Source organism: Pseudomonas sp. Hp2 (assembly GCF_006386585.1).
GTDB lineage: Bacteria > Pseudomonadota > Gammaproteobacteria > Xanthomonadales > Xanthomonadaceae > Pseudomonas_S > Pseudomonas_S boreopolis.
Map to the genome: position 1 here is coordinate 571,406 of NZ_VAHJ01000003.1, position 109,551 is coordinate 680,956.

116 protein-coding genes and 5 tRNA genes (2 of these 121 only partly in view) are annotated in these 109,551 nt (G+C 69.1%); 44 read left to right on the plus strand and 77 right to left on the minus strand.

Annotated features, from left to right (window positions below; translation table 11 throughout):
* The 3 genes from FD678_RS11970 to FD678_RS11980 form a co-directional block, all read left to right on the plus strand.
* Nucleotides 1-8, plus strand: partial view of an NADPH-dependent 2,4-dienoyl-CoA reductase gene (locus FD678_RS11970; RefSeq protein ID WP_140723504.1) — the final stretch only. The gene continues 2,038 nt to the left of window position 1, outside the view; the window shows 8 of its 2,046 coding nt (coding positions 2,039-2,046); the start codon falls outside the window, past its left edge; its stop codon occupies nt 6-8.
* Between the two features lie 333 nt (nt 9-341).
* Nucleotides 342-800, plus strand: a complete 459-nt coding sequence (locus tag FD678_RS11975) for a cell wall hydrolase (RefSeq protein WP_140723506.1) — start codon at nt 342-344, stop codon at nt 798-800.
* 86 nt (nt 801-886) lie between these two features.
* Nucleotides 887-1,498: a glutathione S-transferase N-terminal domain-containing protein gene (locus FD678_RS11980; RefSeq protein WP_140723509.1), complete on the plus strand. Its 612-nt coding sequence runs from the start codon at nt 887-889 to the stop codon at nt 1,496-1,498.
* A gap of 337 nt (nt 1,499-1,835) precedes the next feature.
* On the opposite strand, the gene prpE is transcribed toward FD678_RS11980, so the two are convergent.
* The 4 genes from prpE to FD678_RS12000 form a co-directional block, all read right to left on the minus strand.
* Nucleotides 1,836-3,719 (minus strand): propionate--CoA ligase, encoded by a 1,884-nt coding sequence (gene prpE / locus FD678_RS11985; protein ID WP_140723512.1) that lies wholly within the window; start codon nt 3,717-3,719, stop codon nt 1,836-1,838.
* Nucleotides 3,720-3,833: 114 nt separating this feature from the next.
* On the minus strand, nt 3,834-4,283 hold the full coding sequence (locus FD678_RS11990; RefSeq protein ID WP_140723515.1) for a DUF2501 domain-containing protein: 450 nt from the start codon (nt 4,281-4,283) through the stop codon (nt 3,834-3,836).
* Between the two features lie 383 nt (nt 4,284-4,666).
* A complete protein-coding gene (locus FD678_RS11995; protein WP_140723518.1) occupies nt 4,667-5,653 on the minus strand; it encodes a malate dehydrogenase in 987 nt (328 codons plus the stop codon).
* A 104-nt stretch (nt 5,654-5,757) separates the two neighbouring features.
* The gene (locus FD678_RS12000) at nt 5,758-6,252 is read right to left on the minus strand and encodes a peptidylprolyl isomerase (protein ID WP_140723521.1); all 495 of its coding nucleotides are present in this window, start codon (nt 6,250-6,252) and stop codon (nt 5,758-5,760) included.
* Between the two features lie 197 nt (nt 6,253-6,449).
* Between FD678_RS12000 and typA the strand changes: the two genes are divergently transcribed.
* The 3 genes from typA (at nt 6,450) to FD678_RS12015 (ending at nt 10,514) form a co-directional block, all read left to right on the plus strand.
* The gene (typA, locus tag FD678_RS12005) at nt 6,450-8,279 is read left to right on the plus strand and encodes a translational GTPase TypA (RefSeq protein ID WP_140723524.1); all 1,830 of its coding nucleotides are present in this window, start codon (nt 6,450-6,452) and stop codon (nt 8,277-8,279) included.
* 14 nt (nt 8,280-8,293) lie between these two features.
* Complete coding sequence (locus FD678_RS12010) at nt 8,294-8,782, plus strand: DUF2127 domain-containing protein (RefSeq protein ID WP_140723527.1); 489 nt, start codon at nt 8,294-8,296, stop codon at nt 8,780-8,782.
* A gap of 112 nt (nt 8,783-8,894) precedes the next feature.
* The gene (locus tag FD678_RS12015; RefSeq protein ID WP_218569670.1) at nt 8,895-10,514 is read left to right on the plus strand and encodes an amidase; all 1,620 of its coding nucleotides are present in this window, start codon (nt 8,895-8,897) and stop codon (nt 10,512-10,514) included.
* Nucleotides 10,515-10,520: 6 nt separating this feature from the next.
* Here FD678_RS12015 and FD678_RS12020 read toward each other — a convergent pair whose 3' ends face one another.
* Nucleotides 10,521-11,645 carry a mechanosensitive ion channel family protein gene (locus tag FD678_RS12020; RefSeq protein ID WP_140723530.1) on the minus strand — a complete coding sequence of 375 codons (1,125 nt, stop codon included), beginning with the start codon at nt 11,643-11,645 and terminating at the stop codon, nt 10,521-10,523.
* 115 nt (nt 11,646-11,760) lie between these two features.
* A complete protein-coding gene (locus FD678_RS12025; protein ID WP_140723533.1) occupies nt 11,761-13,164 on the minus strand; it encodes a class II 3-deoxy-7-phosphoheptulonate synthase in 1,404 nt (467 codons plus the stop codon).
* Between the two features lie 194 nt (nt 13,165-13,358).
* On the opposite strand from FD678_RS12025, the gene FD678_RS12030 reads away from it, so the two are divergent.
* A complete protein-coding gene (locus FD678_RS12030) occupies nt 13,359-15,476 on the plus strand; it encodes a TonB-dependent receptor (RefSeq protein WP_140723536.1) in 2,118 nt (705 codons plus the stop codon).
* Nucleotides 15,477-15,646: 170 nt separating this feature from the next.
* On the opposite strand, the gene FD678_RS12035 is transcribed toward FD678_RS12030, so the two are convergent.
* Nucleotides 15,647-16,165 carry a disulfide bond formation protein B gene (locus FD678_RS12035; RefSeq protein WP_140723539.1) on the minus strand — a complete coding sequence of 173 codons (519 nt, stop codon included), beginning with the start codon at nt 16,163-16,165 and terminating at the stop codon, nt 15,647-15,649.
* Nucleotides 16,166-16,441: 276 nt separating this feature from the next.
* On the opposite strand from FD678_RS12035, the gene FD678_RS12040 reads away from it, so the two are divergent.
* Nucleotides 16,442-16,669, plus strand: a complete 228-nt coding sequence (locus FD678_RS12040) for a hypothetical protein (protein WP_140723542.1) — start codon at nt 16,442-16,444, stop codon at nt 16,667-16,669.
* A gap of 51 nt (nt 16,670-16,720) precedes the next feature.
* On the opposite strand, the gene rplQ is transcribed toward FD678_RS12040, so the two are convergent.
* From rplQ to FD678_RS12305, 52 genes are all read right to left on the minus strand, one after another.
* A complete protein-coding gene (gene rplQ / locus FD678_RS12045; RefSeq protein ID WP_140723545.1) occupies nt 16,721-17,107 on the minus strand; it encodes a 50S ribosomal protein L17 in 387 nt (128 codons plus the stop codon).
* Between the two features lie 190 nt (nt 17,108-17,297).
* A complete protein-coding gene (locus FD678_RS12050) occupies nt 17,298-18,296 on the minus strand; it encodes a DNA-directed RNA polymerase subunit alpha (protein WP_140723548.1) in 999 nt (332 codons plus the stop codon).
* A 54-nt stretch (nt 18,297-18,350) separates the two neighbouring features.
* Entirely contained in the window at nt 18,351-18,977 is a 627-nt protein-coding gene (gene rpsD / locus FD678_RS12055; protein ID WP_140723551.1) for a 30S ribosomal protein S4, read from the minus strand.
* Between the two features lie 14 nt (nt 18,978-18,991).
* Complete coding sequence (rpsK, locus tag FD678_RS12060) at nt 18,992-19,384, minus strand: 30S ribosomal protein S11 (protein WP_003470632.1); 393 nt, start codon at nt 19,382-19,384, stop codon at nt 18,992-18,994.
* A 13-nt stretch (nt 19,385-19,397) separates the two neighbouring features.
* The gene (gene rpsM / locus FD678_RS12065; RefSeq protein ID WP_140723554.1) at nt 19,398-19,754 is read right to left on the minus strand and encodes a 30S ribosomal protein S13; all 357 of its coding nucleotides are present in this window, start codon (nt 19,752-19,754) and stop codon (nt 19,398-19,400) included.
* Between the two features lie 346 nt (nt 19,755-20,100).
* Nucleotides 20,101-21,456: a preprotein translocase subunit SecY gene (secY, locus tag FD678_RS12070; protein ID WP_140723557.1), complete on the minus strand. Its 1,356-nt coding sequence runs from the start codon at nt 21,454-21,456 to the stop codon at nt 20,101-20,103.
* A 7-nt stretch (nt 21,457-21,463) separates the two neighbouring features.
* Nucleotides 21,464-21,901 (minus strand): 50S ribosomal protein L15, encoded by a 438-nt coding sequence (gene rplO / locus FD678_RS12075; protein WP_256661928.1) that lies wholly within the window; start codon nt 21,899-21,901, stop codon nt 21,464-21,466.
* Nucleotides 21,902-21,913: 12 nt separating this feature from the next.
* A complete protein-coding gene (rpmD, locus tag FD678_RS12080; RefSeq protein WP_005408214.1) occupies nt 21,914-22,105 on the minus strand; it encodes a 50S ribosomal protein L30 in 192 nt (63 codons plus the stop codon).
* On the minus strand, nt 22,098-22,640 hold the full coding sequence (rpsE, locus tag FD678_RS12085; RefSeq protein WP_140723564.1) for a 30S ribosomal protein S5: 543 nt from the start codon (nt 22,638-22,640) through the stop codon (nt 22,098-22,100). Before rpsE ends, rpmD begins: the two co-directional genes overlap by 8 nt.
* A gap of 157 nt (nt 22,641-22,797) precedes the next feature.
* Complete coding sequence (rplR, locus tag FD678_RS12090; RefSeq protein WP_140723567.1) at nt 22,798-23,157, minus strand: 50S ribosomal protein L18; 360 nt, start codon at nt 23,155-23,157, stop codon at nt 22,798-22,800.
* Nucleotides 23,158-23,252: 95 nt separating this feature from the next.
* Nucleotides 23,253-23,780, minus strand: a complete 528-nt coding sequence (rplF, locus tag FD678_RS12095) for a 50S ribosomal protein L6 (RefSeq protein WP_140723570.1) — start codon at nt 23,778-23,780, stop codon at nt 23,253-23,255.
* Between the two features lie 15 nt (nt 23,781-23,795).
* Nucleotides 23,796-24,194 (minus strand): 30S ribosomal protein S8, encoded by a 399-nt coding sequence (rpsH, locus tag FD678_RS12100; RefSeq protein ID WP_140723574.1) that lies wholly within the window; start codon nt 24,192-24,194, stop codon nt 23,796-23,798.
* Nucleotides 24,195-24,465: 271 nt separating this feature from the next.
* Entirely contained in the window at nt 24,466-24,771 is a 306-nt protein-coding gene (gene rpsN, locus FD678_RS12105) for a 30S ribosomal protein S14 (RefSeq protein WP_140723577.1), read from the minus strand.
* An 18-nt stretch (nt 24,772-24,789) separates the two neighbouring features.
* The gene (gene rplE, locus FD678_RS12110) at nt 24,790-25,332 is read right to left on the minus strand and encodes a 50S ribosomal protein L5 (protein ID WP_140723580.1); all 543 of its coding nucleotides are present in this window, start codon (nt 25,330-25,332) and stop codon (nt 24,790-24,792) included.
* An 11-nt stretch (nt 25,333-25,343) separates the two neighbouring features.
* Nucleotides 25,344-25,661: a 50S ribosomal protein L24 gene (gene rplX, locus FD678_RS12115; protein ID WP_140723584.1), complete on the minus strand. Its 318-nt coding sequence runs from the start codon at nt 25,659-25,661 to the stop codon at nt 25,344-25,346.
* A 15-nt stretch (nt 25,662-25,676) separates the two neighbouring features.
* Entirely contained in the window at nt 25,677-26,045 is a 369-nt protein-coding gene (gene rplN / locus FD678_RS12120) for a 50S ribosomal protein L14 (RefSeq protein WP_140723587.1), read from the minus strand.
* A 14-nt stretch (nt 26,046-26,059) separates the two neighbouring features.
* Nucleotides 26,060-26,329, minus strand: a complete 270-nt coding sequence (gene rpsQ, locus FD678_RS12125) for a 30S ribosomal protein S17 (protein ID WP_140723590.1) — start codon at nt 26,327-26,329, stop codon at nt 26,060-26,062.
* Between the two features lie 11 nt (nt 26,330-26,340).
* Complete coding sequence (gene rpmC / locus FD678_RS12130; RefSeq protein ID WP_140723593.1) at nt 26,341-26,526, minus strand: 50S ribosomal protein L29; 186 nt, start codon at nt 26,524-26,526, stop codon at nt 26,341-26,343.
* Nucleotides 26,526-26,939, minus strand: coding sequence for a 50S ribosomal protein L16 (rplP, locus tag FD678_RS12135; protein ID WP_140723597.1), 414 nt, complete (start codon nt 26,937-26,939; stop codon nt 26,526-26,528). Before rplP ends, rpmC begins: the two co-directional genes overlap by 1 nt.
* A gap of 5 nt (nt 26,940-26,944) precedes the next feature.
* The gene (gene rpsC / locus FD678_RS12140) at nt 26,945-27,670 is read right to left on the minus strand and encodes a 30S ribosomal protein S3 (protein ID WP_140723600.1); all 726 of its coding nucleotides are present in this window, start codon (nt 27,668-27,670) and stop codon (nt 26,945-26,947) included.
* A 17-nt stretch (nt 27,671-27,687) separates the two neighbouring features.
* Entirely contained in the window at nt 27,688-28,023 is a 336-nt protein-coding gene (gene rplV, locus FD678_RS12145) for a 50S ribosomal protein L22 (protein ID WP_140723603.1), read from the minus strand.
* Between the two features lie 12 nt (nt 28,024-28,035).
* Nucleotides 28,036-28,305, minus strand: a complete 270-nt coding sequence (rpsS, locus tag FD678_RS12150; protein ID WP_140723606.1) for a 30S ribosomal protein S19 — start codon at nt 28,303-28,305, stop codon at nt 28,036-28,038.
* Nucleotides 28,306-28,311: 6 nt separating this feature from the next.
* Nucleotides 28,312-29,139, minus strand: a complete 828-nt coding sequence (gene rplB / locus FD678_RS12155; RefSeq protein ID WP_140723609.1) for a 50S ribosomal protein L2 — start codon at nt 29,137-29,139, stop codon at nt 28,312-28,314.
* An 11-nt stretch (nt 29,140-29,150) separates the two neighbouring features.
* Nucleotides 29,151-29,450, minus strand: coding sequence for a 50S ribosomal protein L23 (rplW, locus tag FD678_RS12160; protein WP_140723612.1), 300 nt, complete (start codon nt 29,448-29,450; stop codon nt 29,151-29,153).
* The gene (gene rplD, locus FD678_RS12165; RefSeq protein WP_140723615.1) at nt 29,447-30,052 is read right to left on the minus strand and encodes a 50S ribosomal protein L4; all 606 of its coding nucleotides are present in this window, start codon (nt 30,050-30,052) and stop codon (nt 29,447-29,449) included. Before rplD ends, rplW begins: the two co-directional genes overlap by 4 nt.
* 12 nt (nt 30,053-30,064) lie before the next feature.
* Nucleotides 30,065-30,715: a 50S ribosomal protein L3 gene (gene rplC, locus FD678_RS12170; protein ID WP_140723618.1), complete on the minus strand. Its 651-nt coding sequence runs from the start codon at nt 30,713-30,715 to the stop codon at nt 30,065-30,067.
* A gap of 11 nt (nt 30,716-30,726) precedes the next feature.
* On the minus strand, nt 30,727-31,038 hold the full coding sequence (gene rpsJ / locus FD678_RS12175) for a 30S ribosomal protein S10 (RefSeq protein WP_140723621.1): 312 nt from the start codon (nt 31,036-31,038) through the stop codon (nt 30,727-30,729).
* A 508-nt stretch (nt 31,039-31,546) separates the two neighbouring features.
* Entirely contained in the window at nt 31,547-32,737 is a 1,191-nt protein-coding gene (gene tuf, locus FD678_RS12180) for an elongation factor Tu (protein WP_140723624.1), read from the minus strand.
* A gap of 92 nt (nt 32,738-32,829) precedes the next feature.
* Nucleotides 32,830-34,959, minus strand: a complete 2,130-nt coding sequence (fusA, locus tag FD678_RS12185) for an elongation factor G (RefSeq protein ID WP_140723627.1) — start codon at nt 34,957-34,959, stop codon at nt 32,830-32,832.
* Nucleotides 34,960-35,098: 139 nt separating this feature from the next.
* Entirely contained in the window at nt 35,099-35,566 is a 468-nt protein-coding gene (rpsG, locus tag FD678_RS12190; RefSeq protein ID WP_140723631.1) for a 30S ribosomal protein S7, read from the minus strand.
* A 12-nt stretch (nt 35,567-35,578) separates the two neighbouring features.
* On the minus strand, nt 35,579-35,953 hold the full coding sequence (rpsL, locus tag FD678_RS12195; protein WP_003469157.1) for a 30S ribosomal protein S12: 375 nt from the start codon (nt 35,951-35,953) through the stop codon (nt 35,579-35,581).
* 228 nt (nt 35,954-36,181) lie between these two features.
* Nucleotides 36,182-40,399: a DNA-directed RNA polymerase subunit beta' gene (rpoC, locus tag FD678_RS12200; RefSeq protein ID WP_140723636.1), complete on the minus strand. Its 4,218-nt coding sequence runs from the start codon at nt 40,397-40,399 to the stop codon at nt 36,182-36,184.
* Nucleotides 40,400-40,490: 91 nt separating this feature from the next.
* Entirely contained in the window at nt 40,491-44,681 is a 4,191-nt protein-coding gene (gene rpoB / locus FD678_RS12205; protein WP_140723639.1) for a DNA-directed RNA polymerase subunit beta, read from the minus strand.
* Between the two features lie 303 nt (nt 44,682-44,984).
* The gene (gene rplL / locus FD678_RS12210) at nt 44,985-45,353 is read right to left on the minus strand and encodes a 50S ribosomal protein L7/L12 (protein ID WP_140723643.1); all 369 of its coding nucleotides are present in this window, start codon (nt 45,351-45,353) and stop codon (nt 44,985-44,987) included.
* A gap of 64 nt (nt 45,354-45,417) precedes the next feature.
* Nucleotides 45,418-45,948 carry a 50S ribosomal protein L10 gene (gene rplJ, locus FD678_RS12215; protein WP_140723646.1) on the minus strand — a complete coding sequence of 177 codons (531 nt, stop codon included), beginning with the start codon at nt 45,946-45,948 and terminating at the stop codon, nt 45,418-45,420.
* A 574-nt stretch (nt 45,949-46,522) separates the two neighbouring features.
* A complete protein-coding gene (gene rplA / locus FD678_RS12225) occupies nt 46,523-47,221 on the minus strand; it encodes a 50S ribosomal protein L1 (RefSeq protein WP_140723648.1) in 699 nt (232 codons plus the stop codon).
* Nucleotides 47,222-47,225: 4 nt separating this feature from the next.
* Nucleotides 47,226-47,654, minus strand: coding sequence for a 50S ribosomal protein L11 (gene rplK, locus FD678_RS12230; protein WP_140723652.1), 429 nt, complete (start codon nt 47,652-47,654; stop codon nt 47,226-47,228).
* Nucleotides 47,655-47,857: 203 nt separating this feature from the next.
* Nucleotides 47,858-48,415, minus strand: coding sequence for a transcription termination/antitermination protein NusG (gene nusG / locus FD678_RS12235; RefSeq protein ID WP_140723657.1), 558 nt, complete (start codon nt 48,413-48,415; stop codon nt 47,858-47,860).
* 13 nt (nt 48,416-48,428) lie between these two features.
* Nucleotides 48,429-48,836 (minus strand): preprotein translocase subunit SecE, encoded by a 408-nt coding sequence (gene secE / locus FD678_RS12240; RefSeq protein ID WP_140723660.1) that lies wholly within the window; start codon nt 48,834-48,836, stop codon nt 48,429-48,431.
* 51 nt (nt 48,837-48,887) lie between these two features.
* Nucleotides 48,888-48,963: transfer RNA gene (locus FD678_RS12245), tRNA-Trp, on the minus strand.
* A gap of 146 nt (nt 48,964-49,109) precedes the next feature.
* Nucleotides 49,110-50,300, minus strand: a complete 1,191-nt coding sequence (gene tuf, locus FD678_RS12250) for an elongation factor Tu (protein WP_140723624.1) — start codon at nt 50,298-50,300, stop codon at nt 49,110-49,112.
* Between the two features lie 45 nt (nt 50,301-50,345).
* Nucleotides 50,346-50,421: transfer RNA gene (locus FD678_RS12255), tRNA-Thr, on the minus strand.
* Nucleotides 50,422-50,455: 34 nt separating this feature from the next.
* Nucleotides 50,456-50,529: transfer RNA gene (locus FD678_RS12260), tRNA-Gly, on the minus strand.
* A gap of 29 nt (nt 50,530-50,558) precedes the next feature.
* Nucleotides 50,559-50,644, minus strand: a tRNA-Tyr gene (locus FD678_RS12265).
* Nucleotides 50,645-50,789: 145 nt separating this feature from the next.
* Nucleotides 50,790-51,881, minus strand: a complete 1,092-nt coding sequence (gene ychF / locus FD678_RS12270; RefSeq protein ID WP_140723663.1) for a redox-regulated ATPase YchF — start codon at nt 51,879-51,881, stop codon at nt 50,790-50,792.
* Between the two features lie 86 nt (nt 51,882-51,967).
* Nucleotides 51,968-52,552 carry an aminoacyl-tRNA hydrolase gene (gene pth, locus FD678_RS12275; RefSeq protein WP_140723666.1) on the minus strand — a complete coding sequence of 195 codons (585 nt, stop codon included), beginning with the start codon at nt 52,550-52,552 and terminating at the stop codon, nt 51,968-51,970.
* 55 nt (nt 52,553-52,607) lie between these two features.
* Nucleotides 52,608-53,228: a 50S ribosomal protein L25/general stress protein Ctc gene (locus FD678_RS12280; protein ID WP_140723669.1), complete on the minus strand. Its 621-nt coding sequence runs from the start codon at nt 53,226-53,228 to the stop codon at nt 52,608-52,610.
* Nucleotides 53,229-53,331: 103 nt separating this feature from the next.
* Nucleotides 53,332-54,291 carry a ribose-phosphate diphosphokinase gene (locus FD678_RS12285; RefSeq protein ID WP_140723674.1) on the minus strand — a complete coding sequence of 320 codons (960 nt, stop codon included), beginning with the start codon at nt 54,289-54,291 and terminating at the stop codon, nt 53,332-53,334.
* 176 nt (nt 54,292-54,467) lie between these two features.
* A tRNA-Gln gene (locus FD678_RS12290) sits at nt 54,468-54,545 on the minus strand.
* A 3-nt stretch (nt 54,546-54,548) separates the two neighbouring features.
* Complete coding sequence (gene ispE / locus FD678_RS12295) at nt 54,549-55,418, minus strand: 4-(cytidine 5'-diphospho)-2-C-methyl-D-erythritol kinase (RefSeq protein ID WP_140723677.1); 870 nt, start codon at nt 55,416-55,418, stop codon at nt 54,549-54,551.
* Complete coding sequence (gene lolB, locus FD678_RS12300; RefSeq protein WP_140723680.1) at nt 55,415-56,068, minus strand: lipoprotein insertase outer membrane protein LolB; 654 nt, start codon at nt 56,066-56,068, stop codon at nt 55,415-55,417. The genes ispE and lolB overlap by 4 nt, the downstream gene beginning before the upstream one ends.
* Nucleotides 56,065-57,633: a tetratricopeptide repeat protein gene (locus tag FD678_RS12305; RefSeq protein ID WP_218569671.1), complete on the minus strand. Its 1,569-nt coding sequence runs from the start codon at nt 57,631-57,633 to the stop codon at nt 56,065-56,067. The genes lolB and FD678_RS12305 overlap by 4 nt, the downstream gene beginning before the upstream one ends.
* Before the next feature lie 169 nt (nt 57,634-57,802).
* Between FD678_RS12305 and hemA the strand changes: the two genes are divergently transcribed.
* The 5 genes from hemA to ppk2 all read left to right on the plus strand — a co-directional run bounded on the left by hemA (nt 57,803) and on the right by ppk2 (nt 63,513).
* Nucleotides 57,803-59,101, plus strand: coding sequence for a glutamyl-tRNA reductase (gene hemA, locus FD678_RS12310; protein WP_140723686.1), 1,299 nt, complete (start codon nt 57,803-57,805; stop codon nt 59,099-59,101).
* Nucleotides 59,079-60,164: a peptide chain release factor 1 gene (gene prfA, locus FD678_RS12315; RefSeq protein WP_140723691.1), complete on the plus strand. Its 1,086-nt coding sequence runs from the start codon at nt 59,079-59,081 to the stop codon at nt 60,162-60,164. Before hemA ends, prfA begins: the two co-directional genes overlap by 23 nt.
* A gap of 94 nt (nt 60,165-60,258) precedes the next feature.
* The gene (locus FD678_RS12320; RefSeq protein ID WP_140723695.1) at nt 60,259-61,974 is read left to right on the plus strand and encodes an O-linked N-acetylglucosamine transferase, SPINDLY family protein; all 1,716 of its coding nucleotides are present in this window, start codon (nt 60,259-60,261) and stop codon (nt 61,972-61,974) included.
* 211 nt (nt 61,975-62,185) lie between these two features.
* The gene (gene moaB, locus FD678_RS12325; protein ID WP_140723700.1) at nt 62,186-62,704 is read left to right on the plus strand and encodes a molybdenum cofactor biosynthesis protein B; all 519 of its coding nucleotides are present in this window, start codon (nt 62,186-62,188) and stop codon (nt 62,702-62,704) included.
* A 26-nt stretch (nt 62,705-62,730) separates the two neighbouring features.
* The gene (gene ppk2, locus FD678_RS12330) at nt 62,731-63,513 is read left to right on the plus strand and encodes a polyphosphate kinase 2 (RefSeq protein ID WP_140723703.1); all 783 of its coding nucleotides are present in this window, start codon (nt 62,731-62,733) and stop codon (nt 63,511-63,513) included.
* On the opposite strand, the gene FD678_RS12335 is transcribed toward ppk2, so the two are convergent.
* The 3 genes from FD678_RS12335 to FD678_RS12345 all read right to left on the minus strand — a co-directional run bounded on the left by FD678_RS12335 (nt 63,495) and on the right by FD678_RS12345 (nt 66,464).
* Complete coding sequence (locus FD678_RS12335; protein WP_140723707.1) at nt 63,495-64,502, minus strand: hypothetical protein; 1,008 nt, start codon at nt 64,500-64,502, stop codon at nt 63,495-63,497. The genes ppk2 and FD678_RS12335 overlap by 19 nt on opposite strands.
* 133 nt (nt 64,503-64,635) lie before the next feature.
* Nucleotides 64,636-65,208 (minus strand): TlpA family protein disulfide reductase, encoded by a 573-nt coding sequence (locus FD678_RS12340; protein WP_140723710.1) that lies wholly within the window; start codon nt 65,206-65,208, stop codon nt 64,636-64,638.
* On the minus strand, nt 65,205-66,464 hold the full coding sequence (locus tag FD678_RS12345) for a YihY family inner membrane protein (RefSeq protein ID WP_177497758.1): 1,260 nt from the start codon (nt 66,462-66,464) through the stop codon (nt 65,205-65,207). The genes FD678_RS12340 and FD678_RS12345 overlap by 4 nt, the downstream gene beginning before the upstream one ends.
* A 107-nt stretch (nt 66,465-66,571) precedes the next feature.
* Here FD678_RS12345 and wrbA point away from each other — a divergent pair, with 107 nt between their 5' ends.
* From wrbA to FD678_RS12360, 3 genes are all read left to right on the plus strand, one after another.
* Entirely contained in the window at nt 66,572-67,168 is a 597-nt protein-coding gene (wrbA, locus tag FD678_RS12350; RefSeq protein WP_140723716.1) for an NAD(P)H:quinone oxidoreductase, read from the plus strand.
* On the plus strand, nt 67,165-67,506 hold the full coding sequence (locus FD678_RS12355; protein WP_140723719.1) for a DUF2069 domain-containing protein: 342 nt from the start codon (nt 67,165-67,167) through the stop codon (nt 67,504-67,506). The genes wrbA and FD678_RS12355 overlap by 4 nt, the downstream gene beginning before the upstream one ends.
* Before the next feature lie 94 nt (nt 67,507-67,600).
* Nucleotides 67,601-68,086, plus strand: coding sequence for an asparaginase domain-containing protein (locus FD678_RS12360; protein WP_140723722.1), 486 nt, complete (start codon nt 67,601-67,603; stop codon nt 68,084-68,086).
* A gap of 126 nt (nt 68,087-68,212) precedes the next feature.
* On the opposite strand, the gene FD678_RS12365 is transcribed toward FD678_RS12360, so the two are convergent.
* From FD678_RS12365 to sufT, 3 genes are all read right to left on the minus strand, one after another.
* Nucleotides 68,213-69,964 carry a S8 family peptidase gene (locus FD678_RS12365; protein ID WP_140723725.1) on the minus strand — a complete coding sequence of 584 codons (1,752 nt, stop codon included), beginning with the start codon at nt 69,962-69,964 and terminating at the stop codon, nt 68,213-68,215.
* Nucleotides 69,965-70,276: 312 nt separating this feature from the next.
* Entirely contained in the window at nt 70,277-71,362 is a 1,086-nt protein-coding gene (locus FD678_RS12370) for a branched-chain amino acid aminotransferase (protein WP_140723728.1), read from the minus strand.
* 52 nt (nt 71,363-71,414) lie between these two features.
* Nucleotides 71,415-71,966: a putative Fe-S cluster assembly protein SufT gene (gene sufT / locus FD678_RS12375; RefSeq protein WP_140723732.1), complete on the minus strand. Its 552-nt coding sequence runs from the start codon at nt 71,964-71,966 to the stop codon at nt 71,415-71,417.
* 174 nt (nt 71,967-72,140) lie between these two features.
* Here sufT and FD678_RS12380 point away from each other — a divergent pair, with 174 nt between their 5' ends.
* Nucleotides 72,141-72,560 carry a hypothetical protein gene (locus FD678_RS12380; RefSeq protein WP_140723736.1) on the plus strand — a complete coding sequence of 140 codons (420 nt, stop codon included), beginning with the start codon at nt 72,141-72,143 and terminating at the stop codon, nt 72,558-72,560.
* A gap of 18 nt (nt 72,561-72,578) precedes the next feature.
* Here the strand turns inward: FD678_RS12380 and FD678_RS12385 are convergent, their stop codons facing one another.
* The 3 genes from FD678_RS12385 to FD678_RS12395 form a co-directional block, all read right to left on the minus strand.
* A complete protein-coding gene (locus FD678_RS12385; RefSeq protein WP_177497760.1) occupies nt 72,579-73,202 on the minus strand; it encodes a DUF4410 domain-containing protein in 624 nt (207 codons plus the stop codon).
* A gap of 112 nt (nt 73,203-73,314) precedes the next feature.
* Complete coding sequence (locus FD678_RS12390) at nt 73,315-74,766, minus strand: NAD(P)(+) transhydrogenase (Re/Si-specific) subunit beta (RefSeq protein WP_218569705.1); 1,452 nt, start codon at nt 74,764-74,766, stop codon at nt 73,315-73,317.
* A gap of 2 nt (nt 74,767-74,768) precedes the next feature.
* Nucleotides 74,769-75,077, minus strand: a complete 309-nt coding sequence (locus tag FD678_RS12395; RefSeq protein WP_140723745.1) for an NAD(P) transhydrogenase subunit alpha — start codon at nt 75,075-75,077, stop codon at nt 74,769-74,771.
* A gap of 145 nt (nt 75,078-75,222) precedes the next feature.
* Between FD678_RS12395 and FD678_RS12400 the strand changes: the two genes are divergently transcribed.
* The 4 genes from FD678_RS12400 to FD678_RS12415 all read left to right on the plus strand — a co-directional run bounded on the left by FD678_RS12400 (nt 75,223) and on the right by FD678_RS12415 (nt 76,945).
* Complete coding sequence (locus FD678_RS12400) at nt 75,223-75,780, plus strand: RNA polymerase sigma factor (RefSeq protein ID WP_218569672.1); 558 nt, start codon at nt 75,223-75,225, stop codon at nt 75,778-75,780.
* A complete protein-coding gene (locus tag FD678_RS12405; protein WP_140723751.1) occupies nt 75,780-76,124 on the plus strand; it encodes a hypothetical protein in 345 nt (114 codons plus the stop codon). The genes FD678_RS12400 and FD678_RS12405 overlap by 1 nt, the downstream gene beginning before the upstream one ends.
* Before the next feature lie 5 nt (nt 76,125-76,129).
* Nucleotides 76,130-76,594 (plus strand): DUF3106 domain-containing protein, encoded by a 465-nt coding sequence (locus FD678_RS12410; RefSeq protein WP_177497764.1) that lies wholly within the window; start codon nt 76,130-76,132, stop codon nt 76,592-76,594.
* A gap of 108 nt (nt 76,595-76,702) precedes the next feature.
* Nucleotides 76,703-76,945 carry a hypothetical protein gene (locus FD678_RS12415; protein WP_177497766.1) on the plus strand — a complete coding sequence of 81 codons (243 nt, stop codon included), beginning with the start codon at nt 76,703-76,705 and terminating at the stop codon, nt 76,943-76,945.
* Between the two features lie 367 nt (nt 76,946-77,312).
* Here FD678_RS12415 and FD678_RS12420 read toward each other — a convergent pair whose 3' ends face one another.
* Nucleotides 77,313-78,392 (minus strand): NAD(P) transhydrogenase subunit alpha, encoded by a 1,080-nt coding sequence (locus FD678_RS12420; protein WP_140723760.1) that lies wholly within the window; start codon nt 78,390-78,392, stop codon nt 77,313-77,315.
* Nucleotides 78,393-78,499: 107 nt separating this feature from the next.
* Nucleotides 78,500-80,833, minus strand: a complete 2,334-nt coding sequence (locus FD678_RS12425; RefSeq protein WP_140723763.1) for a DUF1631 domain-containing protein — start codon at nt 80,831-80,833, stop codon at nt 78,500-78,502.
* Between the two features lie 345 nt (nt 80,834-81,178).
* Here FD678_RS12425 and FD678_RS12430 point away from each other — a divergent pair, with 345 nt between their 5' ends.
* From FD678_RS12430 to FD678_RS12445, 4 genes are read left to right on the plus strand one after another with little or no spacing between them, the layout of a single operon-like run.
* A complete protein-coding gene (locus FD678_RS12430; protein WP_140723766.1) occupies nt 81,179-81,763 on the plus strand; it encodes a nitroreductase family protein in 585 nt (194 codons plus the stop codon).
* A gap of 27 nt (nt 81,764-81,790) precedes the next feature.
* A complete protein-coding gene (locus FD678_RS12435) occupies nt 81,791-82,714 on the plus strand; it encodes a 5'-3' exonuclease (protein WP_140723769.1) in 924 nt (307 codons plus the stop codon).
* The gene (locus tag FD678_RS12440; protein ID WP_140723772.1) at nt 82,711-83,262 is read left to right on the plus strand and encodes an NUDIX hydrolase; all 552 of its coding nucleotides are present in this window, start codon (nt 82,711-82,713) and stop codon (nt 83,260-83,262) included. Before FD678_RS12435 ends, FD678_RS12440 begins: the two co-directional genes overlap by 4 nt.
* Nucleotides 83,255-84,040, plus strand: coding sequence for an N-formylglutamate amidohydrolase (locus tag FD678_RS12445; RefSeq protein WP_218569673.1), 786 nt, complete (start codon nt 83,255-83,257; stop codon nt 84,038-84,040). Before FD678_RS12440 ends, FD678_RS12445 begins: the two co-directional genes overlap by 8 nt.
* Nucleotides 84,041-84,184: 144 nt before the next feature.
* On the opposite strand, the gene pip is transcribed toward FD678_RS12445, so the two are convergent.
* Both pip and prmC read right to left on the minus strand, forming a co-directional pair.
* A complete protein-coding gene (gene pip, locus FD678_RS12450) occupies nt 84,185-85,126 on the minus strand; it encodes a prolyl aminopeptidase (protein WP_140723775.1) in 942 nt (313 codons plus the stop codon).
* A 124-nt stretch (nt 85,127-85,250) separates the two neighbouring features.
* Nucleotides 85,251-86,081, minus strand: a complete 831-nt coding sequence (gene prmC, locus FD678_RS12455) for a peptide chain release factor N(5)-glutamine methyltransferase (RefSeq protein WP_140723778.1) — start codon at nt 86,079-86,081, stop codon at nt 85,251-85,253.
* Between the two features lie 204 nt (nt 86,082-86,285).
* On the opposite strand from prmC, the gene ahpC reads away from it, so the two are divergent.
* The 5 genes from ahpC to FD678_RS12480 all read left to right on the plus strand — a co-directional run bounded on the left by ahpC (nt 86,286) and on the right by FD678_RS12480 (nt 91,315).
* Complete coding sequence (gene ahpC, locus FD678_RS12460) at nt 86,286-86,846, plus strand: alkyl hydroperoxide reductase subunit C (protein WP_140723782.1); 561 nt, start codon at nt 86,286-86,288, stop codon at nt 86,844-86,846.
* A gap of 275 nt (nt 86,847-87,121) precedes the next feature.
* Nucleotides 87,122-88,714 carry an alkyl hydroperoxide reductase subunit F gene (gene ahpF, locus FD678_RS12465; RefSeq protein ID WP_140723785.1) on the plus strand — a complete coding sequence of 531 codons (1,593 nt, stop codon included), beginning with the start codon at nt 87,122-87,124 and terminating at the stop codon, nt 88,712-88,714.
* 87 nt (nt 88,715-88,801) lie between these two features.
* Nucleotides 88,802-89,749 carry a DNA-binding transcriptional regulator OxyR gene (gene oxyR / locus FD678_RS12470; RefSeq protein ID WP_140723788.1) on the plus strand — a complete coding sequence of 316 codons (948 nt, stop codon included), beginning with the start codon at nt 88,802-88,804 and terminating at the stop codon, nt 89,747-89,749.
* 103 nt (nt 89,750-89,852) lie between these two features.
* Nucleotides 89,853-90,287, plus strand: coding sequence for a nucleoside diphosphate kinase regulator (gene rnk, locus FD678_RS12475; protein ID WP_140723791.1), 435 nt, complete (start codon nt 89,853-89,855; stop codon nt 90,285-90,287).
* A 59-nt stretch (nt 90,288-90,346) separates the two neighbouring features.
* Nucleotides 90,347-91,315 (plus strand): transaldolase, encoded by a 969-nt coding sequence (locus tag FD678_RS12480; RefSeq protein WP_140723794.1) that lies wholly within the window; start codon nt 90,347-90,349, stop codon nt 91,313-91,315.
* A 284-nt stretch (nt 91,316-91,599) separates the two neighbouring features.
* Here FD678_RS12480 and msrA read toward each other — a convergent pair whose 3' ends face one another.
* Nucleotides 91,600-92,250 carry a peptide-methionine (S)-S-oxide reductase MsrA gene (gene msrA, locus FD678_RS12485; protein ID WP_140723797.1) on the minus strand — a complete coding sequence of 217 codons (651 nt, stop codon included), beginning with the start codon at nt 92,248-92,250 and terminating at the stop codon, nt 91,600-91,602.
* A gap of 268 nt (nt 92,251-92,518) precedes the next feature.
* On the minus strand, nt 92,519-92,749 hold the full coding sequence (locus FD678_RS12490; protein WP_140723800.1) for a putative signal transducing protein: 231 nt from the start codon (nt 92,747-92,749) through the stop codon (nt 92,519-92,521).
* A gap of 86 nt (nt 92,750-92,835) precedes the next feature.
* Between FD678_RS12490 and FD678_RS12495 the strand changes: the two genes are divergently transcribed.
* From FD678_RS12495 to FD678_RS12540, 10 genes are all read left to right on the plus strand, one after another.
* On the plus strand, nt 92,836-94,581 hold the full coding sequence (locus FD678_RS12495; RefSeq protein WP_140723803.1) for a glutamine--tRNA ligase/YqeY domain fusion protein: 1,746 nt from the start codon (nt 92,836-92,838) through the stop codon (nt 94,579-94,581).
* Between the two features lie 61 nt (nt 94,582-94,642).
* Entirely contained in the window at nt 94,643-95,404 is a 762-nt protein-coding gene (locus tag FD678_RS12500; protein WP_140723807.1) for a helix-turn-helix transcriptional regulator, read from the plus strand.
* 436 nt (nt 95,405-95,840) lie between these two features.
* Complete coding sequence (locus FD678_RS12505) at nt 95,841-96,785, plus strand: DMT family transporter (protein WP_140723810.1); 945 nt, start codon at nt 95,841-95,843, stop codon at nt 96,783-96,785.
* Between the two features lie 66 nt (nt 96,786-96,851).
* On the plus strand, nt 96,852-97,214 hold the full coding sequence (locus tag FD678_RS12510) for a hypothetical protein (RefSeq protein ID WP_140723813.1): 363 nt from the start codon (nt 96,852-96,854) through the stop codon (nt 97,212-97,214).
* Entirely contained in the window at nt 97,214-97,774 is a 561-nt protein-coding gene (locus tag FD678_RS12515) for a nucleoside deaminase (RefSeq protein ID WP_140723816.1), read from the plus strand. The genes FD678_RS12510 and FD678_RS12515 overlap by 1 nt, the downstream gene beginning before the upstream one ends.
* A 182-nt stretch (nt 97,775-97,956) precedes the next feature.
* Nucleotides 97,957-99,003: a 23S rRNA (cytidine(2498)-2'-O)-methyltransferase RlmM gene (gene rlmM, locus FD678_RS12520; protein WP_140723819.1), complete on the plus strand. Its 1,047-nt coding sequence runs from the start codon at nt 97,957-97,959 to the stop codon at nt 99,001-99,003.
* A 13-nt stretch (nt 99,004-99,016) separates the two neighbouring features.
* Nucleotides 99,017-99,967 carry an SMP-30/gluconolactonase/LRE family protein gene (locus FD678_RS12525; protein ID WP_140723823.1) on the plus strand — a complete coding sequence of 317 codons (951 nt, stop codon included), beginning with the start codon at nt 99,017-99,019 and terminating at the stop codon, nt 99,965-99,967.
* Between the two features lie 94 nt (nt 99,968-100,061).
* The gene (locus FD678_RS12530; RefSeq protein WP_140723826.1) at nt 100,062-100,784 is read left to right on the plus strand and encodes a hypothetical protein; all 723 of its coding nucleotides are present in this window, start codon (nt 100,062-100,064) and stop codon (nt 100,782-100,784) included.
* A gap of 113 nt (nt 100,785-100,897) precedes the next feature.
* Nucleotides 100,898-101,308, plus strand: a complete 411-nt coding sequence (locus FD678_RS12535) for an EF-hand domain-containing protein (protein WP_140723829.1) — start codon at nt 100,898-100,900, stop codon at nt 101,306-101,308.
* A 217-nt stretch (nt 101,309-101,525) separates the two neighbouring features.
* Nucleotides 101,526-101,846, plus strand: a complete 321-nt coding sequence (locus FD678_RS12540) for a hypothetical protein (RefSeq protein ID WP_140723833.1) — start codon at nt 101,526-101,528, stop codon at nt 101,844-101,846.
* Between the two features lie 121 nt (nt 101,847-101,967).
* Here FD678_RS12540 and FD678_RS12545 read toward each other — a convergent pair whose 3' ends face one another.
* The 3 genes from FD678_RS12545 to ubiH form a co-directional block, all read right to left on the minus strand.
* Nucleotides 101,968-103,068: a Gfo/Idh/MocA family protein gene (locus FD678_RS12545; RefSeq protein ID WP_140724251.1), complete on the minus strand. Its 1,101-nt coding sequence runs from the start codon at nt 103,066-103,068 to the stop codon at nt 101,968-101,970.
* A 90-nt stretch (nt 103,069-103,158) separates the two neighbouring features.
* Nucleotides 103,159-104,343 carry a UbiH/UbiF family hydroxylase gene (locus tag FD678_RS12550; protein ID WP_140723836.1) on the minus strand — a complete coding sequence of 395 codons (1,185 nt, stop codon included), beginning with the start codon at nt 104,341-104,343 and terminating at the stop codon, nt 103,159-103,161.
* The gene (ubiH, locus tag FD678_RS12555; RefSeq protein WP_140723839.1) at nt 104,340-105,548 is read right to left on the minus strand and encodes a 2-octaprenyl-6-methoxyphenyl hydroxylase; all 1,209 of its coding nucleotides are present in this window, start codon (nt 105,546-105,548) and stop codon (nt 104,340-104,342) included. Before ubiH ends, FD678_RS12550 begins: the two co-directional genes overlap by 4 nt.
* A 143-nt stretch (nt 105,549-105,691) precedes the next feature.
* Between ubiH and FD678_RS12560 the strand changes: the two genes are divergently transcribed.
* The 4 genes from FD678_RS12560 to lptD form a co-directional block, all read left to right on the plus strand.
* Entirely contained in the window at nt 105,692-106,273 is a 582-nt protein-coding gene (locus FD678_RS12560; protein WP_140723843.1) for a hypothetical protein, read from the plus strand.
* Between the two features lie 7 nt (nt 106,274-106,280).
* Nucleotides 106,281-106,832 (plus strand): cob(I)yrinic acid a,c-diamide adenosyltransferase, encoded by a 552-nt coding sequence (locus tag FD678_RS12565; RefSeq protein ID WP_140723845.1) that lies wholly within the window; start codon nt 106,281-106,283, stop codon nt 106,830-106,832.
* A 104-nt stretch (nt 106,833-106,936) separates the two neighbouring features.
* On the plus strand, nt 106,937-107,845 hold the full coding sequence (locus tag FD678_RS12570) for a histone deacetylase family protein (protein ID WP_140723847.1): 909 nt from the start codon (nt 106,937-106,939) through the stop codon (nt 107,843-107,845).
* A 121-nt stretch (nt 107,846-107,966) separates the two neighbouring features.
* Nucleotides 107,967-109,551: the 5' portion of an LPS-assembly protein LptD gene (lptD, locus tag FD678_RS12575; protein WP_140723849.1), read on the plus strand. 803 nt of this gene lie beyond the right edge of the window; only the first 1,585 of its 2,388 coding nucleotides appear in the window; it begins with the start codon at nt 107,967-107,969; the stop codon falls past the right edge of the window.

Genomic DNA, 109,551 nt, shown 5'->3' on the forward strand with positions numbered 1-109,551 from the left:
CGCTGTAGCGCCCGGCACGACGCCGCGTACCGCTGATCCGGCCGGCCGGCCGGGCAGCCGGAAGCTGTCGCGCGCCTACCGGAGGCCCCGATCCCGTCCTCCAGCCAAGCTGAATGTCAAGCGGACGCATTCAGGCGGGGTTTCGAGACCCGTGTCTACCTTGCGCCCACTTTCCGGCCCGCCACCCAGTTCGGCAGGCCCATCCGGCCCCGCTTCCACTTGGCCGGATACGCGGGCGGCCCGCTGGCCGCCTCCCCATAACGCCAAGCCGTGTCGCAAGCCACCGCCCCGCTCCGCCGGGGAGGACAGCAAGCCTCGGCCCATACGGAGCAAGGAGTTCCATGAAACTGGCCTGGATTCTTTGGCTGTCGCAGTTGTTGCCGCAGCCGGCCGCCGATTCGCTGTGCCTGAGCACCACCGTCTACCTAGAGGCGCGCGACCAGACCCTGCGCGGCCAGCAAGCCGTCGCCGAGGTCGCCCTGCGCCGCCTGGACAGCGGCCTGTGGGGCAACTCGATGTGCCAGGTCGTCACCGCGCGCAAGCAATTCGCTCCCACCCTGGTACCCCCGGGTACCCAGCTGAAGAACAAGGAAGCGTGGACCACCGCGGTCAACGTCGCCTTCGCCGCCGAGCGCAACTGGGCGTTGCCGGCCGGGCAGCGCAAGGAGATCGTACCGGGCGCCAGCCACTTCGCCGCCAGCGCGATCGCCAGCCCGAGCTGGCGCAATGCCTACCAGGTGGCCACGATCGGCGACCACACGTTCTATCGCGTGCAGAAACTCAAGCCCCGCGCATCGTGACGATCCGTCGCGGCCGTGCCGTTGAGCCACGGCAGGCCGCTCTGGGATAGTGGGCGTTTGCCTCATCCCGATCCGACGGAGTTTCCATGAAGCTGTACAGCAAGCCCGGGGCCTGCTCCACCGCCGACCACATCGCCCTGCAGTGGACCGGCCAGCCGTTCGACGTCGAACTGCTCACCAAGGAATCCCTCAAGAGCCCCGCCTTCCTGGCGATCAATCCGGCCGGGGCGGTACCCGCGCTGGTCGACGGCGACTTCGTGCTGACCCAGAACGCGGCGATCATGGGCTACATCGCCGACCGCCATCCCCAGGCCGGCCTGGCCGGCGACGGCAGCGCGCGCCAGCGCGCCGAGGCGGCCCGCTGGCTCTCCTTCGTCAATTCCGACCTGCATCCGGCCTTCCTGCCGCTGTTCGCCCCGGCCAAGTTCATCGACGACCCGGCGCAGTACGAGGCGCTGAAGATCACGGCGCACCGGCGCCTGCGCGGGCTGTTCGAGCGCGCCGACGCGCAGCTGGCCGGCCGCGAGTGGCTGGCGGGGTTCCGCAGTTTCGCCGATCCCTACTTCTATATGACGCTGCGCTGGGCCGCCGGCCTGAAGCTGGACCTCTCCGGCCTGGACAACCTCGCCGCGTTCAAGCGGCGCATGGAAGCCGACCCGGGCGTGCAGGCGGCGCTGGCCGCGGAAGGACTGGACTGATCCCGCGCGGGGGCGAGGGCCAACGGCCAGGCGCCAAACAGCCCGTACCCCGCCGCAACCGTAGTCCCCGCGAACGCGGGGACCCAGCGCCCTGAAGCCTTCCGGCGAAACCGGGCTTTCTGCTCGTCATTCCCGCGAAAGCGGGAATCCAAGGACGTGCGCCCTCATGGGACACTGCCGACGGTAGGCAAGTCCACGGATTCCCGCTTGCGCGGGAATGCCGGGGCAAAGGCGCCGGGTCCCCGCCTTCGCGGCACGACGGTGAGGGATTGCGAAGCGGTGGCGGAGCCATGCCCCGCTCCCGCCGAAGCCGCCGAGCCGCCGGCAAGACACCCCGTTACGTCGCCCTCTGCGCCAGCGCGCGGCGCACTTCCTCCAAGGCGCCGGGATCGTCCAGCGTGGACAGGTCGCCGGGATCGCGATCCTCGGCCAGGGCCTGCAACGAACGCCGCAGCAGCTTGCCCGAGCGGGTCTTCGGCAATGCGTTGACGATATAGACATGCGCCGGCCGCGCCACCGCGCCCAGCTGGCGCACCACGCACTGCTGCAGCTCCGCGGCGGTGCCGGCCGGGTCCTGCGGCGCCTGCTTCATCGTGGCGAACACCACCGGCACCTGCCCCTTCAGTTCGTCCTTCACGCCGATCACCGCCGCCTCGGCGACGCCGGGATGCCCGGAGATCGCCTCCTCGATCTCGCGCGTGCCCAGGCGGTGGCCGGCGACGTTGATCACGTCGTCGGTGCGTCCCAGGATGAAGGTGTAGCCCTCTTCGTCGCGGATCGCCCAGTCCAGCGAGCTGTACAGCAGTTCCTTGAAGTGGCCGAAGTAGCTGTCGAGGAAGCGCCGGTCGTCGTTCCATACCGTGCTCAGGCATCCCGGCGGCAGCGGCGGCACCACGACCAGCACGCCCTTCTGGCCCGGCGCGACCTCCGCGCCGGTCTGCTCGTCGATCACCTTCATGCGATAGCCGAGATTCGGGAATCCGGGCGAACCGAACTTCACCGGCTTCATCTCAACGCCGGGCAACAGGGTCAGCGCCGGCCAGCCGGTCTCGGTCTGCCAGTAGTTGTCGATCACCGGCTTGCCGAGCGCGGCATTGATCCAGGTGGCGGTGGGCTCGTCCAGCGGCTCCCCCGCCAGGAACAGGTACTTCAGCCGCGACAGGTCATGGCGCCGGATGAAATCCACGTCGGACTTCTTCAGCACGCGGATCGCGGTCGGCGAGGAGAACATCGTGCGCACGCCGTAGCGCTCGCACAGCGCCCACCAGATGCCCGGGTCGGGCTGGGTCGGCAAGCCTTCGTACAGCAGCGAGGTGCAACCGCCGATCAGCGGACCGTAGACGTTGTAGGAATGGCCGACCGCCCAGCCGACATCCGAGGTGGAGAACATCGCCTGGCCCGGCGCGCAATCGAACACCGTGCGCATCGACAGCGCCATCGCCACCGCGTAGCCGCCGACGTCGCGCTGCACGCCCTTGGGCTTGCCGGTGGTGCCCGAGGTATACAGCAGGTAGCTCGGCTCGTTGGATTCCAGCCATTCCACCGGCACCTGCGCATCGCCGGCCTCGGCGCGCAGCGCGGCGTAGTCGACGTCGCGGCCGGCCACCCTGGGTTCGGCGGCATCCAGCCCGCGCGAGACGACCAGCACCTTCGGCGGCGGATGGGCCGCCTCCGCGCAGGCCGCATCCACCAGCGGCTTGTACGGGATCACCTTGCCGCCCCGGCTGCCCGCGTCGGCGGCGATCAGCAACTTGGGCCTGGCGTCGTCGATGCGCAGCGCCAGGTTGTGCGCGGCGAAGCCGCCGAACACCACCGAATGGATCGCGCCGATCCGCGCGCAGGCCAGCATCGCGAACACCGCCTCGGCCATGTTCGGCATGTAGATCACGACCCGGTCGCCGCGGCCGACCTCCAGCTTCTTCAGCACCGCGGCAAAGGCGTTCACCTCGCGGTGCAGGTCGCGGTAGCTGAACTCGCGGGTCGTGCCGGTCTCGGTGGAGACCACCACCAGCGCGAGCTGGTCGCCGCGCTCGTCGAGGTGGCGGTCCACCGCGTTGTAGCAGAGATTGGTCTGCCCACCGACGAACCACTTGCGGAACGGCGGGTTGGAATAGTCGAGGATCTGCCGTGGCCGCACCTGCCAGTGGATGGCCTGCGCCGCCTCCGCCCAGAACTCCTCCGGCCGCTCGATCGAACGGCGATAGGCCTCTTCGTAGCTCATCCGGTCCCTCCCAGAACCTTGGGGCTGCCTCCAGCATAGGCCGGCACCCACGCGCGATCCCTGCGACCTTGGTCGAACGGCGGACCGGCCCCGGGCCGGCCGCCGGCGCGGGCCTCAGATCATCGACTTGGCGTTGTCGAGCACATAGTCGCAGGCCTTGCGCTTGACCTTGTCGGACACCGACTTCAGGTCCAGCGATTTGCCGTAGCTCCCGGACAGCAGGCCTTGCTCGCCCCGCTGGTAGCCCTCGTCCTGTCCCTGCTGGCCCGACACCTTGCTCAGCAGCTTGTCCTTGATCCCGGACGCCGCGTTCGCGCTCAGGTAGTTGTTCTTGATGCAGTACTGCAACGCACCGGCGGCGTTGCCGCCCACGCTCGAATCCATGCCCGGCAACGCCGCGCCGCCGAGCATGCCGGCCAGCCCGCCCTGCCCGGCCGTGCTTTCCGGCGCGCCGGCCTGCTGGCCGCCGCCCAGCTTGTCCTTCAGTCCCTTCAGGTCGACCGCGCCCACCGACGCGCTCGCGCACAGCATGCCCAGCGACAACACCACGACCGACGTCTTCATGACCCTGCTCCCGATTCCCGGCCACCCCGGGTGCGTGGCAGCCTAGCGGCCCCGACCTTCAATCCGGATCAAGACGCATCTCCGGCGCCCGACTGGCCTCAAGGCTCGGCCAACAAGCCCCTCTCCCATTGGCAGAGGGGCTGGGGTGAGGGTACGGAAAGCCCCATGCAGCCCAACAGCGCAGAGTTTCGCCCGCACCCTCATCCGCCCCCATGGGGCACCTCGCTTCGCGCCCCGGCCTGGCGCAGCGCGCCAGGCGTTCAGGCATGCGCGAACCCGTGGTTCGCAAGCAACATGCCTTCACCCCGAGGGGAGAAGGCCAGATCCGAAAAGCAGGACGCCGGCACGAGGCCGGCGTCCTGGATCACGCGGTGGGCAGTGGATCAGCCCAGCAGGTGGGCGACGCCGCCGCGCTCTTCTTCCAGCTCGGCCAGGGTCTTGTCGATGTACTTCTGGCTGAAGTCGTCGATCGGCAGGTCCTTGATGATGGTGTACTTGCCGTTCTCGGTGGTCACCGGGAAGCCGAAGATCACGCCTTCCGGGATGCCGTAGGAGCCGTCGGACGGCACGCCCATCGTCACCCACTTGCCGTTGCTGCCCAACACCCAATCGCGCACGTGGTCGATGGCGGCGTTGGCGGCCGAGGCGGCCGAGGACAGGCCGCGCGCCTCGATGATGGCGGCGCCGCGCTTGCCCACGGTCGGGATGAAGGTGTTGGCGTTCCACGCCTGGTCGTTGATCGCCTCGGCGATGGAAGCGCCGTCGGCGGTGGCGAAGCGATAGTCCGGGTACATGGTCGGGCTGTGGTTGCCCCACACCACCAGCTTCTCGATGCCGCCGACCGGCTTGCCGAGCTTGGCCGACAGCTGGCTCAGCGCGCGGTTGTGGTCAAGGCGCAGCATGGCGGTGAAGTTCTCCGGCTTCAGGTCCGGCGCGGACTTCATCGCGATGTAGGCGTTGGTGTTGGCCGGGTTGCCGACCACCAGCACCTTCACGTCGCGCTTGGCGACCTTGTTCAGCGCCGCGCCCTGGGCGGTGAAGATCTTGGCGTTCTCCAGCAGCAGGTCCTTGCGCTCCATGCCCGGGCCGCGCGGACGCGCGCCGACCAGCAGGGCGATGTCGACGTCCTTGAACGCGACCTCGGCGTCGTCGGTGCCGATCATGCCGGCCAGCAGCGGGAACGCGCAGTCCTCCAGCTCCATCATCACGCCCTTCAGCGCGGCCTGGGCCTTCTCGTTCGGCAGCTCCAGCAGCTGCAGGACGACCGGCTGGTCCTTGCCCAGCATTTCGCCGGAGGCGATGCGGAACAGCAGGGCGTAGCCGATCTGGCCGGCAGCGCCGGTCACGGCGACACGAACGGGTGCTTTCATCTGGACTTTCCTCTTCTAAGAAGCGTCGGTGGGGAGGGCGCGGCGGAATCGGCGGGCGCCCGGAAACGGCGACGGCCGCGCTGCGGCGACCGTCGGGATGGGAATCAGGCGGCGAGGATCTTGTTCCACTCGGCGACGCGGTCGGCCTTGGCGGCCAGCACGGCATCGGCGTCGCCCTCGATCGTCACCTTGTTGATGGTGTCGCCCTGGACCACGCTGTCGACGGTCTCCATGCCCTCGAGCACCTTGCCGAACACGGTGTGCTTGCCGTCCAGCCAGTCGGTCTTGATGTGGGTGATGAAGAACTGGCTGCCGTTGGTGTTCGGGCCGGCGTTGGCCATCGACAGCACGCCGCGCTCGTGGCGCACGCCGTTGTTGGTCTCGTCCTCGAAACGGTAGCCTGGGCCGCCGCGGCCGGACCCCTCCGGGCAGCCGCCCTGGATCATGAAGTCGGCGATCACGCGGTGGAAGTTCAGGCCGTCGTAGAAGCCGCGCTTGGCCAGGTTCACGAAGTTGGCCACCGTCAGCGGCGCCTTGTCGGCGAACAGCTCGATCTTGATCGGGCCGCGGGAGGTGTCGAAGTTGGCGATCAGGGACATGGAATCCTCGGGGGTCGGGACGAATGCGTCAGCCCGATAGGATACACCCGCCGCCCGACCGGCCGCCCCGGGCGGCCCGCCTGAACGGGCCCGGCCGTCCGGGTTCCCCGGTCCGCCATGGGGATATCGCCAAACGGTTATAATTGTCGGCTTACCTTTTCCCATCCTGCCTTGGCGTCGACCGAGCCCCCTTTCGCATGTCCATCGAAAACCTTCGCAACATCGCCATCGTCGCCCACGTCGACCACGGCAAGACCACCCTCGTCGACCAGCTGCTGAAGCAGTCCGGCACCCTCTCCGAGCGCACCGTGCTGGCCGAGCGCGTGATGGACAGCAACGACCAGGAAAAGGAACGCGGCATCACCATCCTGGCCAAGAACACCGCCATCACCTGGCGGGGCAACCGCATCAACATCGTCGACACCCCCGGGCACGCCGACTTCGGCGGCGAGGTCGAGCGCGTGCTGTCGATGGTGGACACCGTGCTGATCCTGGTCGACGCGATGGACGGCCCGATGCCGCAGACCCGCTTCGTGACCCAGAAGGCGTTCGCGATGGGCTTCAAGCCGATCGTGGTCATCAACAAGATCGACCGCCCCGGCGCGCGCCCCGAGTGGGTCGTGGAGCAGGTGTGGGACCTGTTCGACCGCCTCGGCGCCACGCCGGAGCAGATGGACTTCCCGATCGTCTACGCCTCGGCGCTGAACGGCTACGCCTCGCTGGACGAGAACGCCCGCGACGGCGACATGACCCCGCTGTACGAGGCGATCATGCAGCACGCGCCGAAGCCGGACGTCGATCCGGAAGGCCCGTTCCAGATGCGCATCAGCCAGCTCGACTACAACAGCTTCGTCGGCGTGATCGGCATCGGCCGCATCCAGCGCGGCACCCTGAAGAAGAACATGCCGGTGGTGGTGATCGACCGCGAGGGCAAGAAGCGCCAGGGCAAGGTGCTGCAGGTGCTGGGCTTCCTGGGCCTCGAGCGCATCGAGCAGGACAGCGCCGAGGCCGGCGACATCGTCGCCATCTCCGGCATCCCGGAGCTGACCATCTCCGACACCGTCTGCGCGCTCGACTTCCCCGAGGCGCTGCCGCCGCTGACCGTGGACGAGCCGACCATCTCGATGACCTTCCAGGTCAACAACTCGCCGTTCGCCGGCAACAAGGACCTGTCCGGCGGCAAGTTCCTGACCAGCCGCCAGCTCAAGGACCGCCTGGAGCGCGAGACCGTGCACAACGTCGCCCTGCGCGTGGAGCAGCTGGAGGACGCCGACAAGTTTCTGGTGTCCGGCCGCGGCGAGCTGCACCTGTCGGTGCTGATCGAGAACATGCGCCGCGAGGGCTACGAGCTGGCCGTGTCGCGCCCGGAAGTGATCATCAAGGAGATCGACGGCCAGCCGATGGAGCCGATCGAGCAGCTCGTCGTCGACGTGGAGGAGATCCACCAGGGCGGCGTGATGGAGAAGCTCGGCATCCGCAAGGGCCAGCTCAAGAACATGGAGCCGGACGGCAAGGGCCGCGTGCGCCTGGAATACCTGATCCCGGCGCGCGGCCTGATCGGCTTCCAGAACGAGTTCAAGACCCTGACCCAGGGCTCGGGCCTGCTGTTCCACGTGTTCGACCACTACGGGCCGAAGGAACAGGGCGCGATCGCCAAGCGCCCGAACGGCGTGATGATCGCCAACGCGCCGGGCGTCACTCCCGCCTACGCGCTGGGGCCGCTGGAGGAGCGCGGCCGCCTGTTCGCGGCCGAGGGCGACAACGTGTACGAGGGCCAGCTGGTCGGCATCCACTCCAAGGACAACGACCTCACCGTCAACGCGATCAAGACCAAGCCGCTGACCAACATGCGCGCCGCCGGCAAGGACGATGCGATCAAGCTGACCCCGGCGATCAAGTTCTCGCTGGAGCAGGCGCTGGACTTCATCGAGGACGACGAGCTGGTCGAGGTCACCCCGAAGGAGATCCGCCTGCGCAAGAAGTTCCTGACCGAGAACGAGCGCAAGCGCGCCAGCCGCGCCGGCTGAGGCATCATCGGCTCGTGGACCCCGCCGACAAGCCCTACGACCCGGATCCGCACGCGCATCCGGGACTTCACCTGATCGCCCTGCTGGAGGCGGCCAAGGGGCTGTTGGCCGTGCTCGGCGCGACCGGCCTGGAAATCCTGGGCCCGTTGCCGCTGCAGCACGGCGTGAGCGAGCTGATCCGGCGCTTCAACCTCGACCCCGAGCACGGCGCGCTGCCGTCGCTGCTGCGGATGATCAGCCCCGACGCGGTGCACCTGGCCGCGGCGGGCATGCTGGCCTACGGCGTGCTGCACCTGGTCGAAGCCTGGGGACTGTGGCGCGCCAAGGCCTGGGCCTCGCTGCTGGGCTGCGCCTCGGCGGCGATCTACCTGCCCTTCGACATCTACGCGATCGTGCGCCATCCCGGCTGGGCCTCGTGGGGCGTGCTCGCGGTGAACCTGCTGGTGGTCGCCGTCCTCGCACGCGACCTGGTGCGGCGGCGCTCCCGCGGCGGCGCGCGCTGACGGCGACCGGCACCGGCCATCCCCGGCCGCGCGCATCGTCGCCGCCCGGACCGCGTTGCCAACCGGCGCGGACCGCCGTTAGCCTTCCGAGGTCACACCGGGAATCCCGCCCATGCGCCTGCTTGCGATGCCCGCATTCGCGGCTGCCCTGCTGCTTGCCGGTTGCCGGGACGCCAACCCGCCCAGCACCGAGACGAACGCGATGACGCCGCACGCCGCGAACGCGGACGCCTTCCTCTACGCCGAGGCCGACATCGCCGACCTGCAGGCGCGCATGGCCCGCGGCGAGCTCGACAGCGCCACGCTGGTCCGCGCCTACCTGGACCGCATCGCCCGCATCGACCGGGCCGGCCCCAGGCTCAACGCGGTCGTCGAACTGAATCCCCGGGCCGCCGACGAGGCCGCGCGCCTGGACGCCGAGCGCCGCGCCGGCACGATCCGCGGCCCGCTACACGGCATCCCGCTGCTGCTCAAGGACAACATCGACGCCACGCCGATGGCCAACAGCGCCGGCTCGCTCGCGCTGACCGGCTTCCATCCGCGCCAGGACGCCTTCCTGGTCCAGCGCCTGCGCCAGGCCGGCGCGGTGATCCTGGGCAAGACCAACCTCAGCGAATGGGCGAACTTCCGCTCCACCCGGTCCAGTTCCGGCTGGAGCGCCCGCGGCGGGCAGACCCGCAATCCCTACGCGCTCGACCACACCCCATGCGGCTCCAGCTCCGGCACCGGCGCGGCGGTATCGGCGAACCTCGCCGTGGCCGGCATTGGCACCGAGACCGACGGCAGCATCGTCTGCCCGGCCGCGGTGAACGGCCTGGTCGGGCTCAAGCCGACCGTCGGGCTGGTCAGCCGCAGCGGCATCATCCCGATCTCCTTCAGCCAGGACACCGCCGGCCCGATGACGCGCAGCGTCGCCGATGCCGCGGTGCTGCTGTCGGCGATGGCCGGCCGCGACCCGGACGATCCCGCCACCGCGGCGCGCCCGGGGCAGGCGGTCTACGACTACGCCTCGCGCCTGAACCCGCAGGGCCTGCGGGGCGCGCGGATCGGCGTGCTGCACAATGCCTTGGACGAGCGTCCCGACGTCGCCGCGGCGATGCGCGACGCCGTGCAGGTGCTGCGCGAGGCGGGCGCCACCGTCGTCCAGACGCGCCTGCCCACCGAGGGCCAGTGGGAAGAGGCCGAGATGCAAGTGCTGCTGACCGAGTTCAAGGCCGGCCTGGAGCGCTATCTCGCCACGCACCAAGCACCGGTCCGGACGCTGGCCGAACTGATCGCGTTCAATCGCCGCCATGCCGGGCAGGAAATGCCGCATTTCGGCCAGGAACTGTTCGAGCAGGCGCAGGCGACGGCCGGCCCCGGCGACAGCGCCTACATCGCCGCCCGCACCCTCGCCCGCCGGCTGGCCGGGCCGGAAGGCATCGACGCGGCGCTCGAGGCCGACCGGCTGGATGCGCTGGTCGTGCCGACCACCGGCCCGGCCTGGCCGATCGACCCCGTGCGGGGCGACGACTTCCCGGGCGCCGGCTACGGCGCGGCCGCGGTGGCCGGCTATCCCAGCCTCAGCGTGCCGATGGGCAGCAGCAACGGCCTTCCGCTCGGCCTGCTGTTCGTCGGCACCGCCTGGAGCGAACCGCGCCTGATCGAGCTGGCGTACGCCTACGAACAGCTCACCCGCGCACGCACCCCGCCGCGCTTCCTGTCCACGCGCCCGCCGCCGGCTTCGCGCTGACCGGCATCAGCCGGACGCGATCGCCGGCTCGCCGTCCTCCGCGCCCGGCGAACGCACGCTGCCCGCGGTCGATCGCAGGACTGGCCGCGGCGGTTCCGCCTCCCGCGAGATTTCCGCGCGCAGGCGCGGCAGCGCATACGGATGTTCGCGCATCAGGAAGTCGATCATCCGCTCGCGCACGATGCAGCGCAGGTCGAACGCATCGCCGGAATTGCGCGCGCTCACCAGCAGGCGCACCTGGATCGTCCGTTCGCTGGTCTCGGTCACCTGGGTGACGCAGACCCGCCCGTCCCACAGCGGTTCGTTCCGGCAGATGCGTTCCAGCTCGCTGCGCACCGCCGCGACCGGCGTGCGGTAGTCCAGCCACAGGAACGCGGTACCGAGCAGGTCGGCGCTGCGCCGGGTCCAGTTCTGGAACGGGTTCTCGATGAACCAGGACAACGGCACCACCATGCGCCGCTCGTCCCAGATCCGCACCACCACGTAGGCGCTGCCGATCTCCTCGATGCGCCCCCACTCGCCCTCGACGATCACCACGTCGTCCAGCCGGATCGGTTGGGTCAGCGCGATCTGCAGGCCGGCGATGAGGTTGCCGAACACCGGCTTGGCGGCGATGCCGGCGACCAGGCCGACGATGCCCGCCGACGCCAGCAAGGTGCGGCCGATCTGCTTCACCGGATCGAAACTCAGCAGCACCGCCGACAGGCCCAGCAGGATGATCGCCCCCATCAGGACCCGCGCGATCACCCGGGTCTGGGTCTGGATCCGGCGCGCCTGGAGGTTGTCGGCCACCTCCATCGGATGGCTGCGCAGGATCGCCTGTTCGCCGGCGGCGACGGCGCGCACCAGCAACCAGGTCAGGCAGCCGATCACGCCGATGGACAGCAGATGGCGCACGGTGTCGTAGGCATCGCCGCGCAACGGCGTGGCGGCCAGCGCCATGTTGAGGAACAGCAGCGGGATCGCGAACGCCATCGGCAGGCTCAGCACGCGCACGATGCGCGCGCGCCGGTAGTCGCGGCCCTGCATGCGCTTGAACAGCCACAACAGCAGCGACCAGGCCAGGAAACCCGCCACCGCCGCGGTGCCCAGCGGCAGCAGGTAGGGCCTGGCCTCGTTCCAGTCGATCATCGGCCTTTCCTCCCGGGGATGAAGGATCAGGCAGGCCAGCATGCACCCGCGGGCATGAGCATCGCGTCATGCGGCGCGCGCCGGCACCGCGGACGCGCCGTCGATAACGGGCGGGTTACGCCTCCTTGGCGCCGATCGGCGACGGGGCCTGTTGCTGCTTGCGCACGATGGCCATCGCGATTTCCAGCGACTGCTCGTAGTTCAGGCGCGGATCGACGGTGGAGCGGTAGCAGCGCTCGAGGTCGCGCTCGGTCAGTTCGCGCGCGCCGCCGGTGCATTCGGTCACGTCCTCGCCGGTCAGTTCCAGGTGCACGCCGCCCAGCCGCGTGCCGGCTGCCGCATGCAGGTCGAACGACCACTCGACCTCGCGCAGGATGTTGTCGAAGCGGCGCGTCTTGAAGCCGTTGCCGGTGCTCTCGGTATTGCCGTGCATCGCGTCGCACACCCACAGCACGCGGCGGCCGTCGCGCTTGACCGCGTCGAGCAGCGGCGGCAGCTTCTCGGCGATCTGCGCCGCGCCCATGCGGTGGATGAAAGTGAGCCGGCCCGGCTCGTCGTCGGGGTTGAGCACGTCGACCAGCCGCAGCAACTGGTCCGGCTGCACCGACGGGCCGACCTTGATCGCGATCGGATTGCGGATGCCGCGGAAGTATTCCACGTGCGCGCCGTCCAGCGCCGCGGTGCGCATGCCGATCCACGGGTAGTGCGTGGACAGGTTGAACCAGCCCCACTGGCGCGGCACCTGCCGGGTCAGGGCCGCTTCGTACGGCAGCAGCAGCGCCTCGTGCGAGGTGTAGAAGTCGATCCGGTTGAGGTTGTGCACCTCCGAGCCGGACAGCGTTTCCATGAACCGCACGGCGTCGCCGATCGAGGCGACCATCTTCTGGTAGTCCTCGGCCAGCGGCGAGTAGCCGACCCAGCTCAGGTTCCAGTATTCGGGATGGTGCAGGTCGGCGAAACCGCCGTCGATCAGCGCGCGCACGAAATTCATCGTCATCGCCGAGCGCGAATGCGCCGTGATCATCCGGCGCGGATCCGGGGCGCGCGCTTCCGCGGTGAAGTCGGGAGCGTTGATCACGTCGCCGCGGTAGCTCGGCAAGGTCACGCCGTCGCGGGTCTCGGTATCGGCCGAACGCGGCTTGGCGTACTGCCCGGCGAAGCGCCCCACCCGCACCACCGGCACGCGCAGGCCGTGCACCAGCACCAGGCTCATCTGCAGCAGCACCTTGAGCCGGTTGGAGATCATGTTCGATTCGCAGTCGGCGAAGTTCTCCGCGCAATCCCCGCCCTGCAGCAGGAAGCGCCTGCCCTCCTGGGCCTCGGCGATCTGGCGCTTGAGCGCGAAGATCTCCCACGAGGTCACCAGCGGCGGCAGCTGGCGCAGCTCGGCGAGCGCCGTTTCCAGCTCGGCCGCGTCGGGATAGGTCGGCATCTGCAGCCCCGGGCGCGACCGCCAGCTGTCGGGGTTCCATTCCGAGGCGGGCACTTCGACCAGGCGGGCGGGGGACGAGGGGGACATGGGCGACTCCTTGGGAGTCGCCCATCATCGCAAAGGCGGGTGCGGCGGCAAAGCGGCGCCGCTCTCCGACATTTTTCCGAGGTCTCTAAACCCCAGGCAAAGCCGGTGCGGCAGGCATGACTTTCGGGCTAGGCGGCGGCACCGCCCTGGGAGGATTGTTACTGAATAACACCCCTCCCCACCCGGCGCTTCCGATGAATACCCGCCTGCTCGCCTCCGCCATCTCGATGGTCCTCGCCTCCCTCCCCGCGCTTGCCCTGGCCGGCGAAGCCACGCCCGGCGCCGTCACCGACCTCGATGCGGTGCAGGTCACCGCCAAGCTGGAAGCGGCCCGCAACGCGCTGTCGCCCGACATCGGCAGCAGCCAGTTCACGATCTCCGCCGAGGACATCGACAGGCTGCCGCTGGGCGCCTCCACCCCGCTCAACCAGGTCCTGCTGCAGGCGCCGGGCGTAGTGCAGGACTCCTACGGCGGCATCCACGTCCGCGGCGACCACGCCAACCTGCAGTACCGCATCAACGGCGTGATCCTGCCCGAGTCGATCTCCGGCTTCGGCCAGACGCTCGACCCGCGCACGATCAAGAACATCCGCCTGCTCGACGGCGCGCTGCCGGCCCAGTTCGGCGACCGCACCGCGGCGGTGGTCGACGTCACCACCAAGAGCGGCGCCGAACTCGGCAACGGCGGCAGCGTCGGCATCACCACCGGCTCGTTCGGCAAGGTCAATCCGTTCGCCTCGTGGTGGGGCAGCTCCGGACGCTGGAGCTGGTTCGTCACCGGCAACTACGACCAGGACAAGGTCGGCCTGGAGAATCCCACCGACAGCCGCACCCCGGAACACGACAAGACCCACCAAGGCAAGGCCTTTGCCGACCTCACCTACCTGGTCGACGACGACACCCGCCTCAGCCTGATGGCGGGCTACGCCAACAACCGCTTCCAGATCCCGAACAATCCGGACCAGACCCCGGCCTTCGACTACCTGGGCACCACCGACTACGACTCCTCCAGGCTCGACGAGAACCAGCGCGAGAACACCCGCTTCGCCAGCCTGGTGCTGCAGGGCCTGCTCGGCGACACCTCGTACCAGGTCTCCGCCGGGCAGCGCTACAGCAGCGTCGCGTTCGACCCGGACATCGCCGGCGACCTGATCTTCAACGGCGTCGCCTCGAAGGTGGACCGCGCCAACCGCGCCGACACCGTGCAGGCCGACTTCTCCACGCCGCTCGGCGATTCGCACACCCTGCGCTACGGCCTGTACGGCAGCTTCGAGCGCGCCAGCGCCCGCAACGACGCCTGGGTCTTCCCGGCCGATGCGGACGGCGGCCAGAGCAGCAACGTGCCGGAGCTGATCCCCGACGCCAGCCGCTTCCACACCAGCACCACCGCGCTCTACCTGCAGGACGAATGGAAGATCGGCGACGACTGGATCGTCAACTACGGCGTGCGCGGCGACCGCTACAAGGCCTTCGGCCGCAGCGAGGGCCAGCTCAGCCCGCGCGTCGGCGCGGTCTGGCACGCCACCGACGGCACCACGCTGCACGCCGGCTACGCCCGCTACTTCACCCCGCCCGCCACCGAGCTGATCTCCACCACCGACATCGCGCTCTACGACGGCACCACCAACCAGCAGGTTTCCGCCGGCGCCACCACGCCGCTGAGCGAGCGCAGCGACTACTACGACCTGGGCATCTCGCAGAACGTCGGCGACCACCTGACCCTGGGCCTGGATGCCTACGACCGCCGCGCCGACCGGCTGCAGGACGAGGGCCAGTTCGGCGCCGCCTACATCTACTCCACCTTCAACTACCGCCACGGCCATGTCCGCGGCCTGGAGTTCTCCGCCGACTACGACGACGGCCCGTTCAGCGCCTACTTCAACGCCGCCTACAGCAAGGCGATGGGCAAGCAGGTCATGACCGGCGACTACAACTTCGATCCCGACGCCCTGGCCTACGTCGCCGACCACTGGATCCACCTCGACCACGACCAGAAGCTGACGTCTTCCGGCGGCATCAGCTACAGCTTCGCCGGCAACAACCGCGTCGGGGCGAACTACCTGTACGGCAGCGGCCTGCGCACCGATACCGACACCGTGCCCAACGGCGCCTCGCTCCCCTCCTACTTCCAGCTCAACCTGAGCGCCTCGCACGACTTCGACCTCGGCGGCCATCCGCTGCATGCGCAGCTGGCCGTGGTCAACGCGCTGGACCGCAGCTACCAGCTGCGCGACGGCGGCGGCATCGGCGTGTTCGCTCCGCAGTGGGGACCGCGCCGTGGCGCCTACCTGACCCTGCAGCAGGACTTCTGAGCCGCGCCAAGCGAATCCAGACGTAACAGAGATGAGAAACGCGTCGCCACGCGCCCTTATGGCGAACCACAGAAGCGATAGGGCGGGCACCTGCCTTCTCCATCGAAACCGGCCCGCGAACGCAAAAGGCCAGGCATTGCCTGGCCTTCTTGCATCGCCTGCGCGATCGCTCAGAACAGCGGATGCCGCCGGCGCGCGCGGAACCCCGCGTAAAGTGCCCACAGCGCCAGCAGCACGAACCAGACCAGGCTCCACATCGGCATCGACAACCCGAGGAAGCGCCAATCGATGTTGCCGCAGTCGCCGGTGCCGGTCAGCACCGTCCGGAATACCTCGAACGGCCCCATCTGCTCGCTCAGGAAGGACAACGGCGGCCCGCAGGAGGACATCTCGTCGCGCGGCATCACCTGCACCCAGACATGCCGCCCGGCGATGCCGGCGCCGACCGCCGCGGCCAGGAACGCCAGCACGCCATGGACCTTGCGCCCGCCGCTCCCGCGCGGCCCGTGCAGCGCGCCGAGCAGGAACAGCACGCCCAGCGCCGCGAACGCGATCCGCTGGAAGATGCACAACGGGCAGGGCTCCAACCCTTCCTGCAACTGCATGAAGATCGCAAACCCGAGCAGGCCAGCGCAGATCAGGAAACCGAGCGCGAACTGCGCGCGGAAACTCCAGCGGAACGGATTCATCGAGGCGGCGTGAACGTTGGAGGACGCCGGATTATCAGCTATTCGCGAGACCCAGGCTATGCGATTCCGGAACATTGCGTCACGGGCGCGGCAGCCCCGGCCCATGCCCCGCCCTCCGCTTCACCCCTCCTGCACCCACCCGGCGCCTAGGCTGCATCGCGGGCGCGTGGCGACCGCCATCGGCATGCACGGCAGCCGTTGCGACGGTACCGCGGCCACCGCAGCGGCCCGGTCCCACCCTCGCCTCGCCGACCACTCCACCGCAGGACGGACACGATGAAGGGCATTCCCGCCGAGATCGCTCAGGCACTCGACCAGCTCGAACAGGACATCCCCGGATTGAGGGCGCGTCATCCGGACGACTTCTGGGACGTCTATCACGCACGGGCTCGCGAGATCGCCAACCGCGCCCAGGGATCGGCCGAACAGGCCGCGCTGGTCGCCAAGCGGCTCGACGGCATGCTCGCCAAGCACAACCTCGGCCCGGCCGATCCCGGCGCATGAAACGAAAAAACCCGGCACGAGGCCGGGTTCTTCGGGATCCTGGAAAGCGCCTTACTCGGCGACTTCCTCGGCCACGGCGGCCGGGCGGTCGACCAGCTCGACATAGGCCATCGGCGCGTTGTCGCCGGCGCGGAAACCGCACTTCAGGATGCGCAGGTAGCCACCCGGGCGGCTCTGGTAGCGCGGGCCGAGCGTGGTGAACAGGGTGCCCACCGCTTCCTTGTCGCGCAGGCGCGCGAAGGCCAGGCGGCGGTTGGCGACGCTGTCGACCTTGGCCAGCGTGATCAGCGGCTCGGCGACGCGACGCAGTTCCTTGGCCTTCGGCAGGGTGGTCTTGATCAGCTCGTGCTTGATCAGCGAAGCCGCCATGTTCTTGAACATCGCCTCGCGGTGGGCGCTGGTGCGGCTGAACTTGCGGCCGGATTTCTGGTGACGCATGGTCGTGGTTTCCTAGAGGGTTGAATGTTGGATCTGCTGTACTTCGCTGTCGCCGTCCTGGCGCTGGAACATGGACTGCGGATGGCCCAAACCGGCACTCCCTGGCCGGATGTCGCGCGGACCTGGAGGTCCGTCTGCGGGTACTGCATGCGCGATCCCCGCGCTCGCGCGCGGGGACCTTGCGGCGCTCTTAGCCGAGCATGCCGTGCTGGGCGATGCCGGCCGGCGGCCAGTTCTCCAGCTTCATGCCGAGGGACAGGCCGCGCTGGGCCAGCACTTCCTTGATCTCGGTGAGCGACTTCTTGCCCAGGTTCGGGGTCTTGAGCAGCTCCACCTCGGTCTTCTGGATCAGGTCGCCGATGTAGTAGATGCTCTCGGCCTTCAGGCAGTTGGCCGAACGCACGGTCAGCTCCAGGTCGTCGATCGGGCGCAGCAGCACCGGATCCACGCCGCCGGCCTGCGGCTTCGGCGCGCCGCGGTCGCGGTGCGTGAAGTCGCCGAACACCGACAGCTGGTCGCTGAGGATGTCGGCCGCGGTGCGGACGGCTTCCTCGGCGTCGATGGTGCCGTTGGTCTCGATGTCGATGACCAGCTTGTCCAGGTCGGTGCGCTGCTCGACGCGGGCCGCCTCGACCGAGTAGGCCACGCGGCGCACCGGCGAGAACGACGCATCCAGCACGAGGCGGCCGATGGTGCGGGTCTCTTCGTCCGGACGACGACGGGCGGCGGCCGGCTGGTAGCCGAAGCCACGCTCGATCTTCAGGCGGATGTTCAGCGCGGTGTCCTTGGTCAGGTGCGCGATGACGTGGTCGCCGTTGATGATCTCGACGTTGTGGTCGGTCTTGATGTCGGAGGCGGTGACGACGCCCGGGCCCTGCTTGGACAGCGACAGCGTGGCGCTGTCACCGCTGTGCAGGCGGATGGCGACGTCCTTGAGGTTCAGCAGGACTTCCAGCACGTCCTCCTGCAGGCCCTCGACCGTGGTGTACTCGTGCAGTACGCCATCGATCTCGACTTCGGTGATGGCGAAACCCGGGATCGACGACAGCAGCACGCGACGCAGGGCATTGCCCAGCGTATGGCCGTAACCGCGCTCCAACGGCTCGATCACGACCTTGGCGCGGTTTTCGGTAAGGCGTTCGATCTGCGGTCCACGGGGACGCAGAACCTGGTTGGCGGTAACCGTCATGTTGCGGGGTCTCCTGCGAACCTCCGGCGGCCGCCGGAGGTTCTCCAATGTGAATTACTTCGAATACAACTCGACGATCAGCGCTTCGTTGATGTCCGAAGGCAGGTCGGCGCGATCCGGCACGGCCTTGAACACGCCGCTGAACTTCTTCGAATCGACTTCGACCCACGAGGGGCTCAGGTCGTGCTGCTCGGCCACGGTCAGGGCTTCCTGGACGCGCAGCTGCTTCTGGGCCTTCTCGGACAGGCTGATCGCGTCGCCGGCCTTGACCTGGTACGAGGCCAGGTTCACCGACTTGCCGTTCACCAGCACGCCGCGGTGCGAGACCAGCTGGCGGGCGGCCGGACGGGTCACGGCGAAGCCCATGCGGTAGACGACGTTGTCCAGGCGGGTTTCCAGCAACTGCAGCAGGTTCTCGCCGGTGTTGCCCTTCTTGGTCGAGGCCTTCTTGTAGTAGTTGCGGAACTGGCGCTCCAGCAGGCCGTAGATGCGCTTGACCTTCTGCTTCTCGCGCAGCTGGGTGGCGTAGTCGGACAGCTTGCCCTTGCGGGCGGCACCGTGCTGGCCGGGCTTCTGCTCCAGCTTGCACTTGGAGTCCAGCGCGCGCGCCGGGCTCTTGAGGGACAGGTCGGCGCCTTCGCGGCGCGCGAGCTTACAGGTAGGACCGATATAACGAGCCATTTCTTATCGCTCCTTTAGACGCGACGCTTCTTCGGCGGACGGCACCCGTTGTGCGGGATCGGCGTCACGTCGATGATGTTGGTGATCTTGTAGCCGACGTTGTTCAACGAACGCACGGCGGACTCGCGGCCCGGACCCGGACCCTTGATGCGCACTTCCAGCGACTTCACGCCGTAGTCGAGCGCGGCGCGGCCGGCCTTCTCGGCGGCGACCTGGGCGGCGAACGGGGTCGACTTGCGCGAACCGCGGAAACCCGCGCCGCCCGAAGTCGCCCACGACAGCGCGTTGCCCTGGCGGTCGGTGATCGTGACGATGGTGTTGTTGAACGAAGCGTGGACGTGGGCGACGCCGTCGGTGACGACGCGCTTGATCTTCTTCTTGGTCTTGGCAGCAGCTGGCTTGGCCATTGTTCTCTATCCCTTACTTCTTGATCGCCTTGCGCGGTCCCTTGCGGGTGCGGGCGTTGGTACGGGTGCGCTGGCCACGCAGCGGCAGGCCGCGACGGTGACGCAGGCCGCGGTAGCAGCCCAGGTCCATCAGGCGCTTGATGGCGATGCCGACTTCACGGCGCAGATCGCCCTCGACGATGTACTTGCCGACCTCGGCGCGCAGGCGCTCGATCTCCGGCTCCGACAGATCGCGGATCTTGGTGGTCGAAGCCACGCCTGCGGCTTCGCAGACCTTCTTCGAACGGGTACGGCCGATGCCGTAGATGCTTTGCAACCCGACCCAGACGTGCTTCTGGGCTGGCAGGTTGACGCCTGCAATACGCGCCATGACGCGGTTCTCCAACTGAGTGATGGCCCGACAGCGCGCCTGCGCGCCATCCGGCATGATGGATCAAAAGTGAACGGAAGATTGTAGCAAAGTCTCGGGTTACTTTGAAGCTCATGGAACCATGCAGCGTTCCACGGGCCCGGCATGGGGAGTGTGCCCATGCTCCGGCGCCGGACGGCATTGGCATCGGACCTACCGCTTCCGCTGCCGCCCGGACTACTCCCGCCCGGGACCATGCCGCCACACCCGCGCGCGAGACGCCGCGCGGGCCGCCCTTCTGGTCGGAAGGCCTGTCGCCCGGGAGCCGGGCCGCCTTCACGCAAGGAAGAACAAGTATATCAGTCGGTTAGCCGCGGGCGAAACCGCCGCGCGAACCACCCTTCAGGTTGGCCTTCTTCAACAGGCTCTCGTACTGGTGGGACATCAGGTGCGCCTGGATCTGCGCGATGAAGTCCATCACCACCACCACCGCGATCAGCAGCGAGGTGCCGCCGAAGTGGAACGAGGTGCCGAGCTGGGCCCGCATCACCTCCGGCAGGAGGCAGACGATCACCAGGTACAGCGAGCCGGCCGCGGTCAGGCGGGTCAGCACGCCGTCGATGTAGTCGGCGGTCGACTTGCCCGGACGAATGCCCGGGATCAGCGCGCCCGACTTCTTCAGGTTGTCGGCGGTTTCCTGCGAGTTGAACACCAGCGCCGTGTAGAAGAACGCGAAGCCGATGATCAGCGCGGCGAACACCAGCATGTGCACCGGCTCGCCCGGACCCAGCGCGTTGGCGATCTTCTGCAGCCAGGTGGCCGAGGTCGCCTGCCCGGACCACATCGACAGCGTGGCCGGGAACGCCAGGATGCTCGAAGCGAAGATCGGCGGGATCACGCCGGCCATGTTGAGCTTCAGCGGCAGGAACGAGGTCTGGTTCATGTACGCGTTGCGGCCGCCCTGGCGGCGCGCGTAGTTGACCGTGATCCGGCGCTGCCCGCGCTCGACGAACACCACGAAGTAGGTGAACGCCAGGATCACCAACACGATCAGCAGCAGCGAGATGAAGCTCATGTTGCCGTCGCGGTAGGCCTCGACGGTCTGGATCGCGGCGGCCGGCAGGCCGGCCACGATGCCCGCGAAGATGATCAGCGAGACGCCGTTGCCGATGCCGCGCTCGGTCACCTGCTCGCCTACCCACATCAGGAAGATGGTGCCGGCGGTCAGCGCGACCACCGCGGTCAGCACGAAGCCCATGCCCGGCGCGTACACCACCGGCGCGCCGCCCGGAGCGGTCTGGTTCTGCAGCGCCAGGGCGATGCTGCCGCCCTGCACGACCGCCAGCAGCACCGCGCCGATGCGCGAATACTGGGTGATCTTGCGCCGGCCCGACTCGCCTTCCTTCTGCATCGCCTTCAGCGTCGGGAAGATGTGCGTGGCCAGCTGGATCACGATCGATGCCGAGATGTACGGCATCACGTTCAGCGCGAAGATGCTGAAGCGGTGCAGGGCGCCGCCCGAGAACATGTTGAACATGTCCACGATACCGCCGCCCTGCGCCTGCATCAGCGCCAGCATGGCATCGGGATTGACGCCCGGCACCGGCACGAAACAGCCGATGCGGTAGACGATCAACGCCCCGAGGACGAACAGCAAGCGCTGGCGAAGTTCCGTGAACTTGCCCAGCCCGCCGCCGAGGTTTCCGATGCCCGCTTGCGCCATGTTGCGATTACTCCTGGACGCTGCCGCCGGCAGCTTCGATGGCAGCCTTGGCGCCCGCCGTGACCGCCACGCCCTTCAGCACGAACGCCTTGGTCAGCTCGCCCTTCTTGACGATCTTGGCCTTCTTGGCGCTGGTCGGGACCAGCTTGGCCGCACGCAGCGCGGCGAAGTCGACCTCGCCGGCCGGCAGCTTGTCCAGCTGGTAGGACAGCACTTCGGCGGTGTCCTTGGCGATCGGCGAGCGGAAGCCGATCTTCGGCAGGCGGCGCTGCATCGGGGTCTGGCCGCCTTCGAAGCCGGCCTTGATCTTGCCGCCGCCCTTGCGGGCGAACGAACCCTTGTGGCCGCGGCCGGCGGTCTTGCCCAGGCCGGAGCCGATGCCGCGACCGACGCGGGTACGCTCGGTGCGGGCGCCCGGTGCCGGGCTCAGTTCATTGAGACGCAGAGTCATGGTCGATCACTCCTCAACCTGGACGAGGTACTGAACCTTGTTGATCAGGCCGCGGACCTGCGGACTGTCCTTCAGTTCACGCACATCGTTGAGCTTGTTCAGGCCCAGCGCACGCACCGACAGGCGGTGACGGGACTGGGTACCACGCAGGCCGCGCACCAGGCGCACCTTCACGGTCTTGTTGGACTCGTTAGCCATTGAGGAGTTCCTCCACCTTCTTGCCGCGCTTGGCCGCGATGCGGGTCGGCGACTGCATCGCTTCCAGGCCCTTCAGCGTGGCGCGCACCAGGTTGATCGGGTTGCGCGAGCCGACGGCCTTGGCCAGCACGTTCTTCACGCCCACCGCTTCCAGCACGGCGCGCATCGCGCCGCCGGCGATCACGCCGGTACCTTCCGACGCCGGCTGCATGAACACGCGGGCCGCGCCGTGGCCGGCCTTGACCGGGTGCCACAGGGTGCCGTTGTTCAGGTCGACGTTCGCCATGTTCTTGCGGGCGTATTCCATCGACTTCTGGATCGCGACCGGTACTTCGCGGGCCTTGCCGTAACCGAAGCCGACCTTGCCCTCGCCGTCGCCGACGACGGTCAGCGCGGTGAAGGTGAACTGGCGGCCGCCCTTGACGGTCTTGCTGACGCGGTTGACCGCGACCAGCTTCTCGATCATGCCGTCGTCGATCTTCTCTTCGCGGTTGCGATCGCGATCGCGGCCCCGCGGAGCACGTTCTTCTGCCATGTTGGTGATTCCTTGTCTGAGGGATATGTACGGCTCGGACGCCGCTTATGGTTGTGGACTGGAACGGTGTTCCCGCGACCGCTGCAGAAGAACGGGGCGGTCCGGCATCTCCCCTGCCGGCGGAGGGACGCAACCCGCGGGTTGCGTCCGCAAACGCTTAGAACTGCAGGCCGGCCTCGCGGGCCGCGTCGGCCAGCGCCTTGATGCGGCCGTGGTAGCGGTAGCCCGAGCGGTCGAAGGCGACCTTCTCGATGCCCGCGGCCTTGGCGCGCTCGGCGATCAGCTTGCCGACCTTGGCGGCGGCCTCGGCGTTCTTGCCGCTCTTCAGGCCTTCCTTGACGTCGGCCTGGGTGGTGTTGGCGGCAGCCAGCACCTTCGAGCCGTCGGCGGTGAAGACCTGGGCGTACAGGTGCTGGCCGGTGCGCAGCACCGACAGGCGGGCCACGCCGAGCTCGCGGATGTGCGCGCGGGTCGACTTGGCGCGACGCAGGCGGGCGATGTTCTTGTTGATGCTCATGGTTGGATTCCTATAGGAAGCTGAAGCGAAGCGGGCTTTGCATTGAGAAGTCCGGCCAGGGATGGCCGGGTTCCCGCGGATGGACCCGCGCCTAATTAGGCCTTCTTGGCTTCCTTGCGAATGATGACTTCACCGGCGTACTTCACACCCTTGCCCTTGTAGGGCTCCGGCGGACGGAAGCCGCGGATCTTGGCGGCGACTTCGCCGACGCGCTGCTTGTCGGCGCCGGTGACCACGATCTCGGTCTGCGACGGGGTCGACAGCGTGATGCCTTCCGGCGCCACGAACACCAGCGGGTGCGAGAAGCCCAGCGACAGGTTGAGGTCCTTGCCCTGCATCGCGGCGCGGTAACCGACGCCGACCAGCTCGAGCTTGCGCTCGAACCCTTCGGACACGCCCTTCACCAGGTTGGCGAGGATCGCGCGCACGGTGCCGGTGATGGCGATCTGCGACGGATCGGCCGGGGACAGCGTGGCGACGCCACCGTCAACGGAGATCTGCACGCCCACCGGCTTCGGCAGCGACAGCGTGCCCTTCGGGCCCTTGACGCTCACCAGCTCCGGCTGGATGTTGAGTTCGACGCCCTTCGGCAGGGAAATCGGCTTCTTGGCAACTCGGGACATGTTCGGCTCCTTCCCTTAGGCCACGAAGCACAGGACTTCGCCGCCGACGCCGGCCGCGCGGGCCTGCGCATCGGTCAGGATGCCCTTCGACGTGGAGATGATGGCAACGCCCAGGCCACCGAGGACCTTGGGCAGCTCGTCCTTGCCGCGGTACTGGCGGAGGCCCGAGCGCGAGACACGCTTCAGGGTCTCGATGACCGGACGGCCTTCGAAGTACTTCAGCACGATCTCCAGCTCGGACTTGTTGTTCTCGGCCGGGGTCACGCGCAGGTCGGCGATGTAGCCCTCGTCCTTCAGGACCTGGGCGATCGCGACCTTGATCTTGGAGGACGGCAGCTTCACCGTCGGCTTGCCGACAGCCGCCGCATTCTTGATGCGGACCAGCATGTCGGCGATGGGATCAGTCATGCTCATGTGATTACCTTTGAGTGCACCGATATCCGCTTTCGCGAAAATCTCGTGTTTCCTGGTGAAGGGCCAGGCCCCTTGACGCGCCCCGGCCACCGGGGCGGCCAGAGAGAAGCGGGAGTATACGACAAAAAGAGCCCGCGCACAGGGATGTGCGCCGCTCCTGCGGGGACCTACAGGAAAGAGTCCGGCAGGTGCCGGACTCTCTTGCTGAACAGGCAGGCTGCCCGGGAACGCAGGCCGGCGCGCGGGCGCCTGCCTGCCCCGTACCGCCCCGTTACCAGCTGGCCTTGCGCAGGCCCGGCACGTCGCCACGCATGGTGGCTTCGCGCAGCTTGTTGCGGCCCAGGCCGAACTTGCGGTACACGCCGCGCGGACGGCCCGAGATCTCGCAGCGGTTGCGCTGGCGGCTCGGCGAAGAGTCGCGCGGCAGCTTCTGCAGCTTCTCGGCGGCCTGGATCTTCTCCTCGTAGGAGGCATCCTGGCTGGAGATGATCTTCTTCAGCGCGGCACGCTTGTCGGCGTACTTCTTGGCCAGCTTTTCCCGCTTGGCGTCGCGGTTGACCATGGAGGTCTTTGCCATGTCGGTTTCCTCGACGAATCAGTTACGGAACGGGAACTTGAACGCCGCGAGCAGCGCCTTCGCTTCCGCATCCGTCTTGGCGGTGGTGGTGATGGCGATATCCATGCCACGGATCGCGTCGACGGCGTCGAAGTCGATTTCCGGGAAGATGATCTGCTCCTTCACGCCCATGTTGAAGTTGCCGCGACCGTCGAACGAACGACCCGAGATGCCGCGAAAGTCACGCACGCGCGGCAGCGAGATGTTGATCAGGCGGTCCAGGAACTCGTACATCTTGGCGCGACGCAGCGTGGTCTTGCAGCCGATCGGCCAGCCATCGCGGATCTTGAACGAAGCTACCGAGATGCGCGACTTGGTGACCACCGGCTTCTGGCCGGCGATCTTGGCCATGTCGGCCACGGCGTTCTCCAGGATCTTCTTGTTGGTGGCGGCCTCGCCCACGCCCATGTTCAGCGTGATCTTGACCAGCTTCGGCACTTCCATCGGATTGGTGTAGCCGAACTCCTTCATCAGGGCCGGCACCACTTCTTCCTTGTAGATTTTTTCGAGACGGGAAGTCATGACCTCATTCCTCAGGCGTCGAGCGCCTCACCGCTGGAGCGGAACACACGCAGTTTGCGTCCATCCTCCAGCACCTTGAAGCCAACGCGCTCGCCCTTGCCCGTGGCCGGGTTGACGACGTTCACGTTGGAGATATGGATCGAAGCTTCGCGCTCGACCACGCCGCCGGCGATGCCCGCCTGCGGGTTCGGCTTGGTGTGGCGCTTGACGACGTTCACGTTGGAGACGACCACGCGGTCGCCATCCACGCGGATGACCTCGCCCTGCTTGCCCTTGTCCTTGCCGGTGTTGACGACGACCTGGTCGCCCTTCTTGATACGGTTAGCCATTGTTATCTCCTTCGCTCACAGCACTTCGGGAGCGAGCGAAACGATCTTCATGAACTTCTCCGAGCGAAGTTCACGGGTAACCGGCCCGAAGATGCGGGTGCCGATCGGCTCCTGCTTGTTGTTCAGCAGGACGGCGGCATTGCCGTCGAAGCGGATCAGCGAACCGTCCGGGCGACGGACGCCCTTGCGGGTACGCACCACGACCGCGTCGTAGACTTCGCCCTTCTTCACCTTGCCGCGCGGGATCGCATCCTTCACGGTCACCTTGATGATGTCGCCGATGCCGGCGTAGCGGCGCTTCGAGCCGCCCAGCACCTTGATGCACATCACTTCCTTGGCACCGGAGTTGTCGGCGACGTCGAGGTAGCTCTGCATCTGGATCATGATTCAGATCTCCCTTATTCGGCCGCGCGGGTGACGATTTCCACCACCCGCCAGTTCTTGGTCTTGGACATCGGCGCAATCTCGGTCACGCGCACGACGTCGCCCTCGTTGCAGGCATTGTCGGCGTCGTGGGCATGGAGCTTGGTCGAGCGCTTGATGTACTTGCCGTACAGGGCGTGCTTGACCTGGCGCTCCACCAGCACGGTGACCGTCTTGTCCATCTTGTTGCTGACGACACGGCCTTCGACCGTGCGCAGCGTCTTGTTTTCAGTGTTCTCGCTCATCGCGGCGGTCCTTACTTGGTGCTGCCGAGCAGGGTCTTGACGCGAGCGATCTCGCGGCGCACCCGGCGGGTTTCATGAGTCTTCGGCAGCTGGCCGGTGACTTGCTGCATGCGGAGCGAGAACTGCTCCTTGCGCAGGTCGGTCAGGTGGGCCTTCAGTTCGTCAGCCGACTTCTCGCGGAGTTGTTTGATGTCCATCAGCGCACCGTCCGGGTCACGAAAGTGGTGGTGACCGAGAGCTTGGCGGCGGCCAGGCGGAACGCCTCGCGCGCCACTTCCTCGGAAACACCCTCGATTTCATAGATCATGCGGCCGGGCTGGATCTGGGCCACCCAGTACTCCACGTTACCCTTACCGGAGCCCATTCGGACTTCGATCGGCTTCTTGGTGATCGGCTTGTCCGGGAACACGCGGATCCACATCTTGCCGCCGCGCTTGACGTAGCGGCTGATCGAGCGGCGCGCCGCCTCGATCTGGCGCGCGGTCAGCTGACCGTGCGCCGTCGCCTTCAGGCCGTACTCGCCGAAGCTGACGGCGTTGCCGCTCCAGCTCAGGCCTTCGTTACGGCCCTTGTGTACCTTGCGGTATTTGGTTCGCTTGGGTTGCAACATTGCCGTTACCTCGCTTCACGAGCCGGGCGCGACGGACGATCGCTGCGATCGCCACGATCGCCACGCGGGGACTCGTCCTGCTTCTCCTGGCCAACCTGGGTGAAATCGAAGATCTCGCCCTTGTAGATCCAGACCTTGATGCCGATGACACCGTAGGTGGTATGCGCCTCGGCAAAGCCGTAGTCGATGTCCGCGCGCAGGGTGTGCAGCGGCACGCGGCCCTCGCGGTACCACTCCGAACGGGCGATTTCCGCACCGTTGAGGCGGCCGGCGACGTTGACCTTGATGCCCAGGGCACCCAGGCGCATCGCGTTGCCGACCGAGCGCTTCATCGCGCGGCGGAACATGATGCGACGCTCCAGCTGCTGCGCGATCGACTCGGCGACCAGCTGCGCGTCCAGCTCGGGCTTGCGCACTTCGCTGACGTTGATGTGCGCCGGGACGCCCATCAGGTCGCTGACTTCCTTGCGCAGCTTCTCGATGTCCTCGCCGCGCTTGCCGATCACCACGCCCGGGCGGGCAGTGTGGATCGTCACGCGCGCGGTCTTGGCCGGACGCTCGATCAGGATCTTGCTGATGCCCGCCTGAGCCAGCTTCTTGCGAAGCATCTCGCGGACCTTCAGGTCGGCCGCCAGGTAGCTGGCGAACTCGGCCTTGTTGGCGTACCACTTGGAGTTCCAGTCCTTGGCAATGCCCAAGCGGATTCCAATCGGATGAACTTTATGACCCATCGTCTTTTCCTTTCCGCTTACTTGCCGGCGCCCACGACCACAGTGATGTGGCTGGTGCGCTTGAGGATGCGGGTACCGCGGCCCTTGGCCCGCGCCATGAAACGCTTCAGGGTCGGACCCTCATCAACCATGATGGTCTTGACCTTCAGCTCGTCGATGTCGGCGCCCTGGTTGTTCTCGGCATTGGCGATCGCCGACTCCACCACCTTCTTGATCAGGTGGGCAGCCTTCTTGTCCGAGAACTTCAGCAGGTTGACGGCGCGCTCGGCCGACAGCCCACGCACCTGGTCGGCGACCAGGCGGGCCTTCTGGGGGGAGATGCGCGCGGTGCGCAGGATTGCTTTCGCTTCCATGGTCATCTCTCCTTACTTGCCCGACTTCTTGTCGCCACCGTGACCCTTGAAGGTACGGGTGACGGCGAATTCGCCGAGCTTGTGGCCCACCATGTTCTCGTTGACCAGCACCGGAACGTGGTTCTTGCCGTTATGCACGGCGATGGTGAATCCCACCATTTCCGGCAGGATCATGGAACGGCGCGACCAGGTCTTGATCGGCTTCTTGCTACCCGCAGCGGCCTCCACCTTCTTGATGAGGTGGTGATCGACGAACGGGCCTTTCTTGAGTGAACGTGCCATGGTCGATTAGCCCCTACGATCGCGGACGATGAACTGCTGGGTGCGCTTGTTCTTGCGCGTCTTGTAACCCTTGGTCGGCACACCCCACGGGGTGACCGGATGCGGGTTGCCCTGGCCGGCCTTCGCCTCGCCACCACCGTGCGGGTGGTCGACCGGGTTCATGGCGGCACCACGAACGGTCGGGCGGACGCCGCGCCAGCGCTTGGCGCCGGCCTTGCCCAGCTTCTCCAGGTTGTGCTCGTCGTTGCCGACTTCGCCGATGGTGGCGCGGCACTCGGCCGGCACCTTGCGCATCTCGCCCGAACGCAGGCGCAGCGTGGCGTAGACGCCTTCGCGGGCGACCAGCTGGACGGCCGCGCCGGCGGCGCGGGCGATCTGGGCGCCCTTGCCCGGCTTCAGCTCGACGCCGTGGACGGTGGTACCGACCGGGATGTTGCGCAGCGGCAGGGTGTTGCCGGTCTTGATCGGCGCGTTGGCGCCGGCGATGACCTGGTCACCGGCCTTCAGTCCCTTCGGGGCGATGATGTAGCGGCGCTCGCCGTCGACGTAGCACAGCAGGGCGATGTGGGCGGTGCGGTTCGGATCGTATTCGATCCGCTCCACGCGCGCCGGGATGCCTTCCTTGTTGCGCTTGAAGTCGATGATGCGGTAGTGCTGCTTGTGACCGCCGCCGACGTGGCGGGTGGTGATGCGGCCGTGGTGGTTGCGGCCGCCGGTCTTGCTCTGCGGCTCGACCAGGCCCGCGTACGGGGCACCCTTGTGCAGATCGGGCGTGACCACGCGCACGGCCGAACGGCGGCCTGCGGAGGTGGGCTTGAATTTCATCAATGGCATGGGTTCTTACCTCAGGCCTTGGCCGTGACGTCGATGGACTGGCCATCGACCAGGCGGACATACGCCTTGCGCCAGTCGCCGCGACGGCCAGCGCGGTTGCGGAAGGACTTGTTCTTGCCCTTCACGTTCACCACGTTGACGGCCTCGACCTTGACGTCGAACAGCTGCTCGACCGCGGCCTTCACATCGGCCTTGGTGGCGTCGTTCGAGACTTCGAAGACGTACTGGTTGGACAGTTCCTGCAGGCGCGCGGTCTTCTCGGAGACTCGCGGAGCGCGCAGCACGCTGAAGATTTTTTCGTTGCTGCTCATGCCAGCCACTCCTCGACCTTCTTGACCGCATCGGCGGTGATCACGACCGTATCGGCACCGACCAGCGCGACCGGATCCAGCCCCTGCACGTCGCGCACTTCGACGTACGGCAGGTTGCGGGCCGACAGGTACAGGTGCTCGGAAGCCTCTTCGGTCACGATCAGCGGGCGGGCGCCCACGTCCAGACCCTTCAGCTTCTCGACCAGGCCCTTGGTCTTGGTCTCGCTCACGTCGAACGCCTCGACGACCTTCAGGCGGTCCTGGCGGACCAGCTCGGAGAAGATCGCGGCGATCGCGGCGCGATACTGCTTGCGGTTGACCTTCTGCGCGAAGCTGCGCGGCTTGGCCGCGAAGGTCACGCCGCCGCCGACGAAGATCGGAGCCGTCAGCGCGCCGTGACGCGCACCGCCGCCCTTCTGCTTCTTCGACTTCTTGGTCGTGCCCGAGACTTCCGAACGGGTCTTCTGGGCCTTGGTGCCGGCGCGGCCGGCGTTGCGATAGGCGACGACGACCTGGTGGACCAGATCCTCGCTGAAATCGCGACCGAACACGGCGTCGGAGACCGAGACCTTGTTGTTGCTACCGGTGATAACGAGTTCCATCGTCATCTCTCCTTATGCCTTGCTCGCCGGACGGACGATCACGTCGCCACCGGCAGCGCCCGGGACGGCGCCGCGGACGGCGATCAGACCGCGCTCGACGTCGACCTTGACCACTTCCAGGTTCTGCGTGCTCTGCTGCACGGCACCCATGTGACCGGCCATCTTCTTGCCCGGGAACACGCGGCCCGGCGTCTGGCGCTGGCCGATCGAACCCGGAGCACGATGCGACAACGAGTTACCGTGGGTGGCGTCACCCATGCGGAAGTTGTGCCGCTTGATGGTGCCCTGGAAGCCCTTACCCTTGGTGACGCCCTGGACGTCGACCTTCTGACCGACCTCGAAGATGTCGGCCTTGATCTCGCCGCCGACGGCGAAATCACCCAGCTTGTCGTCCTCGACGCGGAACTCCCACAGGCCACGGCCGGCCTCGACCTTGGCCTTGGCGAAGTGGCCGGCTTCCGGCTTGTTCACCAGGGCGGCGCGGCGCGCACCGACGGTCACCTGCACGGCGCTGTAGCCATCGACCTCGACGGTCTTGATCTGCGCGATGCGGTTCGGGGTAGCTTCGATCAGGGTAACCGGGATGGAGCGGCCATCCTCGGTGAAAACGCGGCTCATGCCGGCCTTGCGGCCCACGAAGCCCAACGAATACTTCTTCGTCATGGTCGTAGTCCTCAGGTCAACTTGATCTGCACGTCGACGCCGGCAGCCAGTTCGAGCTTCATCAGCGCGTCCACGGTCTTGTCGTTGGGGTCGACGATGTCGAGTACACGCTTGTGCGTGCGGGTTTCGTACTGGTCGCGCGCGTCCTTGTCGGCGTGCGGGGAGACGAGCACGGTGTAACGTTCGATCTTGGTCGGCAGCGGGATCGGGCCGCGCACCTGCGCGCCAGTCCGCTTGGCCGTCTCGACGATCTCGCTGGCCGAACGGTCGATCAAGCGATGATCGAACGCCTTCAGCCGAATCCGGATCTTTTGGTCCGCCATGACGGGGTTCCTTCGTTAAAAGAGCGACGGGCAAGGCCTCTGGGATGCCTGCCCCGAAATTTCCTGAACACGTGGATCGCACCGCTTCCTGCGCGCGATGGGCACTTCCTCCGCCCAAAAACTGAGGCAGACCAGTCACCCGGCCTGCCCAGACGGAAAAGTATAATGCGCACCCAGAGCAACGTCAACAGCTCTACGCCGTTGATTGCTCCATGCAACGCGACCTTCCCGGTCTGGCGAACACGAGAGGCATCCTGCCCTCTTTTCGCAGTTTTACGCGCGGCACCCTACCCAGGAATGCCGAGCCGCGCATTGTACAAGGACGAAATCGCCGCTGCCAAGCCCCTCCTGCATTTCCAGGAACCCGGGCGCGAACCGTTCAGGATCGGCGCCGGGGGTTTCGCCCTCCCCGGACGCACGAAACCCGCCACGCGGGCGGGTTTCGCTGGTCCCGCCCGGAGGCGGGTTGCCGGAACGCGTCCAGGCCGAGGCCGGGACGCGCCTTACATCACTTGGTGATCTTCGAGACCACGCCGGCGCCGACGGTACGGCCGCCTTCGCGGATCGCGAAGCGCAGGCCCTCGTCCATCGCCACCGGGTTGATCAGCGTGACCGACATCTTCACGTTGTCGCCCGGCATCACCATCTCCACGCCCTCCGGCAGCTGCACCGCGCCGGTGATGTCCGTGGTACGGAAGTAGAACTGCGGACGGTAGCCCTTGAAGAACGGGGTGTGGCGGCCGCCCTCGTCCTTCGACAGCACGTACACCTCCGCGTCGAACTCGGTGTGCGGGGTGATCGAGCCCGGCTTGGCCAGCACCTGGCCACGCTCCACCTCGTCACGCTTGGTGCCGCGCAGCAGCAGGCCCGCGTTGTCGCCCGCCTGGCCCTGCTCCAGCAGCTTGCGGAACATTTCCACGCCCGTCACGGTGGTCTTCTGGGTCGGACGGATGCCCACGATCTCGATTTCGTCGCCCACCTTGATCACGCCGCGCTCGATACGGCCGGTCACCACGGTGCCGCGGCCCGAGATCGAGAACACGTCTTCCACCGGCATCAGGAACGGCTTGTCGATGTCGCGCTCCGGCGTCGGGATCCAGGTGTCCAGCGCGTCCACCAGCTTGATGATCGCCGGCACGCCGATCTCCGACTGGTCGCCTTCCAGCGCCAGGCGGGCCGAGCCCTTGATGATCGGGGTGTCGTCGCCCGGAAACTCGTACTTGCTCAGCAGCTCGCGCACTTCCATTTCCACCAGCTCGAGCAGCTCGGCGTCATCCACCATGTCCGCCTTGTTCAGGAACACGACGATGTACGGCACGCCCACCTGGCGCGACAGCAGGATGTGCTCGCGGGTCTGCGGCATCGGGCCGTCCGCGGCCGAGCACACCAGGATCGCGCCGTCCATCTGCGCCGCACCGGTGATCATGTTCTTCACGTAGTCGGCGTGACCCGGGCAGTCCACGTGCGCGTAGTGGCGGGTCGGGCTTTCGTATTCCACGTGCGCCGTCGAGATCGTGATGCCGCGCGCCTTCTCTTCCGGCGCCGCGTCGATCGCGTCGTACGCCTTGAACTCGCCACCGAAACGCTCTGCGCCGATCTTCGTCAGGGCAGCCGTCAGCGTGGTCTTGCCGTGGTCGACGTGACCGATGGTGCCGACGTTGACGTGCGGCTTGGTGCGCTCGAACTTACCTTTTGCCATTGCTATTTACCTCTGTGATTCGTGTTGGGTGACGGGTGATCCGGGCAAGGCGGAGTCCGCGCCCTTCCGGGCGACGGACCCCTGGCCCCGGGTCACGCCTTCTTGATGACGGTGTCGGCGATGTTCTGCGGAGCCGGCTCGTAGTGGTCGAACTCCATCGAGAACGTCGCGCGGCCCTGGGTCATCGAACGCAGCTGGGTGGCGTAGCCGAACATTTCGCCCAGCGGGATCATCGCGTTGATGATGGTGCCCGAGACGCTGGTGTCCGAACCTTGCAGCACGCCGCGACGACGGCTCACGTCGCCCATCACGTCGCCCTGGTAGTCGTCCGGGGTCACGATCTCGACCTTCATGATCGGCTCCAGCAGCACCGGGCGCGCCTTGGCGAAGCCCTGCTTGAACGCCATCGAGGCGGCCAGCTTGAACGCCATTTCCGACGAGTCGACGTCGTGGTACGAACCGAACACCAGCTTGACCTTCACGTCCACCACCGGGAAGCCGGCCAGCGGGCCGCTGGTGATGGTCTCGCGCAGGCCCTTCTCGACCGACGGGATGAACTCCTTCGGAATCACGCCACCGGTGATCTCGTTGATGAACAGGAAGTCGTCCTTGATGTCCGCCGCGTACTTCTCGCGGTCCTCGGCGGTCAGCGGCGACATCTCGATCACGACGTGGCCGTACTGGCCCTTACCGCCGGACTGCTTGGCATGCTTGTAGTCCGACTTCACGTCCGAGGCCTGGATGGTCTCGCGGTACGCGACCTGCGGCTTGCCGACGTTGGCCTCGACGTTGAACTCGCGCTTCATGCGGTCGACGATGATGTCCAGGTGCAGCTCGCCCATGCCCGAGATGATCGTCTGGCCCGACTCTTCGTCGGTCTTGACGCGGAACGACGGGTCTTCCTGCGCCAGGCGGCTCAGGGCGTTGCCCATCTTTTCCTGGTCGGACTTGGTCTTCGGCTCGACCGCCATCGAGATCACCGGCTCCGGGAACGCCATGCGCTCGAGCACGATCGGGGCATCGAGGGCGCACAGGGTGTCGCCGGTGGTGACGTCCTTCAGGCCCACCGCCGCGGCGATGTCGCCGGCCAGCACTTCCTTGATCTCGTCGCGCTGGTTGGAGTGCATCTGCAGCAGGCGGCCGATGCGCTCCTTGCGGTTCTTGACCGAGTTCAGCACCTGGTCGCCGGCGTTCAGCGTGCCGGAGTAGACGCGGAAGAAGGTCAGCGAGCCGACGAACGGGTCGGTCATGATCTTGAACGCGAGCGCCGAGAACGGGGCCTTGTCGCTGGATTCGCGCGACAGCTCCTTGGTCTCGTCGTCCATGTCGACGCCCTTCACCGGCGGCACGTCGACCGGCGACGGCAGCAGGCGGATCACGCCGTCGAGCATGGCCTGCACGCCCTTGTTCTTGAACGCCGAGCCCAGGAACATCGGGACGATCTCCGTCGACAGCGTGCGCACGCGCAGCGATTCGTAGATCTCGTCCTCGGTCAGCTCCTCGCCGCCCAGGTACTTCTCCATCAGCTCTTCGCTGGCCTCGGCCGCGGTCTCGACCATGAACGCGCGCGCCTCTTCCGCCTGGGCCTGCAGCTCGGCGGGGATGTCGCGGTACTCGAAGTTCAGGCCCTGGCTGGCGGCATCCCAGTGGATCGCCTTCATCTTGACCAGGTCGACCACGCCCTCGAAGTTGTCCTCGGCGCCGATCGGGATCTGCATCGGCACCGGCACGGCGCCCAGGCGCGTCTTCAGCTGGTCGCGGACCTTGAAGAAGTTGGCGCCGGTGCGGTCCATCTTGTTGACGAACGCGATGCGCGGCACGTGGTACTTGTTGGCCTGGCGCCACACGGTCTCCGACTGCGGCTGCACGCCGCCGACCGCGCACAGCACGAACACGGCGCCGTCGAGCACGCGCAGCGAACGCTCGACTTCGATGGTGAAGTCGACGTGCCCGGGGGTGTCGATGATGTTGAAGCGGTGCTCCGGGAAGGACTTGTCCATACCCTTCCAGAACGCGGTGGTGGCGGCGGACTGGATCGTGATGCCACGCTCCTGCTCCTGCTCCATCCAGTCCATGGTGGCAGCGCCATCGTGCACTTCACCGATCTTGTGGCTCTTGCCGGTGTAGAACAGGATGCGCTCGGACGTGGTGGTCTTGCCGGCATCGATGTGGGCCATGATGCCGAAGTTGCGATAACGCTCGATGGGAGTGGTACGGGCCACGGGAGCCTCTCAAAAATTTCTCGGATTTCGGATGGCCGAACGCCGCCTTTCGGCGGCCTTCGGGTTGAAGTGGCGCGCTGCGCGCCACATGCCGGCACTCATATGGGGCCGGTGGGCCTTGTTGCCAAGGCCCGATGCATCACCAGCGGTAGTGGGCGAACGCCTTGTTCGCTTCCGCCATGCGGTGGGTTTCTTCACGCTTCTTGATGGCGCCGCCACGATTCTCAGAGGCGTCCAGCAGCTCGGCAGCCAACTTGCGCGGCATCGAGTTCTCGCCGCGCTTGCGGGCGGACTCGATGATCCAGCGCATTGCCAGAGCCATCTTGCGGGAGGCGCGAACCTCGACCGGCACCTGGTAGGTAGCGCCGCCGACGCGACGCGACTTCACTTCGACTGCCGGGGCCACGTTGTCCAGTGCCTTCTGCACCAGCTCGATGGCATTCGGATTCTTTTCGCCGATGACGTCCATTGCGCCATACACGATTTTCTCTGCAACCGACTTCTTGCCACTCTGCATCACCATGTTGATGAAGCGGGCAATGGTTTCGCTGCCATGCTTGGGATCAGGCAGGACGGTGCGCTGCGGAGTAGAACCTTTACGAGACATTAGATTGATTCCTTAGCTCTTCGGGCGCTTGGCGCCGTACTTGGAACGACCCTGACGACGCTTGGCGACGCCAGCGGCGTCCAGCGAGCCGCGGACGGTGTGGTAACGCACACCCGGCAGGTCCTTGACACGGCCACCGCGGATCAGGACCACGGAGTGCTCCTGCAGGTTGTGGCCTTCGCCGCCGATGTAGCTGATGACCTCTTCCTGGTTGGTCAGTCGCACCTTGGCGACCTTGCGCAGGGCCGAGTTCGGCTTCTTCGGGGTGGTGGTGTAAACGCGCGTGCAAACGCCGCGACGCTGCGGACATTTGTCCAGCGCCGGGGAGGCACTCTTGTAGGTGGTCGCCTGCCGAGGCTTGCGAACCAGCTGATTGATTGTCGCCATCAGTGGATTCTTCTGAGTGGGTAAGGCCGTCGGGCCTTGTGCGTGAAAAAACGACAGCAGGCCGATTTCCGGCCCACTGAGACAGGGGAGTATAGCTGGCAGGCCAAATTTCCGTCAACCGCGCGGAATGGCGACCTGCTGGCCCGTCCGGGGCCTGAAAACGGAGGGCATCCTGCCCTCCATTTCACTGGTAGGCGGCGGCCTGGCCGGCCGCCGCCGGGGTGAGGCTTATTCCTCGCCGGCCGACTCGGACACCGGGGCCGCCTCGGCCGCCGGGGCGGAACCGGTGCCGGCCAGGGTCTCGATCTCGGAGTCGGTCAGGCCCGAGGCACGGCGACGGCGCTGGTTGTGGTAGGCCAGGCCGGTGCCGGCCGGGATCAGACGACCGACGATCACGTTCTCCTTCAGGCCGCGCAGGTTGTCGCTGGTGCCGCGGACCGCCGCCTCGGTGAGGACGCGGGTGGTCTCCTGGAACGAGGCCGCCGAGATGAACGACTCGGTCGCCAGCGAGGCCTTGGTGATGCCCAGCAGCACCGGCTCGAACTTGGCCGGCAGCTCGTTGCGCGCGACCAGGCGGGCGTTCTCCTCGATGACGCGCTGGCGCTCGACCTGCTCGCCGTTGAGGAACTTGCTGCCGCCCTGGTCGGTGATCTCGACCTTGCGCAGCATCTGGCGGGTGATCACCTCGATGTGCTTGTCGTTGATCTTCACGCCCTGCAGGCGGTACACGTCCTGGATCTCCTTGACCAGGTAGGCCGCCAGCGGCTCCACGCCCAGCAGGCGCAGGATGTCCTGCGGGCTCGGCTCGCCGTCCACGATGGTCTCGCCCTTTGTCACGTGCTCGCCTTCGAACACGATGATCTGGCGGTACTTCGGGATCAGTTCCTCGTGCTCGTTGCCGTCGGTGTCCTTGATGATCAGGCGCTGCTTGCCCTTGGTGTCCTTGCCGAAGCTGATCACGCCCGAACGCTCGGCCAGGATCGCCGGATCCTTCGGCTTGCGCGCCTCGAACAGGTCGGCCACGCGCGGCAGACCGCCGGTGATGTCGCGGGTCTTGGACGCTTCCTGCGGGATCTTGGCGACCACGTCGCCGACGCCGACCGGCGCGCCGTCCTGCAGGTTCACGATCGAGCGCGGCGGCAGCAGGTACTGCGCCGGCAGGTCGGTGCCCGGGATGGTCAGGTCGTTGCCGTTCTTGTCGACGATCCGCACCAGCGGGCGCAGGTCCTTGCCCTGCGAGCCGCGGCGCTTCGGATCGGTGATCTCGCGCGAGGCCAGGCCGGTCAGCTCGTCGGTCTTCTCGATGACGGTGACGCCGTCGATGAAGTCGACGAAGCGGACGAAACCGGCCACTTCCGACACGATCGGGTGGTTGTGCGGATCCCAGTTGGCCACGGTCTGGCCGGCCTTGATCTCCGCGCCGTCCTTGACCGAGATGGTGGCGCCGTAGGGCAGCTTGTAGCGCTCGCGCTCGCGGCCGTGGCCGTCGAGCACCGAGATCTCGCCCGAACGCGACACCGCCACCAGCGTGCCGTTGGCGTGCTCGACCGACTTGAGGTTGTTGAACTTCACCGAGCCGGTGGTCTTGACGGTGATGTTGTCGACCGCCGCCGCACGCGAAGCCGCGCCGCCGATGTGGAACGTACGCATCGTCAGCTGGGTACCCGGCTCGCCGATCGACTGGGCGGCGATGACGCCGACCGCTTCGCCGATGTTGACCAGGTGGCCGCGCGCCAGGTCGCGGCCGTAGCAGCGCGAGCACACGCCGAACGGCGATTCGCAGGTGATCGTCGAGCGGACCTTGATGGTCTGCACGCCGGCCTCTTCCAGCCTGGCCACCCACTGCTCGTCGAGCAGCGTGTTGCGGGTGACGACCGGTTCCTCGTCGTTGCCCGGCAGGAACACGTCCTCGGCCACGACGCGGCCCAGCACGCGGTCGCGCAGCGGCTCGACCACGTCGCCGCCTTCCACGATCGGGATCATGGTCAGGCCGTCGGTGGTGCCGCAGTCGACCTCGGTGATCACCACGTCCTGCGCCACGTCGACCAGGCGGCGGGTCAGGTAACCGGAGTTCGCGGTCTTCAGCGCGGTATCGGCCAGGCCCTTGCGGGCGCCGTGGGTGGAGTTGAAGTACTCCTGCACGTTCAGGCCTTCGCGGAAGTTCGCCTTGATCGGCGTCTCGATGATCGAGCCGTCCGGGCGGGCCATCAGGCCGCGCATGCCGGCCAGCTGGCGGATCTGCGCCTGGCTACCGCGCGCGCCCGAGTCGGCCATGATGTACAGCGAGTTCATCGACTTCTGGTCGATGGTCTCGCCCTTGGCGTTGACCACCTTCTCGGTGCCGATGGTGTCCATCATCGCCTTGGCGATGCGCTCGTTGGTGCGCGACCAGATGTCGACCACCTTGTTGTAGCGCTCGCCGGCGGTGACCAGGCCCGACTGGTACTGTTCCTGGATCTCCAGCACTTCCTGCTCGGCCTCGCCCAGGATGTCCTTCTTCTCGGCCGGGATCAGCATGTCGTCGATGCCGATCGACACGCCGGCGCGGGTGGCGTAGGCGTAGCCGGTGTACATCAGCTTGTCGGCGAACACGACCGTGTCCTTCAGGCCGAGCATGCGGTAGCTGGAGTTGATCAGGCGCGAGATGTTCTTCTTGGTCATCTCGGTGTTGGCCAGCTCGAACGGCAGGCCTTCCGGCAGGATCTCGCTCAGCAGCGCGCGCCCGACCGTGGTGTCCACGATCGAGGTCTTGTTCTGCTTGCCGCCGTTCTCGTCGGTCACCACCTCGGTGATGCGGACCTTGACCTTGGCGTGCAGTTCCACCACGCGGTTGTCATAGGCGCGCTTCACCTCGTTGGTGTTGGCGAACACCATGCCCTCGCCCTTCTTGTTCTCCAGGGCGCGGCTCATGTAGTACAGGCCCAGCACCACGTCCTGCGACGGCACGATGATCGGCTCGCCGTTGGCCGGCGACAGGATATTGTTGGTGGACATCATCAGCGCGCGCGCTTCCAGCTGGGCTTCCAGCGAGAGCGGCACGTGCACGGCCATCTGGTCGCCGTCGAAGTCGGCGTTGAACGCGGTGCAGACCAGCGGGTGCAGCTGGATCGCCTTGCCCTCGATCAGCACCGGCTCGAACGCCTGGATGCCCAGGCGGTGCAGGGTCGGCGCGCGGTTCAGCAGCACCGGATGCTCGCGGATGACCTCTTCCAGGATGTCCCAGACGTCGCCTTCCTCGCGCTCGACCAGCTTCTTGGCGGCCTTGATCGTGGTGGCCAGGCCGCGGCGCTGCAGCTTGGCGAAGACGAACGGCTTGAACAGCTCCAGCGCCATCTTCTTCGGCAGGCCGCACTGGTGCAGCTTCAGGTACGGACCGACGGTGATCACCGAACGGCCGGAGTAGTCCACGCGCTTGCCGAGCAGGTTCTGGCGGAACCGGCCCTGTTTGCCCTTGATCATGTCGGCCAGCGACTTGAGCGGGCGCTTGTTGGTGCCAGTGATGGCGCGGCCGCGGCGGCCGTTGTCCAGCAATGCGTCGACCGACTCCTGCAGCATGCGCTTTTCGTTGCGCACGATGATGTCCGGCGCGTTCAGCTCGAGCAGTCGGCGCAGGCGGTTGTTGCGGTTGATGACGCGGCGGTACAGGTCGTTCAGGTCGGAGGTCGCGAAGCGGCCGCCATCCAGCGGCACCAGCGGGCGCAGGTCCGGCGGCAGCACCGGCAGCACGGTCATGACCATCCACTCCGGGCGGTTGCCGGACTCGATGAAGGCCTCGATCAGCTTGATGCGCTTGGTCAGGCGCTTGAGCTTGGTCTCCGAGCCGGTGCCGGCGATCTCCTCGCGCAGGCGGGTCATCTCCGACTGCAGGTCGATCGTGCGCAGCAGTTCGTACACGGCCTCGGCGCCCATCGCGGCGTCGAAGTCGTCGCCGTGCTCCTGGCGCGCCTGCAGGTACTGCTCCTCGGTCAGCAGCTGGCGGCGCTCCAGGGCGGTCAGGCCCGGCTCGGTCACCACGTAGGCTTCGAAGTACAGCACGCGCTCGATGTCGCGCAGGGTCATGTCCAGCATCAGGCCGATGCGCGACGGCAGCGACTTGAGGAACCAGATGTGCGCGACCGGCGAGGCCAGGTCGATGTGGCCCATGCGCTCGCGGCGCACCTTGGCCAGGGTCACTTCGGTGCCGCACTTCTCGCAGACCACGCCGCGGTGCTTCATGCGCTTGTACTTGCCGCACAGGCACTCGTAGTCCTTGATCGGGCCGAAGATGGCGGCGCAGAACAGGCCGTCGCGCTCCGGCTTGAAGGTACGGTAGTTGATGGTTTCCGGCTTCTTCACTTCGCCGAACGACCAGGAACGGATCAGGTCGGGCGAAGCCAGACCGATCTTGATCGCGTCGAAGTCCAGCGTCTGGCGCTGCTGGTTGAAGAGGTTGAGCAGGTCTTTCATTTGATATCTCCGGGTCGGAGGAATTCGTTTCGGGACTGGACGGTCAGGGCTGTCTGCGGGGCCCGGGAGCACGGCTCCGGGCCCCGGCTTCTCAGTTCTCTTCCAGCTCCATGTTGATGCCCAGCGAGCGGATTTCCTTCACCAGCACGTTGAAGGACTCCGGCATGCCCGCGACCATCTCGTGCGCGCCGTCGACGATGTTCTTGTACATCTGGTTGCGGCCCTGCACGTCGTCGGACTTCACCGTCAGCATCTCCTGCAGGGTGTAGGCCGCGCCGTAGGCTTCCAGCGCCCAGACTTCCATTTCGCCGAAGCGCTGGCCGCCGAACTGCGCCTTGCCGCCCAGCGGTTGCTGGGTGACGAGCGAGTACGGGCCGGTCGAGCGGGCGTGCATCTTGTCGTCGACCAGGTGGTTCAGCTTCAGGTAGTGCATGTAGCCGACCGTGGTCTTGCGATCGAACGCCTCGCCGGTACGCCCGTCGTACAGCTGCATCTGGGTCTTGCTGGCGTTGAAGCCGAGCAGTTCCGTCTCCGCGTCGCCGTCCGGGTAGGCCAGGTCCAGCATCTCGCGGATCTCGTCCTCGTGCGCGCCGTCGAACACCGGCGTCGCCATCGGCACGCCGTCGGTCAGGTTGCGGGCCAGGGCCAGCAGCTCGTCGTCGCTGAACTGCGACAGGTCCACGCGATCGCCGGCCACGCGCTTGTCGTGGTTGTAGATCTTGCCGAGGAACTCGCGCAGCTCGCTCACCGCGCGCTGCTGCTCCAGCATCTTCTGGATGCGCTTGCCCAGGCCCTTGGCGGCCCAGCCCAGGTGCACCTCGAGGATCTGGCCGATGTTCATGCGGCTCGGCACGCCCAGCGGGTTGAGGCAGATGTCGACCGAGGTGCCGTCGGCCATGTACGGCATGTCCTCCACCGGCACCACGTTGGACACCACGCCCTTGTTGCCGTGGCGGCCGGCCATCTTGTCGCCCGGCTGGATGCGGCGCTTCACGGCCAGGAACACCTTGACCATCTTCAGCACGCCCGGGGCGAGGTCGTCGCCCTGGGTGATCTTGCCGCGCTTGTCGGCGAAACGGGCCTCGAATTCCTTCTCGTGCACCTGGATCTGCTTCTGGGCGCGCTCGATCGCGTCGGCCGCGTCCTCGTCCTTCATGCGCAGCTGGAACCAGTCGGACTTCTTCAGCCCGTCCAGGTAGGCGTCGGTGACGACGTCGCCCTTCTTCAGGCCGGCGCCGCCGTTGGCGACCTTGCCGACGATCTGCGAGCGCAGGCGCGCGTAGATCGCCGCCTCCAGGATGCGGAACTGGTCGTCGAAGTCCTTCTTGACGCGCTTGATCTCGTTCTCCTCGATCTGGCGGGCGCGCTTGTCCTTCTCGATGCCGTCGCGGGTGAAGACCTGCACGTCGATGACAGTGCCGTCCATGCCCGGCGGCACGCGCAGCGAGCTGTCCTTAACGTCGGAGGCCTTCTCGCCGAAGATCGCGCGCAGCAGCTTCTCTTCCGGGGTCAGCTGGCTCTCGCCCTTCGGCGTGACCTTGCCGACCAGGATGTCGCCGGCGCGCACTTCCGCGCCGATGTACACCACGCCGCTCTCGTCCAGGCGGTTCAGCGCCTGCTCGGAGACGTTCGGGATGTCGGCGGAGATCTCCTCCGGCCCCAGCTTGGTGTCGCGCGCGACGCAGGTCAGCTCCTCGATGTGGATCGTGGTGTAGCGATCCTCTTCCACCACGCGCTCGGAGAGCAGGATGGAGTCCTCGAAGTTGTAGCCGTTCCACGGCATGAACGCGATCAGCATGTTCTGGCCCAGGGCCAGCTCGCCGATGTCGGTGGACGGGCCGTCCGCCAGCACGTCGCCGCGCGCCACCACGTCGCCCACGTTCACCAGCGGACGCTGGTTGATGCAGGTGTTCTGGTTGGAGCGGGTGTACTTGATCAGGTTGTAGATGTCCACGCCGGCATCGGTGGCGCCGACGATCTCGTCCTCGTTGACCTTGACCACGATGCGGGCCGCGTCGATCTGCTCGATCACGCCGCCGCGGCGGGCGTTCACGGTCACGCCCGAGTCGCGCGCCACGGCGCGCTCGATGCCGGTGCCGACCAGCGGCTTCTGCGCGCGCAGCGTCGGCACGGCCTGGCGCTGCATGTTCGCGCCCATCAGCGCGCGGTTGGCGTCGTCGTGCTCGAGGAACGGCACCAGCGCCGCGGCGACCGACACGGTCTGCATCGGCGAGACGTCCATGTAGTGCACGTCCGCCGGCGGCTTCAGCAGCGACTCGCCCTGGAAGCGGCACGGCACGAACTGCTCGGTCAGCTGGCCCTTGGCGTCGGTCAGCGCATTGGCCTGCGCGATGACGTACTCGTTCTCCTCGATCGCCGACAGGTACTCGACCTCGTCGGTGACCTTTCCGTCCACGACCTTGCGGTACGGCGTCTCGAGGAAGCCGTACTTGTTGGTGCGGGCGAACACCGCCAGCGAGTTGATCAGGCCGATGTTCGGGCCTTCCGGGGTCTCGATGGTGCAGACGCGGCCGTAGTGGGTCGGGTGCACGTCGCGCACTTCGAAGCCGGCGCGCTCGCGGGTCAGGCCGCCCGGGCCCAGCGCCGAGACGCGGCGCTTGTGGGTGACTTCCGACAGCGGGTTGTTCTGGTCCATGAACTGCGACAGCTGCGAGGAGCCGAAGAACTCCTTGATCGCGGCGGCCACCGGCTTGGCGTTGATCAGCTCCTGCGGGGTCAGGCCCTCGGACTCGGCCATCGACAGGCGCTCCTTGACCGCGCGCTCGACGCGGACCAGGCCGACGCGGAACACGTTCTCGGCCATCTCGCCGACCGAACGCACGCGGCGGTTGCCCAGGTGGTCGATGTCGTCCACCACGCCGCGGCCGTTGCGGATCTCGCACAGCACCTTGATGACGTCGAGGATGTCGCTGGTATCGCCGTGCGCGGCGACCAGGCGCTTGGCTTCCTCGTCGTTGCGCTCGCCGAAGTACTTGTGGTCGTACAGCACGGCCTCGCCGGTGACTTCCTTGCGGCCGACGCGGCGGTTGAACTTCATGCGGCCGACCGTGGACAGGTCGTAGCGCTCGAAGGTGAAGAACAGGTTGTGGAACAGGTTCTGCGCGGCGTCCTTGGTCGGCGGCTCGCCCGGGCGCATCATGCGGTAGATCTCGACCAGCGCCTCGAGCTGGGTCTTGGTCGGGTCGATGCGCAGCGTGTTGGACAGGTACGGGCCGCGGTCGAGGTCGTTCACCCACAGGGTGCCGACCGCGTCGACGCCGGCCTTGCGGAACGCGGCCAGCTGGTCCTCGGTGATCTCGTCGTTGGCGTTGGCCAGCAGCTCGCCGGTCGAGGCGTCGACCACGTCGTGCGACAGGATGCGGCCGAGCAGGTACTCGTCCGGCACCGCCAGCGCGGCGATGCCCGAGGCTTCAAGCTGCTTCACGTGGCGCGCGGTGATGCGCTTGCCGGCCTCGACGATCACGCGATCGCCGTCGGCCAGGTCGAAGTTCAGCGTCTCGCCGCGCAGGCGCTCGGGCACCAGCTCGAGCTGCACGCCCTCGTCCGGGTTGATGTGGAACGTGTTGATCTCGAAGAACTCGTTCAGCATCTCCTCGTTGGAGTAGCCGAGCGCGCGCAGCAGGATCGACACCGGCAGCTTGCGGCGGCGGTCGATGCGGGTGAACAGCGCGTCCTTCGGGTCGAACTCGAAGTCCAGCCACGAACCGCGGTAGGGGATGATGCGGGCGCTGTACAGCAGCTTGCCCGAGCTGTGGGTCTTGCCGCGGTCGTGGTCGAAGAACACGCCCGGCGAACGGTGCAGCTGCGACACGATGACGCGCTCGGTGCCGTTCACGATGAACGTACCGTTCTCGGTCATCAGCGGGATCTCGCCCAGGTAGACTTCCTGCTCCTTGACGTACTTGATCGCCTTGGTCGACGACTCGCGGTCGTAGATCACCAGGCGCACGGTCACGCGCAGCGGCGCGCCGTAGCTCATGCCGCGCTGGCGGCACTCGCGCTCGTCGAACACCGGCTCGCCCAGCTTGTAGCCGACGTATTCCAGCGCGGCGTTGCCGCTGTAGCTGACGATCGGGAACACCGACTTCAGGGCTGCATGCAGGCCGAGGTCCTTGCGCTTGCTCGGCTCGACGTCTTCCTGCAGGAATTCGCGATAGGAATCCACCTGGATCGCAAGCAGGAACGGCACTTCGAGGATCGAGCGCTGCTTGCCGAAGTCCTTGCGGATACGCTTCTTTTCGGTGAACGAATAGGACGTCATGAGGTCTTCCACCTTGGGCTGTACGGGCCGCGCGTCCGCGGCCGTGGGATCACAAAAAGAACCGCGCGCATGGATGTGCGCCGCTCTTTTGAGGGAATCACGCTTAAGTTGTCAGTTGGAAGTCGCTGGTATTGCCGGCACCAGCACGCCATCTCCCGCTACTTCCAACTACCAACTCCGGGAACTGCAAGTTGGGTTTTCGCGCGTTACGGAACGTTGGATCCCGTAACGGCCAAAGGCCGGGGGCTTTCGCCCCCAGCCTTCAGTGCATCGCCGTGAACGGCTGGCGATGCAAGGCGCTGCTTACTTGACCTCGACGGTCGCGCCGGCAGCTTCCAGGTCCTTCTTCATCTTCTCGGCGTCTTCCTTCGACACGCCTTCCTTCAGGACGCCACCGGCCTCGGTGAGGTCCTTGGCTTCCTTCAGGCCCAGGCCGGTGATGGCGCGGACGGCCTTGATGACGTCGACCTTCTTGTCGCCGGCGCTCTTCAGGGTGACGGTGAACTCGGTCTGCTCTTCGACCGGGGCGGCGGCGGCGGCCGGGCCGGCGGCGACCACCGGAGCGGCGGCGGAAACGCCGAACTTCTCTTCGATGGCCTTGACCAGCTCCATCACTTCCATCAGGGACTTCTCGGCGATGGCGTCGACGATCTGCTCGTTGGTAAGGGACATTGTGATTACCTTTGGAAAATTTTCTGGATGGGGGTTCAGATCACTGAACCGCTAGACATCGAACTCAGGCGGTCTCGGCGGCCGGCTCGGCAGCGGCGGTTTCGCCACCACCCTGCTTGTCGGCCACGGCCTTGACGGCGCGCGCGAACATGGCGGCCGGCTCGGACAGGACGCGGGCCAGCATGGCCAGGGCCTGTTCGCGGGTCGGCAGCGAGGCCAGCACGTCGACGTGGCTCGCCGGGAACACTTCACCGCCAATCGCCACGACCTTCGCCTGCAGCTTGTCGTTGTTCTTGGCGGCTTCCTTGATCAGGCGACCGGCGGCGCCGGGCTCCTCGAGCGAGAACGCATACAGCAGCGGACCAACCAGCTTGTCCTTGGCGACTGCGAACTCGGTGCCTTCGACGGCGCGCGCGGCCAGGGTGTTCTTGACAACCTTCAAGAAAACACCGGTCTCGCGGGCCTGCTTGCGCATCGCGGTCATCTGGGCGACCGTGGTGCCAGCGTATTCGGCGGCGATCAAGGAGTGGGCCTTGGCGGCGATGTCTGCCAGCTCGGCGACTACTTCTTGCTTCTGGGACAGATTGAGAGCCATTGTCACTCCTCATGTGAACTCCGCTCACGGCTCCTGCCGCTTGCGGTCCAGGGCGGCATCCTTCCTGGACGCCGGGAACATCGGGACGATGTTCCGGTGGTGGCCGTTCTAGACCTGGAGTGGGCCAACCTGGGTTGCCCCAGACGTGCGTGAACCAGAAAAACTCCAGAAGGGCGACACCATCTACGCAGGTGGGCTCCCGGGGGAACCGATTAAGCGATCTGCGGGCTGCCGGCGGCGACTCCCTTGCCGTGTCGAGCTTCCGTGCCCGTCGCCGGTGACCTTCAGACCGCGCCTGCGGTCTTTGACGGCTGCGCCGCGATGGATTGCGGCGTTGCCTTCAAATGTTGCCTTCGTCCTGCCGGGGGGCGGGAATTCGGGCGTGCTTCGATTTTCTTGCAACAACGTTTCAGTCGTTGGACCGTCGCTTCCGCGAAGGCGGGAGCCCGGCGACTTCAATGCGACCTGCACGGAAGCCGCTGGACCTGCGATCCCCGGCCCAAGCGCATAGCGCTCGGACGCGGGGTGACGGTTTGACGAAGCCGGAGCCGCTGGGCGGCGCCGGGTCAAATCGTCACTTCAACGCCAGCGAGGACTGGTCGACGGTGACGCCCGGGCCCATGGTCGAGCTCAGCGACACCTTCTGCAGGTAGGTACCCTTCGAGGTGGCCGGCTTGGCCTTGATCAGGTCGGCCAGCAGCGCCTGCAGGTTGGTCTTCAGGGCTTCGTCGTCGAAGCTCACCTTGCCGATCGTGCAGTGGATGATGCCGGCCTTGTCGGTGCGGTAGCGGACCTGGCCCGACTTGGCGTTCTTGACCGCCTCGCCCGGGTTCGGCGACACGGTGCCGACCTTCGGGTTCGGCATCAGGCCGCGCGGGCCCAGCACCGTACCCAGTTTGCCCACCACGCGCATGGCGTCCGGGGTCGCGATCACCACGTCGTAGTTCAGGTCGCCGGCCTGCATCTTCTCGGCCAGGTCGTCCATGCCGACCGCATCGGCGCCGGCGGCCAGGGCCTCGTCGGCCTTGGCACCGGCCGGGGCGAACACGGCCACGCGCACGCTCTTGCCGGTACCGGCCGGCAGCACGGTCGAACCGCGCACCTGCTGGTCGGACTTCTTGGCGTCCACGCCCAGGCGCACGGCGACGTCGATCGACTCGACGAACTTGGCCTTGGTGGCGGTCTTCAGGATCTTGATCGCGTCCTCGAAGGCGTACGCCTTGCCCGGGACCACGGCGGCCTTGATGGCCTTCTCACGCTTGGTCTGTGCCATCGAATTAACCCTCCACCACCAGGCCCATGGAACGGGCCGAGCCCGCGATCGTACGCACCGCCGCGTCCAGGTCGGCCGCGGTCAGGTCGGGTTCCTTCGCCTTGGCGATCTCTTCGAGCTGCTTGCGGGTCACCTTGCCCACCTTCTCGGTGTTCGGACGCTTGGAGCCCGAGCTGATGCCGGCGGCCTTCTTGAGCAGCACGGTGGCCGGGGTGCTCTTGGTGACGAAGGTGAAGGTACGGTCCGAATAGGCCGTGATGATGACCGGGGTCGGCAGGCCCGGCTCGAGCTTCTGCGTGGCGGCGTTGAACGCCTTGCAGAACTCCATGATGTTCAGGCCGCGCTGACCCAGCGCAGGACCGACCGGCGGCGAGGGGTTGGCCTGACCGGCCTTCACCTGCAGCTTGATGTAACCGACAACTTTCTTTGCCATCTCGATTGTCTCCGGGTGCTAGCGCCTTGACCGCAGGCTCCCCATCGCGCCGGGAAAATCACGCGTCCCGACATCGCGTTTTCACTTCCTTGACCACGCACAAGGCCGCCCATCGGAGCGGCCATGGCGTTGCGGCTGAATCAGCGAGCCGCTCAGCATAACAGATTTTGGCCGCCCATGCTGAATGGGCGGCAGGGCCAGGATCAGCTCTTCTCGACCTGGCCGAATTCCAGCTCCACCGGGGTGGAGCGGCCGAAGATCAGCACCGCCACGCGCAGGCGGCTCTTCTCGTAGTTGACTTCCTCGACCACGCCGTTGAAGTCGTTGAACGGGCCGTCGGTGACGCGGACCATCTGGCCCGGCTCGAACAGCACCTTCGGGCGCGGCTTCTCGACGCCTTCCTGGACGCGATCCAGGATGTGGGCCGCCTCCTCGTCGCGGATCGGCAGCGGGCGATCGGCGGTACCGCCGATGAAACCCATCACGCGCGGGGTTTCCTTGACCAGGTGCCAGCTCTCGTTGTCGATGCGCGGGATGCCGGCCTCGTCGTGGGTCTCGATCTGCACCAGGACGTAGCCCGGGAAGAACTTGCGCTCGGAACGGCGCTTCTGGCCGGAACGCATCTCCACGACCTCTTCGGTCGGCACCAGCACCTCGCCGAAGCGCTCCTGCATCTCGTTGCGGACGATGCGATCGCGCAAGGCCTGCGCCACCGACTTCTCGAAGCCAGAGTAGGCGTGAACGACGTACCAACGCTTCACTGTTCGATTCTCCTCAACGCGCCAGGAACCACTGCGTGAGCTTCTGGATGACGAAGTCGAAGCCCCCCAGCAGCAGGCTCAGGATGATGACCACGACGATGACGACCCACGTGGTACGGATGGCCTCCTGGCGGGTCGGCCAGACCACCTTGCGCAGCTCGAAGCGGGATTCGGACAGGAACCCGCGCGTGTCGCGCCCCTTGGCCGTACCCAGGAACACGAGGATCGAGGCCACCAGCCCGACCACGACGGCCAGGCCGCGCAGCTGCGACGTCCAGGTACCCAGCTGGGCGGAACGCTCCGGCGCGGAGAACCAGAACCAAACGAACAACCCCGCGAGCAGGAGCACCGCGGAGATCACGTACTTGGCAATGTCGCCACCGGAAGCGGCGCCCTTGGAAGGTTCGATTTTGCTGTTCATCCGGCTTCTGGTTACCGATCTGGCCCGGTTTCTGGGGCGGGACAGCGGGAGTGGCACGCCAGGAGGGACTCGAACCCCCAACCTGCGGTTTTGGAGACCGCTGCTCTGCCAATTGAGCTACTGGCGTATGAACTCTTTATCGCTAACCCTTTAGACAACGAAGGCGGACCGATGTTCAGCCGGCCCGCCGCGTTCTTTGCCTAGTCGCTGGCCCCGCCTGGCGGGCTGCCGTCCGGCAAAGGCGTCCAGGCCGAGGCCGGGACGCGCCTTACATCACTTGGTGATCTTCGAGACCACGCCGGCGCCGACGGTACGGCCGCCTTCGCGGATCGCGAAGCGCAGGCCCTCGTCCATCGCCACCGGGTTGATCAGCGTGACCGACATCTTCACGTTGTCGCCCGGCATCACCATCTCCACGCCCTCCGGCAGCTGCACCGCGCCGGTGATGTCCGTGGTACGGAAGTAGAACTGCGGACGGTAGCCCTTGAAGAACGGGGTGTGGCGGCCGCCCTCGTCCTTCGACAGCACGTACACCTCCGCGTCGAACTCGGTGTGCGGGGTGATCGAGCCCGGCTTGGCCAGCACCTGGCCACGCTCCACCTCGTCACGCTTGGTGCCGCGCAGCAGCAGGCCCGCGTTGTCGCCCGCCTGGCCCTGCTCCAGCAGCTTGCGGAACATTTCCACGCCCGTCACGGTGGTCTTCTGGGTCGGACGGATGCCCACGATCTCGATTTCGTCGCCCACCTTGATCACGCCGCGCTCGATACGGCCGGTCACCACGGTGCCGCGGCCCGAGATCGAGAACACGTCTTCCACCGGCATCAGGAACGGCTTGTCGATGTCGCGCTCCGGCGTCGGGATCCAGGTGTCCAGCGCGTCCACCAGCTTGATGATCGCCGGCACGCCGATCTCCGACTGGTCGCCTTCCAGCGCCAGGCGGGCCGAGCCCTTGATGATCGGGGTGTCGTCGCCCGGAAACTCGTACTTGCTCAGCAGCTCGCGCACTTCCATTTCCACCAGCTCGAGCAGCTCGGCGTCATCCACCATGTCCGCCTTGTTCAGGAACACGACGATGTACGGCACGCCCACCTGGCGCGACAGCAGGATGTGCTCGCGGGTCTGCGGCATCGGGCCGTCCGCGGCCGAGCACACCAGGATCGCGCCGTCCATCTGCGCCGCACCGGTGATCATGTTCTTCACGTAGTCGGCGTGACCCGGGCAGTCCACGTGCGCGTAGTGGCGGGTCGGGCTTTCGTATTCCACGTGCGCCGTCGAGATCGTGATGCCGCGCGCCTTCTCTTCCGGCGCCGCGTCGATCGCGTCGTACGCCTTGAACTCGCCACCGAAACGCTCTGCGCCGATCTTCGTCAGGGCAGCCGTCAGCGTGGTCTTGCCGTGGTCGACGTGACCGATGGTGCCGACGTTGACGTGCGGCTTGGTGCGCTCGAACTTACCCTTGGCCATGGCTGCTTCTTCTCGGTGATCGTTGAATGTGGTGGCGACTGGATATGGTGCTCACGAATGGAATCGAACCATCGACCTCCTCCTTACCAAGGAGGTGCTCTACCGACTGAGCTACGTGAGCGGAGTTGTCTATTGTGCCATGCATTGGAGTCCAATGGAGCGGGAGACGGGAATCGAACCCGCACCATCAGCTTGGAAGGCTGAGGTTCTACCATTGAACTACTCCCGCACCGGGATACCGCATGTCACAACAAAAACTGGTGGAGGGAGGTGGATTCGAACCACCGAAGGCGTAAGCCAGCAGATTTACAGTCTGCCCCCGTTGGCCGCTTGGGTATCCCTCCGGATTTCGCCCCGCCGGCTTGCCCTTCGGCAAATCGACCCGGGGTGAAAGAGCCCGCAATTCTGGGCTCGCTTTACGATTCTGTCAACAGAAATTTTCACTTCGCCGCATGGCCGCACCCGGGATGAATGCGCCATGCACCGCCGTCAGACGTTGAAGCGGAAATGCAGGACATCACCCTCCTGCACGCGGTATTCCTTGCCCTCCAGGCGCAGCCGCCCGGCGTCGCGGGCGCCGGCCTCGCCCTTGTACTTGACGAAGTCGTCGAAGGCGATCGTCTCGGCGCGGATGAAGCCCTTCTCGAAGTCGGTATGGATCACCGCCGCGGCCTGCGGGGCGGTCGCGCCGGCCTTCACGGTCCAGGCCCGGACCTCCTTCACGCCCGCGGTGAAATAGGTCTGCAGCCCCAGCAGCCGGTAGGCCGCGCGGATCACCCTGTTCAGACCCGGCTCGTCCAGGCCCAGGTCGGCCAGGAACGCATCGCGGTCGGCGTCGTCGAGCTGCGACAGCTCCTCCTCGATCGCCGCCGACACCGGCACCACCTGCGCGCCCTCGGCCCCGGCGCGGGCGCGCACGGCGTCCAGGTGCGGGTTGTTCTCGAAGCCGTCCTCGAGCACGTTGGCGATGTACATCACCGGCTTGAGGGTGAGCAGGAACAGGTCGCGGACCAGCGCCTTCTCCTCCTCGTCCAGGCCCAGGCTGCGGCCCGGCTTGCCGTCGGCCAGCGCCGCCTGCAGCTTGGCCAGCACCGGCTTGCGCGCGATGGCGTCCTTGTCGCCGCCCTTGGCGGCGCGCTCGGCCCGGTTCAGCGCCTTCTCGACGCTGTCCAGGTCGGCCAGCGCCAGCTCCAGGTCGATGGTCTCGATGTCGGAGATCGGGTCGACCCGGCCGGCCACGTGCACGATGTCGCCGTGCTCGAAGCAGCGCACCACGTGGGCGATCGCGTCGACCTCGCGGATGTGGGCCAGGAACTTGTTGCCCAGGCCCTCGCCGCTGGCGGCGCCGGCGACCAGGCCGGCGATGTCGACGAACTCGACCGCGGTCGGCACCAGCTTCTGCGGCTTCACGATCTCGGCCAGCTGGTTCAGGCGCGGGTCCGGCACCGGCACGATGCCGACGTTCGGCTCGATCGTGCAGAACGGGAAGTTGGCCGCAGCGATGCCCGCCTTGGTCAGCGCGTTGAACAGGGTCGACTTGCCCACGTTGGGCAGGCCGACGATGCCGCATTTGATACCCATGTCGTAAGTCCGGGATTCGGGATTCGGGATTCGGGATTCGCAAGGCGAGCGCAGCGCCGCTCCGTCGAATCCCGAATCCCCAATCTCTAATCCTTGCCAGTATGCAATCGCTTCATCGCCTCGTTGAAATCGCCCGCGACCGCCAGCGGCAGCACGTCCAGGGCATCGTCGATGGCCCGTTCGAGCAGCACGGCATCGGCCGGCGACGGCCGCCCCAGCACCCAGCCCACCACCCGGTCCTTGTGGCCGGGATGGCCGATGCCCAGGCGCAGGCGATGGAACCGGGCGTGGCCAAGCAGGCGGATGGTGTCGCGCAGGCCGTTCTGGCCGCCATGGCCGCCGTCGAACTTCAGCCGCGCGCTTCCGGGCGGCAAGTCCAGTTCGTCGTGCGCGACCAGCATCTGCTCCGGCTCGATCTTCCAGAAGCGCAGGGCCGCGGCGATCGACTTGCCGCTGAGGTTCATGAAGGTGGCCGGCTTGAGCAGCCAGACCGGCTGCCCGGCGACCGCGACCTTGGCCACCTCGCCGAACAGTTTGGATTCCAGGCTCCAGCGCGCGCCTTCGCGGCGCGCGAGGGCCTCGACGAAATGAAACCCGGCGTTGTGCCGGGTTTGGGCGTGCTCCGGACCGGGGTTGCCGAGTCCGACGATCAGTCGCAGGCCTGTCGCCATCTGGCAGCTCTTCGCGACGATCCCCGCGCCGGACGGCGCGGGGACCGCAAGGCGATTACTTGGCCTCGCCCTCGCCCGCCGCCGGCTCTTCCTCGGCCGCCGCGTGCTTGGCGATGACCACCGCCACGTCGTGCTCCTTGCCCAGCTTCAGGGCCGGCAGCTCGACGCCCGCCGGCAGCTTGATGTCGGACAGGTGGACCACCGCGCCGACCGCCAGGGCCGACAGGTCGACCTCGATGAACTCCGGCAGGTCCTTCGGCAGGCACTGCACCTGGACTTCGTTCAGCTCGTGGGTGACCACGACGCCGGCGGTCTTGCCGGCCGGCGACTTGTCCTCGCCGACGAAGTGCAGCGGGACCGAGGCGTTCAGCTTCTCGTTCTCGTTCACGCGCTGGAAGTCGATGTGCATGATCAGCTGCTTGTACGGGTGGCGCTGCAGGTCACGCAGCAGCACCTTCTGCACGTCGCCGTTGAGGCTCAGGTCCAGGATCGAGGAGTAGAACCACTCGTTCTGCTGGGCCAGCCACACTTCTTCGTGGTCGAGCTGGATGTTGACGGGCTTGAGATCGCCACCGTAGACGATCGCCGGGATCTGCCCCGCGCGACGCAGGCGGCGGCTCGCACCCTTCCCCTCGTCTTCGCGGCGCTGGACCTTGATCACATGAGTCTCTGCCATTTTCTTACTACCTTAGGTTGATGAACCGCCTCGCGGCGGTATTGCGGCTCCCCCGCGACCAGGGGAGCCGTGTTGCCGGCGGCCGCAGCCGCCGAATGCGGCGTCAGTCGACGTACAGCGAGCTGACCGATTCGCCGAACGCGATGCGGCGGATCGTCTCGGCCAGCAGCTCGGCGACGCTGAGCTGACGGATCTTGCTGCAGACGCGGGCGGCGTCGGACAGCGGGATGGTGTCGGTCACCACCAGCTCGTCGAGCTGGGAGTTGGTGATGTTGTCCACGGCCGGGCCGGACAGCACCGGGTGGGTGATGTAGGCCACGACCTTGGTGGCGCCGCGCTGCTTGAGCGCCGCGGCGGCCGCGCACAGGGTGCCGGCGGTGTCGACCAGGTCGTCGACCAGCACGCAGGTCTTGCCCTGCACGTCGCCGATGATGTTCATCACCGTGGCGACGTTGGCGCGCGGGCGCCGCTTGTCGATGATCGCCAGGTCGGCGTCGTCCAGGCGCTTGGCGACCGCGCGGGCGCGCACCACGCCGCCGACGTCCGGCGAGACCACGATCAGGTTGTCGGTGCCGTAGGCGCGCCAGATGTCGGCCAACAGCAACGGCGAGGCGTAGACGTTGTCGACCGGCACGTCGAAGAAGCCCTGGATCTGGTCGGCGTGCAGGTCCACGGTCAGCACGCGGTCGGCGCCGATCGCGCTGATCATCTTGGCGGCGACCTTGGCGGTGATCGGCACGCGCGAGGAGCGCATGCGGCGGTCCTGCCGCGAATAGCCGAAGTACGGGATCACCGCGGTGACGCTGGCGGCGCTCGCGCGCTTGAGCGCGTCGATGATCACCAGCAGCTCCATCAGGTGCTCGGCGCTCGGCGCGCAGGTCGGCTGCACGACGAACACTTCCTGCCGGCGCACGCTCTCCTCGATCTCGACCTGGACCTCGCCGTCGGAGAAGGTCGACACCAGCGCCTTGCCCATCCGCACGCCCAGCTCCTTGCAGATGCTTTGCGCCAAGGGCTTGTTGGCATTGCCGGAGAACACCAGCAAATTGCGTTCGTCTTGCATTGGAGAGTCTCTCGGGCGGCGGCGTGGAGCTTGAATCCGAAAAGCGTTCTGTCGAACCAGATCCGGCGTTCGAAGCCACGCCCCGAACCACCGGCCCGGCGTCCAACCCAGGCTTTTCCGTCGAATCCCCGCACATGGATGTGCGGGCTTTTGCAGGGGGACCTGCATAACCAACATGGCAGGGGCGGTAGGATTCGAACCTACGAAATGCCGGGATCAAAACCCGGTGCCTTAGGCCTCTTGGCGACGCCCCTGCATCAAAGCTGCATCGTTTCCAGCGCGGCGAGCAGCGGCGAGCGCACGACGCCCTCCGCCACCCACGCATCCAGGCCGTCCGGCAATGCGACCCGCGCCCGCTCTGCGGCGTCGCGCGTGTCGAATTCGACGAAGCAGCCGCTGCCCGACCCGGTCAGACGCGGTCGCCCGACCCTCGACAGCGCCTGGAACGCGGCTTCCACCGCGGGTTCCCGGCGACGCAGGACCGGTTCGAACGCATTGCCGAGCAAGGCCCCGGAAGCGAAGTCCGCTATTTTCGCGGGCGCGGCATCCCGCGTCAAATCCGGGGACCGGAAAAGTTCAGGGGTCGGGACATGCACGCCGGGATTCACGAGCAGGTACGCCGCCGCCGGCAGGTCGATGGGCGCCAGCCGCTCGCCGATCCCCTCGGCCCAGGCGTTGTGGCCGCGCACGAACACCGGCACGTCGGCCCCGAGCCGCAGCCCGAGGGCGGCCAGCGCGTCCTCGTCCAGGCCGGTGCCCCAGAGCGCATTCAGCGCCACCAGCACCGTCGCCGCATCCGAGGAACCGCCGCCAAAGCCGCCGCCCGCGGGAATGCGCTTTTGGACGCGGATGTCGGCACCTAGCGCGCAATTGGACGCAGATTGCAGCAATCTTGCCGCGCGCACCATCAGGTCGTCGGCCTCGGCGACCCCGGCCACGGACTCGCCTTCGCGCCGGACCAGGCCGTCGGCGCGGACGCGCAGGTGCACGGTATCGCCCCAGTCCAGCAGGCGGAACACGGTCTGCAACAGGTGGTAGCCGTCGGCGCGGCGCCCGGTGATGTGCAGGAACAGGTTCAACTTGGCCGGCGCGGGCCACGCCGACCAGGCACGCTCGGCGGTACTCATTGCGCGGGGATGTCCCACTGGTCGAGCATCAGCCTGACCTTGGCGTCGCCGCTGCCCGCCTCGATCCGGCGCGGCAGGGCCGGGCGGCCGTCCTGGGCCGGGTACCACTCCAGGAATTCGATGGTCCAGCCCTGTTGGCGCAGCGTCCGCGGCCGGCCGTCGGCGTCGAAGTCGACCTCGCCCTGCCCCTCGGCCACCTGCCCGCGCACCCAGCCGGGCAGCTGGTTGACGGGGATCCGCCAGCCGGTGGCTTCCAGCAGCACCTGCTCGGCGTCGGCGCCCGCGCGCGGGCCGCCGGCCAAGCCTTCCAGGCGGCCGCTCCCCGTGCGCAGGTCGCCGTCCAGGGTCCAGCTCTGGCGGGTCACCGGCGCGCTGAGCTGGATCCGGTAGACCTCGCCCCGCTGCTGCCAGTCGACCCGGCCGCTGCCGCCGTTGCGGCCCTTGGCGATCGCCGCGCGCCCCTGGAACGACCAGTCCGGATGCGCCGCCAGCCAGGCCTGGCGCTCCGCCTCGGCCTGGCGCGCCTCGGGCGGGACGTGCTCCACCACCTGCCCGGCCACGGGCGCCGGGCCGCGCGGCATCGTCGAGCACGCGGCGAGCGCGAGCATGGCCGCCAGCACCGGCAGCCGCGGCAGGATCGCACGGTTCATGGGCCCAGCTTCTCCTCGGCGCGCTTCAGCGCGCGATTGTCGGGGTCGAGCTTGCGCGCCTCGTCGAAGTAGCGCCGGGCCTCGTCGCGGTCGCCGCCGACCCACAGCACCTCGCCGATGTGGGCAGCGATCTCCGGGTCCTTGAACAGGCTCCAGGCCCGGCGCAGTTGCACCAGCGCCTCGCGGGTGCGGCCCATGCGGTACAGCACCCAGCCGTAGCTGTCGATGATCGCGGCATTGTCCGGGTCCGCCGTGCGGGCGCGGTCGATCAGCGCCAGCGCCTCCTTGTAGCGGGTGGTGCGGTCGGCCAGGGTGTAGCCGAGCGCATTCAGCGCGGCCACGTTCTCCGGCTCGGAGACCAGGATCTTGCGCAGGTCGGCCTCGGCGCGGGCGATGTCGTCGCGGCGCTCCCAGGCCAGCCCGCGCGCGTACAGCAGCGCGCTGTCGTCCGGGTAGGCCGCCAGGCCGCGCGCGAACACATCCAGCTCGCCGGCGTCGTCGCCGTCGCGCTGGCGCAGCTCGGCCTCCAGTAGGTAGGCGTCGCGGCGGGCATCGTCGTCCGCGTCGGCATCGGCCTGCAGCGCGTGGACCTGGTCGAACGCCTCCTGCTTGCGGCCCAGCTCGAACAACGCGCTGGCCGCCCGCAGTTGCGCTTCGCTGCGCAGCGGCCCGCCGGGCACGCCGCGATACCAGTCCACGGCCTCGGCATAGCGCTTGAGGTACTCGGCGATCTTGCCGAGCAGCAGGCGGCGGTCCGGCTGCGGCTTGTCGGAATCGGCCTTGAGCTCCTCGTACAGCGCGACCAGGCCCGGGTTGTCCTGCTTCTTGGCCAGCAGCGAGGCGCGCAGGCCGTAGGTCTGGGTGTCCTGCGGGCCGACCGCGAGCACGCGCGCGGCGTCGGACACGTCGCCCATCGCGTCGTAGGCCAGCGCCAGCGCGCCGCGCAGGTCCGAATCGTTCGCCGCCTTCGGCTCGACCCCCTTCAGCAAGGCCAGCGCCTCGTCGCGGCGGCCCGCCTGGCTGAGCTGGTTGGCGTGCAGCAGGGCCACGCGCGGCTCGTTCGGGAAGCGGCGCACGACCTCGCCGATGATGCGCTGGGTCAGCTCCGGCCTTTCCATCCGCAGCGCCAGGCGCCCGAACTCCTGCCAGGCCTCGATCCGGTTGGGAATCGCGCCGGCCTTGACCAGCTCGTCCAGCGCCTTGGCCGAGACGTCAGGGTCGCGCGAGTTGGCCAGCGCCACCAGGGCGAAGCGCCAGCCGCGCGGGTCGGGATCGCGCAGCAGCGCCAGCAGGTCGCGGCGCGCCAGCCGCAGCTCGCCCTTGCGCAGCGCCAGCGACGCCTCGGTGCTGCGCATCGCCAGCGATTCCGGGGCGCGCTGGCGCCACAGCGCCAGCGCCTCGGTCGCGCGCGCGTCGTCGTTGGCCAGCATCGCGATCCGGGTGGCGCGCTCGGCCAGCCCGGCATCGCCGGCCTCGGCCTGGGCGGCCTGCAGGTACCAGCGCGAGGCGTCGTCCAACTGGCCCGCCTGCAGGGCGAATTCGCCGGCGAGCACCGGCTCCAGCACGCCGCTTCCGGTCGCGGGGGCCGTTCGCGCGGGGGCCGCCCAGGCCGCGCAGGCCAATGAAAGCAGCAGGGGAACACTCAGGATGCGAATCGATACGGGCATCGGATACGACCGGGCCGTAAAATGGTGGCCCTGAATGGCCAGCAGCTTATCGCAAGCGACTGAACGAATGACGTTGTGGGTGCTCGGACTGAACCACCAGAGCGCGCCGGTGGACCTGCGCGAACGCGCTGCGTTCAGCGGCGATACGCTGCCGGGCGCGCTGGCGTCGCTGCGCGCGCTGCCCGAGGTCGACGAGGCCGCCCTGCTGTCCACCTGCAACCGCACCGAGCTGTACGCGATCGCCCGCGACCCGCGGGCGCTGGCGCAATGGCTGGACGGCCATGCCCCGGGCCTGTCGGGCTACCTGTACCAGCACCATGACGCCGCCGCCGTGCGCCACCTGTTCCGGGTCGCGACCGGGCTGGATTCGATGGTGCTGGGCGAACCGCAGATCCTGGGCCAGGTGAAGGACGCCTGGGCGGTCGCGCGCGCCCATGGCGCGCTCGGCAGTCGCCTGGACCGGCTGTTCCAGCAGGCCTTCTCGGTCGCCAAGCGCGCCCGCACCGACACCCGGGTGGGCGCCAATCCGGTCTCGGTGGCCTCCACCGCGGTGCGGCTGGCGCAGGAATCGTTCGCGCGACTGAGCGAATCGACGGTGCTGCTGGTCGGCGCCGGCGAAACCATCGAGCTGGCCGCCAAGCACCTGAGCGAGGGCCGGGTGCGCCGGCTGCTGATCGCCAACCGTACCCTCGCCCATGCCCAGGCGCTGGCCAGCCAGCACGGCGGCTATGCGCTGCCGCTGGACGAGCTGGAGCGCCACCTGGCCGAGGCCGACGTGGTGTTCTCGGCCACCGCCAGCCCGGCGCCGGTGGTGAAGCGCGCCCAGGTCGAGCAGGCGCTGCGGCAACGCAAGCGCAAGCCGATGCTGCTGTTCGACCTGGCGGTACCGCGCGACATCGAGCCCGAGGTGGCGCAGCTGGCCGATGCCTTCCTCTACACCGTGGACGACCTGGAGCGCGCGGTCGAGGACAACCGCCGCAGCCGCCGCGAGGCGGCCAACGCCGCCGAGGAGATCATCGACCTGCAGGTGGCGCGCTACGTCGAGATCCTGCAGGCCGGCGGCCGCCAGGCGCCGCTCAAGCGCCTGCGCGCCTTCGGCGACAGCACCCGCGACGAACTGCTGGGCAAGGCCCGGCAGCAACTGGCCAACGGCAAGCCCGCCGAGGAGGTGCTGGAGCTGCTGGCGCATTCACTGACCAACCGCCTGCTGCACCCGCCGACCGCGGCGCTGCGCGAGGCCGCGCTCAGCGGCGACGCCGAGCTGACCCGCGCCGCCGACCGGCTGTTCCCGGAAAAGCCGGGCTACCGCCACCCCGACATCAACACCCCGATCGTGAGGACCGATGACGCCGACCCTGCGCCGTAAGCTGGAAGCGCTGGCCGAGCGCCGCGAAGAACTCGAACGCCTGCTCTCCGACCCGGACGTGGTCGGCGACAACGAACGTTTCCGCAGCCTGTCGCGCGAATTCGCGCAGCTCGAACCCGTGGCCGCCGCGCTGGCCGAGGAAGCCCGCGCCAAGGCCGACCTGGCCGCCGCCGAGGCGATGCGCGCCGATCCTGAAATGCGCGAGCTGGCCGAGGAGGAGATCGCCGCCGCGCAAGCCCGCCTGGCCGAGCTGGAGCAGCGGTTGCTGTTGCTGCTGGTGCCGCAGGACCCGCGCGACGAGGGCAACCTGTTCCTGGAAGTGCGCGCCGGCACCGGCGGCGACGAGGCCGCGATCTTCGCCGGCGACCTGTTCCGCATGTACGCGCGCTATGCCGAGCGCCAGGGCTGGAAGGTCGAGGTCGAGTCGGACAATCCCGGCGAGCACGGCGGCTACAAGGAGATCGTCGCGCGCATCGTCGGCCGCGGCGCGTACTCGAAGCTGAAGTTCGAATCCGGCACCCATCGCGTGCAGCGCGTGCCGGCGACGGAGTCGCAAGGGCGCATCCACACGTCGGCGGCGACGGTGGCGATCATCCCCGAGGCCGACGAGATCGAGGAGATCGAGATCAACCCGGCCGACCTGAAGATCGACACGTTCCGCTCCTCCGGCGCGGGCGGGCAGCACGTCAACAAGACCGAGTCGGCGATCCGCATCACCCATATCCCGACCGGCGTGGTCGTGGAATGCCAGACCGAGCGCAGCCAGCACGCCAACCGCGACAAGGCGATGAAGCGGCTGAAGGCGCAGCTGGTCGAGACCGAACGCAGCAAGCAGGCCGCCGCCGAGGCGCAGACCCGCAAGCTGCAGGTCGGCAGCGGCGACCGCAGCCAGCGCATCCGCACCTACAACTTCCCGCAGGGGCGGATCACCGACCATCGCGTCGAGGGCCTGACCCTGTACGACCTGCCCAACATCATCGAGGGCGACCTGGACGGCCTGGTCGAGCGGCTGCTGCACGAGCACCAGGCCGACGAACTGGCGCGGCTGGCCGAGGGCACGTGAGCCGCCTCGCGCATCCCCCGCGGGAGCGGCTTCGGTCCCGGCACGGCCGGGCCGGCAAGGCGCCGGGAACGGGATTCCTGCCGCAAGCACGGCGATGAACGGCCACGACGCATCGCCGCCGGAAGTGCTGCAGCTGCGCGAGGCGGTCCGGCGCAATCCGCAGGATTTCGTCTCCTGGCTGATGCTGGGCGATGCCGAGATGGAGCGGGGAGCGGTCGCCGCCGGCGAGGCGGCGGTGCAGCGCGCGATGGCGCTGCGGCCGGGCCATCCGGAAGCGCTGGCCCGGCTCGGCCGGGTGCGCTGGATGCAGGGACGCCACCGCGAATCGGCCGACCTGCTGCGCCAGGCCGCCCGGCTGGCGCCGCAGCATCCGGGCATCGCGCTGTGGCTGGGCCACTCGCTGGAAGATGCCGGCGAAGCCGAGCCGGCCGCCGCGGCCTACGAGCATGCGCACCGGCTGCTGCCGGACGAACCGTACATCGCCGCGCACCTGTTGAACTGGCGCCGCAAGCTGTGCGACTGGCGCGACCTCGACGCGCTCTCGCGGCAGGTGCGCACGGCGATCGCCCGGCAGCGGCCCGGGGTGGAACCGTTCGCCTTCCTCAGCGAGGACGCCACGCCCGCCGAGCAACTGGCCTGCGCGCGCTTGCGCGCGGCGCCGCTGGCGCGCTCGGTCCGGCCCTTCCCGCCGGCCCGGGTGCGCGACGCGGGAGCGTTGCAGGCGGGATTCCTCTCCAACGGCTTCGGGGCGCATCCGACCGGGTTGTTGACGGTGGCCTTGTTCGAGGCATTGCAGCGGCGGCACGCCGGCACGCTGCAGGCGCACCTGTTCGCGCTCGACCGCGACGACGGCAGCGCGATCCGGCAACGGCTCGCCGCGGCCACGCGCCTGCACGACGTGGCCGGCCTGGACCACCTGCGCACGGCCGGGGCGATCCGCGAGCAAGGCATCGACGTGCTGATCGACCTGCGCGGCTGGGGCGGCGGCGGCGCGCCGGAAGTGCTGGCGCTGCGGCCGGCCCCGGTGCAGGTGAACTGGCTGGCCTATCCGGGCACCAGCGGCGCGCCATGGGTCGATTACGTGCTCGGCGACGCCTTCGCGCTGCCGCCCGCGCTGGAGCCGCACTACAGCGAACGCGTGTTGCGCCTGCCGCGCGCGTTCCAGCCATCGGACAACACCCGCGAAGTCGCCGAGCCCCCGCCGCGGCGCGACTGCGGGTTGCCCGGCGACGGTTTCGTGTTCTGCTGCTTCAACAACAGCTACAAGCTCAATCCGCGCAGCTTCGCGCGGATGTTGGCGGTGCTGCGCGAGGTCGAAGGCAGCGTGCTCTGGCTGCTGTCGGGGCCGGGGCAGGCCGATGCGCGCCTGCGGGCCGCGGCACAGGCCCAGGGCGTGGCGCCGCAGCGGCTGGTGTTCATGCCCAAGCTGCCGCATCCTCACTACCTGTCGCGCTACCGGCATGCCGGCCTGTTCCTCGACACCGCTCCGTACAACGCGCACACCACCGCCTCGGACGCGCTGTGGGCCGGCTGCCCGGTATTGACGGTCCCCGGGGCGAGCTTCGCCTCGCGCGTGGCCGGCAGCCTCAACCACCACCTCGGCCTGGACGCGCTGAACGTCGCCGACGACGCGGCCTTCGTCGCCATGGCCGTGCATCTGGCGCGCACGCCCGCCGCACTCTCGGCCGTGCGTGGGCGGCTGGAGGCGGAACGCCGCCGCGCCGGCGGGCTGTTCGACATGGACGCCTTCGCCGACGACTTCGTCGCGCTGCTGCAAGCCGCGACGAAAGCCCCGCCCCCCCCGGAATGACAAGGCGCGGGCGAAGCCGCGCCGCAGAGACCATCCGTGGCCGCATGGATGGACGCGTCGCCACGCGCCCGGCCGGAAACGATCCGGGCGTCGCCCGGATCGCCCGGCCACCCAATGCTTCGCCCGGCCCCCCATCCGCCCTGCGGGGCACCTTCTCCCGCGCGGGAAGGAAACACTGTCCCTGGTCCACTCGGCCCGCTAGGCTTCGCCCATGACCCACGCTCCCGACTTCATCCCGCTGCGCCTGTGCGTGCTGACCGTCTCCGACACCCGCACCCTGGCCGACGACAAGTCCGGCGACTATCTCGCCGCCGCGCTGGCCGAGGCCGGCCATGTGCTGCACGAGCGCGCGATCGCGCCGGACGACCGCTACCGGCTGCGCGCCATCGTCTCGGCCTGGATCGCCGATCCGGCCGTGGATGGCATCCTGGTCAGCGGCGGCACCGGCTTCACCGGCCGCGACAGCACGCCCGAGGCGCTGGACCCCCTGCTCGACAAGCTCATGCCGGGCTTCGGCGAGCTGTTCCGCGCGCTCAGCTTCGAGGAGATCGGCACGGCGTCGCTGCAATCGCGCGCGTTCGCCGGGCTGGCCAACGGCAGCTTCGTGTTCGGCCTGCCCGGCTCGACCTCCGCCTGCCGCACCGCATGGGAAAGGATCATCCGCGCCCAGCTCGATGCGCGCACCCGCCCCTGCAATCTCGCGACGCTGCGCCCGCGCCTGCGGGAATGACCCGCCCATCGCCACCGGAGAGCCGCATGCCTTCGCTCAAGGGAAAGGAATACAAGAAACTGCTCAAGCCGATGCAGCTGGAACTGGTGGCGATGGCGCGCTGGCTGCAGCACACCGGCCAGCGCGCGCTGGTGCTGTTCGAGGGCCGCGACACCGCTGGCAAGGGCGGCGCGATCCAGGCGGTCGCCGAGCACCTCAACCCGCGCCAGTGCCGGGTGGTGGCGCTGCCCAAGCCCAGCGACCGCGAGGCCACGCAGTGGTATTTCCAGCGCTACGTCGCGCACCTGCCGGCCGCCGGCGAACTCGTGCTGATGGACCGCAGCTGGTACAACCGCGCCGGCGTCGAACGGGTGATGGGCTACTGCACCGACGCGCAGTACCACGCGTTCCTGGAGCAGGCGCCGCGCTTCGAGCAGTTGCTGGTCGACGACGGCATCCTGCTGTTCAAGTACTGGCTCACGGTGGACCAGCGCGAGCAGGAAAAGCGCTTCGCCGAACGCCACCAGGACCCGCTCAAGGGCTGGAAGCTGTCGCCGGTCGACCTGCAGTCGCGCGAGAAGTACGCCGACTACACCCGGGCCCGCGAGGCGATGCTGCAGGCCACCCACACCGCGCACGCCCCGTGGACGCTGGTGGACTTCAACGACCAGAAGCGCGGTCGGCTCACGCTGATCCGCGACCTGCTCGACCGGATGCCGGACAGCTCCGTGCCCGACGACGAGCTGCCGCTGCCGCCGCTGCGCGGCAAACTGCACAAGGAGAAGTTCGGCGCGCTCGAGCCGATCGACGACTACGCGGCCGATCCCTGACCCAGCCGCGGCGGCGCCAGGGGCCGGGCGCGCTCGGCCGAATCGGCCAGCGCCACCAGCACGTCCAGGCTGTCGCGCAGCAGCGCGGCCATCCCGACGTGCAGCGGCCGCATCGCCTCCACGTAGCCGATCGCGTCCGTCTCCCCGTCCTGGCTCGCCCCATCGCAGCGCGAGAGCAGGAACGCGTCCAGCCGCACGCCACCGGCCAGCGCCACGCCCGCGGCGCGTTGCAGCCAGCCCGCCAGCGCCGTGCGGTATTCCTCGGCCAGCGCGTAGCCGACCTCGACCTGGTCCAGGTCGGCCTGGTCGTTCCAGGCCAGCGCCAGGACCACCTGCGAACGCGCCTCCAGGCCGCGCTCCTCGGCCGCCAGCGCCTGCAGTTCCGACAACCGCTGCCACTGCGCCAGCGCATCGGTACGCGACGCTTCCGGCAGCGCCTGCAGGGCGAAGGCGATGCGGCGCGCGAACAGTTCCGGCACCTCGGCCAGGACGGCAGGGCCTTGGTCGACCTCCAGCAGCAGCCGTTCGGTACGCAGCGCGGCCACGTCCGGCAGGCTGCCGTCCTCCAGTGCGCGCACCACGCCGCGATCGGACAGCTGCAATACCAGGTCGAGCCAGAGCAGGCGCCGCCACCGCGCTTCGCGCTCGGCCTGCGCGGCCAGCCAGTGCTCGCGCAATGCGTGCAGGCGATCGATGCAGGCCTGCCAGCCCGGCCCGTCCGCATCGGCCGAGGCCGGCTGCACCCTCAGCGGATCGAGCATGCCCTGCCCGAACCGCTGCCAGGCCGGCGATGCCGCCGGGGCAGGCCCCAGCCGCGGCTCGATCGAAGCCGGCAGCCCCGGCTCGTCGTCGTCCAGCGGCTCCATCGAGGATTGCAGGCACTGCTGCAGCCGGCGCAGCAGCCAGCCCGGAGCGGACGCCAGGGTCGCCCACAGCCCCCTTCCGAACAGCGGGACGGCGGCGACGAAACGATCGGCGGTCGGGTGCATGGCTCCTTAACCTCCCGTGCCCGGTGGGGGCGCGACAGGACGTTATCGGCCGACCGCGGAAAACTTTAGGGCCGCGGATCGCCAGGACCGGCCATCGGCCCGGCCCGGCACCGGGCCGGGCATGCGCCCCTGCTCAGCCCGCCTTTCCGCCGGCCGCGGCCACCGCGGCCTCGATGTCGTGCGCGGTGACCGGACCCAGGAACTGCTTGGCGACCTTGCCGTCCGGGTCGATCAGGTAGGTCATCGGCAGCCCGCGCGGCGTGGCGAAATCCTTGGGCGGGTCGTAGGTGTCGAGGATGGCGATCGGATACGACACCGGGTGCTCCTTCAGGAACGCCTGCATCTGCGCCGGCTCGATGTCCTCGTAGGCCAGGCCGACCACCTCGATGTTGTCGCGCATCGTGTGCAACGCCGACAGCTCGGGCATTTCCTTCAGGCACGGCGCGCACCAGGTCGCCCAGAAATTCACCACCACCCATTTGCCGCGATGCCCGGCCAGGTCGTAGCGGCCGCCATCGACCGTGGGCAGCGCCAGGGCCGGCCGTTCGGCGGTGGCCTGCACGACGCCGGCGGAAGGTGCCGCGGGCGCGTCCTGGTCCGCCGGCGCCTGCGCCGGGGCCGCGGCCTGCGTGGGCGCTTCCGGAGCGCGATTGCACGCCGCCAGTGCCATCAGGACCGGCAGGGCGAGGATCGAAAAACGGTTCATACGGATTCTCCGGGCAGGTGTCGGTAAATGTCGGCGACCGGGCGGTCCAGCTGCGCGCGCAGCGACAGCCGCAATTGGTCGAGCGCGCCGCCGGCGACGCGGCCGAGCGGGTCGTCGCTGCAGGGCAGCGGCCGCTCGTCCGCGGCGACGCGCAATCGGCAGCTCTCGTAGAGCTCGGCCAGGGTCACCTCGTCCAGGTCGCGCGCCAGCAGCCACTCGCCGCGCTCGTCGCGGCGCAGCAGGCGGATGCGCTGCAGCTCGCCCAGCAGCTCCTGCTGCAGCGCGTCGGTCAGCATCGGCTCCAGGCGCAGCATCGTGTCCTCGTCCAGCCCGCCGCCGTCGCGGCGCGCCAGCTGGAAACGCCCGAGCAGGCGCAGCAGGGCATAGAACTCGTACCCGGGCGGCACCCGCATCGCCACCGGCTGGTAGCGGAACGCGGCGATCGAGGACGCCAGCGAGGCGCCGAGCAGCACCGACACCCAGCTCAGGTAGATCCACAGCAGCAGGATCGGCAGCGCCGACATCGCGCCGTAGATGCGCTGGTAGGTCTGGAAGTTGCCCAGGTACAGGCCCATCCCCCACTTGACCGTCTCCAGGCTGGCCACCGCCAGCAGCGCGCCCGGCACCGCATGGCGCAGGCGCACGCTGTGCTGCGGCACCACCCGGTACACCAGCACGATGCCGGCGAATTCCACCAGCATCGGCGCCAGCCGCCACGCCGCGTGCGCCACCCACTTCCCCTCGGACGTGTGGAACAGCGGCAGCGCGAACACGTAGGCCGCCGTCGCCATCGACGCGGCCGCGAGCATGGTGCCGAGCGTGAGCACGGTCCAGTAGATCAGGAAGCGGGTGAACTTCGGCCGCGCCGAGGCCACGCGCCAGATCCGGTTGAAGGTCTGCTCGACGCTGTGCAGCGTGATCAGCAGCGAGGCCACCAGCGCGATCACGCCGGCCGCGGTGAAGGTGCCGACGTCGCTGAGCGAGTTGTTGATGAAGTCCTGCACCGAGCGCGCCGCGCCGGGCACGAAGTTGTTGAAGATGAAGTCGGTCAGCGCGCCCTGCCAGCGCTCGAACGCCGGGAACGCCGAGAGCACGCCGAACGCCACGATCGCCAGCGGCACCAGCGCGAACACCGTGGTGTAGGCCAGCGAGCCGGCCGCCTGGAACAGGCGGTCGTCGAGGAAGCGCTTCCACAGGAAACGGCCGAAGCTGGTCATGCGGGCGCGGTCGCGCAGCCGCTCCTTCCATTTTTCCATGGTGTCCCTGGGTGCACCGGGCTCCGTAGCGGATGGGCAAGCGTACCCGATGCACCGCGAAGCCCGCATCGCCGATACTGGACGTTCCCGGAGCGAATGGAAGGACGATGGCGGACATCCTGGTGCTGTACTACAGCCGTGGCGGCTCGGTGGCGCGGCTGGCGCGGCAGATCGCGCGCGGCATCGGCGAAGTGCCCGGCATGCAGGCGCGGCTGCGCACGGTGCCGCCGGTCTCGGCGCTGACCCAGCCGCTGGCGCCGCAGGTACCGGAAGAAGGCGCGCCGTACGTCTCCCCCGCCGACCTCGGCGAATGCGCCGGCGTGATCCTCGGCAGCCCCACCCGCTTCGGCAACATGGCCGCGCCGGTCAAGCACTTCCTCGACGGCCTGGGCGCCGAATGGGCCAACGGCACGCTCGCCGGCAAGCCCGCGGCGGTGTTCACCTCCACCGCCTCGATGCACGGCGGCCAGGAGTCCACGCTGCTGTCGATGCAGGTGCCGCTGCTGCACCACGGCTGCCTGATCGTCGGCATCCCCTTCACCGAGCCGGCCCTGAGCCACACCCGCAGCGGCGGCACGCCCTACGGCGCCAGCCATGTCGCCGGTGCCGCGGACGACCCGCAGCCGACCGACGACGAAGCGCAGCTGGCCCGTGCGCTCGGCCGGCGCGTGGCGGACATCGCGCGCAGGCTCGCCACGCCATGACCGCGCGCGCGCCCCGCCTGGCGCTGTGCGGCGCGCTGCTGGCGCTGGCAGCGCTGTACGTGGCCTGGTTCCACGACGACCGCCACCGCGTGGCGGCGCTGCTGGTGTTCGCGCTGCCGCCGCTGCTGCTGGCATGGCTGGCCTGGCGCGGCGCGCGCGCGCGCTTCTGGGCCGGCGTGCTGGCGCTGGCCTGGTTCAGCCATGGCGTGATGTCGGCCTGGAGCCACCCGGAAACCCGGGCGTTCGCGCTGGCCGAGGTCGCGCTGTCGCTCGTCGCGATCGGCGCGGCCAGCTGGCAGGGACTGCGCGCCCGGTTCGGCGGGCAGCGGCGGGGCTGAGCGCCCCGTACAGGCGGGACGGCGGCGACGGGCGCCCGGTATCATGTCGCCCCCCGCCGCCGCGCGCGACGGCCAAGATAGCCAGGAAACAAAGATGGACGAGCTCCTGATCGTCACCACCGGTGGCACGATCGACAAGATCTATTTCGACGACAAGTCCGACTACCAGATCGGCGATCCGCAGATCGGCATGATCCTGCGCGAGCTGGGCGTGACCTTCCGCTTCAGCGTGATCCCGATCCTGCGCAAGGACTCGCTGCACATCACCGAGGCCGACCGCGAGCTGATCCGCGCCACCATCGCCGCGCAGCCGACCCGCCACGTGCTGGTCACCCACGGCACCGACAGCATGGTGCAGACCGGCGAGGTGCTGAAGTCGATCCCGGACAAGACCATCGTGATGACCGGCGCGCTCAGCCCGGCGCGCTTCCGCGGTTCGGACGCCGAGTTCAACATCGGCTGCGCGATCGGCGCGGTGCAGAGCCTGCCGGCCGGCGTGTACATCGCGATGAACGGCCGCATCTGGGACCCGGCCAAGGTGCGCAAGAACGTCGCCGCCAACCGTTTCGAGGCGGCCTGATCCGGAGCGATCCGGGCGATTGGACGATCCTGCGGGAGGGACTTCGCTCGCGGCGCCTTGCCCGCGCACACGCTGCCCCGCCGTCCTGGCGGGGCAACATGCCGGCATCCCTGCCCTGCGACGTCGTCAGTAGGTCGCGGTCAGGGTGACGCCGGAGAAGGTGCTGTAGGCCTTCACGCGGATGTAGTACGTCCCGTTGACCGGCGAGTTGATCGTGCAGGTCTCGCTGTTGCCGCTCAGGTACGGCCGGCAGGTGTAGGCCGTGTCGGTCGGCGCGCTGCCCTGGCGCACGTACAGGTCGGCATCGCCGGTGCCGCCGCTGATCCGCACCGTCAGCGTGCTGCGGCCGGACGGCACCGCGATGGTGTAGTTCAGGTCCGAACCGGTGCTGGCCGACAGCCCGGTCACCGGCGTGCCGCTGGTCAGCGCGGTCCCGCCACCACCGCCACCACCGCCACCACCGCTGCCGCCCGACTTGGCCGCCGTCACCGCCGCGTTGGCGTCGAGCAGGCCCGCGCCGCAGCCTTGCGAGCAGCTGAAGCTGGCCGCGGTGCTCTTGATCGTCGACTCGACCTGCGCCGGGGTCAGCGGGCTCGGGGCGACCGACTGCATCAGCGCGACCACGCCGGCCACGTGCGGGCTCGCCATCGACGTGCCGTTGTAGGACGCGTAGCTGGCGCTGCCCGGCGAGGTGGTGCCCGAGTTGAGCGTGGACAGGATGCTCGAGCCCGGCGCGGAGATGTCGATGCCCGCGCCGTAGTTGGAGTAGCTCGCCTTGGCGCGCGAGGAGGTGGTGGCCGCCACCGCGATCACGTTGGAGCAGTTCGCCGGCACCGCGCCGGACACGTTGATGCTGTCGTTGCCCGCCGCGACCACGACCGTGGTGCCGCGCGAGACGGCGCTGTTGATCGCGTTCTGGTAGGTGCTCGAGCAGCTGCCGCTGCCGCCCAGCGACATGTTGATGACCTCGGCCGGGTTGGGGTTGGCCGGCACGCCGCTGACGGTGCCGCCGGAGGCCCACACGATCGCGTCGGTGATGTCCGAGGTGTAGCCGCCGCAGCGGCCGAGCACGCGCACCGGCACGATCTTGGCGTTGTAGGCGGTGCCCGCGACGCCGGTGCCGTTGTTGGTGACCGCGGCGATGGTGCCGGCCACGTGGGTGCCGTGCCAGCTCGAATTGGTCACCGGCGAGCCGCTGTAGCACTCGTTGGCCACCGGGTTCCAGTCGCCCGGGTCGGACGGGTCGGAGTCGCGCCCGTCGCCGTCGCGCGAGACGAAGGTGTCGCTGATGAAGTCGTAGCCCGGCAGGATGTTGGCGTTGAGGTCCGGGTGGCTGGTGATGCCGGTGTCGATCACCGCCACGACCACGCCCTGGCCGGTGGCCTGGTCCCAGGCCGGGCGCACGTTGATGCCGGCGGTGCCGGTACCGAACGCCCACTGCTCGGACAGCCGCGGGTCGTTGGGGGTCAGGGTCGGCCGCATCAGCTGGTCGACCTCCACGCTCAGCACGTTCGGATCGGCGGCGAGCTTGCGCATCAGCGTCTCGGCCTCGGCACGGTCGAGCGGGCGGTCGGCCTTGACCAGCTCCGGGCCGATCGCCAGCCGGCGCAGCTTGCTCAGGCCCAGCGCGCGGCCGTTCTTGGCCGGCAGCGCGCGCGCGGCGCTCTTCAGGGACGAGGTCAGCGCCGTGGCGCTGGCCTGCTCGGCACTGCCGTCGCGGTAGGTCACGATGAAGCGCTGGTGGGTCTGGGCAGAGTCCAGGCCGTCCAGGTGGACCTCGCCGGCCATCGCCGGGAAGGTCAGCAGCAGGGAGGTGAGTGCGGAAGCTCCCAGTACGGTCCAAGCGCGCGAACGCGGGTGGTGGTGCTTGGTGGACATCGAATTTCCTTTTCCAGAATGGAATGCCGGCAAGCGGCGTGGCCCCCGGCGGGCCGCCGCGACTGCCAGCGGCGGAGCACCGGAGCGTTCTGGATCGCCCCTGTTGTCGATCCATTCAGCACGCTAGCCGGCCTGCACGGAGCCGCACAATGGGTGCAAACGGTTTCCTTGATAACTATTTTCTATTCCGTGACAGGCAGCGCCAATTTTCTGGCTCGAGCCCGCAACGGTAGTCGAACGTCCGCAAATTTGCCGCTATCTATCACAAAAAACCCCGCCGGAGCGGGGTTCTTCGTCTTGCCGGGCCGTGCTTCAGCCGAGCCGCACCAGCCAGCCGTGGCGGTCGGGCAGGCGGCCGTACTGGATGTCGGTCAATTCCTTTCGCAGCGCCATCGTGACCTCGCCGGCCGGAGCGTTGATGTCGCCCACCGAGAAACCCTCGCCCTTCAGCTCGCCGATCGGGGTGACCACCGCCGCGGTACCGCAGGCGAACACCTCGGCGATCTCGCCGGAGGCCACGCCCTGCTTCCACTCGTCGATGGCGATCTTGCGCTCGACCACCTTCATGCCGCGGTCGCGCGCCAGCTGCAGGATGCTGTCGCGGGTGATGCCCTCCAGGATGCTGCCGGACAGCTCCGGGGTGACCAGCGTGCCGTCGCGGTAGACCAGGAACACGTTCATGCCGCCCAGCTCCTCCAGGTACTTGCCCTCGACCGGGTCGAGGAACAGCACCTGCGAGCAGCCCTGGGCATAGGCCTGCTGCTGCGGCAGCAGCGAGGCGGCGTAGTTGCCGCCGCACTTGGCCGCGCCGGTACCGCCCTTGGCGGCGCGCGCGTACTCGGTGGACAGCCAGATCGACACCGGCGCCACGCCCTTGGGGAAGTACGCCCCGGCCGGGCTGGCGATCACGTAGTAGGACGCCTTCTGCGCCGCGCGCACGCCCAGGAACGCCTCGTCGGCGATCATGAACGGACGGAAGTAGAGGCTGGTTTCCGGCGCCGAGGGCACCCAGCGCGCATCGACGGCGATCAGCTGCTTCAACGATTCGGTGAACAGTTCCACCGGCAGCTCCGGCAGCGCCAGGCGCTTGGCCGAGCGCTGCAGGCGCGCGCCGTTGGCCTCCGGGCGGAAGGTCCAGATCGAGCCGTCGGCGTGGCGGTAGGCCTTGATGCCCTCGAAGATCTCCTGGCCGTAGTGCAGCACCGAAGCGGCCGGATCGAGCTGCAACGGCCCGTACGGCCGTACCTCCGCCCCGTGCCAGCCCTCTTCCTTGTTCCAGGCGATGGCGACCATGTGGTCGGTGAAGTGCACGCCGAAGCCCGGCGCGGCCAGGATCGTGGACAGCTCGTCGGCCGTGCGCGGCGATGGGGAGGGGATCGTACGGAAGGAAACGGACACCGGAGGAATTCCTGTTTGCTGGCGGAAGTGATGGACGCCCGCGCGGCGGGCGTCAGAGCATCCCGGTTTCGAGCCGGGCGGCCTCGGACATCATATGCCGGCCCCACGGCGGGTCGAAGACCAGCTCGACGTCGGCCTCGGCCACGGTGGGGATCATCTCCAGCTTGCTGCGCACGTCGTCGACCAGGATCTCGCCCATGCCGCAGCCCGGCGCGGTCAGGGTCATCTTGACCTCCACCTTGCGCTCGCCGTCCTCGCGGTGGCTGAGCTGGACCTCGTACACCAGGCCCAGGTCGACGATGTTGAACGGGATTTCAGGATCGAAGCAGGTCCGCAATTGCTGCCAGACCAGCGCCTCGACCTCTTCGTCGCCGGCGTCGTCGGGCAGTTCCAGCCCCGGCGGCGGCTCCTTGCCGATCGCGTCGCCGTCCTTGCCGGCGATACGGAACAGGTTGCCCTCGACGAACACCGTATAGCTGCCACCCAGCGCCTGGGTGATGTAGCCGTAGCTGCCGGCGGGAAGGACGACCGAATCGCCCTGCGGGACCATCACGGCCTCGCAATCGCGTTCGAACTGGACGGGTTCGCTGCTGCGGGAATACATGTAGGGGAAATGGGGTCCGGCCCCCGGATGAGCAAGTCGTACATTTTAGGGCCTGATTCGAGCGCGGCCCATCGCGCCGCCGGAACGCTGTCGCGCGGCCATGCCATGACCTCCGGACGATGGGCGCCGGCGACGCCAGGCCTTATCCTGCCGGGCCGCTTCCAGGAACCGTCGATGCCCCCCAAGAACGCGTCCGCCAGGACCGCACACTGGCTCTGGCCCCCGTTGCTGCTGCTGGGGGGCGTCACCGCCGTGATCGCCTGGATGCTGGTGGCGCTGGCGACCGGCCGCCAGGCCGGCTGGATGGCCCCGTTCGCCGCCCTGGAGATCGCCTGGATGCTGCGGCTCGGCACGCTGCAGGCCGGCCGCGCGCGGACCGCGGTGGCCCTGCTGGCGACCGTCGCGGCGATCGCCGCGGCCAACTGGGGCATCGCCTCGGCCCAGATCGGCGCCGCCATGGGCCTGGATCCGTGGGCCTCGGCCCTGAAGATGGGTCCAGGCCTGGCCTGGACCCTGCTGTCGCTCGCCAACGGCGGCCTGGACTGGTTCTGCTACGTCGCCGCCCTGCTCGTGGCGGCGTGGGTCTCGCGCTGACCGGGTCCGGCGCGGCATTCAGCGCTTCCGCTTCAACGAGTCGCCGAGAAAATCGGCGACCTTCTCGGCGAAATCGCTGATCCCCTTGTCGGCCTGGCCTCCCAGCCAACCGCCGACCTTGCGGTCGGTGACCTCGCCCTCGCCGATCAGCGCGCCATCGGACTTGCGGGTCGCCCGTGCCGCGACCGAGAACTTCTGCGCACCGGCACCGAAGCCGACGAAGTAGCGCAGCGCCTGGTTGCCCTTCTTGAAGTCGACGATCCGTCCGTCCAGGACGATCGTCCGGCCCGGATCGGGACAGTACGATCCCGCACCACCCAACGTGGCCTTCAATCCCGGGATCGTCTCCGGAATGCTGCCAGCGACCCTGCGCTGGATCTCATCGAGCTTGTCCTGTGGAATGCCCGCCGCGCGGGCAGCCTTCTTGTCGGCGATGAAGCCAGTATCGGTCTCGAACCGCATCACTTCCACGCAATCGAAGCCCGCTCCAGGTTCCAGCTCTACCGGCCCGGCAGCGGACGGCGGCGGCGCCTCGGCCCGACCCATCTCCGCCGTCCCGGATGCGGCCCCGGGCACCGGTACCGCGACCTCCGCAGTCGCGGCGGCGCCCTCGGCCGCAACCTGTTCCTGTGCCAACGCCATCGGCGAAACGAGCGCCAACGCCCCGGCGCACGCGAGCGCGCGCCAAATCGTATTTTCCATGTTGTCCCCCTGTTGAGACGGCTGTCCGTGCATGCGCACGGACAGAGCATACCTAATGTCCGCCGCCGTCCAGCGCCTTCAGCTCGCCGACCAGTGCGCCGGCCGCCTCGGCGCCGTCGCCGTAGAGCATGCGGGTGTTGTCGGCGTAGAACAGCGCGTTCTCGATGCCGGCGAAGCCGGTGCCCTTGCCGCGCTTGATCACGACGACGTTCCTGGCGTTCACCACGTCCAGGATCGGCATGCCGTAGATCGGGCTGGAAGGATCGGTCCTGGCGACCGGGTTGACCACGTCGTTGGCGCCGATCACCAGCGCCACGTCGGTGACCGCGAACTCCGGGTTGATGTCGTCCATGTCGGCGATCAGGTCGTAGGGCACGCCCGCCTCGGCCAGCAGCACGTTCATGTGCCCCGGCATGCGGCCGGCCACCGGGTGGATCGCGAACTTCACCTTCACCCCGCGCTCGATCAGCCGCTGCGCCAGCTCCCAGATCTTGTGCTGCGCCTGCGCCACCGCCATGCCGTAGCCGGGCACGATCGCCACGCGCTCGGCGAAGGCCATCATCGCCGCCACGTCCGCCGCCTCGATCGGCTTCTGGCTGCCGGCGATCTCCGCGCCCTGCCCGCCGCCGCCGAAATTGGAGAACAGCACGTTGCGGATCGGCCGGTTCATCGCCTTGGCCATCAGCCGGGTCAGCAGGATGCCGGCCGCGCCGACCATCATGCCGGCGATGATCAGCGCCTCGTTGCCGAGCACGTAGCCCTCGAACGACACCGCCAGGCCGGTGAAGGCGTTGTACAGCGAGATCACCACCGGCATGTCGGCGCCGCCGATCGGCAGCGTCATCAGCACGCCCAGCGCGAGCGCGGCGACGAAGAACGCGACGATCGCCAGCGGTTGCAGGGCGACGGCCGCCCAGGCCCCCAGCGCCACCACCGCCAGCGCCACCAGCAGGTTGAACGCCTGCTGGCCGGGGAAGGTCACGCGCCGGTCCAGCCGGCCATCGAGCTTGGCCCAGGCGACGATCGAACCGGACAGCGACACCGCGCCGATCGCCGAGCCCACCACCGCCAGCGCCACCGTGGCGGCCGCCGGCTGGCGCGCCGCGAGATCGGCGATGGCCTGCGCGCTCCAGTGGCTGGTATCGCGGTGGGCGAGGAACGAGAACCGCAGCAGCTCGACCGCGCCGATCGCCGCGGCCGAGCCGCCGCCCATGCCGTTGTAGAGCGCGACCATCTGCGGCATGTCGGTGATCGCGACCTTGTTGGCCGACACCCAGGCCAGCGACGTCCCGATCGCCACCGCGGCGATGATCAGCGGCACGTTGTGCAGCTCGGGCAGGAAGAACGTGGCGGCCGTGGCGATCAGCATGCCCAGGCCGGCCCAGCGGATGCCGCTGCGCGCGGTCAGCGGCGAGGCCATGCGCTGCAGGCCGAGCAGGAACAGCGTCGCGGCGGCCGGGTAGCTGGCCTTGACCAGCCAGGAAAGCAGTTCGGCGGTGGACATGCTCACGCCTGGTCTCCCTTGCCGCCCGGCTTCTTGCTGGACTTGAACATCTCCAGCATGCGCTCGGTCACCACGTAGCCGCCGGCCGCGTTGGCCGCGCCGAGCGCCACCGCGAGGAAACCGAGGGTCTTCTCCAGCGTGGTGTCGGCGTGGCCGAGCACCACCATCGCGCCGATCAGCACGATGCCGTGGATGAAGTTCGACCCCGACATCAGCGGGGTGTGCAGGATCACCGGCACCCGCGAGATGATCACGTGGCCGGCGATGGCCGCCAGCATGAAGATGTACAGCGCTACGAACCCGTCGCTCATCGCGTTCCTCCGGTGGCCTGGGCCGGCCGGCGCCGGCCCGGCCGGCATCATAACCAGCCCGGGACACGCCGGTGGCGGGCTTGTCAACCCGGCCGGCGCCCATCCGTTTATCCCGTCATTCCATCCGGGAAGCTACGCTGTGCTGGTGGGCACCCCTCTCGATCCGCAATCGCACGCACCGCAGGCCGTCGCGCCGGCGTCGCTGGACGCGTTCCTGGCCGGCATCGGCCCGCGCGCGTTCCGTTTCGCCGAGGCCGGCCTGCGCCACCGCGAGGACGCGCTGGACGCGGTGCAGGACGCGATGGTCAGGCTGCTCGGCTACCGCGAGCGCCCCGCCGAGGAATGGACGCCGCTGTTCTGGAGCATCCTGCGCAGCCGCATCATCGACCTGCAGCGCCGGCGCAGCTTCCGGCTGAAGTTCTGGGCGCCGGCCGAGGAGCGCGACGAGGACAGCCGCATCGACTGGGCCGATGCCGGCGCTGGCCCGGCGCAGCAGCACGAGCAGCGCGAGGCGTATGCGCGCCTGGTCGCCGCGCTGCGCGCGCTGCCCGCCCGCCAGCGCGAGGCCTTCACCCTGCGCGTGCTGGAGGAACTGGACGTGGCGACCACCGCGCGCGTGATGGGCTGTTCGGAAGGTTCGGTGAAGACGCATCTTTCGCGCGCCCGCGAGGCACTGCAGAAGCAACTCGAGGAGTTCCGCTGATGAACGAGCATTCTTCTTCCCACGACGCCTTCGATGCGCGCATGCGGGAACTGCATGCGCGCGCGCTGGCGACGCTGCCTCCGCCGACCCTCGCCCGCCTGCGCGAGGCCCGCCAAGCGGGCGGGCGGCCGCGGCGGCTGCCTGCCTGGCTGCTGGCGACCGCGTGCTCGGCGGTGCTGGCGATCGGCTTCGGCCTGCAACTGCACCGCGGGGACCTTGGCCCGTCCGCGTTGCCGCAAGTGCCGGCCACGGCCGCGGCCACCGGCACCGACGACGACACGCTCGACCAGAATCCCGACCTGTACGTCTGGCTGGGTTCGGAAAACGCCCTAGCGATGGAATGACGACCATGAAGCATCCCGCCCGCCTCCCATCCCGTCTCCTGGGCGTGCTCCTGCTCGCCGCGGCCGCGCCGGCGCTGGCCCAGTCCGGTCCGCGCCTGCCCCCGCCGCCCCCGCCTCCGCCGGCCGAACCGCCGCTGCCGGACTGGGAACACCTCAGCCCGCAGCAGCGCGACAGCCTGGTCGGCGCCCTGCGCCAGCGCTGGAACGACCTGCCGGAACAGCGCCACAAGATGCTCCGGCACGCCGAGCGCTGGCAGAACATGACGCCCGAGCAGCGGCGCAAGGCCTCCGAAGGCATGCGCCGCTACGAGAACATGTCGCCGCAACAGCGGCGCCAGGCGAAAGTGCTGTTCCAGCAGATGCGCGACCTGCCCCCGGACCAGCGCGACGCCCTGCGCGACCGCTGGAAGTCGATGACGCCCGAACAGCGCGACGCCTGGGTCAAGGCCCATGCCGGCAACGACGAGTGAACCGCGCGCGAGATCGCCTGCGTAGCGGCTTGAAGCAATATCCGCGCATTGGATCCTTCGGATCGAGGCGCTGGGGTTTATGTCGACATCGCAGCGGCATTATTGCTGTTGCTGCTGTTGCTGCTGCTGTTGCTGTTGCTGTTGCTGTTGCTGTTGCTCGTGATTTTTCTTGAGCTTTTGACTTTGACTTATCGGCGCCCCTCCGAAGCGGCGGAGACGGCGGGAAAAACCCGAAGGGCGACGCGCATGGATGCACGTCGTTTTTCGCCGCGACAGGATGTCGCGTCGAAAAATCCCGCTGGCTCCGCGAACCCGCAGCGCGGCTGCGGGCGCGAAGGCGGGTGTGCTTGATCAGCCATTCGGCTGCTGTGAAGCGCTTCTTTTGGTTACTTTTCTTTGCACAAGCAAAGAAAAGTGACTCGCCGCAAGGCGAAAGCCGTTGCCGTTGCCGTTGCTGTCACTACAACGTAAAACCCACAAGCAAAGTCCCTGGATCCCCGCCTTCGCGGGGATGACGGTAGAGAGATTGCGCACGGCAGTGAGATTGCGTGGGCTGGACAGATAACATCAAAGACGCAGGGTCTTCGACCCCCGGCTATCGGACATAGCTCGATAGCACTCAGCGCTGCGCGAGCCAGTGGCCAGCAAGCAGCCGCCCTTCGCTCCGTCTAGGCGCGGGCGATGATGGAGAGGTCGCGTGAACGAAAGCGCAGCAATCTCACCCCACCCAACGCGTCCTCGCCAACAACTCGTCGTCCCAATCGAACCCGATCGCTCCATCCTTGAGGAACAGCGCGACGAAGTTGCAGACATTGCGCGCGAACATCTCGCTCGCGTGCACCGCCCCCATGCTGGCCAGGTCGAGCGGACCCGCCACCGTCACCCCGCCGACCTCCACCGTACGACCCGGCTCGGTCGCCTCGCAGTTGCCGCCGGTCTCCGCGGCCAGGTCCACGATCACGCTGCCGGGCCGCATCCCCGCCACCATCGCCGCGCTGACGATCTTCGGCGCTGACTTCCCCGGCACCGCCGCGGTGCACACCACCACGTCCACGCCCTTGAGGTGCTCCGCCAGCCGGCGCTGCTGCTCGGCCCGTTCCGAATCGGTGAGCTGGCGCGCATAACCGCCCTCGCCCGCCGCGCTCACGCCCAGGTCGAGGAACTTGCCGCCGAGCGACTCGATCTGCTCGCGCGTCTCCGGGCGCACGTCGAAGCCTTCCACCTGCGCCCCCAGCCGCCTGGCCGTGGCGATCGCCTGCAAGCCGGCCACGCCGGCGCCGACCACCAGCACCCTGCTCGGCCGGATCGTGCCCGCCGCGGTGGTCAGCATCGGGAAGAAGCGCGGCGCCAGCTGCGCGGCGATCAGCGTGGCCTTGTAGCCCGCCATGCCGGCCTGCGAGCTGAGCACGTCCATCGCCTGCGCGCGCGTGGTGCGCGGCAGCCTTTCCAGCGGGAACGCGGTGACGCCCTGCGCGCGCAGCGCCTCGCCGCGCGCGGGATCGGCATCCGGGTACAACATGCCGACCAGGCTCGCGCCGGGCTTGAGCCGCTGCAGCTGCGCCGGGTCGGGCGACTGCACGCACAGCACCAGGTCGGCCTGGGCGATCGCGTCCTCGGGAGCCGGCTCGGCGCCGACCTGGCGATAGAGGTCGTCGGGAATGCCCGCGCCGGCGCCGGCATCGGCCTGGACCCAGACGTTCGCGCCCAGCGCGACCAGCTTCCTCACCGTCTCCGGCGTCGCCGCCACGCGGCGCTCGCCCTCGGCCAGTTCCTTCAGCACCAACACCTGAACGGCCATGCCTTCCCCGGATGTCGACCCATGTCGGGGAGCGATGCTAGCAGAGCGATGGGAGGCCCCAGCGGCGCTTCCACCGGGACGATGGCGGCAGGCCGCCGCATCCCGCGCTAATGCACCGCGCTGGCCTGCGGATCCAGCTTGTCGATCACGCCCTGCATCGCGCTGTCGAACGCGCCGTCGCTGGCGTGCGGCCGCAACCGGCCGAGCCGCACCATTACCGCCAGTTCCTCCGGCGAGGCCACGCAGAAGCGCACGCCGCGGCGGTTGACGAACAGCAACCGCGCCGAGATCGGGCTCACCCAGGACAGCTTGCCCGCCTGCACCTTGCCGTCCTTGTCGATGAAATCGAGCCAGGTACCGATCGCCATGTCGCGGAAGCGGTCGGCATCGGCATTGTCGAAATCGTCGCCCTTCGCCTCGACGCCGAGATCGACCGCGGCGGTTTCCGGCGCTGGCTGCGGCAACACCACCGACGGCAGTTCCGGCAGCGGCCTTTCCAGTTCCGGGCGCGCCTCGGCGATCGCCTGCAGCGTGTCGTGCAGCGCGCCGATTGCCCCCATCGCCGCATCCCCGTGCAGGCCGACGCTGCCGAACACCTTCTGCAGCGGTCCCTGCCAGGCCTGCAGCCAGGGCTTGCCGACGACGTGGCGGCGCGCCTCGGCCAGTTCCTCCAGCACGCCGTCGCCGACCGCCAGGGCCTCGGCCATCGCCGTGCCGTCCTCGCCGTCGCGCAGGATCGCCATGGTCAGGTTGTGCTGCCACGGGTGGCGCAGGAATTCCTCGACCGCCGCCGGCAGCTTGCCGACCAGGCGTTTTTCCAGTTCCAGCTGCGCGCGCGCACGCGCCATGTCCAGCTTTTCCTGGCCGCGCTGCGTCTCGGCCGCGCGCCGCTCGGCGATCTCGACCCGGCGCCGGTGCTGGACCAGGAACTCCCGGAACTCCTCTTCCAGGGTCAGGAAGATCGCCAGGTTCTCGTTGAACTCGGCCACCAGCCGCTCGATGATCTCCTCGACCTTGGTCATCAGCACGCGTTCGGCCGGGCTCTCGCCGGTGTTGCCCTCGCAGGCCTCGGCCAGCGAGTTGAGCAGGCGCCGCGCCGGATGGGTCTTCTGCACGAACATCTTGCGGTCGAGCATCGCGACCTTGACGAACGGCACGATCAGGCGGCCGATCAGCTCGCGCGAGCGGCCTTCCAGGTCGCGCTCGTCCAGCATCACGTCGAACAACATGCCGACCAGGTCGATCGCGTCCTCGTCCATCGGGTCCAGGCGCGCGTTGGCCGGATCGACGCCGAGCCGGGTCGCGCCGGACAGCACTTCGCTCTTGAGCCGCTGCGCCAGCGACTCGCCCTGCTGGCCGATCGCCGCGTTGAGGGTGGCGCTGGGCGTGGCCTGCAGCAGCGACAGCACCGACAGCATCTCGCGCTGGCTGAGCGGACGCTGCTGCTGCGCCGCCACCGAGGCGACCGAAGCGGCGGAAGTGGCGTTGTCGCGCATGCCGCGCGCCTGCTGCAGCAGCTCGTGCAAGGCGTTGAGCAGCATGCCCTGCCCGGCGGCCCCGCTGTAGTCCTCCCCGAGCTCGTCCAGCGACTCGCGGCCGCGCTGGGCGGCCTGGGCGCGGCCGCGTCCCTGCGCCCAGCGGTTGACGAAGCGGCTGGCCCAGGCCGGCGCGGCATAGTCGCCGTAGTCGTCCCCGGCACCGGCGGACGCGCCGAAGCCGTCCGCGCCGGGCGCCTCGTCGGCATCGCGCGGCACCGGCCGCGGCGCCGGCCGGCGCGGCCGGGAGATCTCCGGCATCACCCCGGCCTTGGCGAGCTGCTCGTCCAGCCCCTGGTAGAGCTTGGCGAGCGGCTCGGCCAGGTCGCGCTCGCACAGCTTGATCAGCACGAGGCGGATCTCCGGCGCGAAGTCGCTGGTGGCGAAGGCCTCGTGCACGGCCACGCCGATGTGCTCCGGCCCGATCGGGTCGGTATCCGGGCCGAGCTCCAGCCCGCCCGCGATCCAGCCCAGGCGGCGATCGATGCGCGCCAGCACCGGCTTGCAGTCGCGCAGCAGCACGCTGGCCAGGTTGCGCACCGCCAGCCTCGATTCCAGTTCGTGCTCCGGGACCAGGCTAAGCGTGCCGCTGCCGTTGCCCTGCCCGGCCAGCAGGACCTCGGCCGACAGGGGCTGGCCTTCTTCCAGCGCGCGCCAGGCCAGGTCGAGCTGCGCGCGCAGGCGCGCGGCGATCTCCTCGCGCCGGCGGCGCAGTTCGCGCATGCCGTCCAGGTACAGCATCTGCGAAGGGCCGGCCGTCTCGGCGCGGTCGAACAGCACGTCGTCGAAATGCGCCAACGCCGAAGCGAAGGCCTGAGACAGCGCGGGCAGGAACGCGGCGCGTACCTGCTCGAGCAGGCGCGCGTCGCGCGCCGGATGCCCGGGAATGCCGGGATTGGACGTCATGCGCAAAGGCTCCCCAGCCACGCAGGCGGCACTCTGGAATCAAGAAAACATGCGGCCGCGCCCCAAGCACCCGCGCGCCGATGGTAGGCGCGGAGCCCTATACAGGAACGTGATGGCATGCGCATTTCCTACCCTGGCGAATCGTGCAACCCGACGCTACATCGTAATCCGCGGCCATGTCCCGCGTCTTGCCGATTACGGGCATGCCGCGGAGGCGATTAAGCAAAGCCGCGGCGCCCGGGCCTCGAGCGCTTCCCGTCGCCGCGCACCGAGTTTGCTTGCCGGCGATGGAACCGGCCGCGCGGCGACGGCTGGCGGTCAAGAACAGCCCCCTATAATCCGGCCATGCATACCCTTCATTCGCTGCAGGCGCTGGACGAGCGCCGCTCCGTGCCCTCCATGCAGCTGGGCGAACCCGGTCCCGACGACGCCACCTTGCTGCGCATGCTGCAATCGGCCGTGCGGGTGCCGGACCACGGCAAGCTGGTGCCGTTCCGGTTCCTGCGCATCGCGGGCGCCGCCCGCGACCGCCTCGGCGAATTCCTGGCCGAGCGCAGCCGGCAGCGCGATCCGAACGCCCCGGCGGCCGCCGTGGAAAAGGACCGCAAGCGCTTCTCGTACGCGCCGTTGATCGTGGCCGTCGTCGCGCGCCTGCAGCGCGACCACAAGGTGCCCGAGCAGGAGCAGCTGCTGACCGCCGGCTGCGTCTGCTTCGCGCTGCTGCAGGCCGCGCAGGCCCATGGGTTCGGCGCGCAATGGCTGACCGCCTGGATGGCCTACGACGACGCCGTGGCGGCGAAGCTGGGGCTGGCCGCGAACGAGCGGATCGTCGGCTTCGTCCATATCGGAACCGCGCGCACGCCCGCGCCGGAGCGCGAGCGCCCCGATGCCGCCGCGCTGCTGACCGACTGGACCGGCGAGCGTGCCTAGCACGGCACGCCGCAGGGGGCGCCCGGCATGAAGCCGCTCTACCTGGTCGATTCCAGCCTGTACGTGTTCCGCGCCTGGCATTCGATGCCGGACGAGTTCCGCGATGCGCAGGGCTGGCCCACCAACGCCGTGCACGGCTTCGCCCGGTTCGTGCTGGAGCTGCTGGAACGCGAGCGCCCCGAGCACATCGTGCTCGCGTTCGACGAGGCCCTGGACAGTTGTTTCCGGCATGCGCTCTACCCGCTCTACAAGGCCAACCGCGAGCCGGCGCCCGAGGAACTGCGCCGCCAGTTCGCGCATTGCAAGGCGCTGTGCGCCGCGCTCGGGCTAGCCGTGCTGGCGCACCACGAGTACGAGGCCGACGACCTGATCGGCAGCGCGCTGCATGGCGCGCGCCCGCACGGCTTCCACGGCGTGATCGTCTCGGCCGACAAGGATCTCTCGCAGCTGCTCGGCGAACACGACGAGCAATGGGACTACGCCCGCCAGCAGCGCTGGCGCGCCGATGGCGTCAAGGCCCGCCACGGCGTGCATGCGCACCAGATCGCCGACTACCTGGCGCTGTGCGGCGACGCCACCGACAACATCCCCGGCGTGAGCGGCATCGGCGCCAAGACCGCCGCGGTGCTGCTGGCGCATTTCGGCAGCCTGGACGCGCTGCTCGAACGCATCGACGAGGTGCCGTACCTGCGCCTGCGCGGCGCCGCCCAGGCCGCCGCCCGGCTGCGCGAGCAGCGCGAACAGGCCCTGCTGTGGCGCCGCCTGGCCACGATCGCGCTCGATGCCCCGGTCGACGGCACCGCGGGCGCGTTCCGGCGCGCGGCCGCCGACGCCGGCATGCTGGCCGGGCTCTGCGACGCGCTGCGCTTCGGACCCCTCACGCGCCGCCGCCTGTTCGCCGCCGCCGGCCTCCCCGCTTCCGTATCCGACACGAGTCTGCCAACGCCATGAACCACAACGATGCCGAACCCCAGGTCGTCTACGAGGGCAAGTACCAGCGCATGGTGGTGCGCGGCACCTGGGAATATTCAGAGCGCGTGCACGCCGGCGGCCTGGCCGCGATCATCGTCGCGGTGACGCCGCAGGACAACGTGCTGTTCGTCGAGCAGTTCCGCGTGCCGCTGCAGGCGCGCACGATCGAGATGCCCGCGGGCCTGGTCGGCGACATCGAGGCCGGCGAATCGATCGAGGTCTCGGCGATCCGCGAGCTCGAGGAGGAGACCGGCTGGACCGCCGAGCACGCCGAAGTGCTGATGGTCGGCCCGACCTCCTCCGGCGCCAGCAGCGAGAAGGTCGCGTTCGTGCGCGCCACCGGCCTGCGCAAGGTCGGCGAAGGCGGCGGCGACGCCACCGAGGACATCGTGGTGCACGAAGTGCCGCGCAATCGCGCCGCGGCCTGGCTGGTCGAGAAGATGCGCGCGGGCTTCGAGATGGACGCCAAGCTCTGGGCCGGGCTGTGGATGATCGAACACGAACTGGACGGGACCCCGCGTGGCTGACGCTTCCACCGAAATGCAGGCACGGCTGCTGGGCAGCGAAGACCCGCCGCCGTTCACCGTCTACCGCGCCGACGGCGCATCGCCGTTCGTGCTGCTGGCCGACCACGCCGGCCAGCGCGTGCCGCGCGCCCTGGCCGAGCTGGGCCTGCCGCAGGCCGAACTGGACCGCCACATCGGCTGGGACATCGGCATCGACGACACCACCCGCCTGCTTGCCGGCCTGCTGGACGCCTTCGCGATTACCCAGACCTATTCGCGCCTGGTGATCGACTGCAACCGGCCGCTGGATTCGCCCACCTCGATCGTCGCGGCCAGCGACGGCACAACGGTGCCGGGCAACCTCGGGCTCGACCCGGCCGCGCGCCAGGCGCGCATCGACGAGATCTTCGCGCCGTACCACGCACGCATCGCCGCCGAACTGGATGCGCGCGCGGTCGCCGGGCGCCCGACGGTGCTGATCGCGATGCACAGCTTCACCCCGCGCATGAACGGCTTCGAACGTCCCTGGCACGCCGGCGTGCTGTACAACCGCGACGGCCGCCTCGCGCATGCGCTGCGCGTCGCCCTGCAGGAAGAAGGGCTGGTGGTCGGCGACAACGAGCCCTATGCGATCAGCGATACCAGCGACTACGCGATCCCGGTCCATGCCGAGGCCCGCGGGCTGCTGCACGTCGAACTGGAGATCCGCCAGGACCTGATCGCGGACCACGCCGGCCAGCTCGAATGGGCGGAACGGCTGGCGCGCCTGCTGCCGCCGCTGGCCGCGCGCCTGATGTAGGCCCGGGCCGGGTTTTCCCGCTGCCGTGCCGCCGCTCCGTTCGCGGCGGCGGCACGGCGGGAAGGACCCGATGGGCGACGCGCACGGCGCGCCGGGACCGGAGTCCCTCCTGCGAGGGCAGTGCGCCGCCCTCGCCCGGCAGGCTCAGGCGAAGCGATCGGTCGCGCGCACCAGCGCGTCCAGGTTCTCGGCCTCGAACGCGGAATGGCCCGAGGCCGGGGTGATCTCGAGCTGGGCCTTAGGCCAGGCCTTGTGCAGGTCCCAGGCGTTCTGCACCGGGCAGACCACGTCGTAGCGGCCGTGCACGATCACGCCCGGGATATCGGCGATGCGGTGCGCGTCGCGCAGCAACTGGTCCTCGACCTCGAAGAAACCGCCGTTGACGAAGTAGTGGTTCTCGATGCGGGCGAAGGCGAGCGCGAACCTGGGGTCCTCGTGCCCGGCGACGAAATCCTCGTCCACGTGCAGGAAGCTGGTCGCCCCTTCCCACACGCTCCACGCCTTGGCCGCGGCCAGCCGGGTGGCCTCGTCGTCGCTGGTCAGGCGGCGGTGGAACGCCGAGATCAGGTCGTGCCGCTCCACCGGCGGGATCGCGCCGATGTAGTGCTCCCAGGCATCCGGGAACAGGCGGTTGGCGCCTTCCTGGTAGAACCATTCCAGCTCCCAGCGGCGCAGCATGAAGATGCCGCGCAGCACCAGTTCGGTGACGCGCCCCGGATGGGCCTGCGCGTACGCCAGCGCCAGGGTCGAGCCCCAGCTGCCGCCGAACACCTGCCACTTGGCGATGCCCAGCTTCTCGCGCAGCTTCTCGATGTCGGCCACCAGGTCCCAGGTGGTGTTGTCGACCAGGTCGGCATGCGGCGTCGAGCGGCCTGAACCGCGCTGGTCGAACAGCACGATGCGGTACTTGGCCGGGTCGTGGAAGCGGCGCATCTTGGCGCTGATCCCGCCGCCGGGGCCGCCGTGCAGCAGCACCACCGGCTTGCCGCCGGGATTGCCGCACTCCTCGAAATACAGCGTGTGGCGATCGTCGACCTTCAGCGTGCCGGTGTTGAACGGTTCGATCTCGGGATAGAGGGTGCGCATGCGGCGGTCCTGCGGGAAAAGCCGCATTGTATCGGGCGTGGTTGCGGGAGGGCTTGCGGGAGAGGTTCTGTGGGAGGGACTTCAGTCCCTCCCACAACCGAGCTCCCGCAGAAAGTGGCAAGCCCTATGGCGGCCAGCGGCCCAGCGTGACGCGGTCGCGATCCTCCAGGTCGCGGTGGGTGGCGACCTCGGCGAAACCGCGGTCGCGCAACAGCGCGGCCACCGCCTCGCCCTGGTCCCAGCCGTGCTCGAACAGCAGCCAGCCCCCCGGCAGCAGGCGGTCGGGCGCGCCGGCGACGATCTCGCGGATCGCATCCAATCCGTCGCGGCCGGAGGCGAGCGCCGCGGCCGGTTCGTGCCGCAGGTCGCCGAGGTCCAGGTGCGGGTCGCCCTCGGCGATGTAGGGAGGATTGCTGGCGATCAGGTCGAAGCGCTCGCCGGCCAGCGGCGCCAGCCAACTGCCGTGGCGGAACTCGACGTTGTCCAGCGCGTGCCCGGCGGCGTTCGCGCGCGCCACCGCCAGCGCGCCCCCGCTGACATCGGTGGCCACCACGCGCGCGCGCGGACGCTCGCTGGCCAGGGCGAGCGCGATCGCGCCGCTGCCGGTGCCGAGGTCGGCGATGCGCCGTCCCGGCGCCTGGTCCACCCGTTCCAGCGCCAGCTCGACCAGCGTCTCGGTCTCCGGGCGCGGGATCAGCGTGTCCGGCGTCACCTGCAGGTCCAGGGTCCAGAACCCGCGGCGGCCGGTCAGGTAGGCGACCGGTTCGCCCGCCTCGCGCCGCGCCACCAGCGCCTCGAAGGCGGCGGCGACCGCCGGATCGACCGGATCGCGCCCGTGCGCGAACAGCCAGGCGCGGTCGCGGCCGAGCGCGTGCAGCAGCAGCGGCTCGGCGTCGGCCCGCTCGATCCGGGCGGTGGCGGCGCGCAGCAAGGCGTCGGCGGGAGGAAAAGGCATGGCGGTCAGGGCTTCACCCTTGCGAAACGTCGGATCGCCATTATCGGAGCAGCCGTTGATGCATGGCACCAAAGAGCCGGGCTCGCTTAACGATAGGCAAAATCTATCTATCCAATGCCATCAATCGATTTGCGGCATCTATCGCCCCTGCCTACCATGGCGCCTGTTCCATCCCCCTCGCCCTTTGCCAACAGAGGAAACGCAATGTCCGTAATCAACACCGAAATCCTGCCGTTCGAAGCCGACGCCTACCAGAATGGCGAGTTCATCAAGGTCTCCGACGCCAACCTGAAGGGCAAGTGGTCCGTGGTGGTGTTCTACCCGGCCGACTTCACCTTCGTGTGCCCGACCGAGCTGGAAGACCTGGCCGACCATTACGAGGAGTTCCAGAAGCTCGGCGTCGAGGTGTACTCGGTCTCCACCGACACCCACTTCTCGCACAAGGCCTGGCACGACACCTCGCCGGCGATCGGCAAGATCAAGTACGCGATGATCGGCGACCCGACCCACCAGATCTCGAAGAACTTCGACGTGCTGCGCCCGGCGGGCCTGGCCGACCGCGGCACCTTCATCATCGACCCGGCCGGCGTGATCCAGTCGGTGGAAATCACCGCCGAGGGCATCGGCCGCGACGCCAAGGAACTGCTGCGCAAGGTCAAGGCCGCCATCTACGTCGCCAACCACCCGGGCGAGGTCTGCCCGGCCAAGTGGAAGGAAGGCGAGAAGACCCTGGCTCCGTCGCTGGACCTGGTCGGCAAGATCTAAGCCGTCCCGCGCTCCCGGTCCCGCAGCCGCGGGACCGGGGGTGAACCGGAGCCGGTGCGGCCGCCGCGCCTTCCGTGCGCCGGCTGCGGTTCACCCCCTTCCATCATCGACCGGCGACCCGCCCCCACGGCGGCGCCAAGCGCTTCTTCGCGAGTCCATCGCAGGGCGGCGCGCGTCCATGCGCGCGGATCCTTCTTCCCTGCGAGCCCCCGCAGGAGCACGGCGCAGCCGCGTGCCGGTGCCCTTCCCCACTTACCCGCCATCAGGAGTTCTCCATGTTGGACGCCAATCTCAAGACCCAGCTCAAGGCCTACCTGGAGAAGGTCACCCGCCCGATCCAAATCGACGCTTCCGTCGACGACGGCGCCAAGTCCCAGGAAATGCTCGAGCTGCTCAACGAGCTGAAGGAACTGTCGGACAAGATCACCGTGGACGTCTGGCGCGACGACGCCGAGCGCAAGCCGTCGTTCGGCCTGACCTCGCCCGGGCAGGACATCAAGCTGCGCTTCGCCGGCCTGCCGATGGGCCACGAGTTCACCTCGCTGGTGCTGGCGCTGCTGCAGGTCGGCGGGCATCCCTCCAAGGCCGCGCCCGAGCTGCTGGAGCAGGTGAAGAACCTGCAGGGCGAGTACCGGTTCGAAACCTACTTCTCGCTGTCCTGCCAGAACTGCCCGGACGTGGTGCAGGCTCTGAACCTGGCCGCGGTGCTGAACCCGAACATCAAGCACGAGGCGATCGACGGCGCGCTGTTCCAGGAGGAGGTCGAGGCGCGCGAGATCATGTCGGTGCCGACCGTCTACCTCAACGGCAAGCTGTTCGACCAGGGCCGCATGACCCTGGAGCAGATCGTCGCCAAGCTCGACACCGGCGCGGCCGACCGCAACGCGAAGAAGATCGCCGGGAAGGCGCCGTTCGACGTGCTGGTGGTCGGCGGCGGCCCGGCCGGCGCGGCGGCGGCGGTGTACGCCGCGCGCAAGGGCATCCGCACCGGCGTGGCGGCCGAGCGCTTCGGCGGCCAGGTGCTGGACACGATGGCGATCGAGAACTTCATCTCGGTGCCGGAGACCGAGGGCCCGAAGATGGCCGCGGCGCTGGAACAGCACGTGCGCGCCTACGACGTGGACGTGATGAACCTGCTGCGCGCCGAGCAGCTGGTGCCGGCCGGCGCCGACGGCCTGATCGAGGTCAAGCTCGAGAACGGCGCCTCGCTGAAGTCCAGGACCGTGATCCTGTCCACCGGCGCGCGCTGGCGGCAGATGAACGTGCCGGGCGAGAACGAGTACCGCAACAAGGGCGTGGCCTACTGCCCGCACTGCGACGGCCCGCTGTTCAAGGGCAAGCGCGTGGCGGTGATCGGCGGCGGCAACTCCGGCGTGGAGGCCGCGATCGACCTGGCCGGCATCGTCTCGCACGTCACCCTGATCGAGTTCGACGCGCAGCTGCGCGCCGACGAGGTGCTGCAGCGCAAGCTCCGCAGCCTGTCCAACGTGAAGATCATCACCAGCGCGCAGACCACCGAGGTGCTGGGCGACGGCAGCAAGGTCACCGGCCTGGTCTACAAGGACCGCGCCGGCGGCGACAGCCACCGCGTCGAGCTGGAGGGCGTGTTCGTGCAGATCGGCCTGCTGCCCAACACCGAGTGGCTCAAGGGCACGGTGGAACTGTCGGCGCGCGGGGAGATCGTCATCGACGACCGCGGCCAGACCAGCCTGCCGGGCGTGTTCGCCGCCGGCGACGCCACCACGGTGCCGTACAAGCAGATCGTGATCGCGATGGGCGCCGGCGCCACCGCCGCGCTGAGCGCCTTCGACCACCTGATCCGCAGCACCGCGCCGAAGAGCAGCGGCGCCGTCGCCGAGGCCGCCTGAGCCCGGTTGCGCCCCTCCGCGCGGAGGGGCGTAAGCTGGTGCGAACGCCGCTGCAATCGTCCCCTGTTTCAGCGAGGCCCGTAGTCCATGAACCTGCGCGATCTGAAATACCTGGTGGCCCTGGCCGACCACAAGCATTTCGGCCGCGCCGCGGCGGCCTGCTTCGTCAGCCAGCCCACCCTGTCCACCCAGATCAAGAAGCTGGAGGACGAGCTGGGCGTGCCGTTGGTCGAGCGCGCGCCGCGCAAGGTGATGCTGACCCCGGCCGGGCGCGAGGCCGCCAACCGCGCGCGCGGCATCGTGGCCGAGGTCGAGCAGATGAAGGAAGCGGCGCGCCGCAGCCAGGACCCGGAAGCCGGCACGGTGCGGCTGGGCATCTTCCCCACGCTCGGCCCGTACCTGCTGCCGCACATGGTGCCGCGCATCCGCCAGCGCTTTCCGCAACTGGAACTGCTGCTGGTCGAGGAAAAGAGCGACCAGCTGCTGCGCCAGCTGCGCGAGGGCAAGCTGGACGCCGCGCTGCTGGCGCTGCCGCTGCACGACGACCAGCTGCACGCCGAGTTCCTGTTCGAGGAGCCGTTCGTGCTGGCGGTGCCGGAAGGCCACCCGCTGGCGCAGAAGCAGGACCTGACCCTGGACGAGCTTTCCGAGCAGCGCCTGCTGCTGCTCGAGGACGGCCATTGCCTGCGCGAACAGGCACTGGACGTGTGCCACCTGGCCGGGGCGCTGGAGAAATCCGAGTTCCAGGCCACCAGCCTGGAGACGCTGCGGCAGATGGTCGCCGCCAACGTCGGCATCACCCTGCTGCCGATGCTCGCGGTGAAGCCGCCGGTGGCGCGCTCGGACAGCATCCGCCTGCTCGACTTCCGCGCCGACAAGCAGCCGAGCCGGCGCATCGCAATGGTCTGGCGGCGCAGCTCGGCGATGTCCGCGTTCCTGGAAAGCCTGGCCGGCCTGTTCAGGCAGCTGCCGGACGAGCTGTTGACGCTGGCCCCGGCCCCGCATGCGGCGCCGCGCAGCATCGAGGCGGCCTGAACGGCCCCGCGCCCGAGGTCGCATCCGGCGGCGATTCTTCCGACAATAGGCGCGGGCGGCCTTCCGGTCGCCTTTTGCTTGTCCGTCCTCCAAGGAGAATCCCATGGTCCAATCGCAGCACAGCAGCGGCCTGCCGCCTTCCATCACCATTTCCTCCCGCGATCTCGCCCGCCTCGAGGCGATGCTCGAATCCCCCGCGCTGAGCCGGCACCCCGCCGCGATCGCGCTCTCCGAGGAACTGGGCCGCGCCCGCATCGTCGCGCCCGAACAGATGCCCGCCGACGTCGTCACCATGCATTCGCGCGTGGAATGCCAGGACGAACTGCAGGGCGACACGCATACCCTCACCCTGGTCTACCCGAACGAGGCCGACGTCGAGCGCCACCGCGTCTCGGTGCTGGCACCGGTCGGCAGCGCCCTGCTCGGCCTGTCGCTGGGCCAGTGCATCGACTGGGAGACGCCGCAAGGCCGCAAGCTGCGCCTGCGCGTGACCGCCATCCACTACCAGCCCGAGGCGGCGGGCGACTTCCATCGCTGAGCGCGCTACCGTAGCGTCCCGCTCGCACCATCCGTCCCGAACCGAAACGAGAGACCGAAATGACCGCTTCGCAACCTTCCAAACTGGCCCAACTGCGCGAACTGTCGGTGGTCGTCGCCGACACCGGCGACTACGAGGCGATCAAGCGCCTCAAGCCGGTGGACTGCACCACCAACCCGACGCTGGTGAAGAAGGCGCTGGACCTGCCGGTGTACGCCGAGCTGATCGAGCGCGAACTGGCCTGGGGCCGGCAGCAGTCCGGCGGCGGCGACGCCGTCGTCAACGAGGTCGCCGACCGCCTGACCATCGGCGTCGGCACGATGCTGGCCGAACTGGTGCCCGGCCGCGTCTCCACCGAAGTCGACGCCGACCTGGCCCACGACACCGCCGCCACGGTCGCCAAGGCGCGCAAGTTCATCCAGATGTACGCCGAGCGCGGCGTGCCCAAGGACAAGATCCTGATCAAGGTCGCCGCGACCTGGGAAGGCGTGGAGGCCGCGCGCCAGCTGCAGGCCGAAGGCATCGACTGCAACCTGACCCTGATCTTCAACCAGACCCAGGCGCTGGCCTGTTCGGAAGCGGGGGTGTTCCTGATCTCGCCGTTCGTCGGCCGCATCCTCGACTGGTACGTCGCCAACGGCCAGGCCCCGGCCAGCATCGACGAGGACCCGGGCGTGAAGTTCGTGCGCGGCGTCTATGCCGAGTTCAAGAAGCGCGGCTCCAAGACCGTGGTGATGGGCGCCTCGTTCCGCTCGACCGCGCAGATCGAGGCGCTGGCCGGCTGCGACCGCCTGACCATCTCGCCGGACCTGCTGGAAAAGCTCGACGCCGACCACGGCGAGCTGCCGCGCAAGCTGTCGCCGCAGCCGGCCGACGGCGCGGCGACCACGCCGATCGACGCGGCCCGCTTCGCCGCCGACCTGGCCGCGGACCCGATGGCGACCGAGAAGCTGGCCAGCGGCATCGATACCTTCGCCAAGGACCTGCAGGCGCTGCGCGCGACGATCCGCGGCAAGCTGGCGGGCTGAGCCCGGGCCACGGCCGCAGGACGGCACAGGCCGCGACGCCCCACCGCCATCGGGGGTCATCGCGGCTTGCGTCGCGCCTACGGGCGATCGCCGCCGGAAATAAGGAAGCAAGTCGCTGGGTCCCCGCCTGCGCGGGGACGACGATGGAAGCATGGCTTCATCGGCAAGGTGGCTTGCTCCGAAAACCTTCGGCCGTCGTCCCCGCGCAGGCGGGGACCCAGCGACTTGCGCGGAACGACCCGCGCAGTACGCAGCCCCTGCGCGGTCCCCTCAGCAAAGAAGGCTCAGGCCTCCAGCCCGATCGGGCAGCTCACCCCGGTACCGCCCAGGCCGCAGTAGCCGGCCGGGTTCTTCGCCAGGTACTGCTGGTGGTAATCCTCGGCGTAGTAGAACGGTCCCGCCGGATAGGCGATCTCGGTGGTGATCTGGCCGTAGCCGGCCTCGTGCAGGCGCTGCTGGTAGGCGTCGCGGCTGGCGAGCGCGGACTCGAACTGGTCCTCGTCGTGGCAGTAGATCGCCGAGCGGTACTGGGTGCCGGTGTCGTTGCCCTGGCGCATGCCCTGCGTGGGATCGTGGTTCTCCCAGAACGTGCGCAGCACCGTGTCGCGCGAGACCTGGGCGGGATCGAACACCACCCGCACGACCTCGGCGTGCCCGGTCATGCCGGAGCAGACTTCCTCGTAGGTGGGATTAGGCGTCAAGCCGCCCTGGTAGCCGACCGCGGTGGCGTACACGCCCGGCAGTTGCCAGAACTTGCGCTCGGCGCCCCAGAAACAACCCATGCCGACGTCCAGCGTCTCCAGGCCGGCGAAATCCGCCCGCAACGGATGGCCGTTGACGAAATGCACGTTGTGCAGCGGCAGCGGCGCGGCGCGTCCGGGAAGCGCCTCGTCGGCGCGTGGCAGGCGTTGCTTGAACTGGCGGGCTCCCAGCATGGCGATGCTCCGGCGAGGGGGGGACTTCCGCTGCATGGGACCGGCCGGCCCGGCTTTCAAGCAGGGCCGGCCTGCGCCGTGCCGGATGGCCATGCACGGTTGGAACGGCGCGCGCCGATCCGGCCGGCTTCCTGCCGGTGATCGCGCCGCCCGCCGGGACCGTGGCGCTGTTCAGGCGGCTGCGCGCATTGGCAGCGGCCGAGGCGCGCCGGGCCATCCGCTTTTGTGGGAGCGGCTTCAGCCGCTCCCACAAAAGCGCGCCCACAGGCTACAGCGCGCGCTGGGCCTGCCCGTCCAGGCCCAGCGCCAGCACCACGTCCTGCGCCTGCTCCAGCGCCTCGTCCGGCACGCATACCCGCAGCACGCCGAACAGCGGCAGGTCGCCGCCGGCACCGAGCAGGGATTCGCCAAACACGAAGGCCATGATCCCGGCGTCCTCCAGCGCATGTTTCACCAGATGGGCGTCGAACAGGTTGTCGGCACGGTAGGCGACCTGCATGGCGGAGCTCCTCGCGGCTTGCCGGCCAGAATACGCCGGGCGCCCCGGCGCGATAAACTGCGCGTCTTTCTGCATCCAGCCCCGGCATGTCCAGCACGCCCACCCCCGCACCCGCCGCCGACGCCCTTCCCGAAAAGAAGGACTTCATCCGCCAGATCGTCCGCGAGGACCTGGCCAGCGGCAAGCACGCCACGATCAAGACCCGCTTTCCGCCCGAGCCGAACGGCTACCTGCACATCGGCCACGCCAAGGCGATCTGCCTGGACTTCGGCGTCGCGGCCGAGTTCGGCGGCACCTGCAACCTGCGCCTGGACGACACCAACCCGGCCAAGGAAGACCCCGAGTTCGTCGCCGCGATCCAGGACGACGTGCGCTGGCTGGGCTTCGACTGGGCCAGCCTGCGCCACGCCTCGGACTACTTCGAGGTGTACTACCTGGCCGCCGAGAAGCTCATCGAGGACGGCAAGGCCTTCGTCTGCGACCTCACTGCCGAGCAGGTGCGCGAGTATCGCGGCACGCTGACCGAACCGGGCCGCAATTCGCCGTGGCGCGACCGCAGCGTCGAGGAGAACCTCGACCTGTTCCGGCGCATGCGCGCGGGCGAGTTCCCCGACGGCGCGCGCACCCTGCGCGCCAAGATCGACATGGCCAGCGGCAACATCAACCTGCGCGACCCGGCGCTGTACCGGATCAAGCACGTCGAGCACCAGAACACCGGCAACGCCTGGCCGATCTACCCGATGTACGACTTCGCGCATTCGCTGGGCGATGCCATCGAAGGCATCACCCACTCGCTGTGCACGCTGGAGTTCGAGGACCACCGCCCGCTGTACGACTGGTGCGTGGACAACGTCGACCTGGCCGGACACCCCGAGCTGCTGGCGCCGCTGGCCGCCAAGGGGCTGCCGAACGAGGCGGCCAAGCCGCGCCAGATCGAGTTCTCGCGCCTGAACATCAACTACACGGTGATGAGCAAGCGCAAGCTCACCGCGCTGGTCGAAGAAGGCCTGGTCGAGGGCTGGGACGACCCGCGCATGTACACGCTGCAGGGCCTGCGCCGGCGCGGCTACACGCCGGCGGCGATGCGCCTGTTCGTCGATCGCGTCGGCATCTCCAAGCAGAACTCGGTGATCGACTTCTCCGTGCTGGAAGGCTGCCTGCGCGAGGACCTGGACGCGCACGCGCAGCGCCGGCTGGCGGTGATCGACCCCCTCAAGCTGGTGCTCGCCAACCTGCCGGAAGGCCACGAGGAAACGCTGACCTTCTCCAACCATCCCAAGGACGAGACCCAGGGCGAGCGCAGCGTGCCGTTCTCGCGCGAGCTGTGGATCGAGCGCGAGGATTTCGCCGAGGTGCCGCCGAAGGGCTGGAAGCGGCTGGTGCCGGGCGGCGAGGTCCGCCTGCGCGGCGCCGGCATCGTGCGCGTGGACGAGGTGGTCAAGAACGCGGCCGGCGAGATCGTCGAGCTGCGCGGCTGGCTGGACCCGGAATCGCGCCCGGGCATGGAAGGCGCCAACCGCAAGGTCAAGGGCACCATCCACTGGGTCAGCGCGCGGCACGCGGTCGAAGCGGAGATCCGCCTGTACGACCGCCTGTTCTCGGTCGAGAAGCCGGACGACGAGTCCGAGGGCAAGACCTACCGCGACCACCTCAACCCCGAGTCCAAGCGCATCGTCGCCGGCTATGTCGAGCCGGCCGCGGCACAGGCGGCGCCGGAGCAGTCGTTCCAGTTCGAGCGGCTGGGCTACTTCGTCGCCGACCGCCGCGACCACGGCGCGGCCCGTCCGGTGTTCAACCGCAGCGTCACGCTGCGCGACGCCTGGGCCAAGTGATGGCCTCCCGCGCCTGGCCGACCGGTTCCGCCAGGCGCGGCGGCGCACGGCAGGCGGCGCGATGACCGGCGCCCTGCAATTGCGCCGCTACGGCCGCGACGGCCATCTCCACCACCACGCGCACGTGCAGGTGGTGTTGCCGTTGCGCGGCACGCTGGAGATCGAGGTCGGCGGGCGCGGCGGCCTGGTGGATGCCGGGCACGCCGTCGTGGTCGCGCCCGGGACCGAGCACGACCAGGGCGCCGACGGCGACAACCGCTTCCTGCTCGTCGAATGCGACCTCGGCAGCTTCGGCGAGGCGCGCATGCAGCAGCTGCAGCAGCGGCCGTTCGTGGCGATGACGCCACGCCTGCGCGCGCTGGCCGGCTTCGTCGATCGCCAATGCCGCGAGCGCGACGAGGTTCCCCTGCCGCTGGTCCGGCACTGCCTGCCGCAGCTGCTGCACGCGCTCGGCAGCGACCCGGCGCCGCTGCGCCGCCTGCAGGCGTTGTGCGACGCCCTCGCCGCCGCCCCCGGCGAAGCCTGGCCGGTCGAGCGCATGGCGCGCCACGCCGGGCTGAGCGAGAGCAGGCTGCATGCCTTGTTCCGCCGCGAGTTCGACCGCAGCCCGCAGCAATGGCTGTCCGCGTTGCGCCTGCAACGCGCCTGCGCGCAACTGGCCGGCAGCGATCGCCCGATCGCGCAACTCGCCCTGGACAACGGCTGGTCCGACCAGACCGCACTGACCCGCGCCCTGCGCCGCGAGACCGGCCTGACCCCGGCCGCCTACCGGCGATTGCATCGCGTTGCGGGAAAGCCCGCCGAGCCGCTGGCGGCGCCATGATCGGCGTCCCCGCGCCAGATGGGGACCGATGGCTTTCGTTCGGGGGAAAGCGGAGGCGCTGGGTCCCCGCCTTCGCGGGGACGACGGTGGAAAGATTTCCGCGGCTGCTGTTTTTACTTCGGTTTTCGCCTTGACCGCTGCTGCTGTCGCTGTCGCTGCCGCTGCTCGTGATCATGCGCGAGCCAATGGCTCGCAAGCCGCACGTCTTCACCCCAAAAGTGCGAGAAGGAAACCACGGCTGCCCGAGCAACATCGGGAAAGCCCGCCGGGACCGAAGTCCCTCCCACACGGCCCGCCGTATCCGTAACCCGTGCAAGCCAGCGCGACGGCGCTTCCCACATCGCCGATCGCCCGCCTGAACGCCGCGCAAGAGCCTGGGTCAATCATTCCCCCGGCCTTCCCGGCATGCTCCCTCTCCCAAGGAGGACCAGGCGCCATGCGTGAACGATTGATCGGCGGAGTCAGCAACGGCGTCATCGCCGGCGCCCTGTGGGGGCTCGTGTTCCTCGCGCCGCAACTGCTGCACGACTTCTCCCCGCTGCAACTGTCCGTATCCCGCTATCTCGCCTACGGCCTGGTCGCCGCCTGCGTGCTCGCGCCGCGCTGGCGGCGCCTGCGCGGCGCCCTCGGCGGCGCCGAATGGTGGGCGCTGGTGCGCCTGAGCCTGCTCGGCAACCTCGTCTACTACGTGATGCTCGGCACCGCGGTGCAATGGGCCGGCGGCGCGGCGACCTCGCTGATCATCGGCCTGCTGCCGGTGGTGGTGACCGTGGTCGGCTCGCGCGCGGCCGGCGCGGTGGCGCTGTCGCGGCTGGCCGCTCCCTCCGCGCTCGGCGTGGCCGGGGTCGCGCTGGTCGCCTTCGAGGCGCTGCACGGGGAAGCCCGGGGCGCCGGCAGCCTGGCCCAGCGCGCGATCGGCCTGGCCTGCGCGTTCGGCGCGCTGTCGTCGTGGTCGGCGTACTCGGTCTCCAATGCGCGCTGGCTGTCGCGCCGGCCCGACCTGTCCAGCGGCGACTGGTCGCTGCTGACCGGCGTGGTCACCGGCGCGCTGTCGCTGCTGCTGGCCGTGCCGGCGTTCGCGCTCGACCGCGCCGGGCACCTGCCGGCCGACTGGGCCCGCTTCTGGGGCATCGGCCTGCTGCTGGCGATATTCGCCTCGGTGCTGGGCAACGCCTGCTGGAACCGCGCCAGCCGGCTGCTGCCGCTGACCCTGGTCGGGCAGATGATCGTGTTCGAGACCGTGTTCGCGCTGCTGTACGGCTTCGCCTGGGAACGGCGCCTGCCGAGCGCGCTGGAAGCGCTCGCCATCGCCTGCCTGCTCGGCGGCGTGCTGTGGTGCGCCTCCGTGCACGTGGAGCGGCGCCGGGCGCCCGCCGCGTAGGCGCCGACGACGGGCGGCTCCGGCGAGAATGGCTATATTCGAGCCCTCCCGACCCCGGAGCCCGCGATGAAACGCCTGCTGCCCGCCCTGCTCCTGCTGTTGGCGGCCTGCGCCGCCCCCGCCTCGCAATCGCAGGCCACCGCCCCGGCGGCCGCGCCGGCCAAGATCGACACCACCTGCCGCACCGACGCCGACTGCACGGTCAAGAACGTCGGCAACTGTTGCGGCGCCTACCCGGCGTGCGTGAACGCCACCAGTCCCACCGACCCGGAGGGCGTGATGGCGCAATGCCGCGCCAGCGGCCGGATGAGCGTGTGCGGCTTCCGCGAGATCAGCGGCTGCCAGTGCGTGTCCGGCCAATGCACCGCAAAGGACGGCGGTGCCGATACACTGCGCCGCCCCCTCGACACCCCCGAACCGGTCCGCTGATGCTGTACGCGCAAGTCCACCTCACCCTGCCCGCCTGGGTCCACGAACACGTCGACACCACCCTCGCCTATCCCGGCGACGCATCGAAGGTGGCCCTGGCGATCGAGCTGTCGCGGCGGAACATCGAACACCGCAGCGGCGGGCCGTTCGGCGCGGCGGTGTTCGGCCCTGACGACCGCATCGTCGCGGTCGGGGTGAACCGCGTGGTGCCGCACGCCACCTCGCTCGCGCATGCCGAGAACATGGCCTACATGCTGGCCCAGCAGCGCCTGCAGACCCACCGGCTCAACGAGATGCTCAAGCCGGTCACGCTCGCCACCTCCTCGCAGCCGTGCTGCCAGTGCTACGGCGCCACGGTCTGGGCCGGCATCGACCGGCTGTTGATCGGCGCTCGCGCCGAGGACGTGATGGAGTTGACCGCCTTCGACGAAGGCCCGCTGCCGGCGGACTGGATCGGCGAACTGAACAAGCGCGGCATCGAGGTCGTGCGCGACCTGCTGCGCGACGACGCCCGCGCCGTGCTGCGCGCCTACGGGGAAAGCGGTGGCGATCGCTACTGACCGCCCGATGCGGCATTCCACGCACCATCCCGCCCTGTCGCCGTCGCTGCCGTTCCCGCGCAAGCGGGAATCCGGGGGCGCTGGTCCCTCGAAGGCGGCGGCCTTGGATTCCCGCCTGCGCGGGAACGGCGCACCGAAGGGACCACGCAACCGCCTCCCCGCCGCCGAGGAGGCGCAATGAAATGAACGGACTGTTGTGCTACTGCCGGCAGGGCTTCGAGCCCGAACTGGCCGCGGAGCTGACCGCGCGCGCCGCCGAGGCGGGATTCGCCGGCTACGCGCGCGCGCAACGCAACGACGGCTACGTGATGTTCGCCTGCGAGGACAGCGAAGGGCTGGCCGCGCGCCTGCCCTGGCGCGAGTTGATCTTCGCCCGCCAGAAGCTGCACCTGCTGGCCGAGCTGCGCGGCGTGGACCCGAAGGACCGCATCGCGCCGATCGTGGCCGCGCTGCAGGGCGCCCCACGCTTCGGCGACCTGTGGGTGGAACACCCGGATTCGGATGCCGGCAAGCCGCTGGCGGGCCTGGCGCGCAGCTTCGGCAACGCGCTGCGGCCGGCGCTGCGCAAGGCCGGGCTGCTCGCCGACCAGCCCCAGGCGCGGCTGCCGCGCCTGCACGTGTGCTTCGTGCAGGGCGACCACCTGTTCCTCGCCGCCGCCGATCCGCGCGACAGCGCGCCGTGGCCGCTCGGCATCCCGCGCCTGAAGCTGCTGCCGGACGCGCCCTCGCGCTCGGCCCTGAAGCTGGAGGAGGCGCTGATCGCCCTGCTCTCGCCCGAGGAACGCCAGGCGCGGATGAAGCCGGGCATGCGCGCGGCCGACCTCGGCGCCGCGCCCGGCGGCTGGACCTGGGTGCTGGCCCGCGAGCACCTGCACGTCACCAGCGTCGACAACGGCCCGCTGCGCCAGCACGTGCTCGATACCGGCCTGGTCGAGCACCTGCGCGCCGACGGCTTCCACTGGAAACCGGAACGCCCGCTGGACTGGATGGTCTGCGACATGGTCGAACAGCCCCGACGGGTGGCCGAGCGGATGGCCACCTGGTTCAGCGAGGGCTGGTGCCGGCATGCGATCTTCAACCTCAAGCTGCCGATGAAGAAGCGCTGGGACGAGACCATGCTGTGCCTGGAACTGTTCCGCCGGCAGGCCGGAAGGCCGTTGCAGGTGCGCGCCAAGCAGCTCTACCACGACCGCGAGGAGATCACGGTCGCCGCCTTGGCCTCCCCCTGACCGGAACCCCGCCATGACCCGCTCCGCCCCGTCCCCGCTCCGCACCGCGCTGGCGGTCGTGCTGCTGGCCGCCAGCACCGTCGCACCCGCTGCCAACAATCGCCAGGCGCGCCTGCCGACCGTCTACGTGGCCAGCGACTACGTGCCCGACGGCGTGTTCGGCAAGGGCGTGGAAGGCCCGGCGGTGGGCCCGGACGGCCGCCTGTACGCGGTCGCGTTCGGCGGCGATGGCACCATCGGCCGGGTGACGGCACGGCCCGACGGCACCGGCCAGGCCGAGCTGTTCGTGCGCCTGCCGGAGGGCAGCACCGGCAACGGCCTGCGCTTCGGCGAACACGGCGTGCTGTACGTGGCCGACTACACCGGCCACCGCGTGCTGGCCGTGGACCCGGACACCCGCCAGGTCTCGACCTTCGCCGCCGATGCGCGCATGCACCAGCCCAACGACCTGGCGCGCGCGCCGGACGGCACCCTGTACGCCAGCGACCCGGACTGGTCCACCGGCACCGGCCAGATCTGGCGGATCGACCGCGAAGGCCATGCCGAGCTGCTCGAGACCGGGATGGGCACCACCAACGGCATCGAAGTCTCCCCGCGCGGCGACCGCCTGTACGTGAACGAGAGCGTGCAGCGCAAGGTCTGGGTCTACGACCTCGACCGCGGCGGCAAGCCCTCCAACAAGCGCCTGCTGATCGAGTTCCCGGACGCCGGCCTGGACGGCATGCGCTGCGATCGCGACGGCAACCTCTACATCGCCCGCTACGACGCGGGCGCGGTGGTGGTGGTCTCGCCGCAGGGCAAGCTGCTGCGCACCGTCAAGCTCAAGGGCAGCAAGCCGACCAACCTGGCCTTCGGCGGCAAGGACGGCCGGCAGGTCTACGTCACCCTGCAGGACCGCGGCGCGATCGAGACCTTCCTGAGCGAGGTGCCCGGCCGCGAAACCGGCCGCAAGGGCGCGTTCTGAGGCGATCCGCCCGCGATGCGGCGCCCGTCTCAGGGCGCGCAACCGCGGCATGGCATCCTGCGCCTGTTCCGCGGAGGAATGAGGAGGGGCGGTCATGCAACCCATCGAGCTCAAGGACCCGGCCGGGTTCGCCAACGAATTCCTGCGGCTGACCCTGCTGCAGGGTTTCCAGTCGCTGACCAAGCGCGACCTGGAGCTGCTGATCTTCGTGCTGCTCGAGCGCGACGGCGCGATCTCGCGCAGCGACTCCAACGCCGCCGTGGCGATGCAATTGCGCGTCACCCCGGCCAAGGTCAAGGCGCTGCGCCGCGACGGCTACGCGCGCTGGCGCGCGCTGGTGCCGGAGGAGAACGATGCGGCGCTGCGCCGGATCGTCGCCAGCGTGCTGACCGAGGACAACCTGCGCTCGGGCGCCAAGCACGTCAGCGAGCGCAGCCGCAAGGAAGGCTTCCTGGCGGTGCGGATCGAGCACCCGGACGACGCGCAGCGCTTCGAGCAGGCGATCCTCGAGGTCGGCGCGCTGCCGGTGTACGAGCGCAACCGCGAGGTCGTCGCGGTGCGCTTCGACACGTTGCTGAAGATCGCCGAGCGCTGGGGCTACCTGCAGCCCGACCCGGAGGCGACGGTGCGCGAACTGAAGAAACTCGCCCCCGCCGCCGAGGAGGTCGCCGACCTGCTGAAGAAGGACATCAAGCAACTGCGCTGGGACGACGTGCGGCGCGCGCTCAACAGCCTCGGCGCCAAGGCCGTCGCCAGCACCGCCGAAGGCGGCCTGAAGGGACTGCTGAAGATCGTGTTCCCGTTCATCCCGGGCTAGCCGGCCGCGGGAAGCGGCCGCAGGAACCGCCGTGGGCACGGCCCGCGCCCCATCACGCCGGTTCAGCGCGGCGTGGGTAAGGTAGCCCGCGTTCCAACGCTACAGGGGGTTCCATGACACTCGCCCGCTCCATCCACGCCATCGCGCTGTGCGCCCTGTTCGCCAGCGGCCTCGCCGGCGCGCAGACCTACGGGACGGTCCCCAAGGACAGCGCCGTCAGCGAACCGTTGCGCGACGTGCCGGTCAACGTGCGCAGCGAGCCCCTCGCCGACGGCGAGGTCACCCACCAGGCCCATCTCGCCATGCCGGTCGGCGAAGCGCCGGTGACGGTGCGCACGATCCAGCCCAACAGCGTGGTGGGCGACTACAAGATCGACTTCGCCGCGCTGGACACCGACGGCGACGGGTTCATCAGCCGCGAGGAAGCGCAGGCCAATCCTGCGCTGGCCGACGAGTTCGACTCGCTCGACACCGCCCGCCGCGGCAAGCTGGGCCGCGAACAACTGGCCGGCTGGCTGAAGTAGGCAGGCGGCCTTGCGCCCCGCCGGAACGGCGCCGTCCGCGACCGGCGTCGTTCCCGGCGCTGCGCACCCAGGCGGGCGGCCGCGGGCTTAGCGAATCCACCACATCGCGAACGCCGTGCTAAACGGAGTTTCCCGCCGCCGTTTCCGGCCGGATTTTTTTCGTCGCCATTAATCGAGGCGGGCCTAGCGTACAGCTCCCAACCAAGAGGAGTACGCCATGAACATCGCCCCACGCGCTTTGGCTGCCTCGCTCGCCCTCGCCCTGGCCCCGCTGGCGGCCTGGGCGCAAGACGGCCAGGTCACCGGAACGGCCCACCTGCAGGTCGACGGCCAACCGGTACAGGTCAATTCGGTCGAGCCCGACTCGGTGGTCGGCCAGTACCGCATCGACTTCGACAAGCTCGATCGCAACCACGACGGCTACATCGACCGCAAGGAAGCCAAGGCCGACCCCACCCTCAGCGCCGAGTTCGACGCCGTGGACGTCCACCACCGGGGCCGCCTCAGCAAGGCCGACCTGAAGGGATGGATGGGCTGAATCCCGTCGCGTTCCCCGTCGCCCGCGCGAAGGCAACGACGACGAGAGCCCCTCGCGACGACGGCGGCCAGGGACTCCCGCTGGCGCGGGAGCCGGGCAAGGCCAGGCGGTGCAGCGGCGCTTAACCCAGGGCGATCCGCCGGCCGCCGTCGCGCGCCGAGGCGAAGATCGCGTCGACCACGCGCATGTCGGCCAGGCCTTCCTCGCCCGGCACGCGCGGCGGCTTGCCCTGGATGATCGCCAGCGCGTCCTCGTCCATCTGCAGCGCCTGCTGGTGCTGCACCTTCGCGTCGAACGGCTTGCCGTCGCTGGTGCGGCCGCGGATGCCGTCGTAGGACTGGAACGGCGACAGTTCGTACCAGCCGCGCTCGCAGTCCACGCGCAGCAGGTTCATGTTCTGGCCGAAGCTGGTGGCGCACTGCGCGACCACGCCGTCCGGGAATTCGAGGGTGAAGCGCGTGGTCTCGTCCACGCCCTGGAAGATCTGCGGGCGCGCGACCTCGTGCCTGGCGCTCACCGCCACCGGCTCGCGGCCGACCGCGTAGCGCGCGCCGTTGAGCGAGTAGACGCCCATGTCGTACATCGCGCCGCCACCGCGCGCCGGGTCCAGGCGCCAGTTGCTCCGGTCGGCGCCGTCGAAACCGTTGAAGCCGGCCTCGGCGCGCACCTGCCGGATCGCCCCGTACGGCGCGCTCTCGGCGAATCCGATGAGGCGGCGGGTATTGGGCTCGTGCTGCATGCGGTAGCCGATGGCCAGCTGCACCTTGTTGGCGCGCGCGGCATCGATCATCCGCTGCGCCTCGGCGGCGTTCATCGCCATCGGTTTCTCGCACCACACGTGCTTGCCGGCCTCGGCGGCGGCGATGCTGTACTTGGCGTGCAGGTGGTTGGGCAGCACCACGTAGACCACGTCGATGTCCGGGTTGTCGGCGATGCGCGCGAAGTCGTCGTAGCTGTAGCAGTTGCGGTCCGGGATGCGGTAGCGGCGCTGCCAGTCCTCGATCTTGGCCGGCGTGCCGCTGACCACCCCGGCCAGGCGGCAGTAGCGGGTCAGCTGCAGCCCGGGCGCGAGCCGGCCCGCGCTGTAGCCGCCCAGGCCCACCAGCGCCACGCCCAGCGGCTTGCGCGGCGTGGCCGCGAACGCGCCGCCCGGCAAGGCGGTCGCGGCGCCCGCCAGCAATGCGCCGCGCATGAAATCCCGTCGCGAAAAAACGTCCTGCATCGTCCAGCCCTCCCGAGTCGATGACATCCGCGCATTTGCGCCTGCGCGCCATTCATACCGCGTCAAGGCCGGCCGCGCCGGCCGCACGCGTCAACGCTGCAACCCCGCCGCGCCGCGCCACAGCATGTCGACCACCGGCGGCATGCGCCCGGCCGCGCCTAGCGCCAGCCCGCGCAGCAGGGTCAGGTGCAGCTCGTCGTTGGAGAACAGCGTGTTGATCGCGTCGAAGCCGTAGGCCGCCACGGTGTTGTCGCTGCGGCGGTTGCGCGCCCAGCGCCGCAACCGGTGCGGGGCGCTCCAGTCCGCGCGCCGGCCCGCCGCCTCGCGTACCAGCGCACGCAGCGCGGCCACGTCGCGCAGGCCGAGATTGACGCCCTGCCCGGCCAGCGGGTGCACCACGTGCGCGGCGTCGCCCAGCACCAGCACGCGGCCGGCCACATAGTCGGCGGCGAGCTGGCGGCGCAGCGGGAAGGCCACGCGCCGCGACGCCAGCCGCACCTTGCCCAACCGCGCGGCGAACGCGTTGCCCAGTTCGCGTTCGAACGCGGCCTCGTCCAGCGCCAGCACGCGCTCGGCCTCGGCGTCCGGCAAGGTCCAGACGATCGAGCTGCGCCCCCGCGCGAACGGCAGGAACGCCAGCGGCCCGGTGGCCAGGAACCGCTGCCAGGCGGTGTCCTCGTGCGGGCGCTCGGTCTCGACGAAGCAGACCACGCCGCGCTGGCCGTAGTCGTGGCGCGCGACGTCCAGGCCGGCCAGCGCGCGCAGCGTGGACTCGGCCCCGTCGGCGGCGATCGCCATCGCCGCATCGATGCGGCTGCCGTCGTCCAGCCTGACCCTCACGCCGCGCTCGTCCTGCTCGATCGCCTCCAGCCGCGCCGGGCAGTGCAGGCGCACGCCCGCGGCCGGCAACGCGGCCCACAGCCGGTCCACCAGCAGGTCGTTCTCGACGATCCAGCCGAGCTGCTCGCGCCCGAACGCGTCGGCGTCGAAACCGAGCTCGCCACCGCCGCCGGCATCCCAGACCCGCATCCGCCGGTACGGCTGCACGCGCGCCGCGCGCACCTGCGGCCACACGCCCAGCGCATCGAGCAGCGCGGCGTTGTCCTGGGCGAATGCGTACACGCGCAGGTCCGGGCGCTCCGCGCTCCAGCGCGGCGGTTCGCGGCCCTCGACCAGGGCCACGTCCAGGCCCGCCTCGGCCAGCGCCAGCGCGCAGGCGGCGCCGACCACGCCGCCCCCGGCGATCACCGCGTCCAGTCCGCCGCGCCGGTTCACGACGCGCTCCGGCACAGCTGCGGCACTTCGCCGCGGAAGCCCATCGCGCCGCCCACCATCAGCGCCTGCAGCCCGGCCACCTGCGATGCGGCCAGCAGGCCGGCGCTGCGCAGCGGCCGCAGCAGCGGCGCCGGATTGGACGTCAATCGCGCCAGCCCGCCGGAGAAGCCGATGGTCTGCTCGCGATCCGGCGTCCGGCGCGCGACGTAGGCCGACAGCAGCCCGGACGCGCCGGCGTCGCCGCGGTCGCGTTCGATCAGTTCGGCCAGGGTCAGCGCATCGCGCAGGCCGAGGTTGAAGCCTTGCGCGCCGACCGGATGGATCGTCTGCGCGGCGTTGCCGAGCAGCACCACGCGCTCGGCGACCAGCGATTTGGCCAGCACCTGCACCAAGGGATAGGCGCTGCGCTCGCCGCTGGCGAGCAGCCGTCCGGCGCGCCAGCCGATGGCCTGCTGCAGGCGCGCCAGCCAACCCGCCTCGTCGAGCGCGGCCACCGCGGCGGCCTGCTCGCGCGCCACGCCGTGCACCACGCCGTAATGGCGGTCGCCGCGCGGCAGCAGCGCGGTCGGGCCGTGCTCGCCGAAGCGCTCCCAGGCGGTGCCGTCGGGCTGGCGTGCGGCGCGCACGCGCGCCACGAACAGGGTCTGGAAATAGTCGTGCTCGTCGGTGCCGATGTGCAGCAGCTCGCGCACCGCGCTGCGGGTGCCGTCGGCCCCGACCACCAGCCGCGCGCGCACCCGTCGCTCGCCGTCCGCATCGGCGATGCGGACCGTGCGATGGCCGTCCTCGGCCGCGTCCAGGCCGATGAAACGCGCCGGACGGTAGCGGGTCAGGTGCGAGAGCTCGCCCAGGCGCGCTTCCAGCGCCTCGCCGAAATCGCGCGCCACCACCACCTGGCCGAAGCTGTCGCGACCGTAGTCGGCGGCATCGAGCCGAACCCGGCCGAAGTCCCCGGCGCGGCTGACGTGGATGCGCCGGATCGGCCCGGTCGGCGCGCGCAGCCTGGCCATCACCCCGAGCGAGGTCAACGCATTGACCGTGGCCGCGGCGAAGCTGAGGTTGCGCTGGTCGAACACCGCCGGCAGTTCGCCCGGCGGAGCGGCCTCGACCAGGCCGGCGTCCACGCCGATCCGGTCCAGGGCGATCGCCAGGCTGGCGCCGACCAGGCCACCGCCGACGATCAATACATCGTGTGTGGGTTCCATCCCACCATGATAAAGCGGTCCGGTCCCGGCCACCGGCGCGGGGCGCCGCGCAGGCTCCGCACCGCCGGCGGCCCGCGCATTCCCCCCCAAAGGGCATGACACGCTCTAAGATCAGCCTTCGCCCGGTTTCCAATCGCCCCGCAATGAACGAGTCCCGCCGCTCCCTCGTGCACCTGGCCGTGCTCGCCGGCCTGATGCTCGCCACCCGCATCAACCACTTCGCCCCGGTGCCGGACGCGTCGTGGGCCCTGTTCTTCGTCGCCGGATTCCAGCTGCGCCGGCAGGTGCGCTGGGCGTTCCCCTTGCTGATGGCGCTGGCGGTGGCGATCGACTGGGCGGTGATCCGCGGCCAGGGCATCGATTTCTGGCGGCACTACTGCGTCTCGCCGGGCTACATCGCGCTGGTCCCGGCCTATTTCGCGCTGTGGGCCGGCGGCGCCTGGCTGCGCGGGCGCTATCGCGGCGCCGGCCTGCCGGCACTCGGCCGCGCCGCCGGCGCGCTGGTGGCCTCGGTCGCGCTGTGCCACCTGATCGCGCAGGCCAGCTTCTACTGGACCAGCGCCAGCGTGCCCGCGCCGAGCATCGCCGGCTGGGCGCGGAACTACGCCGACTGGTTCCTGCCCTACCTGGGCACGTCCGCCCTGTACGTGGGGATCGCCGCCGCCGTGCAGTGGGCTTCGGAACGCTTCGGCCATCGCGCCCTGCAGCGCCCGCTGGCCCACTGAGGCGGCGATGGGCCACCGGCTTTCCCGGATCTACACCCGCACCGGCGACGACGGCAGCACCGGGCTCGGCGACGGCAGCCGCACCGGCAAGGACGCGCTGCGGGTCTGCGCCTATGGCACCGTGGACGAGGCCAACTCGGCGATCGGCCTGCTGCTGGCCGCGCCCGGCATCAGCGCCGAGGTCCGCGGCATGCTCACCGCGATCCAGCACCGGTTGTTCGACCTCGGCGGCGAGCTGTGCATTCCCGGCCATGCCGCGATGCAGGCGGCGGACATCGAAGCGCTCGAACGGCAGCTGGACGCCTTGAACGACGGCCTGCCGCCGTTGAAGGAGTTCATCCTGCCCGCCGGCGGCGAGGCCGCCGCGCGCTGCCACCTGGCGCGCACCATCGTCCGGCGCGCCGAACGCGAGACGGTGGCGCTGTCGCGCCAGGAGCCGGTGCGGGCCGAGGCGCTCGGCTACCTCAACCGCCTGTCCGACCTGCTGTTCGTCCTGGCCCGCGTGCTCGCCCGCGACGCCGGCGAAGGCGAGGTGCTCTGGCGCCACGACCGCCGCTGACGCCGCCCGCCGCGGGAGGATGCCCGGCCCTCGGCGCCCCACGGGCCGCCGGCCGGCCGAAGCCAGCGAGGGCCGGAGCCCCGACAAGCCCGTATATTCGCCCCATGCTCGTCTTCACCCATCCGGCCTGCCTCGACCACGACCCGGGCCCCGACCACCCCGAACGCCCGGCCCGCCTGCACGAGGTCGCCACGGCGCTGCGCGCCGCCTTCCCGGACCTGGAATGGCGCGAGGCGCCCCTGGCCAAGCTCGGCGACCTGGCCCGGGTGCACGAGCGCGAACAGATCGACGCCATCCTGGAACCGCGCTTCGAAGGCCACCGGATGCTCGACGTCGACACGGCGATGTCGCCCGGTTCGTACCTGGCCGCCCTGCGCGCCGCCGGCGCCGGGGTCGCGGCGGTGGACGCGGTGATGAACGGCCAGGCCACCACCGCGTTCTGCGCGGTCCGCCCGCCCGGCCACCATGCCACCGGGCAGGCCTCGATGGGCTTCTGCCTGTTCAACAACATCGCCGTGGCCGCCGCGCATGCCCGCGACGGCCATGGCCTGGAGCGCATCACCATCGTCGACTTCGACGTGCACCATGGAAACGGCACCCAGGCGATCTTCGAACGCGACCCGCGCGTGCAGTACCTGAGCAGCCACCAGTCCGGGCTGTACCCCTATTCCGGCGGGGTCTACGAGCGCGGGGTCGGCAACGTCCACAACGCCCTGCTGCCGCCCGGCAGCGGCGGGTTCCGGTTCCGCAACCTGTGGGCCGACCAGATGCTGCCGCTGATCGGCGCGTTCCGGCCGCAGCTGCTGATGATCTCCGCCGGCTTCGACGCGCACATGCGCGATCCCCAGGCCGACCTGATGCTGGAGGCCGACGACTTCGGCTGGCTCACCGCGGCACTGCGCGGCATCGCCGACCGCCACGCCGGCGGGCGGGTGGTCTCGATGCTGGAAGGCGGCTACGACCTGGAGGCCCTGCGCGAGAGCAGCGTCGCGCACGTGGCCGCGCTGCGCTAGCCGCGCGGCCGTCCAAGGCCGCGCCAGGCCTGAATCTCCTCCCCCCGCGCGACCGCGTCTTCATTGCCCCCATGCAGCCCATCGGGCAAGCTAACCGCCGTTTTCACCCCGATCCGACCGCGTGCGCCGAGCTCTCCGCCTGCTGCCCCTGCCCCTGAGCATCGCCATCAGCCTGCCGGCGATGGCGGCCGAAAAGCCCCTGAACTGGGGGCTGTGCCCGATCACGGAACCGCTGCCGGGTTTCGAGAACGTGCCGGCGGCGACCCCGCAGCAGGCCGCCCAGGACCGCACCCAGCAGCCGACCGACATCGAGGGCGACCAGCTCTCCGGCACCAACGTCGTGCCCGAGTACAGCGGCAACGTCACCCTTAACCGCGGCGACCAGTACCTGCACGCGGACAACCTGCGCTTCGACACCGAGAGCGGCAACTACGTGGCCGACGGCCACGTCCGCTACCAGGACTCGTCGATCCGGATGGTCGCCGACCGCGCCGAGGGCAACCAGGACTCCGATACCCACAAGATCAGCAACATCAGGTACCAGTTGGTGGACCGGCGCGGCAACGGCGTGGCCCGTTCGGTGGACATCCAGGGCGCGGTCGGGCAGATGCACCGCTCCACCTACACCACCTGCGACCCGTCGCAGCCGATCTGGCGCGTGCGCGCGCCCGAGATCGACGTGGACAACGAGGAGGGGTTCGGTACCGCCCGCAACGCGGTGCTGCAGATCGGCAAGGTCCCGGTGATGTACATGCCGTGGTTCAAGTTCCCGATCGACGACCGCCGCCAGACCGGCCTGCTGTACCCGGAGCTGGGCATGTCCGGGCGCAACGGCTTCGACTACACCCAGCCGATCTACCTGAACCTGGCGCCGAACTACGACGACACCCTGTACCCGCGCTACATGAGCAAGCGCGGCTGGATGCTCGGCAACGAGTTCCGCTACCTGTACGACGGCGGCAAGGGCACGGCGACCGCCACCTACATGCCCAACGACGACCTGCGCGACAAGGACCGCGGCAGCTTCAGCTTCGACGGCTACCACAACATCGACTCGCACTGGCAGGCGCGCTCCAGCCTGCGCTGGGTCAGCGACACCCGCTACATGGAGGACTTCACCAGCCGCCTGAACGGGCTGTCCTCCGCGTCGAGCATCCAGAGCACGATCGGCGTCTACGGCACCGGCGAAAACTGGAATGCCGGCATCATGGCCGACCGCTGGCAGCTCACCGACTACACGCTGGACGAGAGGGCGCTGGCCTACAACCGCCAGCCGCGGCTCTTCTTCAACTGGGACAAGCCGTTCGCGCACTGGTTCGAGGCCGGCATCTACGCCGAGGCGGTGCATTTCACCCACGACGATTCGTATGCCGTCGCGCAGGATCCGACGGGCGAGTACTACCGCACCAACACGATCAACCAGCGCTACTACGACGGCTCGCGCCTGGACCTGAAGCCCTACGTCTCGTTCCCGCTGTCCGGCGCGGCCTGGTACATCACTCCGACGCTGGCCTGGCGCTACACCGCCTACGAGCTGAGCAAGGGTCTGGCCGACCAGCTCAACGGCAACCGCAGCCCGACCCGCAGCCTGCCGATCGCCTCGCTGGACGCCGGCCTCTACTTCGACCGCGAGACCCACCTGTTCGGCGACAGCTACCTCAACACGCTCGAGCCGCGCATCTACTACCTCTATGCGCCGTACCGCG

Excerpts from the sequence above, each read along its gene's own strand:
- FD678_RS12360 (WP_140723722.1), top strand. The coding sequence starts at position 67,601 with ATGGACGAGCTCCTGATCGTCACCACCGGTGGCACGATCGACAAGATC.
- hemA (WP_140723686.1), top strand. The coding sequence starts at position 57,803 with ATGACGTTGTGGGTGCTCGGACTGAACCACCAGAGCGCGCCGGTGGAC.
- FD678_RS12560 (WP_140723843.1), top strand. The coding sequence starts at position 105,692 with ATGAACGAGTCCCGCCGCTCCCTCGTGCACCTGGCCGTGCTCGCCGGC.
- FD678_RS12505 (WP_140723810.1), top strand. The coding sequence starts at position 95,841 with ATGCGTGAACGATTGATCGGCGGAGTCAGCAACGGCGTCATCGCCGGC.
- FD678_RS12545 (WP_140724251.1), bottom strand. The coding sequence starts at position 103,068 with ATGCAGGACGTTTTTTCGCGACGGGATTTCATGCGCGGCGCATTGCTG.
- rplJ (WP_140723646.1), bottom strand. The coding sequence starts at position 45,948 with ATGGCTCTCAATCTGTCCCAGAAGCAAGAAGTAGTCGCCGAGCTGGCA.
- rplE (WP_140723580.1), bottom strand. The coding sequence starts at position 25,332 with ATGACTTCCCGTCTCGAAAAAATCTACAAGGAAGAAGTGGTGCCGGCC.
- FD678_RS12435 (WP_140723769.1), top strand. The coding sequence starts at position 81,791 with ATGAAGCCGCTCTACCTGGTCGATTCCAGCCTGTACGTGTTCCGCGCC.
- wrbA (WP_140723716.1), top strand. The coding sequence starts at position 66,572 with ATGGCGGACATCCTGGTGCTGTACTACAGCCGTGGCGGCTCGGTGGCG.
- rplP (WP_140723597.1), bottom strand. The coding sequence starts at position 26,939 with ATGTTGCAACCCAAGCGAACCAAATACCGCAAGGTACACAAGGGCCGT.
- FD678_RS12385 (WP_177497760.1), bottom strand. The coding sequence starts at position 73,202 with ATGGCGTTGGCACAGGAACAGGTTGCGGCCGAGGGCGCCGCCGCGACT.
- tuf (WP_140723624.1), bottom strand. The coding sequence starts at position 50,300 with ATGGCCAAGGGTAAGTTCGAGCGCACCAAGCCGCACGTCAACGTCGGC.
- ispE (WP_140723677.1), bottom strand. The coding sequence starts at position 55,418 with ATGAGTACCGCCGAGCGTGCCTGGTCGGCGTGGCCCGCGCCGGCCAAG.
- tuf (WP_140723624.1), bottom strand. The coding sequence starts at position 32,737 with ATGGCAAAAGGTAAGTTCGAGCGCACCAAGCCGCACGTCAACGTCGGC.
- secY (WP_140723557.1), bottom strand. The coding sequence starts at position 21,456 with ATGGCGCAAGCGGGCATCGGAAACCTCGGCGGCGGGCTGGGCAAGTTC.
- FD678_RS11980 (WP_140723509.1), top strand. The coding sequence starts at position 887 with ATGAAGCTGTACAGCAAGCCCGGGGCCTGCTCCACCGCCGACCACATC.
- FD678_RS12015 (WP_218569670.1), top strand. The coding sequence starts at position 8,895 with ATGCGCCTGCTTGCGATGCCCGCATTCGCGGCTGCCCTGCTGCTTGCC.
- FD678_RS12035 (WP_140723539.1), bottom strand. The coding sequence starts at position 16,165 with ATGAATCCGTTCCGCTGGAGTTTCCGCGCGCAGTTCGCGCTCGGTTTC.
- lolB (WP_140723680.1), bottom strand. The coding sequence starts at position 56,068 with ATGAACCGTGCGATCCTGCCGCGGCTGCCGGTGCTGGCGGCCATGCTC.
- FD678_RS12320 (WP_140723695.1), top strand. The coding sequence starts at position 60,259 with ATGAACGGCCACGACGCATCGCCGCCGGAAGTGCTGCAGCTGCGCGAG.
- FD678_RS12425 (WP_140723763.1), bottom strand. The coding sequence starts at position 80,833 with ATGACGTCCAATCCCGGCATTCCCGGGCATCCGGCGCGCGACGCGCGC.
- rpsL (WP_003469157.1), bottom strand. The coding sequence starts at position 35,953 with ATGGCGACAATCAATCAGCTGGTTCGCAAGCCTCGGCAGGCGACCACC.
- rpsS (WP_140723606.1), bottom strand. The coding sequence starts at position 28,305 with ATGGCACGTTCACTCAAGAAAGGCCCGTTCGTCGATCACCACCTCATC.
- rpmC (WP_140723593.1), bottom strand. The coding sequence starts at position 26,526 with ATGGACATCAAACAACTCCGCGAGAAGTCGGCTGACGAACTGAAGGCC.
- FD678_RS12535 (WP_140723829.1), top strand. The coding sequence starts at position 100,898 with ATGACACTCGCCCGCTCCATCCACGCCATCGCGCTGTGCGCCCTGTTC.
- rpsQ (WP_140723590.1), bottom strand. The coding sequence starts at position 26,329 with ATGAGCGAGAACACTGAAAACAAGACGCTGCGCACGGTCGAAGGCCGT.
- FD678_RS11995 (WP_140723518.1), bottom strand. The coding sequence starts at position 5,653 with ATGAAAGCACCCGTTCGTGTCGCCGTGACCGGCGCTGCCGGCCAGATC.
- rplQ (WP_140723545.1), bottom strand. The coding sequence starts at position 17,107 with ATGCGTCACCAGAAATCCGGCCGCAAGTTCAGCCGCACCAGCGCCCAC.
- rplF (WP_140723570.1), bottom strand. The coding sequence starts at position 23,780 with ATGTCCCGAGTTGCCAAGAAGCCGATTTCCCTGCCGAAGGGCGTCGAA.
- rpsD (WP_140723551.1), bottom strand. The coding sequence starts at position 18,977 with ATGGCTCGTTATATCGGTCCTACCTGTAAGCTCGCGCGCCGCGAAGGC.
- FD678_RS12440 (WP_140723772.1), top strand. The coding sequence starts at position 82,711 with ATGAACCACAACGATGCCGAACCCCAGGTCGTCTACGAGGGCAAGTAC.
- FD678_RS12510 (WP_140723813.1), top strand. The coding sequence starts at position 96,852 with ATGAAACGCCTGCTGCCCGCCCTGCTCCTGCTGTTGGCGGCCTGCGCC.
- FD678_RS12540 (WP_140723833.1), top strand. The coding sequence starts at position 101,526 with ATGAACATCGCCCCACGCGCTTTGGCTGCCTCGCTCGCCCTCGCCCTG.
- ahpF (WP_140723785.1), top strand. The coding sequence starts at position 87,122 with ATGTTGGACGCCAATCTCAAGACCCAGCTCAAGGCCTACCTGGAGAAG.
- rpsG (WP_140723631.1), bottom strand. The coding sequence starts at position 35,566 with ATGTCTCGTAAAGGTTCTACTCCGCAGCGCACCGTCCTGCCTGATCCC.
- rpsC (WP_140723600.1), bottom strand. The coding sequence starts at position 27,670 with ATGGGTCATAAAGTTCATCCGATTGGAATCCGCTTGGGCATTGCCAAG.
- FD678_RS12525 (WP_140723823.1), top strand. The coding sequence starts at position 99,017 with ATGACCCGCTCCGCCCCGTCCCCGCTCCGCACCGCGCTGGCGGTCGTG.
- rplK (WP_140723652.1), bottom strand. The coding sequence starts at position 47,654 with ATGGCAAAGAAAGTTGTCGGTTACATCAAGCTGCAGGTGAAGGCCGGT.
- rplB (WP_140723609.1), bottom strand. The coding sequence starts at position 29,139 with ATGCCATTGATGAAATTCAAGCCCACCTCCGCAGGCCGCCGTTCGGCC.
- rplW (WP_140723612.1), bottom strand. The coding sequence starts at position 29,450 with ATGAGCAGCAACGAAAAAATCTTCAGCGTGCTGCGCGCTCCGCGAGTC.
- prmC (WP_140723778.1), bottom strand. The coding sequence starts at position 86,081 with ATGCCTTTTCCTCCCGCCGACGCCTTGCTGCGCGCCGCCACCGCCCGG.
- ppk2 (WP_140723703.1), top strand. The coding sequence starts at position 62,731 with ATGCCTTCGCTCAAGGGAAAGGAATACAAGAAACTGCTCAAGCCGATG.
- FD678_RS12025 (WP_140723533.1), bottom strand. The coding sequence starts at position 13,164 with ATGTCCCCCTCGTCCCCCGCCCGCCTGGTCGAAGTGCCCGCCTCGGAA.
- rpmD (WP_005408214.1), bottom strand. The coding sequence starts at position 22,105 with ATGGCTAACGAGTCCAACAAGACCGTGAAGGTGCGCCTGGTGCGCGGC.
- FD678_RS12340 (WP_140723710.1), bottom strand. The coding sequence starts at position 65,208 with ATGAACCGTTTTTCGATCCTCGCCCTGCCGGTCCTGATGGCACTGGCG.
- FD678_RS12040 (WP_140723542.1), top strand. The coding sequence starts at position 16,442 with ATGAAGGGCATTCCCGCCGAGATCGCTCAGGCACTCGACCAGCTCGAA.
- msrA (WP_140723797.1), bottom strand. The coding sequence starts at position 92,250 with ATGCTGGGAGCCCGCCAGTTCAAGCAACGCCTGCCACGCGCCGACGAG.
- FD678_RS12570 (WP_140723847.1), top strand. The coding sequence starts at position 106,937 with ATGCTCGTCTTCACCCATCCGGCCTGCCTCGACCACGACCCGGGCCCC.
- FD678_RS12285 (WP_140723674.1), bottom strand. The coding sequence starts at position 54,291 with ATGCAAGACGAACGCAATTTGCTGGTGTTCTCCGGCAATGCCAACAAG.
- rplD (WP_140723615.1), bottom strand. The coding sequence starts at position 30,052 with ATGGAACTCGTTATCACCGGTAGCAACAACAAGGTCTCGGTCTCCGAC.
- rplR (WP_140723567.1), bottom strand. The coding sequence starts at position 23,157 with ATGAGCATCAACAAGAACATCGCCCGCCTGCGTCGCGCCAAGTCGACC.
- rplA (WP_140723648.1), bottom strand. The coding sequence starts at position 47,221 with ATGGCACAGACCAAGCGTGAGAAGGCCATCAAGGCCGCCGTGGTCCCG.
- FD678_RS12000 (WP_140723521.1), bottom strand. The coding sequence starts at position 6,252 with ATGTCCCTGATCGCCAACTTCGACACCTCCCGCGGCCCGATCAAGATC.
- rlmM (WP_140723819.1), top strand. The coding sequence starts at position 97,957 with ATGAACGGACTGTTGTGCTACTGCCGGCAGGGCTTCGAGCCCGAACTG.
- rpoB (WP_140723639.1), bottom strand. The coding sequence starts at position 44,681 with ATGACGTCCTATTCGTTCACCGAAAAGAAGCGTATCCGCAAGGACTTC.
- ahpC (WP_140723782.1), top strand. The coding sequence starts at position 86,286 with ATGTCCGTAATCAACACCGAAATCCTGCCGTTCGAAGCCGACGCCTAC.
- sufT (WP_140723732.1), bottom strand. The coding sequence starts at position 71,966 with ATGTATTCCCGCAGCAGCGAACCCGTCCAGTTCGAACGCGATTGCGAG.
- FD678_RS12345 (WP_177497758.1), bottom strand. The coding sequence starts at position 66,464 with ATGGAAAAATGGAAGGAGCGGCTGCGCGACCGCGCCCGCATGACCAGC.
- rplX (WP_140723584.1), bottom strand. The coding sequence starts at position 25,661 with ATGGCTAACCGTATCAAGAAGGGCGACCAGGTCGTCGTCAACACCGGC.
- rpsJ (WP_140723621.1), bottom strand. The coding sequence starts at position 31,038 with ATGGCGGACCAAAAGATCCGGATTCGGCTGAAGGCGTTCGATCATCGC.
- rplC (WP_140723618.1), bottom strand. The coding sequence starts at position 30,715 with ATGACGAAGAAGTATTCGTTGGGCTTCGTGGGCCGCAAGGCCGGCATG.
- FD678_RS12410 (WP_177497764.1), top strand. The coding sequence starts at position 76,130 with ATGAAGCATCCCGCCCGCCTCCCATCCCGTCTCCTGGGCGTGCTCCTG.
- rpsK (WP_003470632.1), bottom strand. The coding sequence starts at position 19,384 with ATGGCCAAGCCAGCTGCTGCCAAGACCAAGAAGAAGATCAAGCGCGTC.
- FD678_RS12420 (WP_140723760.1), bottom strand. The coding sequence starts at position 78,392 with ATGGCCGTTCAGGTGTTGGTGCTGAAGGAACTGGCCGAGGGCGAGCGC.
- FD678_RS12530 (WP_140723826.1), top strand. The coding sequence starts at position 100,062 with ATGCAACCCATCGAGCTCAAGGACCCGGCCGGGTTCGCCAACGAATTC.
- ubiH (WP_140723839.1), bottom strand. The coding sequence starts at position 105,548 with ATGGAACCCACACACGATGTATTGATCGTCGGCGGTGGCCTGGTCGGC.
- rnk (WP_140723791.1), top strand. The coding sequence starts at position 89,853 with ATGGTCCAATCGCAGCACAGCAGCGGCCTGCCGCCTTCCATCACCATT.
- FD678_RS11990 (WP_140723515.1), bottom strand. The coding sequence starts at position 4,283 with ATGAAGACGTCGGTCGTGGTGTTGTCGCTGGGCATGCTGTGCGCGAGC.
- FD678_RS12500 (WP_140723807.1), top strand. The coding sequence starts at position 94,643 with ATGACCGGCGCCCTGCAATTGCGCCGCTACGGCCGCGACGGCCATCTC.
- FD678_RS12405 (WP_140723751.1), top strand. The coding sequence starts at position 75,780 with ATGAACGAGCATTCTTCTTCCCACGACGCCTTCGATGCGCGCATGCGG.
- FD678_RS12515 (WP_140723816.1), top strand. The coding sequence starts at position 97,214 with ATGCTGTACGCGCAAGTCCACCTCACCCTGCCCGCCTGGGTCCACGAA.
- prfA (WP_140723691.1), top strand. The coding sequence starts at position 59,079 with ATGACGCCGACCCTGCGCCGTAAGCTGGAAGCGCTGGCCGAGCGCCGC.
- rplN (WP_140723587.1), bottom strand. The coding sequence starts at position 26,045 with ATGATCCAGATGCAGAGCTACCTCGACGTCGCCGACAACTCCGGTGCC.
- FD678_RS12480 (WP_140723794.1), top strand. The coding sequence starts at position 90,347 with ATGACCGCTTCGCAACCTTCCAAACTGGCCCAACTGCGCGAACTGTCG.
- pth (WP_140723666.1), bottom strand. The coding sequence starts at position 52,552 with ATGGCGACAGGCCTGCGACTGATCGTCGGACTCGGCAACCCCGGTCCG.
- FD678_RS12495 (WP_140723803.1), top strand. The coding sequence starts at position 92,836 with ATGTCCAGCACGCCCACCCCCGCACCCGCCGCCGACGCCCTTCCCGAA.
- oxyR (WP_140723788.1), top strand. The coding sequence starts at position 88,802 with ATGAACCTGCGCGATCTGAAATACCTGGTGGCCCTGGCCGACCACAAG.
- FD678_RS12355 (WP_140723719.1), top strand. The coding sequence starts at position 67,165 with ATGACCGCGCGCGCGCCCCGCCTGGCGCTGTGCGGCGCGCTGCTGGCG.
- ychF (WP_140723663.1), bottom strand. The coding sequence starts at position 51,881 with ATGGGTATCAAATGCGGCATCGTCGGCCTGCCCAACGTGGGCAAGTCG.
- pip (WP_140723775.1), bottom strand. The coding sequence starts at position 85,126 with ATGCGCACCCTCTATCCCGAGATCGAACCGTTCAACACCGGCACGCTG.
- FD678_RS12395 (WP_140723745.1), bottom strand. The coding sequence starts at position 75,077 with ATGAGCGACGGGTTCGTAGCGCTGTACATCTTCATGCTGGCGGCCATC.
- FD678_RS12490 (WP_140723800.1), bottom strand. The coding sequence starts at position 92,749 with ATGCAGGTCGCCTACCGTGCCGACAACCTGTTCGACGCCCATCTGGTG.
- rpsE (WP_140723564.1), bottom strand. The coding sequence starts at position 22,640 with ATGGCAGAAGAACGTGCTCCGCGGGGCCGCGATCGCGATCGCAACCGC.
- moaB (WP_140723700.1), top strand. The coding sequence starts at position 62,186 with ATGACCCACGCTCCCGACTTCATCCCGCTGCGCCTGTGCGTGCTGACC.
- rpsM (WP_140723554.1), bottom strand. The coding sequence starts at position 19,754 with ATGGCGCGTATTGCAGGCGTCAACCTGCCAGCCCAGAAGCACGTCTGG.
- rpsN (WP_140723577.1), bottom strand. The coding sequence starts at position 24,771 with ATGGCAAAGACCTCCATGGTCAACCGCGACGCCAAGCGGGAAAAGCTG.
- FD678_RS11975 (WP_140723506.1), top strand. The coding sequence starts at position 342 with ATGAAACTGGCCTGGATTCTTTGGCTGTCGCAGTTGTTGCCGCAGCCG.
- FD678_RS12365 (WP_140723725.1), bottom strand. The coding sequence starts at position 69,964 with ATGTCCACCAAGCACCACCACCCGCGTTCGCGCGCTTGGACCGTACTG.
- typA (WP_140723524.1), top strand. The coding sequence starts at position 6,450 with ATGTCCATCGAAAACCTTCGCAACATCGCCATCGTCGCCCACGTCGAC.
- FD678_RS12280 (WP_140723669.1), bottom strand. The coding sequence starts at position 53,228 with ATGGCAGAGACTCATGTGATCAAGGTCCAGCGCCGCGAAGACGAGGGG.
- rpsH (WP_140723574.1), bottom strand. The coding sequence starts at position 24,194 with ATGAGCATGACTGATCCCATCGCCGACATGCTGGTCCGCATCAAGAAT.
- FD678_RS12030 (WP_140723536.1), top strand. The coding sequence starts at position 13,359 with ATGAATACCCGCCTGCTCGCCTCCGCCATCTCGATGGTCCTCGCCTCC.
- FD678_RS12020 (WP_140723530.1), bottom strand. The coding sequence starts at position 11,645 with ATGATCGACTGGAACGAGGCCAGGCCCTACCTGCTGCCGCTGGGCACC.
- FD678_RS12335 (WP_140723707.1), bottom strand. The coding sequence starts at position 64,502 with ATGCACCCGACCGCCGATCGTTTCGTCGCCGCCGTCCCGCTGTTCGGA.
- prpE (WP_140723512.1), bottom strand. The coding sequence starts at position 3,719 with ATGAGCTACGAAGAGGCCTATCGCCGTTCGATCGAGCGGCCGGAGGAG.
- FD678_RS12390 (WP_218569705.1), bottom strand. The coding sequence starts at position 74,766 with ATGTCCACCGCCGAACTGCTTTCCTGGCTGGTCAAGGCCAGCTACCCG.
- FD678_RS12380 (WP_140723736.1), top strand. The coding sequence starts at position 72,141 with ATGCCCCCCAAGAACGCGTCCGCCAGGACCGCACACTGGCTCTGGCCC.
- FD678_RS12430 (WP_140723766.1), top strand. The coding sequence starts at position 81,179 with ATGCATACCCTTCATTCGCTGCAGGCGCTGGACGAGCGCCGCTCCGTG.
- secE (WP_140723660.1), bottom strand. The coding sequence starts at position 48,836 with ATGAACAGCAAAATCGAACCTTCCAAGGGCGCCGCTTCCGGTGGCGAC.
- rplL (WP_140723643.1), bottom strand. The coding sequence starts at position 45,353 with ATGTCCCTTACCAACGAGCAGATCGTCGACGCCATCGCCGAGAAGTCC.
- FD678_RS12050 (WP_140723548.1), bottom strand. The coding sequence starts at position 18,296 with ATGACGGTTACCGCCAACCAGGTTCTGCGTCCCCGTGGACCGCAGATC.
- FD678_RS12565 (WP_140723845.1), top strand. The coding sequence starts at position 106,281 with ATGGGCCACCGGCTTTCCCGGATCTACACCCGCACCGGCGACGACGGC.
- rpoC (WP_140723636.1), bottom strand. The coding sequence starts at position 40,399 with ATGAAAGACCTGCTCAACCTCTTCAACCAGCAGCGCCAGACGCTGGAC.
- rplV (WP_140723603.1), bottom strand. The coding sequence starts at position 28,023 with ATGGAAGCGAAAGCAATCCTGCGCACCGCGCGCATCTCCCCCCAGAAG.